The following is a 112,324-nucleotide window of genomic DNA, read 5'->3' as shown; positions in this document are numbered from 1 at the left end:
CCAGCGCCTGATCGAGACGTGCCTTGCCGAGATAGCACCAGGGGCAGACCACGTCCGAGACGACATCGATGGAAATATGGTGCATGGCGTGTCCTTTTGTCCTGTCGGCCTCGGCCGGTCTCGGCCTGCATCGCCGCGCATCGAGACGACCATTTATTGAGCCAGCTATCTTACTTTAATTGGCTGCGGTGAACCCGGCTTACTTCTGCGCGTCTTCGTCCCACCAGGTCGGCAGCTGATAGCCGTAAAGCGGCACCACGTCGGGCCGGTTGATATGCTTTTGTCGGGCCAGCCACTTCGCATTGACGTGATAGAGCGGCACCACGAAGAAGTTCGACACCAGCAGCCGGTCATGGGCGCGCACGGCGGCGGTGAAATCCTCCTGCGTGCGGGCCTGGAGGATCGCGTTCACGAGAGTGTCGACATCCTTGTCGGCCACGCCGGCGAAATTGTCGCTGCCCTGCCGGTCTCGCGCCGACGATGTCCAGCGACCGACCTGCTCGATCCCAGGGGACAGCGAGGAGGGAAAGGACTTCATGATCACGTCGTAATCGAAGGTCTGGCTGCGCGCCTGATATTGCGAATCGTCGACTGTCCGAACGCTCGCCTGAATGCCGAGCGGGGCGAGGAAGCGCTGATAGGCGAGCGCCAGCTTCTCCTGTCCGTCATTCTGCGTCATGATCTCGAAGCTGAGCGGCGTGCCCTGCGCATTGACCATGCGTCCATCTTTAACGACATAGCCGGCCTCGCGCAGCAGCGTCACGGCCTCGCGTAGCACGTTGCGGTCGCGCCCGGACGCATCCGTGACCGGCAGGCGATAGGAACCATCGAGGACGCCGGGGATGATCCGGTTTTTCGCATCGCCGAGAATCGACAGCTCGCGATTGTCTGCGGGGTTGCCGAGATAGGAAAGGCTGGAATTCTGCCAATAGCTCTGAGTTCTCGTATAGGCATTGTCGAACAGGTTTTTGTTGACCCATTCGAAGTCGAAGACCAGCGCCAGACCCTGGCGCAGTTTGATATCGCTGAAGACCGGCCGGCGTGTGTTGAAAACGAAGCCGAGCATGCCGGACGGTGTGCGGGGGGTGAAGGTGTCCTTGATCACCTGGCCTGACGCAACGGCCGGAAAGTCATAGCCGCGCGCCCATTTGGTCGGGCTTCCCTCGGGATAAACGTCTATCTCGCCCTTTTTGAAGGCTTCGAACAACGTGTTTTCCTGAAGAAAATATTCGATCGAGATCTCGTCGTAATTGTCGTAGCCGACCTTGGACGGCAGATCCTTCGCCCAATAATTCGGGTCGCGGCGATAGGTGATACGCTCGCCCGGCCGCACATCCGCTACCTTATAAGGCCCGGATCCGACAGGGAATTTCAGCGTCGTCTGCTCGAAGGTGGCCACGTCGGTCGCGTGCTTCGGTAGGATCGGCGTCAGCGCCACCAGCAGCGGAAATTCCCGGTCGCTTTTTTCGTTGAAGGTGAAGCGCACGCTGCGCTCTCCCACCTTTTCGAGCTTCGAAACCTTAGCGAGACGATTGGCGAACGGCACGCGGCCCTTGTCGCGAAACAGCTCGAACGTGAAGATGACGTCCTCAGGCGTGACCGGCTGCCCATCGGACCAGCGGGCCTTGGGATTGAGATTGAACTGGATGAAGCTACGGTCATCATCCCATTCAACGCTCTCGGCCAGGAGCGGATAAAGCGAGAACGCCTCGTCTGCGGAGCGCTGCATCAGCGAATCATAGACCAGATTGCTGTATTCCGGATCGAGCATGCCGCGCGCGGTGGTGCGAATGCTCTTGAGAATGAAGGGATTGAGATTGTCGAAGGTGCCGACGACGCCATAGGCGATCTTCCCGCCCTTCTTGACGGTCGGATTGACATAGGGAAAGGCCTTGAAATCATCGGGCAGGGCCGGGGACCCATGCATGGCGATGGCATGAACCGGCTCGGCAAGGGCAGGGCCGGCGGCAAGTGACGCCAACACGGACAGCCCCAGGAAAAATCTGCGCAAGCTCGTCTCCATTCTTTCAAACCATGCAACGCCCGACTCGGTGCGGGCGGAGCGGGCAAATCGGGTTGCCCTCTCTCAATCGGCACGCCTTGCCAAGGCGACCTGGCACCCGGCCGGCTGCCTGATACAGGCGAATCCGCCGCTAAACTAGCATGGACCCCGTCATTTCCAACCCGAAACGAACAGGAGAGCCTTGAGCGCCTCTATGCAAAAAGACTAAGGGGAGGCTGGATATCGCGTGGCGGGCGATGTAACAGGGTTCGGGACAAGCGGGTCATGCAAATGCCGCATTCTGCCAACAGGAGAGCGGCACTCGACCTTGCCACCGGACAGGACGGCCTGAGCCGGCCACACCCGATTCTTAGGAGACGGAACCTCGTTATGACCTTCAAGTCGACCCTTACCCAGAAGGCCGCTCTTGCCGCAATCGCCGGCGCCGTCGCGGCCGCGACGATGCCCGCGGCCGCCTTTGCGCAGGACGCCGGTGGCCGTCCGCCGCAGGGGTGGTTCAAGGTCTGCACGAAGCAGGAAGACAATGACGTCTGCATCGTTCAGAACCTGCTGACCGCCAATAACGGCCAGCTGATCACCGCCGCTGGCCTGATCACCGTGACCGGCAAGGTCAACCGCAAGATCCTTCAGGTCTCGGTTCCCTCGGCCCGCATGATCCCGCCGGGCATTCAGGTGCAGATCGACGGCGGCAAGCCGATCAAGCTCGATTACGCGATCTGCATGCCGGACAAGTGCGTTGCCGAAGCGCCGCTGACCGACCCTGTGATCGCCAGCCTGAAGAAGGGCACGGAAGTGGTCTTCACGTCGGTCAATTTCCAGCGTGCGCCGAACCCGATCAAGATGTCGCTGGAAGGTTTCACGGGCGTGTTCGATGGCGAGCCGATCGAGCAGTCCAAGCTGCAGGAGCGCCAGCGCCTGCTGCAGGAAGAAATGCAGAAGAAGGCTGACGACGCCCGCAAGAAGCTGGAAGAGGCCCAGAAGGCCGCCAAGCAGAACTGATCGATCCATTTTATCTGATAAAAGAAAGCCCGGCTTTGCGCCGGGCTTTTCCGTTCTGGCTTGGCTTTTCTTGCCGTCAGTGCTGGATGACAGCTTTCGGCTTATAATGCCCTGCCGACTCCGGATCGAAGAACATATCCACCTGCGAATGGCGCAGCGGCATCGGATCGGTATCCGACATCAGGTTCTGTTCGGAGACATAGGCGACATACTCAGCCTCGTCATTTTCCGCGAGCAGATGGTAGAAGGGCTGGTCCCGGTCGGGCCGGACTTCGGCGGGAATTGAATTCCACCATTCTTCGGTGTTGGAATATTCCGCATCCACGTCAAAAATCACGCCACGAAACGGGAAGACCTTGTGGCGAACCACCTGTCCGATTGCGAATTTCGCGTCTCTCTGTTTCATCGTACTGGCTTCCTTTCCCCCGTTTATTTGGGTGGAACCTTGCCGCAGATCAAGGGCTGGGGTGGCGGAGCCTGCGTCATGGCTTGTCGACGGGATCGTCTTGCACAATCAACGCATAAGCCCGAAAAAAGCTCCCACGTCCGGTCTATTATGGCTGATCGGTGACGACGTGCGCGGCGCTTGTTCGCGGGCGCTATGCGAAAAGGCCGGCCCCTTGCGAAGCCGGCCTTTCTTGATCTGAATGAAAACCTGACGGGACGGCTCAGGCCGAGTAATACATATCGAATTCGACCGGATGCGGCGTCATCTCATAGCGCATGACTTCGGCCATCTTGAGCTCGATATAGGCATCGATCTGGTCATCGTCGAATACGCCGCCGGCGGTCAGGAACTTGCGGTCGCGATCGAGGTTGTCGAGCGCTTCGCGCAACGAGCCGCACACCGTCGGGATCTTCTTCAGTTCCTTCGGCGGCAGGTCGTAGAGATCCTTGTCCATGGCCTTGCCGGGATGGATCTTGTTCTTGATACCATCAAGGCCAGCCATCAGCATGGAGGCGAAACCGAGATAGGGGTTGGCCAGCGGATCGGGGAAGCGCACTTCCACGCGCTTCGACTTCGGCGAGGAGCCGAAGGGGATGCGGCAGGAGGCCGAGCGGTTGCGCGCGGAATAGGCGAGCAGAACCGGTGCCTCATAGCCCGGTACCAGACGCTTGTAGGAGTTGGTCGTCGGGTTGGTGAAGGCGTTGATCGCCTTGGCGTGCTTGATGATGCCGCCGATATAATAGAGGCAGCTCTCCGACAGGCCGGCATATTCGTCGCCGGCAAAGGTCGGCTTGCCGTCCTTCCAGATCGACTGGTGCACATGCATGCCCGATCCATTGTCGCCGAAGATCGGCTTCGGCATGAAGGTCGCCGTCTTGCCATAGGCATTGGCGACCTGATGGACGACATATTTGTAGATCTGGATCTTGTCGGCATTGCGCACGAGCGTGTCGAACTTGACGCCGAGTTCGTGCTGGGCGGCGGCCACTTCATGGTGCTGCTTTTCCACCGCAACGCCCATTTCGGCGAGCACGGTGAGCATTTCCGAGCGCATGTCCTGGGCGCTGTCAACAGGCGGAACCGGGAAATAGCCGCCCTTGACACGGGGACGATGGCCGAGATTGCCGGTTTCGTAATCCGTGTCGTCATTCGACGGCAGTTCGTTCGAATCGAGCTTGAAGCCGGTGTTGTAGGGATCGGCCTTGTATTTCACATCGTCGAAGACGAAGAATTCCGGCTCGGGACCGACGAAGACCGTATCGCCGATGCCGGACGACTTCAGGTAGGCTTCCGCCTTCTTCGCGGTGCCGCGCGGGTCGCGATTATAAGCTTCGCCGGAAACCGGATCGAGAATGTCGCAGACGATGACCATGGTCGACTGGGCGAAAAACGGGTCCATGTGAACCGACGCCGCATCCGGCATCAGCACCATGTCGGACTCGTTGATCGCCTTCCAGCCGCCGATCGAGGAGCCATCGAACATCACGCCATCGGCGAACATGTCCTCGTCCACGCAGGAAACGTCCATGGTGACGTGCTGCAGCTTGCCCTTGGGGTCTGTGAATCGAAGGTCGACGAACTTGACGTCGTCGTCCTTGATTTGCTTGAGAATGTCGTTTGCTGTCGTCATGGCTCGTGAACCCTCGGTTTCCTCTGCTTTTGTTGGATTGTCCCGATTGCCGGAGTCTGGCGGACCGCCGGCGTTCAGATGGCGTCGATGCCGGTCTCACCCGTGCGGATGCGGATGACTTCCTCGACATTCGATACGAAGATCTTGCCATCGCCGATGCGGCCGGTCTGGGCGGCATTGCGGATCGCCTCGATCACGGCTTCGGCATGTTCGTCGGCCAGCACCACCTCGACCTTCACCTTAGGCAGGAAGTCAACGACATATTCGGCGCCGCGATAGAGCTCGGTATGGCCCTTCTGCCGGCCAAAACCCTTCGCCTCGGTCACCGTAATGCCCTGAAGGCCCACTTCCTGGAGAGCTTCCTTGACCTCGTCCAGCTTGAAAGGCTTGATGATCGCTTCGATCTTCTTCATGAGAAAAAACTCTCTCCGCTTCTCCCGTTGCCGCGGGCATTCGTCCCGCGCCGTCGCCCATGCATGCCGCATGCCATTTTAGCGCATGTGACCGCGGCGAACCTCGCCCGTGCGGGGCTGCATGTCCTGCTTTCGCATGGCCGGCGCGTCGTGGCAATCGACAGTCGGGCGATGGTCACCTCTTTCTGGCGCAAAGTCATGCTCAAGCTGCCGTGAAGGCTGGAACAGATTGCCTGCCGGACCGCCATCGGCAAGGGGTGCAGGGCCAGAGCGGCGCGTCCGGGGGTCGGGCAGGCGCTTTTGGTCACGCGGGTCTCCTCGCGGGCGTGAAGTCGAAGCAAAGGCTCCGCTCATGTTAGCGAAGCTGTAAACTTATGCAATTGCTTCTTTATCAGTCAGTGTCTGCGCCGAACCTGCCCTTGATTTGTGCGGTGCGGCGCGCCATTCTCTGGGGCATGACCACCCCCCTGAGCGCCCTTATCCTGTCTCCCAAGGCCATGTCTGCCGTCGACCGCGCGGCGGCCGAGAGCGGCATCGACAGCTATGGTTTGATGCGGCGGGCCGGTGAGGCGGTTGCGGCTGCGGCGCTGAAACATCATCCCGGCTCCTTGCGCTTCGCAGTCCTTTGTGGTCCCGGCAACAATGGTGGCGACGGTTTCGTCGCGGCCTGCGCCCTGGCGCGCGCCGGCGCTGTGGTCGATGTGTTTCTCCTGGGCGAAACCCATGACTTGCGTGGCGATGCCGCCCTGGCGCGGGCCGGTTGGACGGGTCTGGTGCGGCCGCTTGCCGATTACAAGCCGCAAGAGGGCGATGTCGTGATCGACGCCGTGTTCGGCGCGGGCCTGACGCGTGCTGTGCCGGAGCGCCTCGCTGCCGTCATGGATGCGGTGACACGCGCCACCGTGCCCGTCCTCAGCGTCGACCTGCCGTCCGGTGTCGATGGGCGCAGCGGCGCCGTTCTCGGGTCCGCCTTTCATGCAAGCCGCAGCATCACCTTCATGACGCGCAAGCCGGGCCATCTGTTGATGCCCGGCCGAAGCCTGGCGGGGGAGGTTGAGGTCGTCGATATCGGCATACCCGCGCGCATCCTGCGCGCCGTGCCGGCCGATGTCGCGGAAAACGGGCCGCTGATCTGGGGCGCTGAAGCGCGCACGCTCGATGCGGCCACGCATAAATATAAGCGCGGGCATCTGGTCGTCTTTTCCGGCGGCGCCTTGATGACGGGCGCTGCGCGCATGTCGGCCCTGGCCGCGCTGCATTCTGGCGCCGGCCTCGTCAGCCTGGCCGCGCCTGAGGCCGCGCTTGCCGCCAACGCCGTCCATCTCACTGCCATCATGCTGCGCCATGTCGAGGATCGGGCGCAGCTCAATGATTTGCTCGCCGATGGGCGCATCAAAACCTTCGTTCTCGGTCCCGGTTTCGGCGATCTCGAAAAGGCGCGCGCCTATGCGCTGGCGCTGTCAGATCGCCAGCTCGTTCTCGATGCAGACGGCATCACCGCTTTCAAGCAGGATCCCAACCTTCTGTTCAATGCCTTTGCCGCAGGTGAAACCCGGCTGGTGCTGACACCGCATGAGGGCGAATTTGCTCGTCTGTTTCCTGACCTTGCACAGGATGATGGGCTCTCCAAGGTGGATAAAGCCCTTTCGGCCGCGCGCCGCGCGCATGCGGTCGTCCTCTATAAGGGCGCCGATACCGTGATTGCCGCGCCGGATGGCCGCGCTGTAATCAATGCCCATGCACCGCCCTTCCTGGCGACGGCGGGGTCTGGCGATGTGCTGGCGGGGATGATTGGCGCTCATCTGGCTCAGGGCATGCCCGCCTTTGAAGCCGCAGCGGCCGCGGCCTGGCGCCACGGGGCGGCTGGCTTTGCCGCCGGTCCCGGCCTCAGCGCGGAAACGCTGATCGACCACATCGCGCCGTTGCCTCGGCTATGAAGCATCGATCCGATGGGAGTCGGACAGGATGCCTACCGCCTTACGCACAGATGGCGCTCACGCCTTGTCGACAAGCGCCTGGAGCGCTTGTGCGCCCGCGGGCGCGCGCGACTTGCCCTCGTGAATGAAGAAGGCGAAGACGTCTCGAGCCTTCGCTTCAATCGGCTGTTCCGGCGCGATCAGCGCCAGGCCATCGGCATTTCTGCCCGCCGCCCAGTCCTCAAGCCGCTCGGCCCATTGTTTCATCCGCGCCGGCTCATAGCAGGTCTCGACCGTTTCAAGGCCCGTCTGTAGCCGGGCATAGACGAAATCGGCCGTGACATCGGGGATGAGGGGGTAATCGGCATGATCGGCGCAGACCACGGCGACCTGATGCTTCCGCAGAAGCGCGATAAAATCCGGAACCTGGAAGGAAGGATGGCGAACCTCGACCGCATGGCGCAACGGCAGGCCAGCCAGACTGCGCGGGAGCAGCGCCAGGAAGGCGCCGAAGTCGGCCGGATCGAATTTCTTGGTCGGCATGAACTGCCAGAGGATCGGGCCTAGCCGATCGCCGAGTTCCGCAATGCCCTGCTGCAGAAAGCGGTCCACCGATTCACCTGCATCGGCCAGCACCTTCTTGTTGGTCGCAAAGCGACTGGCCTTGAGCGAGAAGATGAAACCATCCGGCACTTCGGCGGCCCATTTGGCGAAGGTTTCCGGCTTTTGCGAGCTGTAATAGGTGCCGTTGACCTCGATGACTTTCAGCGCCCGGCTCGCATAATCGAGCTGGCGCTTTTTCGCCAAGCCCTTGGGATAGAAGCTTTCATCCCATGGCTCATAGGTCCAGCCGCCAATGCCCACCCGAATCGCGCCGCGCTTTGTCATCTTTAGTACCCCTCGACCCACACCGCTAAACAGCTTCACCCGGGCCACAAAGGATGTAGCTTTTGGAGCCCACTATGTTGCCTGCCTGTGGTAGCGACTACTCAGCCGCCACTTTCCGCATGGGGCGCCGCTCAAGAAGCTCTTTCAGGAACTTGCCTGTGTAGGAGCGGTCTGCCTTGACGATCTGTTCCGGCGTTCCCTCGGCGATGACCTGCCCACCGCCATCGCCGCCCTCGGGGCCGAAGTCGATGACCCAGTCGGCCGTCTTCACCACTTCGAGATTGTGTTCGATGACGACGACGGAATTACCCTGATTGACCAGCTCGTGCAGCAGTTCGAGCAGCTTGGCGACGTCGTGGAAATGCAGGCCGGTGGTCGGCTCGTCGAGAATATAGAGCGTGCGGCCGGTCGAGCGCTTCGACAGCTCCTTGGCGAGCTTCACGCGCTGCGCCTCGCCGCCGGAAAGCGTATTGGCCTGTTGGCCGACCTTGATGTAGCCGAGGCCCACCTGGTTCAGCGTGACGAGCTTGTCGCGCACCGCGGGCACGGCGGCGAAGAACTCCACGCCTTCCTCGACCGTCATGTCGAGCACATCGGCGATCGACTTGCCCTTGAAGGTGACGTCGAGCGTTTCGCGATTGTAGCGCTTGCCGTGGCAGACGTCGCAGGTGACATAGACATCCGGAAGGAAGTGCATCTCGATCTTGATGACGCCATCGCCCTGGCAGGCTTCACAGCGCCCGCCCTTGACGTTGAAGGAGAAGCGTCCCGGTCCATAGCCGCGCGCCTTGGCTTCCGGCAGGCCGGCGAACCAGTCGCGGATCGGCGTGAACGCGCCGGTATAGGTGGCAGGATTGGAGCGGGGGGTACGGCCGATCGGCGACTGGTCGATGTCGATGACCTTGTCGATATGTTCGAAACCGTCGATCCGGTCGTGTTCGGCCGGGATCTCGCGCGCGCCCATGATGCGCCGCGCCGCCGCCTTGAACAGGGTCTCGATCAGGAAAGTCGACTTGCCGCCGCCGGAAACGCCGGTCACGGCGGTAAAGACGCCAAGCGGGATCGAGGCCGTCACGTTCTTCAGATTGTTGGCGCGGGCGCCAACTACGGTCAGCGCCTTTTTCTTCTTCGGCGCGCGCCGTTCGCTCGGCACCGCGACCGTCAGCTCGCCTGAGAGATATTTGCCGGTCAGGGAGTTTTTGTCGGCGATGATGTCGCCAGGCGTGCCCTCCGCGACCACCTGGCCGCCATGAATGCCGGCAGCCGGACCGATATCCACGACATAGTCGCATGTCAGGATCGCATCCTCGTCATGCTCGACCACGATGACGGTATTGCCGATATCGCGCAGATGCCGCAGCGTTTCGAGAAGGCGCGCATTGTCGCGCTGGTGCAGGCCGATCGACGGCTCGTCCAGCACATAGAGCACCCCCGTCAGACCTGAGCCGATCTGCGACGCCAGGCGAATGCGCTGGCTTTCGCCGCCCGACAGCGTGCCGGAATTGCGTGACAGGCTGAGATAGTCGAGGCCGACATCATTGAGAAAGCGCAGGCGGTCGCGGATTTCCTTGAGGATGCGTGTGGCGATTTCGTTCTGCTTCGCCGAGAGCCGATCCGGCAGGCCCTCGAACCAGTCCCGCGCGATACGGATCGACATGTTGGAGACCTGGCCGATATGCAGAGCGTCGATCTTCACCGCCAGGGCTTCGGGCTTCAGGCGAAAGCCGCTGCAGGCAGGGCAGGGCGCCGCCGACATATAGCGCTCGATTTCTTCGCGCGCCCAGGCCGAGTCCGTTTCCTTCCAACGTCTGGCGAGATTGGGAACGATGCCCTCGAAGGTTTTGACCGTCTTGTAGGACCGGGCACCGTCTTGATATTCGAATTCGATCTTCTCTTCCGTGCCATGCAGGATGGCCTTCTGCGCCGCCGCGTTCAGATCGCTCCAGCGGCTCGTCAGCTTGAAGCCGAAGACCTTGCCCAGACCCTCGAGCGTCTGGTTGTAATAGGGCGAACTCGACTTCGCCCAAGGCGCGATCGCGCCGCTCTTCAGCGTCTTTTCCGGTTCGGGAACGATCAGCGCTTCGTCGATTTTCTGCTGGCTGCCAAGCCCGTCGCAGGCCGGGCAGGCGCCGAAGGGATTGTTGAAGGAAAACAGACGCGGCTCGATTTCCGGAATGGTGAAACCAGACACCGGGCAGGCGAATTTCTCCGAAAACAGCACGCGCTCATGCGTCTCGTTGAGCGATTTGTTGGCTGAGCCGCCTGCCGATGTCTCCTCGGCCGGGAGCGGCTTGTCGGCGAATTCGGCAATCGCCAGCCCTTCGGCGAGTGTCAGGCAGGTTTCCAAGCTGTCAGCGAGACGTGCAGCCAGATCGGCGCGCACCACGACGCGGTCGACCACCACATCGATATCGTGCTTGTATTTCTTGTCGAGCGTCGGAGCTTCGGCGATTTCGTAGAACTGACCGTCGATCTTGACGCGCTGAAAGCCTTTCTTCATCAGCTCCGCCAGCTCTTTTTTATACTCCCCCTTACGACCGCGCACGATGGGCGCCAGAATATAGAGGCGCGTGCTCTCGCCAAAGGCCAGCACACGATCGACCATCTGGCTGACCGTCTGGCTTTCGATCGGCAAGCCTGTCGCCGGCGAATAGGGGATGCCGACACGCGCAAAGAGCAGGCGCATATAGTCGTAGATCTCTGTGACCGTGCCGACCGTCGAGCGCGGGTTCTTCGAGGTCGTCTTCTGTTCGATCGAGATGGCGGGCGAAAGCCCGTCGATCTGGTCGACATCGGGCTTCTGCATCATTTCCAGGAACTGGCGGGCATAGGCCGAGAGGCTCTCGACGTAGCGGCGTTGGCCCTCGGCATAGATCGTGTCGAAGGCGAGCGACGATTTGCCCGAGCCCGACAGGCCGGTCATCACGATCAGCTTGTTGCGGGGCAGATCGAGGTCGATATTCTTCAAATTATGTTCGCGTGCGCCGCGGATCGAAATCGTCTTGAGTTCGCTCATCTTCTTCTGCCTGTCGTCTCGCCCGCTTCTATGTAAGGATTGCAGGCGTCCTGTCGAGGGTGGCGCGGCGCATCTTGTTGGCGTGCGGCCCCGGCGCCCCCGAGTCGCTTGACAGTCATCATAAGCATTGTCTAGAACAAATAAAGAACGAATTTGGCAGGGTTGTCCTGACGTTGAGGGCTCCTTGCTGCTGTTGGTGCCCGCTGGCTCCAAGGCAAATCAGCTGTGGACAGTGCCGGCAGACGGGAAGCCATGGTGGCTCGCGGGGCATAGAGTGCTCGGCCTCAGGCCATGGAAACGGTGTGGACGGCAGCAGCGCCGTTGCGCAGCCGGAGCGTGGAAAGACCAAGAAGGACCAGTAATATGGCAGGCAGCGTCAACAAGGTGATCCTCGTCGGAAATGTGGGGGCGGATCCGGAAATTCGCCGCACCCAGGACGGCCGTCCGATCGCCAATCTGCGCATTGCGACCTCGGAAAGCTGGCGTGACCGTAACTCCGGTGAACGGCGCGAGAAGACGGAATGGCACACGGTCGTCGTCTTCAACGAGGGTCTCTGCAAGGTCGTCGAGCAATATGTGAAGAAGGGCGCCAAGCTCTATATCGAGGGCGCGCTGCAGACCCGCAAATGGCAGGACCAGACGGGCAATGACCGTTACTCCACGGAAGTCGTTCTTCAGGGCTTCAATTCGACCCTGACCATGCTCGACGGTCGCGGCGAAGGCGGCGGCATGAGCCGTGGCGGCGGCGGTGGCGGTAATGACTATGGCGGCGGGTTTGATGGTGGCTATGACGACCGTCCGTCCTCCGGCGGCTCTGGCGGCGGTCGCTCCGGCGGTTCAAGCGGCGGTTCCGGCAGCGGCGGCGGATTCTCGCGTGATCTCGACGACGACATCCCCTTTTGATCCAAAAGCGCCCTGTGCCGCACCGGCTCTCGCTTTGAAGAGCCGGCTGCGGCGGACGGCTGTGCAAATCCCTTCATGCCGAGCTTTCGGCCGCAAAGCACCGTGGTCTTCAGCAGAAGTTCAGTAGCCGGTTTATCGGATATGCTGACTTTATGGTCCCTGTATTCCCCTGTGGGATCGGCTCTCGAAGAGGGCGAGACAGGGGTAAATGGGCCGAGCCTCATTCCCAAATTGAGACGAAATCCGACCCGTTTTGCATTGTCAGCGGTGTGACCGAATGGCGGGTCTTCCCTGTTCTTCCCTGCAAAGAGGTGATGGCTGAAGGACTGCGTGGCTGCGAAGCCCTTGTGTCACGTTCGAGGCAGCAGGGGGACCTGTGTTCGCCGGAACGAAACGCCGCCGCGTTCTTCGTCCCTGATAGAGCAGCCAAGCCTGCCGCCACGTCAATTGGTCTCGGGAGACGGTGTGCTCGTCTTGGGATGATGAAGGTCGATGGCGCTTTCCTGCGCCGGAAGGAAGGACGGGCCGATCTGGCGGACCCTGCGGCTCGGGTCATAGGGTCGCTCAGGGGATGGCGATGCAGGCGGACTCGCCGCCCGTTCGGCTTGCGCGGCGTTGACGGGGGCTGTGTCCAGGGGATGAATCGCTGCGCTGTCAGGGGTTGCGCTCGGCGCGGACGTTTCGCTTTCCGGCAGCGTGGTGATCGAAAGCATTGACGAGTTCCGCGTCTTGCCGGGATCGCCAGGCTGGCTTTGGGCCGGCCCTGTTGCTGTGGAGAGTTGACAGCCGCAGCTGGACGGCTCGGACGGATCGCGCAGCTTATAGGCAAAGGCAGTCGGCAGATCCCGATAGGGCGCGCCGGTCTCGGCTGAAACCATGTCTTCAGCCTCCTGCGTTTCCAGCGCGTGATAATACAGCGCGGTCGGTGCGCCCGGGCAGCGCTGGCGGCAGGTCTCGGCATCGCGGGCGAAGTCGCCCGAGGTTGCCTGCGAGGAAATCGGAAAAAAGGCACCGTCACAGGTGCGCACACAGAGCGTGCGCACGGTCCCCTCCGTCTGCCAGCCCATGCCAGGTCGCCCACGAAGGCGGAGCGGCGGTCCGTCGTCGCCAAGACCATCCGCGGACGAACCGGGGGGCAATGCGTCCTCGGCCTGCGGCCTGTCGGAGTAGCGGCTGCCCTCTTCGCCTGAAGCGGAAACCGGCAAGGCCGATGCGCTGTCTTTGTCCTCGCAGCGATTGACGTCGATCGCCGCCAGAATACGACGGCGCTGCTCGTCATCGCCATGAGACGAGGCGTGAAGCCGTTCTGCCTTCATCCCGTCGATATCACGGACCAGCGTGACGATGCGTTCGTTGAGCGCATCGCAGCTCGCCTCATCCGTGCCGCCGATCACGACGATGCTGCCGCTTGTACAGCCAAGCCGTCTGAGATCGGCGCGCGCGGCGCGCAATTCCAGATTGAGGCGGGTGATATCACCGGTAAAACCGGAGGTGAAGCTGTCGTCGCGGCGCTGTTCCGGCAGGTCGGCCAGACGCTGGTAAAGCCGGTCGCACAAGGTGGCTGCCTGGCTGGTTGCGCACAAAGCAAGACTCAAGGCCAGCGTCAAGGCCGCCCTGCGGCTGTTCCTTGCCCTGCGTCGGTTCCTTGCTCTGCGTGCGCTATCGGTCATGACCCTGCCTGGGAACTCTCGTCTGGGCCGCTTTCATGCGCGGCTGCCGCCGGAAGCGGATCTCCGCCTTGTAACACATATCATAGACCAGCTGGGGCCGTGGACAATGTGCCACCGTTCGTCAGGCTTAACACGATTTTGCGAGAGCCCGGTCTCCTGCCGGTTTCCACGGCCCTGAAACGAAAAGGGCGGCCGAAGCCGCCCAGTTCCTGTGTCGCTGATCCCTGGCGATCAGTGCTCCTTGGCGGCGTAGACCGCGCGCTTGGTCAGGAAGATCAGGCCGGTGAAGATCACCAGGAAGATCATGACCATGAAGCCGGTGCGCTTGCGCTCTTCCAGATGCGGCTCGGCAGCCCACATCAGGAAGGCGGCGACATCGCGCGAGTACTGGTCGAGGGTCGCCGGAGCGCCGTCGTCATAGGTGACCTGGCCGTCGTTCAGCGGCTTGGCCATGGCGAGCGCCGCGGCATTGGCGAAATAGGGGTTGTAGTGAGTGCCCGGCGCCACTTCCACACCTGCAGGCGGATTTTCGTACCCCGTCAAAAGCGCGTGGATATAGTCCGGCCCGCCCTCCTGATATTGCGTGAAAATATCGAAGACGAAGGTCGGGAAGCCCCGCTCGATGCCGCGCGCCTTGGCCAGCAAGGACATGTCGGGCGGCGCTGCGCCATTGTTGGCCGCTGCCGCCGCTTCCGGATTGGGGAAGGGCGAAGGGAAATGGTCCGAAGGCAGAGCCTTGCGGGTGTACATTTCGCCCTCGGCATTCGGCCCGTCCTGCACCTCGTAATTGGCCGCGAAAGCCTTCACCTGCGCGTCCGAATAGCCGAGCCCCTTGAGGGTGCGGAAGGAGACGAGATTCATCGAGTGGCAGGCCGAACAGACCTCGGTATAGACCTTCAGCCCGCGCTGCAGCTGCGCCTTGTCGTAATGACCGAAGAGGCCGGCGAAGGTCCAGGCCATCTGCGCCGGCTTCTTGATCGGGAAATGCGGTGTGCCGCCATGGGCTTCCGCCTCGCCACCGCCGGCATGTTCGCCTGACGCAGGCGCAGCCGCGCCCTGCTGCGCTGGATGGTTTTCCTGGGCAATTGCCGCACCGGCACCGGCGAGAAGCGCCAGCGACAGGAGGCCCGAAAGAACTCTTTTCATGATCGATGGTCCTTTGCCCTGGGATCAGACGGTTGCCGGCGAGCCGCCGGACCGCTTTTCAAGAACCGCTTCCGTAATCGAATTCGGAATGCGCTTCGGCGTTTCCACCAGTCCGAGGACCGGCATGATCACCAGGAAGAAGCCGAAATAATAGAGCGTTCCGAGCTGCGACAGGATGACATAGAGGCCTTCCGCCGGCCGCGAGCCGAGCCAGCCGAGCAGGATGGCATTGGCGACGAACAACCAGAAGAACAGCTTGTACCAGGGACGATAGACGGCCGAGCGCACCTTTGAGGTGTCGAGCCAGGGAAGGAAGAACAGGATGATGATCGCCCCGAACATCACCAAGACGCCGCCAAGCTTGGAGTCGATCGGCCCGACATTGAAGGTGATGGCGCGCAGCATGGCGTAGAAGGGCAGGTAGTACCATTCCGGAACGATATGGGCCGGCGTCTTCAGCGAATTGGCCGGGATATAGTTGTCGGGATGGCCGAGATAGTTCGGCATGTAGAAGATGAACCAGGCAAAGACGATCAGGAACACCGAGACGCCAAGCGCATCCTTCAGCGTCGCATAGGGCGTAAAGGCGACCGTATCGGTCTTGGTCTTGATCTCGATGCCCGTCGGGTTCGTCTGCCCCGTCACATGCAGCGCCCAGATATGGAGGATCACCACGCCGGCGATCATGAAGGGCAGGAGATAATGCAGCGCGAAGAAGCGGTTGAGCGTCGGATTGTCGACCGCGAAACCACCGAGCAGGAACTGCTGGATCCATTCGCCCACCAAGGGGAAGGCCGAGAAGAAGCCGGTGATGACGGTCGCGCCCCAAAACGACATCTGACCCCAGGGCAGAACATAGCCCATGAAGCCGGTGGCCATCATCAGGAGATAGATGACCACGCCGAGGATCCAGAGGATTTCGCGCGGCGCCTTGTAGGAGCCGTAATAAAGCCCGCGGGCGATGTGCAGATAGACGGCGATGAAGAAGAAGGACGCGCCATTGGCATGCATATAGCGCAGCAGCCAACCGTGATTGACGTCGCGCATGATCTTTTCGACCGAATTGAAGGCGACGGTCGTTTCGGCAGCGTAATGCATGGCCAGCACGACGCCGGTGACGATCTGCACCAGCAACATCACCGACAGCATGGCGCCGAACGTATAGGCATAGTTCAGATTGCGCGGAACCGGATAGGAAATGAAGCTGTCATGCAGCATCCGCGGCAAGGGCAGGCGGGAGTCCACCCAGCGCTCGATGCCGCTGGTTGGCGTATAGGTCGAATGTTCCCCACTCATGTCGTTCCCCTCAACCGATCTTGATCACTGTGTCGGACACGAACGAGAAGGTCGGCACCGCCAGGTTCTGCGGCGCAGGACCTTTGCGGATGCGGCCCGCAGTGTCGTAGTGCGAGCCATGGCAGGGACAGAACCACCCGCCGAAATCGCCGGCCTGGCCGAGCGGCACGCAACCGAGATGGGTGCAGGAGCCGATCATCACGATCCAGTTTTCCTTGCCTTGTCCGGCGGAGCGGTCGAGATCGCTGGCCTGTGCGTCGGCCGGAAGATTGGCATTGCGCGCCACCGGATCCTTGAGATCGGCGAGCGCCACCGCATTGGCCTCCTCGATTTCCTTCGGCGTCCGGTTGCGGATGAAGATCGGCTTGCCGCGCCATTTCGCCGTCAGCGACATCCCCGGCTGGAGGCTCGACACATCCACCTCGATGGAGGCAAGGGCCAGCGTCGAGGCGTCCGGCCGCATCTGGTCGATGAAGGGCCAGGCAACGGCCGCCACGCCGACGGCACCGGCCATGCCGGTTGTTAAAAACAGGAAATCGCGGCGCGTCGGCTCGCGTTCTCCATCCGGGCCTGCATGCGGCGCGCCCATCTTGTTGGCGGAAGTCTGATGTTCGCTCACGGCTTTCGGTTCCTCTCCATGCCTTGGCAAGCCGCTCTCCGCACGGCCGGCAAGCGCCTGCGCCATGGAAACGGCCACGTCCTCTGCGAGATTGTCTGCATTTCCCCTCCCTCTTGCCGCTCCCACGGCAAGGCCCCCAACGGCTGCGGCCCCGACTCCACCACCCCCGTCGACACTCATTTCGCAGTTGAACGAAAGACGCGCATGAAATCAATAAGCTCCCGGGCGCTTCCGTGAAGTTTTTCCACCTGTGGCCGTGAGGCCTATGGCCGCAGCCTCGCAGACGGACCGGGATGCTGCATTGCGAGACGGCGGACGGCGTGATACCGCAGCGCAAGAGGCTTTGCGGATCTGGCTTAATAAGGTGACCAGCATGAGAAAGACCGTGGTGATCGTGCTCAACACGCTGGCCGCGCAGATCATCGCGGTCTGCGCACTGCGCTATGTCACCGAGTTCTTTATTCTCTCTTTCGTCAATAGCCTGGTCACGCATATTCTGCTGGCCGTCTGCGCGATGCTGGTCGTGACGCTCCTGATCCGGCGGCAGATGGCAAGCGTGGTGCTGCTGGCTCTGGCCATGGGATTGACCGGCCATTCGATCATGGTCAAACGCGCCCATGCGATCAGCCCGACGATCGAGGAGGTGGCGATGAAGCCGGCCTTGCGGGTCCTGTCCTTCAACATGCTCTATGAAAACCTAGAAAACAGCGCAGCGATCTCGCAGATGATCCTGGCGTCCGGCGCGGATATCGCCATCATTCCCGAGGGCGCGCCGCTGCTCTTCCATCTGCCGGAACTCTCGGCGGCCTATCCCTATCGGTTCGGCTGCGGCGCCGGCACGGCGACCTGCGATCTCATGGTCTTTTCGAAATTGCCGCTAGAGAACATGACATCAGGAACCCTGAGCGATCTGCGCAAGGATCGCCTGATGCGGGCCGTGGTCGAGGTGCAGGGCGTGCGCGTACGCGTGGTGGCCGCCCATCTCTCCAAACCCTATTTCGACCGCTATCATCAGGACGAGCTTTATACGCTGAAGGCGATCCTCGGCAACGATCCCGGCCCGATCATCATTGCCGGAGACTTCAATTCCGGCTCGATCGCGCCCGACATGCAGCGGCTGCTGAGGCAGATGAATTTGAAGACTGCCCCGGCGGAGCCTGGCACCTGGCCGGTGGCGCTTGCGCCCTATGGGCTTGGCATCGCCATCGACCACATCTATGCCCGCCCGCCGCTGATCGCCCAGCGCGTCACGCGGCTGCCGGACAATTACGGCTCCAATCACTACGGCCTGATGGCGGATTTCATTCTGCGGAAGCCCTGAACAGCAGGTCCACGGACAGCCTTCAGCTTTCAATCGGTGGTTTCGGACAGGCCCAGGAAGCCGCCGGACTGCCGGGCCCAAAGCGTGGCGTAAAGCCCGCCATTGCGCAGCAGCCCTTCATGCGTGCCGTCTTCGACGATCCGGCCGGCCTCCATCACGATCAGCCGGTCCAGCGCGGCGATGGTCGACAGGCGGTGGGCGATGGCCAGCACGGTCTTGCCCTGCATCATCCGGTCGAGATGGGTCTGGATCGCGGCCTCGACCTCCGAGTCGAGCGCGGACGTTGCCTCGTCAAGCACGAGGATCGGCGCATCCTTGAGCATCACCCGCGCAATCGCGATGCGCTGACGCTGCCCACCTGACAGTTTGACGCCCCGCTCGCCGACATGGGCATCGAAGCCGCGCCGGCCGCGCTGATCTTCCAGCCGCTCGATGAAGTCCAGCGCCTCGGCGGCCTGCGCCGCCTTGCGCAGCATGTCCTCGCCCGCGTCGGGCCGGCCGAAGAGGATGTTGTCGCGGATGGAACGGTGAAGAAGCGCCGTGTCCTGGCTGACCATGCCGATGGAGGCACGCAGGCTCTCCTGTGTGACCGTCGCGATGTCCTGGCCGTCGATCAGGATACGGCCTCCCTCCAGATCGTAGAAGCGCAGGAGCAAGTTCACGAGCGTGGTCTTGCCAGCGCCGGAGCGACCGACGATGCCGACCTTTTCGCCGGGCCGGATGGTCAGCGAGAGATCCTCGATGACACCTTTCTCGCGGCCGTAATGGAACCGGACGGCCTCGAACCGGATCTCGGCCTTGTCGACCTTCAAAGGCGCCGCGTCCGACCGGTCCACCAGTCCGATGGGCTGGGAAATCAGGTCGGCCGAATTCTGGATGGTGCCGAGATTGCGCATCAGACCGTTGAACTGCACCATCAGTCGCGACAGGAGAAAATTCAGCCGCAGCACGAGGGCAAGCGTGAAGGCGACTGCCCCGGACGAGATCGTGCCCGCCAGCCATCGGTCGATGCTGATGATGCTCATGGTCACGATCATAATGCCCGAGAGCAGCGCCATGGAGGCGCGCACGCCCGTGATGAAGCGCGTGAAGGCGATGGTCGTCTGCTGGAAGCTGTCGAATCCCTGCCGCATGTAGCGGTCGTTTTCCTCGTCGCGGCCGAACAGGCGCAGCGTCTGGATGTTGGAATAGGCATCGACCATCCGCCCGTTCAGCATTGATGCGGCCTCGGCGGTTTCGCGCGAATGCCGGCGAATCCGCGGCACGAAGAAACGGGCGAGGAAGCCGAAGGCGACCAGCCACAGCAGAACCACCACCGCCAGCATCGGGTCGAGACCACCGACGAGAGCGAGCGTCGACACCGCATAGATGCCGGCAAACCAAACGCTCTCCATCAGCGAGGTCACGAGATCGCCGGTCGACTGGCCTGCCGACCAGACCTTGGTGACGATGCGGCCGGAAAAATCGTTCTGGAAGAAGGACAGCGATTGCCGGGCAACATGGAGATAGGATTGCCAGCGCACGAGATTGTAAAAGCCGGGCGTAATGACCTGCTGATCGACCAGCGCCATGACAAGCGTGACGACGAAGCGCACGATGCCGATGAGAACCAGCATGGCGAACAGCTCCGCGCCATGGCTTGCCAGCAGGCCGCTCCAGCCATCGGCCGGCTTCACCGTCGAGAGAATGTCGACCAGCCGGCCGACGAACCAGAACAGCGCCGCCTCGATGGCCGCCGTTACTCCGCCAAGGATCAGCATGGCCACGAAGGGGGCTTTGGCCTGGCGGATGTAGAACCAGACAAAACCCGCCGTATTGCCAGGCGGCTGAAGAGCCGCCCGGGGGGCATAGGGTTGCACCCAGTTCTCAAAGCGCGTGAAAAGACGATCGAGCAGCATGGATCCGGCATATAGGCGAGGGCGCCCGGCTGGCAAATGAAAGCTTGGAAAGGTTCGCCCGTTTGCCGTGCTGGGATGCGTCGGTGGGGCTTCTGCCTGCATCAAAAAGGTCTTCTCCACGCTGACGGCTTGCACGGTGCGTCCCAGGAAGACACTGGCAGCCGTCTCGCATTTTCTCACGCCGGAGATGGCTTGGCGGCTACCGACGCAGCGCGCATTCCTGTATGCGAGGGCGACCACAGGTTATCTCTCATGTCCGCTTCCGCCTTTGCTGCCTCCACCCGTGTCGATGCGCCGCCGCCATCCCGCTTCGTTCTGCGCATGGCCTTCGTCTTTGCCGCACCGCTTTTCGCCAACGGCTTTGCGCTTCCCTATTTTCCGGTCTGGCTGAAAAGCCTGTCGATGAGCGAGCCGGAAATCGCGCTGATTCTCGCTGTGCCGATGTTTTTGCGCGTTTTCACCGCGCCGATTGCCGGGGCTTTGGCTGATCGCATGGGCGAGCGGACACGGCTGCTCTTCGTCTCGGCCGTTCTCACGCTCATAGCTACGCTGGCTCTTTTCGTTTCGCATGCCTTCTGGTTCGTGCTGATCGTCTACACGATCCAAGGCGCGGTGCTGTCGCCCTATGTGCCAATCGTGGAAGCCGTGGCGCTCTCAGGCGTGCGGCGCTGGGGTTTCGATTATGCGCAGATGCGGCTTTGGGGCTCGGTTTCCTTCATCGTCGCAACGCTGATCGGCGGCGAACTGATTGCCCGTCATGGTGGCGCTATGGTGTTGCCGGCCATGGTCACGGGCTTCTGCCTGGTGATCGCCTGCAGCTTTCTCGCGCCGAAAGTCGGTCCGCCACGCCGGCCCTCGACGCTGTCGACCCTGACGACCGCGCCACCCATGGCCCTGCGCCGGCGGAGCGTGCAACTGCTGATCGCCGGCATCGGCCTGGTCAATGGCAGCCATGGCATGCTCTATGCGTTCTCCGCCATCTACTGGACGAGCGCGGGCTATAGCGGCGGCCAGGTGGGCCTCTTGTGGAGCGCGGGGGTCGCGGCAGAAGTGGCGATGTTTGTCTTCGCCCGCCGCATCCTTGGCCGAATCAGCCTGCGCCTCGCCATGCTGTCCGGCTGCGCTCTGGCGATGCTCCGATGGATGCTGTTTCCGCTCGATCTCGGTTTCCCCGGCTATCTCGCGCTGCAATGCCTACACGCCTTCAGCTATGCGCTGATGCACACAGGGCTGCAGAACTGGCTTGTGCGACATGTCGAGGAAGCGCAGGAGACCGCTGCACAGGGCATGTATTTTTTCTATACCGGCCTGTTCACCGCCGTTTTGACCTTCCTTTCCGGCTATTTCTTTCGCTGGTACGGCGTTCACGGCTTCCTGGCCATGTCGGTCGCAGCCGCTACCGGTCTGGCTCTGGTGCTGATCGCGCTCAGGCTAGAGGCCAAGACGGCGCGCGCTGCGCAGTAATCTCGACGCCGCCCCTACCGCTTTAGCTTTTGTGCATTAACTCAAAGGCTCACATGCGATCTGCATCGAAACGAACGGTGCAGACGCAAACCCGATCGCTTGCGCCGTGGAATCGCATTCCATCCGCCGAAATCCCCAACAGTAAGGCTAGTGTTGCAGATGCGACACCTTGCTGGAGGTTGCAGCGGTGGACGGTTTCGGTCGATGACAGGAGAGGCCTAAGTGTTTATGAGTGTCCACCGATTAGAGCCCTCAAGGAAGAATCACGCTTCGTGACGCCGCAGCAGACCCACCAGCAGGCAGACATCGCTCCAGACGATGCAGACGGCGTGCATCTCTTCCGCTTTTCCGGCAGCTGGAAGGGCAATGACATCGCCCATGTCGCCAGCCGTCTGGATGAGCTGGCGGGCCAGGCGCCCGACAAAAGCCGCTTCGACCTCAGCGAGGTCACGGCCATCGACACGCTTGGCGCCTGGACCATCCGGCGCTTCATGGGCAAGCTCGGCGGCAGCGACAAGGTGGAGCTCGTTGGCCAGAAGCAGCAATATATCGAGCTGATCGAGGCGCTGCCAACCGAACTCAAGCCGCCGGAAAAGGACAAGGGCCCCAAGGGCACGCTGTTCCAGCGCATCTTCACGCCCGTCGGCAGGGTGGTGATGTCCACCTGGGAAGACATCGTCGCGGTGATGTTCATCCTCGGCTCGGCCGTGCGGGGCGCGCATTTGAAGGTCGGCAAGCGCGGCGGCCTATCGCCTGCGGCCATCATCAACCAGATCGACCGGATGGGCGTTCAGGCCGTGCCGATCATCACGCTGATGTCGTTCCTGATCGGCGCGATTATCGCCCAGCAGGGCGCCTTTCAGCTGCGCTATTTCGGCGCCGAACTCTTCGTGGTCGATCTCGTCGGCATTCTTCAGCTGCGTGAAATCGGCGTGCTGCTCACCGCCATCATGATCGCCGGCCGGTCCGGCAGTGCCATCACCGCCGAAATCGGCTCGATGAAGATGCGCGAGGAAATCGACGCGCTGAAGGTCATGGGCATGAGCCCGATCGGCATTCTGGTCTTCCCGCGCCTCGTGGCGCTGACCATTTCGCTGCCGCTTTTGACGATCATCGCCAATTTCTCCGCCCTTGCCGGCGCCGCCCTCGTCACGCGCACCTATTCCGGCATCACCTTCGTGACCTTCCTCGCGCGTCTGCATGAAGCCGTGGATTACTCCGCCATTCTGGCCGGCATGATCAAGGCGCCGTTCATGGCGCTGATCATCGGCGTGATGGCGGCCGTCGAGGGGCTCAAGGTCGGCGGCAGCGCCGAGTCGCTCGGCAAGCAGGTGACCCAGTCCGTGGTCAAATCGATCTTCGTCGTCATCCTGGTCGATGGCCTTTTCGCCATCTTCTATGCCTCGATCAATTTCTAAGGGAGGATGTTTCTTGGCCGAAACCCACGACGCAACCACCCAGCCGCGGCAGGCGCCCAACAACCCCGGCAACCCAAGTGATGCGGGCGGCAAGGACGGCCAGCGCGAGGCCATTCTCGCGGTCAAGGACCTGACGGTCGCCTTCGGCAGCAATGTCGTTCTCGACAAGCTGAACCTCGATATCTACCGGGGCGAGATCCTCGGCTTCGTCGGCGCGTCCGGCACGGGCAAATCGGTGCTGATGCGCACCGTGCTTCGCCTCCTGCCGCGCCAGTCCGGCTCAATCCGCATTCTCGGCGCGGAGTATGACGAGGTCAGCGAGGAAGAGCGTGTCGCCCTGGACACGCGCCTGGGCGTCCTCTTCCAGCACGGCGCCCTGTTTTCAGCGCTGACGGTCAAAGAGAACATCCAGGTGCCGATGCGCGAATATCTGGATCTCTCGCAGGAGATGATGGACGATCTGGCGATGTTGAAAATTGCGCTGGTCGGCCTGAAACCCGAGGCTGCGGATCGCTATCCGTCCGAACTCTCCGGCGGTATGATCAAGCGCGCGGCCCTTGCCCGCGCTCTGGCGCTCGATCCCGATCTGGTCTTTCTCGATGAACCGACCTCGGGTCTTGACCCGATCGGCGCAGCCGAGTTCGACGAGCTGATCGCCAAACTGCGCGACACGCTGGGGCTGACCGTGTATATGGTGACCCACGATCTGGACAGCCTGTTTTCCGTCTGCGACCGGATCGCCGTTCTCGGCAAGAAGCGCGTGCTGGTTGAAGGCACAATCGAGGACATGCTCGCCTTCGACGATCCTTGGGTGCAATCCTATTTTCGTGGCAAGCGCGCACGGTCGATCGTGCGCGATGACGACGCACAAGACAACCATGCCAGCAAGACCGATGCGCCGGTGCCGGCCACGCCCTGAGGCGGTGACCGACACGCGCATCACGGGGCGGCACCGGCCGCACCCCGACATTCTCGAGCCTGAAGCGGAAAAGATGGAAACGAAAGCCAACTACGCCATTGTCGGATTCTTCGCCGTCGCGGTCATCGTCGCGGCCTTCGGCTTTGTCTACTGGATGTCGCAGTTCGGCCGCTCGGGCGAAATGGTCGAGCTGGTCGTCAGCATTCCCGGTTCGGCCAATGGCCTGAGCGTCGGCTCGCCGGTGCGCTTCAACGGCATTCCCGTCGGCAGCGTCAAGAGCCTGGCGATCAATTCCAACGATCCGCGCTACTCTGTTGCGGTCACAGAAGTCTCGGTCGACGCACCCGTGTTGACCTCGACCACCGCGCGGCTGGAAGTGCAGGGGCTGACCGGTGCGGCCTATATCGAGCTGTCGGGCGGCCGCAAGGGCGATGCCAATATCCTGCAGAAGGCGCGCGACGAGGGCAGCTCGGCCCAGATTACGGCCGACCAATCGAGCGTCACCAGCCTTCTGGCGACGGCCGACAAGATCCTCAACCGCGCCAATGATGCGATCGGCGACGTCCAGGGCTTCGTCAGCGATGTGCGTGGGCCGTTGACCAACACGATCTCGAATGCCGATCGCTTCTCGCGCTCGCTGGCCGACAATGCCGAAGGGATCGACGAATTCCTCAAAAGCGTCAGCGCCCTCTCGACGTCGATCAATGCCGCCTCGCAGCGGCTCGACTCGACGCTGGCCTCGGCAGAGACCTTGGTCAAGGCAGTCAACCCGGCGGAGGTTGGCCGCATCGTCGACAATGTTGCCAAGATGAGCGACGATCTCTCGGCGGCGTCGGGCAACGTCAGCGAAACCGTTTCCTCCTTCCGCCAGACTGCCGACACCTACAACCGCCTTGGCCAGAATGCCAATTCCGCGCTTGATCGCGTCAATACACTGATCGCCGCCGTCGATCCCAGCAAGGTCGGCAATGCAGTCAACGATATTTCTGCCGCAACGGCCGAGGCGCGCACTGCCATTGCCGGCCTTTCGGGCTTTGCCGACAGCATCTCGACCCGTCAGCGCGATATCGACCAGACGATCACCGATGTGACGCAGATGGCCAATAAGCTGAATGCCGCCTCCAGCCGCGTCGATGGCATCCTCGTCAAGCTCGACGGCTTCCTTGGCAGCGCCGACGGCCCCGGCATTTCGCAGGATGCCCGCGCCACGCTCGCCTCCTTCCGCGCCGTTGCCGACAACCTGAATGCCCAGATCGGCCCGATCGCCAACGATATCCGCCGCTTCTCCGGCTCAGGCCTGCGCAACATCGAGGCGCTGGTGGACGAGACGCGCCGCACGGTCGATACGCTGGACACGACGATCAACAATTTCGACAAGAACCCGCGCCGCCTGCTCTTCGGCGGCGAGACCGTCAAGCAATATGACGGGCGCTCGCGCCGCTGAGGCTACAGCAGTGCCTAGACGAACAGGCCGACGGACATGGTGTTGGCGGCGGTCGCACCTGCGACCTTCTGAAAGGGGAGCGTCGCGAATATTGCAAAATGGTGGTAGACATGCCTAATCTCACTGGATGGATGGGCAGGGCACATGGCGCAGGCGAAGACATTTTCTCTCGGCGACCCCTATGATGCGATCCTGGCCGATCTGGTCAGGACAGGGCGCTTCAAGACCGAAGCTGACGCCGTAAAGGCGGGACTGCGCATGCTTGCCGACGACGATAACGGCGTCCGCGCATTGCGCCAGAATATTAGCGAAGCCGACGCAGAGATTGAAGCCGGGCTCGGCAAGGAATATCGCAGCGGCGCTGAACTGATGCGCGACGTCATGAGCGAGGGCGAAGCCCATTAGCTCGAAGCGCTTGATCATCGCTCCGCTCGCCTTGAAGGACCTGCGGGAGATCCGGCGTTATATCGCTAAGAGCAGCCCGCACGACGCCGAAGCATTTCTGAAAGACCTGACCGCGAAGATCGCGTGGATCGCCGAGGTCGATTTCACGGGCATGCCCCGGGATCATATTCTCCACGGGCTGAGGGCCGTGCCTTTCCGGAACCGCTGTATCTATTACCGCTCCTATCGTGATCGCATCGTCGTTTTGCGTGTCTTGCATGGCGCCCAAGACACTGACCAACAGCGCTTCGAAAGCTCTTGACAGTCAAGCCGGACAGGCGGGACTTGGCAGGCCCGCCTGTTCAGAAGTCGGCGTTCACGGCACGAGAAACACCGAGCGAATGCCGTCCACGACGAATTGCACCGCCAGTGCAGCCAGCAGCACGCCGAGAAGCCGGGTCAGAATCGCGCGGCCGGTGGCGCCGAGAAAGCGGTCGATCCGCTCGGCGACGACCAGCGCGCCGTAGAGAATCAGAAGCGAAAAGGCGAGCACGAGCAGCAGCTCGACCCGCTGCCATGTGCCGGCGAAGGTACCGGACAAGAGCACCGTGGCCGATATTGCGCCGGGTCCGGCGATCAGAGGCAGGGCAAGCGGGAAGACCGCGATGTTCTGGATGTGGTCGCGTGTCGTTGCGGTTTCTCCCGTCTTCTCCTTGCGTTCGTTGCGCTTCTCGAAAATCATCTCGAAGGCGATCCAGAACAGCAGGAGACCGCCGGCGATGCGAAAGGCGCCGATGGAAATGCCGAGAGCGCCGAGAATGCCGTTGCCGAACAGCGCGAAGGTGGCGAGGATGCCGAAGGCGATCAGAGCGCCCTGGCGCGCCACATGCCGCCGGTCTGTCCGTGAAAGACCATTGGTCAGCGTCAGGAAGATCGGCGCAAGCCCGGGCGGATCGATGGTCACGAGAATCGTCGTCAGCGCGTTTGTCAGGTGGTCGATCTCGTTCATCGGCGTCTCCGTCGGGTCGCAATGGTAAGACGAGACTATGACGTGGATTGCAGGACGACGCAGGGAAAAATCGAGAACGCTCGCGTGTTTCGGCCGGTTTGAGGCTCGATGACCGCTGTGTCGCAGGCCTTGCGATCGGATTGGCAAGCGCTTATTTGAGGCGAGACACCTGAACACCGGCCCATTTTCCGAGCCTATGTCTCTTTGCCCCCAGCGAGCGCTCGATTTTGGCCTTTATGGCCGCAAAACACTGTAAAACTGCCGTAAATACGGCCTTTGCTGTTTATAACCGGCGGGTCAAATTGGCGCCCGCCGACCCCATGGGCTATAACTCGGCCCATGATTCTCAAAACGAAGATCGTGATCGATAGTGACTGACCAAAGCACACCCGGCGGCAAGGATACGCCAGGCATCGAGCCCATCTCCATCATGGACGAGATGCAGCGCTCCTATCTCGACTATGCAATGAGCGTCATCGTCAGCCGCGCGCTGCCCGATGTGCGGGATGGATTGAAGCCGGTCCATCGCCGCATTCTCTACGGCATGTCCGAGCTCGGCATCGACTGGAACAAGAAATACGTCAAATGCGCCCGCGTGACCGGCGACGTGATGGGTAAGTACCATCCGCACGGCAATCTCGCGATCTATGACGCGCTGGCCCGCATGGCACAGCCGTGGTCGTTGCGCCTGCCGCTGATCGACGGTCAGGGCAATTTCGGCTCGATCGACGGCGATCCGCCGGCAGCCGAACGCTATACCGAATGCCGCCTGGAAAAGGCCGCCCACGCGCTGCTCGACGATCTTGACAAGGAGACCGTCGATTTTCGCGACAATTACGACGGCACGCTCTCCGAGCCTGTCGTCGTGCCGGCTAAGTTCCCGAACCTCTTGGTCAACGGTGCCGGCGGCATCGCGGTCGGCATGGCCACCAATATCCCGCCGCACAATCTGGGCGAGGTCATTAATGGCTGCATCGCGCTGATCGACGATCCGGCGCTCGAACTGCACCAGCTGATGGAAATCATTCCCGGCCCGGATTTCCCGACCGCCGCCTTCATTCTGGGCCGCTCGGGCATCCGCTCGGCCTATGAGACCGGACGCGGCTCGGTGATCATGCGTGGGCGTGCGACCGTCGAGCCGATGCGTGGCGACCGCGAGCAGATCATCATCACCGAGGTTCCCTATCAGGTGAACAAGGCGACGATGATCGAGAAGATGGCCGAGCTGGTGCGCGACAAGCGCATTGAAGGCATCTCCGACATTCGCGACGAGTCCGACCGCCAGGGCTACCGGGTCGTGATCGAGCTGAAGCGCGACGCCAATGCCGAGGTCATTCTCAACCAGCTCTATCGCTACACGCCGCTGCAGACCTCCTTCGGCTGTAACATGGTGGCGCTGAACGGCGGCAAGCCGGAGCAGATGACGCTGCTCGACATGCTGCGCGCCTTCGTCGCCTTCCGTGAGGACGTTGTTTCTCGCCGCACCAAGTTCCTCCTGCGCAAGGCGCGCGAGCGGGCTCATGTTTTGGTCGGTCTTGCCATCGCAGTCGCCAATATCGATGAGGTGATCAAGCTGATCCGCGAGGCGCCGGATCCGGCGACCGCGCGCGAGCAGATGATGACCCGCCGCTGGCCGGCGGCCGACGTCGAATCGCTGATCCGCCTGATCGACGATCCGCGCCACCGCATCAACGACGATGGAACCTATAATCTGTCGGAAGAGCAGGCGCGCGCGATCCTCGAATTGCGCCTCGCCCGCCTGACGGCGCTTGGCCGCGATGAGATCGGTGACGAGCTCAACACGATCGGCGCGGAGATCCGTGACTATCTGGAAATCCTGGGTTCGCGCCTGCGCATCATGCAGATCGTCAAGGACGAGCTGACCGCCGTACGCGAGGAGTTCGGCACGCCGCGCCGTACCGAGATCGTCGAAGGCGGTCCGGACATGGACGACGAGGATCTGATCGCGCGCGAGGACATGGTCGTGACCGTCTCGCATCTCGGCTATATCAAGCGCGTGCCGCTGACGACCTATCGCGCCCAGCGGCGCGGCGGCAAGGGCCGCTCCGGCATGGCCACGCGCGACGAGGATTTCGTCAACCGCCTGTTCGTCGCCAATACGCACACACCGGTTCTGTTCTTCTCCTCGCGCGGCATCGTCTACAAGGAAAAGGTCTGGCGCCTGCCGATCGGCACGCCGCAGTCCAAGGGCAAAGCGCTGATCAACATGCTGCCGCTGGAACCCGGCGAGCGCATCACCACGATCATGCCGCTGCCGGAAGACGAAGCGTCCTGGGAAAACCTCGACGTCATGTTCTCCACAACGCGCGGCACGGTTCGCCGCAACAAGCTGTCGGACTTCGTGCAGGTCAACCGTAATGGCAAGATCGCCATGAAACTCGATGAAGAGGGCGACGAAATCCTCTCGGTCGAGACCTGCACCGAGCATGACGATGTGCTGCTGACGACGGCACTTGGCCAGTGCATCCGTTTCCCCGTTGATGATGTGCGCGTCTTTGCCGGCCGCAATTCGATTGGCGTGCGCGGCATTTCGCTGGGCGAGGGCGATCGGATCATCTCCATGACCATCGTCGGCCATGTCGATGCCGAGCCCTGGGAACGCGCCGCCTATCTCAAGCGCGCTGCTGCCGAACGGCGCCAGACGACCGGCGAGGACGAGGAGATCGCCCTTGTTGGCGAAGAGGTCACCGAGGAAGGTCAGCTTCCCGACACGCGCTATGAGGAGCTGAAGGCACGTGAGCAGTTCGTTCTCACCGTGTCTGAAAAGGGCTTCGGCAAGCGCTCGTCGACCTATGATTTCCGCACGTCAGGCCGAGGCGGCAAGGGCATCCGCGCCACCGACCCCTCGAAAATCTCCGAGATCGGCGCGCTGATTGCCGCCTTCCCGGTCGAGGAAGGAGATCAGATCATGCTGGTTTCGGATGGCGGACAGTTGATCCGGGTTCCGGTCAACGGCATCCGTCTGGCAAGCCGCGCAACGAAGGGCGTGACCATCTTCTCCACTGCCAAGGATGAGAAGGTCGTTTCCGTCGAACGTATCAGCGAGCCTGAGGAAACAGAAGACGGGGCGGAGATCGTTACCGAGATCGTTCCTGAAGGGGCGCCACCGGCTGCTGATTGAGCACTCCGTGGTCTTCCGTTAACGGACACGGCAGAATGTAAAACGGGGCGGGCGCTCGGCGCTCGCCCTTTTTCGTCTCAGATGCGGCAAAAAGAAAAGCCGGACGGGAGGGAACCGTCCGGCTTTTGTTCGTCAGGATGCTGGAGGTCATCCGACGTTGAAACTGACTTGACGGATATCACCGCCGCATTATGTCGACATCGTGGCTTGCCTGCCAATCAAGCAATGCGAACGCCTGTTGTACTTTGTAAGCCGGGGGACAGTGGAATTTGCCGTTTCGGGCGATCACTGGAAAGACGGTGTATACGCCAAAGACTCGTCGCCTTATACACTGAAGCCTTTTGCGCGTGCTTCCTTCAGTGCGAGCCTATCCTTTTGGAGATCATTGATTGTCTTGGCGAAATCGACCAGAAACACAAAACAAATAACGGCCGACATGAGCGTCATCGTAATGGCCATGGCGGTATCCTTAAGCATAGAACTGTTTTAGTTAAGTCTGGAGCGCTGGGCGCTTCTGCCCCTTTGTGCCTCTTCCCGCATGGCATGCAGGGTAGCAAAAAGCATCGCGAAGAACATCGTGATTGAGAGAAGCAAGAGAGCCATCGTCGTCATCCTTTCAACCCATTAACGACCCTTTCGAACAAAAGGTTCCCGTCTGGTTGCTACCGATGAAGAATGTCTAGCCCTTCTATTCTTCAACAGCTGTATCCTCGGGAACAGGACCAGCCCGGCGGGTCGCTCTTGCGGCGGGGAACTGGCCATGACAAAAGGCCGCCACGAACGGACACAGGTGACGATGACCAAAGCCTTCTTTCCAGGATCCTTCGATCCGATGACCAACGGCCATCTCGACATTTTGCGCCAGAGCCTGTCCGTGGCGCGCGCGGTGGTCGTCGGTATCGGTGTGCATCCGGGAAAGGCGCCGCTGCTGAGCGCGCAGCAGCGCGCGACGCTGATAGAGCACGTGGTGGGCGAAGCTATCGCTGACCGGGCTGCGGATGTTTCTGTCGTTTTCTTCGACGGGCTGGCAATCGAGGCGGCGCGTGCGCATGGCGCGACGCTGCTGATGCGCGGACTGCGCGATGGAACGGATCTGGATTACGAGATGCAGATGGCGGGCATGAACCGGCAGATGGCGCCGGAGATCCAGACGGTGTTCCTTCCGGCTGCCGCCGCGCTCAGGCCCATAACCGCCACATTGGTTCGCCAAATCGCTGCCATGGGTGGTGATATCACGCCCTTCGTGCCCGCGCCGGTCCTCAAGGCGCTGCGGGACCTTCACGGCCGACCGGCCTGATGACCGCCGCGCCCTGACGCCGTTCCCCGTTCAATTCAAGACGACCCTTTGGAGCTCATGGATGAAAATTCGCCATTTCGCATTTGCCGGCGCACTTCTGCTGTCTGCCGTCGCTTCCCAGGCCTTCGCACAGGCAAAGGAGTATCTGACGATCCAGCTGAAGGACGGCCCTGTGGTCGTCGAGCTTCGCCCGGACATTGCGCCCAAGCACGTCGCGCGACTGAAGGAACTGGCGGCCGAAGGCGCCTATGACAACGTCGCATTCCACCGGGTGATCCCCGGCTTCATGGCGCAAACCGGCGACGTCAAGTTCGGTAATATGGAGAAGAACTTCCAGCCGGATCAGGCCGGCATGGGCGGCTCCGACAAGCCGGACCTGAAGGCGGAATTCTCCAAGGTGCCGTTCGAGCGCGGCACGGTCGGCATGGCCCGTTCGCAAAGCCCGAACTCCGCCAATTCGCAGTTCTTCATCATGTTCGCCCCCGGCTCCTTCCTCAACGGCCAGTACACGGTCGTCGGCCAGGTGGTGAAGGGCATGGAGAACGTCGACAAGATCAAGAAGGGCAGCGAAGCCAATAACGGCTCCGTCAGCGATCCCGACCGCATGATCAGCGTCAAGGTCGGCCGCTAACAGTCCGGGGCAGGGCCGCCGAAATGCGCGGCGGCCTCCGGACAAGACTGCGGGCAAACCATCCGCCCGAACAAGACATATAAAGGAGAGACAGCATGGCCGAGATCAAGGATCCGGAAAACACCCTCATCATGGAAACCACGCAGGGCCGCGTCGTTATCGAGCTGCGCCCGGACCTCGCGCCCGGCCACGTCGCGCGGATCAAGGAACTAGTCAGCGAGGGCGCCTATGACGGCGTCGTCTTCCATCGCGTGATCGCCGATTTCATGGCCCAGACGGGCGATGTGCAATATGGCAAGAAGGGCGGCGAAAGCTTCAATCCGTCCCGCGCCGGCATGGGCGGCTCGCAGAAGCCGGACTTGAAGGCCGAGTTTTCGCAGGAGTCGCATGTGCGCGGCACATGCTCCATGGCTCGTTCACAGAGCCCGAATTCGGCCAACTCGCAGTTTTTCATCTGCTTCACCGACGCACCCTGGCTCAATCGCCAGTACACGGTCTGGGGCAAGGTGATCGAAGGCATGGACAATGTCGACAAGATCAAGAAGGGCGAGCCGGTCAAGGATCCGGACTCGATCGTCTCGATCAAGTTGGCGTCTGCGGCCTGAGGCTGTCGTGCAGGGCCAAGTTGCGGCCTTGCAAATACCTCATGCGATAGAACCTTGCCTATGGAGCGCGTTGCGAGCGAAAAGGTCGCGGCGCGCTCTAAAGCATGTCGCGCAAAACTGCGCAGCCGGCGATGCGGCCGCATCTGCCACGCCGTCGCCGGTTCCCATCCGCGATCCCGGGCCTCGTCCCATCGCCCCCGACCCTTAAGAGCCAGACATGCGCGTCGATCTCTTCGACTTCGATCTGCCTGACGCTGCGATTGCGCTGCGCCCGGCCCAGCCGCGCGATGCCGCGCGCCTGCTCGTCGTGCGGCCGGATGCAACCGCTGACGAGGTTCTTGCCGATCACGGCGTGCTCGATCTGCCGGATTTCCTTGAGCCCGGCGACGCGCTTGTCTTCAACGACACAAAAGTGATCCCCGCCCAGCTCCAGGGCATCCGCCGACGCGGGCCGGATGTGGCGACCGAGGTGGATTTTACGCTGCATATGCGTATCGGCGCTGGCAGCTGGAAGGCCTTCGCCCGCCCTGCCAAGCGGCTGAAACCGGGCGATCAGGTGACGTTTGGGCCTGATCTTACGGCCGAAATCACCGAGAAGGGCGAAGCCGGCGAGGTGACTTTGGCGTTCGACCGGTCTGGTCCCGCACTCGACCAGGTGATCATGACGGTCGGCCATATTCCGCTGCCGCCCTATATCGCCGCCAAACGGCCCGAGGATGAAAAGGACCGGGCCGACTACCAGACGATCTACGCGCGTGAAGAAGGCGCCGTAGCCGCTCCAACAGCCGGGCTGCACTTCACCGAGCGACTGTTTGCGGCGCTGGAAGCGCGCGGCATCGAGCGGCATTTCGTGACACTGCATGTCGGCGCCGGCACCTTTCTCCCCGTCAAGGTCGAGGACACCGATGCCCATCTCATGCATCAGGAAATCGGCTATGTCAGCACCGAGACGGCTGCGGCGCTCAATGCCGTGAAGGCACGGGGCGGGCGGATCGTCTGCGTCGGCACCACCTCGCTCAGGCTGATCGAGAGCGCGGCGAATGACGATGGCACGCTCAAGCCCTGGTCCGGCGCCACGGGCATCTTTATCACGCCTGGCTATCGCTTCCGCGCGGTGGATCTGCTGATGACCAATTTTCACCTGCCGCGTTCGACGCTGTTCATGCTGGTCTCGGCCTTTTGCGGCCTGGAGACCATGCACCGGGCTTATGCTCACGCTATTCAGACCGGCTATCGCTTCTACTCCTACGGCGACACAAGCCTGCTTTTCCGGAAAACCTCATGACAGACCGCTTCCAATTTTCCCTGCTTGCCACTGACGGCAAGGCCCGGCGCGGACAGATCTCCATGCCGCGCGGCGTCGTGCGCACGCCGGCCTTCATGCCCGTGGGCACGGTCGGCACGGTCAAGGCCATGTATTTGACGCAGGTGCGTGAGCTCGGCGCTGACATCATTCTCGGCAACACCTATCATCTGATGCTGCGCCCCGGTGCGGAACGCGTTGCCCGCCTTGGCGGCCTGCACGAGCTGATCCGCTGGCCGGAGCCGATCCTGACCGATTCCGGCGGCTTTCAGGTCATGTCGCTTTCCGGCCTGCGCAAGCTCGACGAGAAGGGCGTGACCTTCAAGAGCCATGTCGATGGCGCGTTGCATCACATGTCGCCGGAACGTTCGATCGAGATCCAGGGCCTGCTCGACAGCGACATCCAGATGCAGCTGGACGAGTGCCTGGCGCTGCCGGCTGAGCGCAACGAAATCGAGCGGGCGATGGAGCTGTCTCTGCGCTGGGCAGAGCGCTGCAAGGTGGCATTCGGCGATCAGCCGGGAAAAGCCATGTTCGGCATCGTCCAAGGCGGCGATATTCCCGAACTCCGGGTGCGCTCCGCCGAAGCGCTGGCCGGGCTCGACCTGAAGGGGTATGCCGTCGGTGGGCTCGCCGTGGGTGAGCCACAGGCTGTCATGCTCGACATGCTCGACACCACCTGCCCGGCGCTGCCCGCCGACAAGCCGCGCTATCTCATGGGTGTCGGCACACCGGACGACATCCTGAAATCGGTGGCACGCGGCATCGACATGTTCGATTGCGTGATGCCGACGCGCTCCGGCCGCCATGGTTTGGCCTTCACCCGCCATGGCCGTATCAACATCCGCAATGCCCGTCATGCCGAGGACCCGCGGCCGCTCGACGAAGCCTCGTCCTGCCCGGCCGCGCGCGACTATTCGCGTGCTTATCTGCACCATCTCGTGCGCAGCAACGAGGCCTTGGGCGGCATGCTTTTGACCTGGAACAACCTGTCCTATTATCAGGATCTGATGGCCGGCATTCGCGCGGCGATCGAGGAAGGCCGCTTCCAGTCCTTCATGGAGGAGACGCAGGAGACCTGGGCGCGCGGCGATATCGCTCCGAGATAAGGCGTGTTCGGCGTTTACGCTCGCATGCGGTTCATGCGGGCAGGGCCGCTTCGTCGTGCTGCTGCAGCTTGTGGGCAAGATGCGTGCGCACAGTCGGCCATTCTCGATCGAGGATGCTGTAGACGCAGGTATCGCGCAGCGTCCCGTCCGCCATGCGCATGTGCTGCCGCAAGATGCCATCGAGCCTGGCGCCCAGCCGCTCGATGGCGCGTCTGCTCTGGTGGTTCATGACATGCGTTCGCAGCTCCACGGCGAGGCAGCCGAGCTGATCGAAAGCGTGGCTCAGAAGAAGCAGCTTCGCTTCCGTGTTCAATGCCGTGCGCTGAACCCGCTTTGCATACCAGGTCGCTCCGATCTCCAGGCGGGGCGTGTCAAGATCGATATTGAGGTAGGTCGTCATGCCGACCACATCGCCGCTGATATGATCGATCACCGTGAAAGGCAGCATCGTGCCGGCCGTCTGACGCTTCAGGCATCGCTCGATATGGGCCGCGACATCCTCCGGTTTCGGCACTGCCGTGTACCAGAGCCGCCAGAGCGCACCATCCCGAACCGCTGATACAAGCCCATCATGATGGTCGGGGCTGAGCGGTACGAGGGTGACCGTCTTTCCCGACAGGGCGACCGGGCTTAAAGGCATGATGGAGTCTCCAGGCGAAATGGATTATTTTAGATATCCTTTTCGTAATTGCCGGTCCATCCGCATCTTGTCACGCATTGTGCTGGCCTTCACCCCAGGCCAGAGGTGAGTCGAGGACCGGCAGGGCCTCGACTCGCCCTGTCTCAATAGTCCGAGATCTTCTTCATGTAGCGCCGATCTTCCAGGATGACCGTGCCGCGCTGGTCGGCGAGCTTGTAGGCGAACTTCCAGAGCGTGTCGAAGAAGATCAGCGGCACGAGATAGCCCTGGAAAGCCTCATCGATGCCATCGAGATCCAATTCCCTGGCATCGAGCACCAGCACGTTCTCCTTGGAGCCGAAGCGGTAGAGGAAGTCGCGGGCGCGTTCTTCAAGCCGGCGGGTCTCGTCCAATCCGATCATGCAGACGAATTTCGCATCCTTGTCGACCACCTCGAACGGCCCATGGAAGAACTCATCGGCATGAATTGCCTGCGAGTTGATCCACAGCATTTCCATGAACACGCAGATGGCAAAGGAATAAGCCGCACCATAATTGGCGCCGCTCGCCAGCGTGTAGATCACAGGTGCCTGGCTGAATTGCGCGGCGAAGGCATCGAAGCGGTCGGCATAGACGAGATGCGCCTTGTCGATGGCCGGCTGCAGCGCGCTCAGGCTCTTGAGCAGGCTGTCGACGACATCGACGCCCTCGACCTGCCTGATGAGGCCGGCAAGGATCATGTAGAGCACGCCGTAATTGCTATCGGCCGCGTCGATGGGAACGCCCGTCGTATAGGAGGCTTGGTAGGCAACCACGCGCTCGGCCGCCGTGCCGAGCGGCGAGGCGGGATCGAGCGTCATGGCGATGGTAAAGGCACCCTTGGCGCGAGCGTGGGCAGCGGCACGCGCCGTCTCCTTCGTCGTGCCGGTCTGCGAGCAGAGAACGACCAGCGACGAGGGCCCGAGCTTGCGCGGATCGCGTGTAACGAATTCGTCGCCATTATAGACATCGGAGGTGAGTGCGCTGGAATGGCGGTCCAGGAAATACTTGCCCGGATGCATGATCGACAGCGAACCGCCACAGGCGACGAGGAAGACATGGGTGATCTTCCGGTCCTTGATGGCGGCCAGCGCGGCGTGAATGTCCTGGTTGATTTCGGTCTTCATAATCTCTCGTTTCGGGTCGGCGTTGACAGTGTGAAAGTGATATGCGAACGTTCTCACATCTACTCAATCAGAAAGCTTCCCAATGGTCAAGATTGTTGCGATGGGCGATAATGTCGTCGATTGCTACCTCGCACAGGACAGCATGTTCCCTGGCGGGAACTGTCTCAATGTAGCTGTATTTATTCGTCAATTTGGCGGTGAGTCCGCTTATGTGGGCGCTGTCGGGCGGGATGGGGCAGGCCGGGCGATTGTTGAAGCCTTGCAGGCAGAGGGCGTCGATATCACTCGTCTGCGTCAGCTCGATGGGCCGACAGCCTATTGCGTAATCGGCCATCGGGATGCCGATCGAATCTTCGTCACCTTCGATTTGGGTGTGTCGATGTTCACGCCGTCTGAAGCCGATCTGGCGTTTTTGTCCGGCTTTGACGCCGTGCAGATCGGCCAGTCGAGCGGCCTCGATGACTATCTCGCCGAGATCGCTGCGCTTCGTCCGCTTTCCTATGATTTCTCCAACAAATACACGCAGGAGAAGATCGCCCTGCGCGCGCCGCTCTGCTTCCTGGCCTCGGCATCGGCAGGTGACAGGCCCTACGAGGAGGCTTTGGCGCTGCTGCGGCAGCTTCTCGACGCCGGGGCAACATGGGCGCTGGTGACGCGTGGAGGCGAGGGCGCGATGCTCGGCCACGGCGAAGAGTTGTTTGAAGTGCCAGCGGCCAAAGCCGAACTGGTCGATACGCTTGGGGCAGGGGATACCTTCATCGCCCGCACGCTTTTCGGCCTGGTTCAGGGCGAAGCACCGGAGGCGCTCCTCAAGGCGGCAGCGGCAGAAGCCGCACGCACCTGCAGCTATTACGGAGCCGTTGGCCATGGCCGACCGATCGATATCCCGATGGATCTCCAGGCCCTGCGTGTCGCCTATCCCGATCTCTTAAATTCATCGACGCCTGCGGCCGCGCGAGCGTAGCGGCCGCGTTCCGAAGTGCGGTCTTGAGGGATCGGGCAGTGCTCGATCCTGTCTTTGCGTTCGCCTTACGACGGCGGGATCTCAACGGCGCGCGGCCGGGCGATCGAGCCGCGTTCGGCAAATTTTGGCTTGAGCGCCAGACGTTGCGGTGGCCCATCCTCGCCGGCAATGCGGGCAAGCATCAGCCGTGCCGCAGCCTCGCCCATGTCGGTCAGCGGCTGAACGACCGCGGCGATGCCGGGGCGGATGAAGCTCATCCAGTCGAGATCGTCAAAGCAGATCAACGAGAGATCCTCGGGGATCTGAAGATGAAGGGCGGTAATCGCCTCCATCGCCGCGGCGGCCATCAGGCCATCGGCTGGAAACAACGCGGTCGGGCGGTCGGCCATATGCAGAAGACGCCGCGTTTCCTTGCCGGCCGCCTCCGCGGAATAGGTGCCGACCCGGCCGATTAGCGCGGGATCGACAGGCAGCCTGGCTTCCTTCAGCGCTTCGACATAACCGTAGAGGCGTTGCCAGCTGGGGAAAAGCGTCGCCGAATCAAGGCTGCCTGTTTCCACGGCTCTCAGAAAGTCCTCGACATCGCCGCCCTCCCAGCCTTCGAGCTCGGCCACAAGACCGATGCGCCGGTGACCTGCTGCGACCAGGCGGGCGATACAGTCGCGCGAGGCGGCATGATTGTCGACGCACACCCCATCGACGGCAAGATCGCGCACCAGACGATCGATCAATACCACGGGGCAGCCGTCGCGGACGGTGGCGTGCAGATGGGCGGATCCGGTCAGGTCTGACGGCGCGATGATCAATCCATCCACCTGCTTTTCCCGCAAAAGTTGCACCGCCTCCAGTTCACGGTCCAGGCGCTCGTCACTGTTGGTGAGCAGAATGCCGAAACCGGCCGCGCGGGTCACGTCGGAGACGCCGCGCATCACACTGGCGTAAAAGGGCGATTGGATGTCCCCGGCGACGACGCCGATGGTCTTGGTCTTGCCGGTGATCAGGCTGCGGGCGAGGAGGTTCGGGCGGTAGCCGAGCTCTTCGGCAGCCTTGCGGACCTTGTCCTTGATCTCCTGACGCGAGTAGCCGTAATCGCCGAGCACCCGGCCCGCCGTTGCCGTGCTGACCCCGGCGCGCTTCGCCACTTCCGCGATCGTGATCTTGTCGCGCTGTCTGTCGCTCATGGCTGTCTTATCCCCAGCTTCCCGGCCTGCCTTGGTGCGTGTTCGCACCGGTCGCCGCAGCGGCCGAATTTCTCACTTGACGAACAAAAAAAAGCAATGCCTATAATGTGAGAACGTTCGCACACTGATTTTCATCTCGCAAGCGGGATCGGATGCGTGGGCCACGGGTTCCAACAACAAAGGGGAGAAGGGTGATCACCATGATCGGTACACTGGGAAAGACGCTTGCGTGCGCTGCGGGCCTGCTCGTTGCACTCGCCACGGCTGCACAGGCCGCGAATGTCGACAAGGCGTTGCATGACGCGCTGCCGGCAAACTATCAATCGAAGGGCGTGGCCGTGGCCGCCTTCAACGATTGGCCGCCGGATGAATTCGTCGAGAACGGCGAGCTGAAGGGTTGGAGCATCGACATGGCCAAGGCGATGTCCGAGCGGCTCGGCGTTCCCTTCTCCTTCGAAGCAACCAGCTTCGACGTCATCATTCCCGGCCTTGCGTCCAAGCGCTATGACGCCGGCTTCTCCTCCTTCGGCGTCACGCCGGAGCGGCTGGAGGTGCTGGATTTCGTTCCCCAGCGCAAGGAGGGGACGGGTTATGCGTTCCTCAAGGGCAAGCCGCTGACGCTAAAAGAGGAAAAGGACCTCTGCGGCCACAGCGTCGCGCTTCTGACCGGCGCATGGGACCTGCAATATCTGACCAAGGTCAGCGCCGAACTCTGCGCCGACAAGCCAATCGACCTGCAACAGTTCACCACCCAGAACGCCGCTGAGCTGGCTGTTTCCTCGGGCCGAGTGGAAATCGTCGCTGCCGGCTCTGCCAAGCTTGCCTATCTCGCCAAGCAGACCGGTAAATTCGAGATGGCCGGCTTCATCAGCAATGCTGTCTTCAACGGTATCGGTGTGCGCAAGGGCGACGCACTTGGCCCGGCCTTGAAAGGCGCGCTTCAGGCGATGATCGATGACGGCAGCTATAAGGCGATCATGGCGAAATGGGGTGTGGATGGGGCCGGCATGCTCGACAAGGCCGTGCTGATCACCAAGGACAACCCGAACCCCTAAGTGCCTGACGGGCTGAAAGCCGGGGCAGGACATGCCCCGGCGCGCTCCCACAGAAAGACCTGATCAATGGCAGAATCGCCAGAAAGAGCGGCGGGTCCGCTCCACCGCCATCCCGACATTCACACTGTGAAGCCTGTCGACGTGTTTCACCCGTCCTGGTGGATCGGCGGCGCCGTCCTCGTCGGCTTCGCCATCCTGTTCATCCGGCTGCTCATCACCAACGAAAACCTGCAATGGTCGATCGTCTGGCAATACCTCTTCAGCCCGGAAATTCTGGCCGGGCTCGGCCGGACGCTGATGCTCACCTTCCTGGCAATGATCTTCGGCATGATCATCGGCACGGCCGTCGCGGTCATGCGGCTGTCACGCAATCCCGTGTTCCGCTCCGTCAGCTGGGTCTGGATTTGGTTTTTCCGCGGCGTGCCGCCGCTGGTGCAGCTGGTTTTCTGGTATAACCTGGGTCTTCTCATTCCGGAGGTGTCGATCGGCATTCCCTTCGGCCCGACTTTGTGGTCGGCCTCCACCAACCAGCTGATCACGCCGCTCAGCGCCGCGCTTCTGGGTCTCGCCTTCACGGAAAGCGCCTATGCAGCCGAAATGATCCGCGCCGGCATCCAGGCCGTCAGCGCCGGACAGACAGAGGCGGCCGCAACCTTGGGCATGACGCAGGCGCAGACCTTGCGTCGCATCATCCTGCCTCAGGCGCTGCGCATCATCATTCCGCCGATCGGCAACGACACCATCTCCATGCTCAAATTCACCTCGCTCGTCAGCGTGCTCGCCCTGCCGGACCTGCTCTATTCGGCGCAGATGATCTATTCGCGCACCTATCAAACCATTCCGCTGCTGATCGTGGCGACGATCTGGTACCTCGTCCTGTCGACCATCCTGACCGTCATCGAACACCATATCGAGCAGCGGCTGAAGGGCGGCGCATCGCTGGACTGGCAGACCATCGCCCGCTCGCTGTTCAAAAGCCGTTTCTGGGGCGTTCGGCGCGGGGAGGCGCTGTCATGATGGCCACGACCTCCATGCCGCTTCTCACTGTCGAGCGCCTGTCGAAAAGCTTCGGCGCGCATCAGGTGCTCAAATCCATCGACATGACGGTCGCCGCCGGCGACGTCACCTGTATCGTTGGCCCCTCCGGATCCGGCAAGAGCACGCTTTTGCGCTGTCTCAACTATCTGGAAGTGCCAAGTTCCGGCGCCGTCTTCCTGGAGGGCGAGCCCGTGGGCCTGCGCTGGAAGGGCGAAAAGCTCTATCGCATGTCGTTCAACGAACTGTCCATGCAGCGCCAGCGGATGGGCATGGTGTTTCAGGGCTTCCATCTCTTTCCGCACAAGACCGCACTGGAAAACGTCATCGAGGCGCCCGTCGTTGTCAAAGGCGTGCCTAAGGCGCAGGCGATCGAGGAGGCCATGCGGCTTCTCGACAAGGTGGGCTTAAGCGAACGCGCGCATTATTATCCAGCGCAGCTATCCGGTGGCCAGCAGCAGCGCGTGGCGATTGCCCGGTCTCTGGCGATGCAGCCGGCACTGATGCTGTTCGACGAGCCGACCTCCGCGCTTGATCCAGAACTGGTGGGCGAAGTGCTGGCCGTCATGCGCCAGCTCGCGGAAGAGGGCATGACCATGGTCGTGGTCACCCACGAGATGGCCTTTGCCCGCGACGTGGCAGACCACTTGGTGTTCATGGATGGCGGCGTCATCGTCGAGGCCGGGCCGCCGCGCACGGTGCTGGGCAATCCGCAGCATGCCCGCACGCGCGCCTTCCTGGCGCGCGTTCAATAGGCCCGTTTCATCGTTTTGTCGCCCTGCCTTGAGGTTTGACCATGCAGCATTACGCCGCCGACGAGGTCCATCGGCTCCTCGACTATCCGCGCCTTGTCGAAGCCCTGCGCGTCGCCCATCGCGATGGGGATATGCCGCAGATGGATGTCAAGGTGCTGAGCGATGCGGTTCGGCCGGACAACAAGTTCGTCTCGCTGCTCTCCTGGGCGGCCGGCGATGTGATCGCGGTGAAGCTTGTCGGCGTCTTTCCCGGCAATGTCGATCTCGCGCCGGCACAGCCGTCCGTCCAGGGTCTTGTCACCCTGTTCGATGGGCGCACCGGCGCGCCGCTTGCGACCTGCGACGGCGCTGCGCTGACATTTCGCAAGACGGCGGCGGATTCTGCGCTCGGCGTGCAGTGCCTTGCGCGTGAGGATGCCGAGGTTCTGCTCGTCGTCGGGGCGGGCGGTCTGGCCCCACATGTGATTGCCGCACACACCGCCGTGCGTCCCACGCTCCGGCGCGTGCTGATCTGGAACCGGAATATCGCAAAAGCCGAGGCTCTCGCGTCCCGGCTGCAAGCGGAGGGACGGCACGTCTCCGTCGCCGGCTCGCTCGATAAGGCCGTTGCCGAAGCGGACATCATCTCCTGCGTCACCATGGCAACCGAGCCCTTGGTCAAGGGCCGGCTTCTCAAGCCCGGCGCTCATGTCGATTTGATCGGCGCCTATCTGCCTGAGATGCGCGAGGCCGACGACCAGGTCATCAGGCGGGCAGGGCGGCTCTTCGTCGATACGCGCAACAATGCGCAAGGGTCGGGCGATGTTGCCGGGCCGATGGCTGCCGGCATCCTGCAGGAGGACGGCATCGTGGCCGACCTCTTCGATCTCTGCCAGGGCCGCCACCTTGGACGTGATAGCAACGACCAGATTACGGTCTTCAAAAATGTCGGCGGCGGTCACCTGGATATGATGACGATGCGACATCTGGTGAAGCAGGCTTCGCCCTGAGGACAGGCTACCCTAACGCGCTAGCGCCATTCATAGGCCTTCTTCCCTCGGAAGGGCCTGATCTCGACCAAAGTCGTGCGCTCTGCATGGCTTTGCGCATAGGCCTGCGCGTCCTGATCGTCATTGAAACCGATGAACACCATCAGCATCGACTGCGCCTTTGGCTGGCCCTTCTTCCTGTAGGAGATGTTGACGGCGCAATGCGGATAGCCTGCATCGATCGCCTCGGCATTGTCGCCGGTCAGGGCGAGAAACTGGCCGAGGCCGAGGAAGCGGTCGATCGCGGCAAAGGCGGCCGCCTGTGACATGCGCTGGTTGGCCTCTGCCCCAAGCGGGCGTCCGTAAAACAGGCTATCGACCAGGCCCTTGCGGCGCTTCGTCTCGTAGACGACGAGTGCGCCTGCGGCAGCGAGCTCCAGCCTGAGATCATAGGTCTGGAATTCCTCGGGCGACCGGTCAAGCGCGCTGACCAGATCGCGCAAGGCAGCAACATAGTCGCCATAAAATGCAATCGCCATCGGGTCTCTCACTGTCTCGATCCGCAAAGCCCGGCTCTTAAAGCAAAATTGCGCCGATCGAAATCGCGATTGCGCAAAATGCTATCCGTTAAAGGCCGTAACGGCGGAAAGGCCGGCACAGGGCCGGCCTTTCCAACGGTTGGATACGGAGCTCCTTACCTTCAGGCGCGCCGATGGCTTGGCAGGCGGGGCAGCAGGATGGTGAGCAGCCCCAGCAGCGGCATGTAGGCGCAGACGCGATAGACGAACTCGATGCCCTCGCGATCGGCAAACAAGCCGAGCACCGCAGCGGCGATGCCGCCGAAACCGAAGGCGAAGCCGAAGAACAGGCCGGCGATCAGGCCGACGCGGCCCGGTACCAACTCCTGGGCAAAGACCACGATGGCGGAGAAGGCGGAGGAGAAGATAAAGCCGATGACCACCACCAGAACCGAGGTCCAGAACAGGTTCGCATAGGGCAGCATCAGCGCGAAAGGGATGACTCCCAGGATCGAGAACCAGATGACACTGCGCGAGCCGAAGCGATCGCCGATCGGGCCGCCGAAGAACACGCCCGCCGCTGAAGCGCCAAGGAACAGGAACAGCATGAGCTGCGCATCCTGTACGCCGACACCGAACTTATGGATGGCGTAGAAGGTGAAGTAGCTCGACAGGCTGGCGAGGTAGGCATTCTTGGTGGCCGTCAGCACGATCAGGATGGTCAGCGTCCAGGCTACCTGGCGGCCCGGCAAGGGCAGGGTGCGGCTAGGCGAGGGGCGTCCGGCCGCGCTGCGGCGATGGCGCATGTACCAGACACTGACGCCCGACAGCACGCAGAAGCCGAGCAGCGCGATCAGCGAAAACCAGCTGAGAACCGCCTGACCCCGGGGAATGACGATAAAGGCGGCGAGCAACGGGCCGATCGCCGTACCGGTATTGCCGCCCACTTGGAAGAAGGACTGCGCCAGGCCATGCCGCCCGCCGGATGCCAGCCGCGCCACGCGCGAGGCCTCGGGATGGAAGATCGCGGAACCGATGCCGATCAGGCAGGCCCCCAGCACTAGAATGGGAAAATGCGCGGCAAAGGCGAGCGTGATCAACCCTGCGCAGGTCGAGAGCATGGCAACCGGCAGCGAGAAAGGCATGGGCCAGCGATCCGTGACGATGCCGACCGCCGGCTGCAGCAGCGAGGCGGTGAACTGGAAGGCGAAGGTCAGAAGCCCGATCTGCACGAAATCCAGCGCGTAATTTTCCTTCAGCAGCGGATAGAGCGAGGTCAGCAGCGATTGCATGATGTCGTTGAGCATATGGCAGAAGCTGGCGGCGAAAATGATCGAGAACGCCGTTCTCTCAACCTGACGTCCCGTGGCGGCGGCGATACTGGCCATCCCTCTTATTCCCTATCCCTATGGTCCTGACGAAGCCGCTCATGTCCATGCGGCAACGATATGCATCGCTCATAGCGCGGTTGCCGATGGCCCGCTTTTGTGCTGTGGTCGATTTCTTTCGCGAGTGGGCCAAATGCGCATTCTGGACATGACCAAGCTCGATCACGCCGAAGGCTGGGAACATCATCGCCGGAGCTTGAGGTGGATCGATCAGGCGAACGAACCGGTATTGGCCCTCGGTCGAGTCTATCCGGCCGGTCTCAAAGTCGAGACGCATTCGCATAAGCGCACGCAGCTTTGGTTTGCCCAACGCGGTATCGTGCTCGTGACGACGGAGGAGGGGCGGTGGATGATTCCGCCCGGCCACGCGCTCGTCATTCCCGCCGGCGCTCAGCATTCGGCCGAGATGATCAGCCTTGTCGAGATGCAGTCCATCTATGTGGATGTCGTGCCGCGCCATGCGCCGCGGCCGCGCGTTGTCGAGGTGACGGCTCTTGCGCAGAACCTGATCGACGCGCTGGTGCAGGTGGACACCAAGCCGGCCAGCGAGCACCGGCTGTCGCTGATCACCGATCTTCTGCTCGATGAATTCGCAGCTCTGCCGGAGCGCCCGCTGGGCCTGCCTTTTCCTGGCGATCCACGCCTTGCCGGCCTCTGCCGCCGCTTCCTGAAATCGCCTTCGGCAACGGCGAGCATCGACGAGTGGGCGGCCGAGATGCGCATCGGCCGGCGCACGTTTACGCGGCTTTTTCGAGCCGAAACGGGTGTCAGCTTCGTCACTTGGCGCCAGCAGGCCTGCCTCTTCGCCTCGCTGCCGCGCCTGGCGGAAGGCGAGCCGGTGACCAATGTCGCCTTGGACGCCGGCTATGAGAACATCGCGGCTTTCTCGACCATGTTTCGCCGCATGCTCGGCCGCGCGCCAAGCACCTATTTGAAGGCAGGCTCATCCTGAAGGCGCTCGGCCTATCTGACCGGCGAGCCCCGGAGCGGTTGTCTCCACACTGCTACACCTTGGCCCGCAGCGTGATGACGGTCAGCTCGGCCGGCCGGCCGAGGCGGAGGGCGAAGCCGGGCCAAAGCCCGGTCCCGTTGTTGACATAAAGCTGCATGCCGCCGACCTGATAGAGGCCGGAGACAAAGCCGTTGTTGGCGCGGGCCACCAAGAGATCGAGGCCGCGCACCATTCCACCATGGGTATGACCGGACAGCTGGAGCGCAACGCCGGCTTCAGCAGCACGTGGCGCCATGCGTGGCTGGTGGTCGAGCAGAATGATCGGCGCATCCTGCGGCGCGCCATCGAGCGCCTTTTTCAGGTCCGGCGCCGGGTAGGGACTGCCAGTGGCGGCAAGATCGGTGACGCCAGCCAGCACCAGGCGCGACGCGCCGCGCTCGATCACGACATGGCGGTTCGTCAGCATGGTGATGCCCAGTCCGGCATCATGCGCCATCCAATCATCATAGCTGAAGAAATATTCGTGGTTGCCGGGGATGCCGAAAATCCCGTCTCGCGCTTTCAAGTTCGCCAGAGGCGCGATGTCGTCCCGCCGGTGCTCCACGCTGCCGTCGATGAAATCGCCGGTGATCGCCACGAGGTCGACATCAAGCGCATTGGCCCGCGCGACCACCTCCTGCGCCCAGGCGCGGGGAAAAAGCCGGCTGAGATGCAGATCCGTCAGCTGCAGGAGACGATAGCCATCAAATTCCGGCGCCAGGCCAGGGATCGCTACCTCCATCTGCTTGAGCGGTGGAAGGCGGATCGCCTGACTGACACCATAGGCCGTCAGGCCGAGCGCAAGCGCACCGATACCATAGCGCACCTCGGGCGGAACCCTCGGAAAACGCCAGGTTCCCAGCATCACAAGAAGCGACAGAAGGTCCAGCGCCAGCTGAAACACCGCCAGCAGCACCATGCTGCCAAACAGCATGGTCATGAGAATGATCAGAGGTCGCGGATATTCCGGCGCGAAAACAGAGCCGGACGTCAAACGGGCGATCAGCAGATGCTGCGAGGCGACCAGAAACAGGCCCGCGAGAACGATCTTGACGGGTAAGATCCAGGGAAGCGGCAGGAGAAAGCGAAAGACGACGACAAGCCAGGGAAGGCCGAGAACGAAATGGAACATCGGGGAGGGCTGCTTTGCGACAACAGATCGGGCTTCAACACATGGCGATCCCTCTCCCTTTCGGCAAGCGGTGCTGCGCGATCGATCCGACTTTCCGGCCAAAGCAAACGGCGCAGCACCCACGTCACAACAGGCCCTCCGCGATGCAATCCTACCCTCACGATGTGCCAGCGCTCGGCATCTGCGCCAGTGCAGCCTTGCCAGGTCGTTGCACGTCCAGATCGGTCTGGGGATCCGGCGCATCGTCCAGACGCGGCATATCGCTGCTGACCGGTCTGCGCCGGTCGCGAACGCTTTGATCGTAAAGCCTGTAGATTCCCTTGCCCGATGCCTTGGCAGCATAAAGCGCCTGATCGGCCTGCAGCATCAATTCCTGCAGCGTTGCCCGTCCAGCCTCATCCACTGCGGCGCCGACGCTGACACCGACCCGCGCCACGATCCGATCGCCAAAGTCGAACGGTTCGGCAACGGCAACGATGATCTCGATCCCCAGACGCCGCGCATCCTCGGTCGACATGCGCGGCACCAGAACCAGGAACTCGTCGCCACCCAGCCGGCAAACCGTTGCGCCCGTGCGGACCACGCTCGTCAATCTATGGGCCACCTGCTGCAACAGCATGTCGCCAGCGGCATGGCCTAAACCGTCATTGACCTGCTTGAAGCCATCGAGATCGAGATACAGCAAGGCGCGGGATGGGGAGGGCGAGGGCATGCCGTGAAATGCCGTCTCAAGCGCCCGCCGATTGGGAAGGCCGGTCAACGGATCCGTAAAGGCTTTCTGGCGGCTATCGATTTCGCCCCGAATGGCATCGATGGCAACTTTCCGGTGCTGACGAACGATGCCGATATTGACCAGCATGAAAAGCACCGATTGAACCGCGATCAACGGCAGAAATTCCGGATAGCGGATGCAGAATGCGATCTTGAAGCTCAAGTCGATGACCGTCACCTGGGCGATGGCATAGCGCGGCGCGGCAAAGTTCCGGCCGGCAATGCCGCCGATCACGGCCAAGCCACTGGCCAGCACCAGGATCGACAGCGCCACATCTCCCGAGAGAACGACGAGACAGAGTGTCGCAGACTGTATGAAGGCCCAGAGCAGGCCCGTGAGGAATATCGGCCCCGACGGCTCCATGATGCGCCGGACAAGACCGATGCGTACGCATAAGAGAGCCAGATCGCATGCGGCGAGAAACAGGAAGATCGGCCGCCCCGTGGAGCCATAGACCACCAGCGCCACGAGAATGGAGTTGAACGCCGAAAGGATCAGCGGCCTCTTAGAGGTGAAAAAGGCAGAGCGCAGCCGGCGCTGGATCTCGTCCGGCAAACTGTCACCGATCTCCGCCAGCCAACGAAGGGCGCGATTTCGCGGGGCTGGATAGGCGGAAGTTTCGGGCATGAATGTCTCGCAATAGCTTGGCTGCAAGCATGCTAAAGCTCGGCGGGTAAACAAGCCACTGACGCCGAATGCTTCGGCATCCGGCGAAGAAAATCATCGTCACGCGTGCTTAAGGTTTTGCCTGTGCGCAAGGTAAACAGTTCTGCCGAAAAATGCCGTAACAGAGAGAGAGAGAGAAGGCGGATGCAGGTCGCACTTGGATATAGGACAAACCCGCCGACAAAGTTTGTGGCAGCGATGTTGAAATGTCCGCCGGCCTGCAAAATAGAAATGTCCGATAGGCCGCTGCATGATGTGCCGGCCAGCCCCGATCTGAGCGGCTGATCCGATTGCGAGATCAGATCGGGGCATGTGACGGCCGCCTTGTTGGCTTTTTGCTTTATACTGCCAAGCTCGGCGTCACTCAGCAGCCTGCTGCCGCGACAGGGCCTTTTCTCGTGCGGCAATCACTGCGGGATCACGCATGACATCCTTCCGCCGGCCCGGTCCGTGAGCCCGTTTGACATAGCCTTTTTTGTCGCTGTTGGTCTTCACAACCGGCTTGTCCTGCTCATCCTGCCGTTCCATGATATAGGCCAGAACATCACCCAACCGCTTGTTCTCGGTGATCGCGGCATGTGTCACGCGCTGATCCTTGTCGAACACGGTGTAGGGCAGGGAATGGCCTTTCCAGCGGACCATCAGACGGCCATCCGAATAGGCATAGGTCTCCACATATTGGCCCACCAACCCGCGCGTGATCTCGTTCTCCTCAAGCATGATCCGCTGGCGCTCGAACGAAAACGTCAGCTGCGCGCCGACATAACGCTGCTCGCGCTTGCACAGGATCTCGGCAAGCCGATCCGGCGCCAGGTTCAGCGGCCGGTGCAGATCGTCTGACCGGGCAGGGACAACCGAGAACCGCGCATTATAGCTCTCCATAAACCCGGGCAGAAAGGCATTACCCGCTTCCATGCCGTCGATGCCGGAAAGCCGCAGCTCCTTGATCAAGCGGTCCTGCAAAGTCCGGTTCATCCGCTCCACACGCCCCTTGGCCTGGCTCGAATTTGCACAGAGAATCTCAATGTTGAGCTCTGACAGCGCGCGCCCGAACTGCGTCATGCCCTGGCCGCCCGTGGCGTCCTTCTTCGCCACCCGAAACACCGAATGCTTGTCTGAATAGAAAGCGATCGGTGCGCCGTGATGCTTGAGATAGAGTTCCAGCGCCTCAAAATAGGTGAAGGCGCTTTCCGAGCGCACAAAACGCAGCTGCATGAGCTTGCCGGTCGCGTCATCGACGAACACCAGCAACGAGCAAGGAGGCCCGCGATCCTCAAACCAGCGATGCTGCGACCCGTCGATCTGCACCAGCTCACCGTAGGCTTCGCGTCGCAGCCGCGGCTGGTGAAACGTCCGACGCTGCTTGCGCGATAGCCAGAGGCCATCATCAACCATCCAGCCGCGCAACGTCTCGCGTGACACATGCAATCCGTCTCGCACGGCAAGCTTCTCGGCTGCAAGCGTCGGCCCGAAATTTGCATAGCGCTGGCGAACCAGCGTCACCGCATAATCCCGGATGCCATCGCTGATCCGATTGTTCGACGGCCTCCCGATCGCCTTGTGCCGGATCGACGCTGCGCCACCCGTGCGTATCCGTTCCAAAAGCCGGCGCACCTGGCGTTCGCTCAGGTCCAACACGCTCGCCGCCAACACCGTCGTCATCCGTCCGGCAACGACCTTCGACAATACCTCAATGCGCTGCAGATCGCGCTCGCTCATCGCTATCAATCCCATCTGCAATCTCCCAGACGTCATTCAGACCCGGGGGAGTGTGACATTCCAACTTTGCAGAAACAGGACATTCCAACTTTGCGGCTACAAAGTTCAGTCACATAACATGGATTATGGAACATACCGGTGGCGGAGCCTATGTGTTTGAGAAAACACTGCTTAATTTCGTGGCGAGTTAGCTCGCAGCCGTGATCGTCTCGGTATCTTCATCCTCGAACAGTCCGGTCGGCAGTCCATCCATGCTGGTCTGGTTCTTCTCCCGCCAATAGGCGTCGATGCCATCAGAGCCTTTGGACTTTGCCCAGGCGTCCATCTGCGTGCGCTCGCCTTCATAGCTGAACAGCGGAACGCCATAGCCGCAGGAGCTCTGGACCAGATCGATATCGAGATGAACCATCTGACGGCTTCCGAGCGGCGCTTCGTTGTCGAAGAGAATTGCCAGCCGTTCTGCAAATTCGGCGCTGTCGCGGTGGATCACGCGGCCGCGCCCATAGAGCCTCAGGATCAGCGGCGGGCCGTCCACGGCGCAGAACATGATGGTCATCCGGCCATTCGCCTTGAGATGGGCGGCCGTCTCGTTGCTGCTGCCGGTGCGGTCGAGATAGAGCACGCTGGTGTCGTCGAGCACGCGGAACATGTCGGTGCCGCGTGGAGAGACATTGACCCTGCCTTCGGCTGCGGCCGAAGCCGTGAAGAACATGCGCTGGGCGGCGATGAATCGATGCAGATGCGGTTCGATCTTCTGAAACTGCTTTGCCATGGGAATGTCCTTCAGCAGGCTGGGCACCCTGCCCGCCTGTCCTTACACTCTTGTATCAGCGGCCGGACACGATCTCTGTCAGTGCCGCGATCAGCCGGTCGCATTCTCCATCCGTACCGATGCTGATGCGCAGATAATCGGAAATGCGCGGCTTGGCGAAGTGGCGCACGAGGATCGCGCGGGCGCGCAGCGCTGCAGCAAGGTCGGCTCCCGCATAGCCTGCATGGCGGGTGAAGACGAAGTTGGCGCTGGAAGGCAGAACCTCAAAACCGAGAGCGCTCAGTGCATCCGTCAGCCTGTCGCGGCTGGCGATAATCTTGTCGCGATGCGTCTCGAACCAGGCATGGTCCTGCCAGGCGGCGGTGGCGCCGGCCAGCGCCAGCCGGTCCAGCGGATAGGAGTTGAAGCTGTCCTTGACACGCTCCAGCCCCTCGATCAGCGGCCTTTGCCCTGCGGCGAAGCCGACGCGCAGGCCGGCAAGTCCTCGCGATTTCGAGAAGGTCTGGATGACGAGCAGGTTGGGATGAGAGGCGATCAACGTCGCGGCACTCTCCGCACCGAAATCGACATAGGCTTCGTCGATGATAACAGGCTTGTCGGCATGACGCTCGAGCAAAGCCCTGATATCGGACAGCGGCAGGGCGATGCCGGTCGGCGCATTCGGATTGGGCAGGATGATCGCGCCGGCCGGCCGGTCGTAATCGCCAATGCGGATGCGCATCGTCTCATCGAGCGCGACCGTCTCCGCGCTGATGCCGAACAGGCGGCAATAGGTCGGATAGAAACTGTAGCTGATATCGGGATAGAGCAGCGGCGCCTCGTGCTTCAGCAGCGAAACGAAGGCATGGGCCAGCACCTCGTCCGAGCCGTTACCGACGAAGATCTCCTCGGCTGTCAGACCGAGATCGCCGGCGATGGCCGTGCGCAGCGCCAGCGCCGTCGGATCCGGGTAGAGCCTCAGGCTGTCGGATGCCGCGTCCCGGATGGCTGCGAGGGCGCGCGGCGATGGCGGATAGGGACTCTCATTGGTGTTGAGCTTGACGAGATTGTCGATGCGCGGCTGCTCGCCGGCGACATAGGGCGTGAGCTCGGAAACGATCGGGCTCCAGAAGCGGCTCATGCGGGCACCTCGTAGGTCACGGTCATGCCATCGAAGGCGGGTTCGACATGGTCGGGCGTCGCGGCTTTGACCGTGGCGTAGTCGAGCGGGATATGCATATGCGTCAGGATCGCGCGCTTCGGCGCGATGCGGGCAATCCAGCCGAGCGACTGCTCGAGCGAAAGATGGCTCGGATGCGGCTTATATTGCAGCGTATCGATCACCAGCGTGTCGAGGCCGGCAAGCTTTGCCTGTGTCGCCTCGGGAAAATCGCTGACGTCGGAGCAATAGGCAAAATCGCCGATCCGGAAACCAAGTGAATGGATGGCGCCATGTTCCTGGAGCAGGGGCTGAAAGGGGATTGCCCCGCCCTCGCCTTCGATGACGAACGGCGCGAGATCCTCGTCGATCAGCCGGGCCTCGACGATCGGCGGATAATGCCCGCCCGGCGGCGTCTTCAGACAGTAGCTGAAGCCCTCTTCGATGCGCACGAGCGTCTCGCGATCGACAAAGATCGGCACCCGCGCGTTGCGGCCGAGCACATAGCCGCGCAGATCGTCGATGCCGTGAAGATGATCGGCATGGGAATGGGTATAGACCGCAGCGTCCAGATGGCGCACTCCGGCGCGCACCATCTGCAGGCGGAAATCCGGCCCGGTATCGATGACAACGGAGGTGCGCCCGCCATTTTCGCCAATCTGTTCGACCAGCAGCGAAGCGCGCAGCCGCCGGTTCTTCGGCTCTTGAGGATCGCATGCGCCCCAATCGCCTGTTATGCGCGGCACGCCTGGCGAAGAGCCGCAGCCGAGAATGGTGAACACGCGGCGGGCCATGTCGATCCTAGAGCCTTGGCATTTTGGAAAAGCAGCGCAGGGCGTTTTCGGTGGTCAGCGCGCCGGCTTCCTCCACCGTCATGCCCAGGGTCTCTGCCAGCACCTCGGCCGTCTGCGCGACATAGGCCGGCTCATTGCGCTTTCCCCGAAAAGGCTTGGGCGCCAGATAGGGCGCGTCGGTCTCGACCAGCAGCCGGTCATGCGGGATACTCTTGGCAATGTCGCGCAGTTCTTCCGATTTTGGGAAGGTGAGAATGCCGGAGAACGACACGTAACCGCCGAGTTCCACGCCAACCCGCGCCAGTTCGGCCCCGGCCGTGAAGCAGTGGAGGATGAAGGGGAAGGCGCCCTTCCTCGTCTCGTCGGTCAGGATCGCCGCCATGTCCTCGTCCGCGGAGCGGCTGTGGATGACGAGCGGCAGGCCCGTCTGCCGGGCCGCTGCGATATGGCGGCGAAGCCCGGTCTTCTGTGCCTCCGGCGGCGCGGTATCGTAGTGATAATCGAGCCCGGCCTCGCCGATGGCCACCACCTTGGGATGGGCGGCCAGACGCACGAGATCCGCGGTCTCGATATCCAGCTCCTCATGGGCATTGTTGGGATGGGTGCCGACGGAGCAGAAGACATTGTCATAGGCTTCGGCGACAGCCAGGATCCGGTCGAATGTCTTCACACGTGTGCAGATGGTGACGAGCTGACGAACGCCCGCCGCGCCAGCCCGCTCAATCACCTGATCGCGCTCTGCGGAAAAATCGTCGAAATCCAGATGGCAATGCGTGTCGATCAACATCACCACGTCTCAGGCCTCCGCCGGCGGCTGATAGCGCGGAAACACCGGGGTCGGCGCGGACAGCGGCGTGCCGGCCGCCAGGCGTCCGGCGGCGCCCAGCGACGCAAAGCTCCGCTGATCTTCCGGCACGGCCACGAGATCCAGCAGCTTGGCCGAGGACGCCGGCATGATGGGCTGGAGGAGGATGGCGATCTGGCGCACCACCTCGGCCGTGACGTAGAGCACCGTGGCCATGCGCGCCGGATCCGTCTTCTTCAGCGCCCAAGGCTCCTGCCCTGCGAAATAGCGGTCGCCTTCGGAGACCAACGCGATGATCGCCGTCAGCGCCTTGTGGATCGCCAGCGCGTTCATTTCCGTGCGCACGGTCTCGATCAGCCCATCGGCCATCGACAGAATGGCCTGGTCAGCCTCGCTCAGCGCGCCACAGACAGGCACCGCGCCGTCGCAGTTCTTGACGATCATCGAGAGCGAGCGGCTGGCCAGATTGCCGATGCCGTTGGCGAGATCGGCATTGATGCGGGTCGCGATCCCCTCTTCCGAATAGGAGCCGTCCTGGCCGAAGGACACTTCGCGCAGGAAGAAGTAGCGGATCTGGTCCAGCCCGAAATGCTCCACCAGATTGATCGGATCGACCACATTGCCGAGCGACTTCGACATCTTCTCGCCCTTGTTGAGCAGGAAGCCATGAGCGAAGACCCGCTTGGGCAGGGGAAGGCCGGCCGACATCAGGAAGGCGGGCCAATAGACGGTGTGGAAGCGGATGATGTCCTTGCCGATCATGTGCAGATCGGCCGGCCAGAACTTCGCAAGCGGACCGGCCTCATCGGTCAGGTAACCCGTGGCGGTGATGTAATTGGTCAGCGCATCCACCCAGACATACATGACATGATCGGGATCGCCGGGCACGGGAATGCCCCAGTCGAAGGTCGTGCGCGAGACCGAGAGATCCTTGAGCCCCGACTTGACGAAGGAGATCACCTCGTTGCGCCGCTCGGCCGGGCCGATAAAGTCGGGCTGGTCCTCATAGAGCTTCAGGAGCCGGTCCTGATAGTCGGACAGGCGGAAGAAGTAGCTCGCCTCCTCGACCCATTCAACGGGCGTGCCCTGCGGCCCGTAGCGCACACCGTCGGCGCGCAGCTCGGTTTCGTCTTCCTGGTAATAGGCCTCGTCACGCACGGAGTACCAGCCGGAATAGCTGTCCTTGTAGATGTCGCCGTTGGCGGCCATGCGCTTCCAGATTTCCGTGACCGCCTCGAAATGGCGGGGTTCGGTCGTGCGGATAAAGTCGTCATTGGAGGCATTGAGCAGCTTGCCCATCTGGCGAAACTCGGCCGAGTTGCGGTCCGCCAGCTCCTTCGCCGTCATGTTCTCGCGCTTGGCGGTCTGCTGCATCTTCTGCCCGTGCTCATCGGTTCCGGTGAGGAAGAACACGTCCCGCCCATCGAGCCGTTGGAAACGGGCGATCGCGTCGGTGGCGATCAGCTCATAGGCGTGGCCGATATGCGGCCGGCCGTTCGGATAGGAAATCGCGGTGGTGATGTAATAGGGCGTCTTCGTCGTCATGGCGGCAATCGGTCGGCTTTCTCTTGGCCCGTCCGGCGCTCATGCCGGAGCCCCCAGAAGATGGAGGCGGCCGAGGATGGAAGATCGGCCTTCCGGAGACGGACCAGGCCCAGGGCGAAACGGGAAACACGGCCCGAGCGGACCTTGTCGAGCGCACCGGGCGGGGCTCTTCGGAAGATATCGAGCAAGGCTCTTAAACCATTGCCGGGGCCGAGGAAACCGGCAAGGCAAAAAAGCCTCGAGGCAATGCCGATCCGCTTGACGCACATCCGCAAAAAAGGAACAAATCATAAACTCTCAGAATCTAAATCAGCAGCTCTTCCATCTCAGACGTTCCTCTCAAGGATGCCCATGCTCAAGACCCTGATGGACCGTTTCGAAACGGCTTCTTCGGCCTATGCCGATGCATGGCCTTGCGCGCGACGACGACTGGTTCGTGCTCAAGCTTCAGGTGGAAATGGGCGAACTGGCGCAGGCATGGAGCCGCGTGAGCGGCCGGGCGCTGCCCAAGGGACGCGACAGTGAAACCCTTGCGCGCGACCTGGCGGACGAAACAGCGGATGTGCTCGGCCATGCCCTGCTGCTTGCCCGTCGTCACGGCATCGATCTCGATGCAGCGATTGCCCGGAAGTGGCGTTTCACGCCGTAATCTCAAACGCTGCGGATTGAGCAGCATGGCGGCATGGATGGCGCTTTCGACGCCTGTGTTCATTCCCATGTGAAGTCCGCAGTCGGCATACGGCGCGACCTTGCCAAACGTCTTCGTCGAGGGCGAAAATTGAATAGGAGAGGCTGCGGTCCTCAGCGTCCTATCCTTCTTGAACGGCTTGCCAAGCACTCAGGCAAAAACCGCATTTGCGGAAAAATTCTGATCTGCTCGACAGATAGTCTCGAAGGGCCGACAATGCAGCATGCTCGAAATGGCGAGAATATATGAATATTCTTATATTCTTTTAAAGAAGTGTCAAGAAGGGGCTGGCGGCATGCGCCTTCCCTGCCGCCGTCTGTCCTCAGCGCTCCGCCCTGATCGCGTCGATCAAAGAGAGAATCGTCTGCTTGCGGTCGAGATTATAGGCCTCCGCAGTTGCCAGTTTCTCGGTCAGTGCTGTGCTCAGGCTAGCCAGTCGGTCGGCCCGCGCGCCTTCGCCTGCTCGAGCGGCCTGCCGGGCGGCGTCCTGAACATGGGTCTCGACAAGCGCAGTAAAGAAATCGAAGATCGTGCCGCTGTCCTTGGCCGATAGCACATCGGCCAGACGGTGCATCTCCTTGCGCGCAGCCGTGTCTGTCTTGCTGAGGATCGCGCCGAAGGCCTCGAGAATGTCGAGGCCGCCATGATTGACGAGCTTCAAGGCCTCGGCCACGCTGCCCTTGGCGGCCGTTAGTACCTCATTAGCACGCGCCGCCGGCAGCGCGACCCCGAGTGCGCCCAGCGCCTCGGCCAGATGCGTTGGCGATAGCGGCCTCAGCGCCAGTGGCAGGCAGCGCGACCGGATGGTGGGCAGGAGCTTGCCCGGCGCGTGGGTCAGCACGAGGAAGAGCGCCCGGCGGGGCGGCTCCTCCAGGATTTTCAAAAGCGCGTTGGCGGCATTCCGGTTGAGATCGTCGGCGGGGTCGACGATGACGATGCGCCAGTTGCCCGTGCCTGATGTCTGGGAAAAGAAACGCCCGGCCCGACGCACCTCTTCCACCGTGATCGCACTTTTCTCCCGGCCGGTCTTTTCATCCAGCGGGCGCGTCAGATGCAGCAGATTATGCGAGGCGCCGGATACGATCTGGCGATAGACGAGCGATTGCGGGTCGGGATCGGAGAGCATTGCTGGCGCCTCGGCCGGCTCGGGATGCGTCAGCACATGATAGGCGAAGCGGAAGGCAAGCGTTGCCTTGCCAATGCCCTCAGGCCCTTCGATCAGGATGGCATGGTGCCCCTTGCCCGAGGAGTAGCTCTCGGCCAGAAAGCGTTCAGCCGCGGCATGACCGAAGAGATGCGGCGTTTGCGCCGGCGGCAAGGCCCCATCCAGCAGCGTGCTCATCGCACCGTGTCCGCGGTCGGGCACGAGATATCGGGCAGAAGCGGCTGGACGATCGACAGAACGACAGCGGCGACGGCGCCGGCAGCCGGCCGTGCATCGACCACGTGACAGCGCAGCGGATCCTCGGCGGCAAGGTCGAGAAAGCCGTCTCGGCGTTTGCGGTGAAGCTCGATCTCGTCCTTTTCGAACCGGTCGAGACCATCGAGGCCTTGCCCGCCAGCAGCGGCGCCTGCCCTCGCCCGCACGCGCTCCAGCCCTTCCTCGGCCGGCATGTCGAAAATGATGGTGCAGTCGGGCTTCAGCCCGTTGATCGCGATGCGCTCAAGGGCGACGACGATCTCAGGATCCAAGCCGCCGACAACGCCTTGGTAGACCCGCGAGGAATCCATGAAGCGATCGCACAGCACCACGCGGCCGGCGCCAAGCGCAGGGCGGATCACCTCCTCCACATGGTCGTTACGCGCGGCCGCAAAGAGAATGGCCTCGAAGCGCGGCCCCTTGGCCTGCGCCGCGCCGGACAGAAGAACATGGCGCACGGCCTCCGCGCCCGGCGAGCCGCCGGGTTCGCGTGTCACCAGCACATCATGCCCCCGGCGCGTCAGCGTTTCGGCCAAGCGGCGGATCTGCGTGGACTTGCCCACGCCTTCACCGCCCTCGAAGGTCACGAAGACACCGCCGCCTGTGGTCACGTTTTGGTCCTGTCTGCTCGATTGATCTTGCCGCACACCGGTTCGGTGCGGCATGGCCCGGTGTTAGCCTGTTGCGCCGCCGGGGTCAAAAGCCGCGCATGAAATTGCCGTCGGTGTAGGGAGATGCTGCCCTTCCGTGCCTAGAGCCAGAAGAACAGAAGCTCCTGCAGCGCATCCGCCGCGCGCCGCGTCAGGGGACCCTCCTCCACGCCTTCGGCCGCCTCCAGCGGAACTTCGCGAATGGTCTTGCCGCCGCGGGTGACGACGAGACGACCGACCACGGCGCCCTTGGCAACGGGGCTTTTCAATGGCCAGTGATAGACCGCTTCGGCCACCACCTTTTCCTGCGAGGAGGTCTGGAGCAGAATGTCGACCGGCGCGGTCGGCACCAGCGCAACGCGCGGCACCGCACCGCCATAGACCGGCGCCTCGGCCACGGTCTCGCCGGCCTCGAACAGACGCTTCCGGGCAAAATCGGTCATGGCCCAGTCGAGCAGCTTGCGGCTCTCTTCGGTACGCTCCTTGTCGGTGGCAAAGCCGCCTGCCGCCAGAAACACCCGGCGGCCCTCACGCGCCATGGACGCGACGATGGAGAAGCCCTGCCCTTCGGCAAAGCCGGTTACAAGACCATCGACGCCGATATTGGCGGCGATCAGCGGATTGCGGTTGCGCTGGCGGATCTTGTTCCACTCGAAATCCGGCAGGGCGTAAGCACTATAGAAGTCGGGATAGGTCTCCTGAAGATGGCGGGCCAGCGTCACCAGATCGCGCATGCTCGTCTGGTTGCGCGGATCGGGGAGCCCGGTCGCATTGGCGAAGCGAGAGGCGGCCAGACCGAGGGCTCTGGCGCGCGCATTCATCTTCTCGACAAAGGCGCCTTCGCTGCCGGCCAGACCTTCCGCCAGGATCAGGCAGGCATCGTTGGCGAACTGCACGGCGATTGCGGTCACCAGCGCCGATACGGGCACGCTCGACTTGATGGCCGCGAACATGGTGGACGTACCGGAAGGCGCGCCGCCGGTGCGCCAGGCATATTCCGAAACGGGAAACGCGCTGGAGAGCGCCAGCGTCCCGCTCTTGATCGCATCGAGCGCGACGTCCATCGTCATCAGCTTGGCGTTGGAGGCCGGCGCCACAACGGTATCGGCCTCCCGCGACAGCAGGACCGTACCGGTCTCCTGCTCGACCATATAGACCTGTTTGGCTTTGGTCTCGACCGTCTGTGAAAGCGCTGGGGACGCCGCCAGCAGCAAAACGACCGTGCCGACGAAAAGCCGGCACGATCTGACGCATGAAGAAAGGGTCGTCGCCGCCATCCTGCTGTTCCTCCGCGTCTGGAGCGTTCTCAGGCCGGTTCGCGGATGCCTGCCGCCGGCCTCGCCGCTCCGTTTCGCCACACTACCGCAGAATGATGTCAATCGGTATCAATTTGACGAATTATCGTGCAGACTGAGTGTGTTACAGCATCAAGAGGAACTGAGACAGGCGGGACGGGAAAGATCCCCAATATGAGCGGTTGCCGAACAGCTCACAGACAGGCAACCGAACGCCGCCATGACGGAAGGCAGCTTCGGTCCGCCTTCCCTTTGGCCATGACGCCGCGTGCAAACGGGGTCAGCGGCGCTTTGCCGCGCGATCCGAATGCTCGATGATCATTTCCGGCGTCAGTGCGCCACCATCGGCGAGAACAGCCTCGAAAGCGGCTTCGGCCGGATGCGCGCGGGGTGCTTCCGCATAGGCGGCGGAATAGGTCGTGCGCCTGGCAAGACGCTGGGCGCCGGCCGGGCGCGGGCTGGGTACGGGGCCGATTTCCGGCAGGGCGAAGAAGCTGTCGAAGGACGCTGGAACAGCGTGATGGACCGGCGCTTCCTCTTCGGCCAGCGCGGTGAGCGGAATGCCGGCACCCAGCATCGAAGGCGGCGCATCCGGGGCGTGCGGCATCATCTTCGGCATCGTGCGAACCTGGGGCTCGGGCGCGCGCACCGCGGCGACGGACACGGGCGCCGGTGCGACCATCGTCTTCGACGGTTTCTGGGATACGACAGGTGCAGCGGCCGCGCGGCTTTCGCGTGCAGCCGGTACGGCGGCTGCACGCGGCTCGGGGCTGGTATGGCCGAAAAGCGAGCGGCCGAAGGAATGGACATCGTCGCGCATCGGCGCATTGGAGGCCACCATCACGCCGCTGGCAATCTGTCCGCCACCGGGCAGCGAGTGCGGGGTGCGGTCGCCCTTCGGAATATAGGAGGCCATCAGGAAAGGCATGTCATTGCCTTCGAGCGGAGCCTTGCCGACATATTGGACGCGCACCTTGGCGCTGCCCTTGCGCTTGACGTCGAGAAGTTCGGCAGCCTTGGACGAGAGATCGATCAGACGGTTATATTCATAAGGGCCACGGTCGTTGACGCGCACGACGACGGACGAACCGTTTTCGAGATTCGTGACGCGCGCATAGCTCGGCAGCGGGAAGGTCGGATGGGCGGCCGACAGGTGGTAAGTGTCGTAGACCTCGCCATTGGCGGTCAGCCGCCCGTGAAAGGCGGATCCGTACCACGAGGTCATGCCGACCTTGTCATAGCCCGGCTCTTCCTTTGGCTGATACCACTTGCCCTTGACCTGATAGGCATCCCCGACCTGATAGCGCCCGCCGCCCTTCGGCACGTTCTTGCCGGTGGCAACACGCGGGCTGGCCTTCACGCCATAGACCGACTCGGGGAAATATTCCTTGCTGCGCTTCTGCTTCGGCGCTTCAGCCACCTTCTGCGTCGTTCCGCAGGAAGCCAGGCCGATGCAGAGCAATGGGATGGCTGCTGCGCGCCCGCTCTTCAAGAGGGCGGACGCCACACGTCCCGTCATCCGTCGTTCATTCGTCAATGTCTTGCCGCCATCCGTCAGGCTGGCCGTCTTGCGGATCCGCTTTCCGCGCCACGACCGCCAAGGTCCTCGTCCCGGCCGGTACAGGGTGAAGGAGACGAGCGCCGCATGCACCCTTCATGTCTCCTGTCCCGTTTCCAGCCACGTTCAGCCGCACCCAGGCCAAAGCCGGGGCACATATGTCACAAAACGTGACAGCACCCGAATCATGACAGGAAGGAGGCGGAAATGCGAACCGAGCACGTCGGCCCGTCGGGAAATTCAAAGTTATGGTTAATGGCTGGTAAATGACCGGACGTCTGCATCGCCGTCAATAAATCGGGAAAGCAAAGCACATCGGATACATATAGTCTTTCATTCTTCTCCCTCCTCCACCTCGATGACGCGGATGCCGAGCGTGCGATAAGGCGTGAGCGCCTCTGCGTCTAAACCGCTCTGCACGAAAATGCCGGAAATTTCCGTAACTGGCATAATAGTGCATGGAGATGCCTGATTGAGCTTGTCCTGCGTCACCAGCACGAATGTCTCGGCGGCGCGGGCGGCAATCTGCCGCTTAATCGCCGCCTCTTCAAGATCACCTGTCGAAAGCCCATGGACCGGATGGATGGCCGTCGCGCCGAGAAAGAAGAGGTCAGGCCTGATCAGCGCGATCTGGCTGCTTGCCAATGCGCCGACAGCCACCATGGAATGCTTGTAGATCCGGCCGCCGATCAGGATCACTTCCGCCGTGGGATGCGTCTCCAATTCGGCAGCGATCGTCGGACTGTGGGTGGCGACGGTGAAGCTAAAATCCTGCGGCAATGCCTTGGCGATTTCCGCCGTGGACGTGCCACCGTCGAGGAAAACTAGGTGTCCCGGCTGTACCAGCGCGGCAGCGGCAAGGCCCAACGCTCGTTTGGCCAAAGGCGCGACCGACCGCCGCACGGTCAGCGGCGGCAGATCGGGCGCAAGCGGCATGGCGCCGCCATGGACCCGACGCAACAAGCCTTCGGCTGCCAGCTCGCGAAGGTCCCGTCGGATCGTGTCCTCGGAAAGATGCAGCTGCTCGGCAACCGACTTGGCGACCACCTGCCCGTCTCGCTTGAGGATTTCGAGAATAAAGCTTTTGCGCTGCTGCGTCAGCATTCTCTTGACTCTGCACGAATTTGCATGAAATTGCTGCTCCAGTGGTCGCTATGACGTTAGCGTACCCAATTCACGCTATTTCGTGCAATCTTAAAAATTCGATGGAGACACTCATGTTGATTTTGATCGCCGGCCCCTACCGCTCCGGCACGGGCGATGACCCTGCCTTGATGGCCGACAACCTCAAGCGGCTCGAAGAGCCATCCTACGCGCTGTTCAAGGCGGGACATGTGCCGATGATCGGGGAATGGGTTGCGCTGCCGGTCTGGCATGCGGCGGGAGGTCGGGAAATCGGCGATGATCTCTATGAGGAGATTTTCCACCCGGTCGCCGGCCGATTGCTCCAACTGTGCGATGGGGTCTTGCGACTGGCGGGCGCCTCCAAGGGCGCGGATAATGACGTAAGGCTCGCACGCGAGCGTGGCATTCCCGTCTGGCACCGACTCGAAGACATTCCTGGCGTTGCCTGATTGCTTTTTGCTAGGGCTGCGTAAACCCGCATCCCTCACACGAAAGCGGCCCTTGCAGTGCAAGACTGGCGGGGCCGCCTTTATCCTTCGGGAATGTCCGCGCTCAGCATTCGTATTGAATGATCGTATAGCTGACACCGACGATCTCGCCATTCGGTGCGCGGATGAAGCTCGGAATATACTGGGGGTCGGGCGGCACGCAGACCTGGCCAGAGGCGTCCGCCATATCGTAGGATGCCATCGTGGTCGCCTGCTGATGTGCATAGTCGGCAGGCGCCTGCAAGGCAGCAAACGCCGGCGACGACGCCGCTGCAAGAGTGAAGAAGAGAGTGGCGAAACGCAGCGGCTTGAGCATGGGATGGCCTCGCGGAACGTGCGGTTGGATTGCCAAATCAACCGACTTTTGCCGGACTTTGTTCCGCCGCTCGTTAACCTTTTCGCAGCACTTTCTTTCGGCGTTTCGGTCTGCAGTCGTGGGCTGATTTGGCGATGCCTCGGCGAACCTTGGAGCCGTATCCACGCACAGCGAGCGTCGGTCCAAAGCGATCGATAGCGTCGACACTGCGCGTGTGCGCTACAGAAATTCATGTTCTATATTAAAAAATATAATTTTATAACAGACACATAGGATCATAAGTTCATAATATTATTTAGGGTCAACTGGCCGTTTGGTCACGGTATAAGCTGTTGGGTCCTGAAGAAAATCAGGCCTCTCCTCTGGCTCCTGATCCGTCTCCTCTCGCTTCGCGTAGAGGGGTTGATGAACAAGAACCGAAACGACAGATCCACTTCATCCGGCTCCGCACCGACCATCCTCTGGCTTCGCAAGGATCTTCGGCTTGGTGATCACCATGCGTTGAAGGCTGCGGCCGATCGTGGTGTTCCGGTGGTGGCGCTTTACATTCGTGAGCCGGGCGAGGATCTAGGCCCGCTCGGTCCCGCGCAGAGCTGGTGGCTTCATCACTCGCTCGCGCGCTTCGACGAGGATTTGCAGAGGCTCGGAAACCGGCTGATCCTCCGCTCCGGCGAAGCAGGCAAAGTGATCGAAACGCTGATTGCGGAAACCGGGGCCGACACGGTCTATTGGAACAGGCGGTACGATCCCGCCGGAAGCGCGGCGGACACGCGCATCAAGGCGGCGCTGGAAAAAGCGGGCGTTGCCGTCCAGAGCTTTGCAGGCCAGCTCCTGCATGAACCCATGCGGATGAAGACCAAGAGCGGCACGCCATTCCGTGTATATGCGCCGTTCTGGCGTGCCTTTGAGGCGCAGGGCGAGCCGGATTTGCCGGTCGATGCTCCCTCCACCCTGCCCGCCCCCGCACATCTGCCCAAGAGCGAATCGCTTGATAACTGGGCTCTGCTGCCGACACAGCCGGACTGGGCCAGCGAATTCAGCGCGATCTGGACACCGGGCGAAGCCGGCGCACGCGACAGGCTGGAGCGTTTCGTCGAGGAACGCTTGAAGGATTACAGAGCGGGGCGCGAAACGCCGGCACGCGATGGTTCGTCCGGCCTTTCGCCGCATCTGGCGATGGGTGAGATTTCGCCTGCGACCGTCTGGCACGCGACCAACGGACTTTCCAGTCGCATCAAGAGCGACGAGATCGTCGCCTTCCGCCGAGAGATCGTCTGGCGTGAATATGCCTATCATCTGCTCGTCCATCACCCGGATTTGCCGCGCGTCAACATCAACCGCCGTTTCGACCGGCTCGACTGGCAGGGCGACGAGGACGATTTTCGCCGTTGGTGCCGAGGCGAAACCGGCTTTCCGATTGTCGATGCGGGCATGCGCCAGCTCTGGCGTCATGGCGCTATGCACAATCGTGTGCGGATGATCGCCGCATCCTTCCTCGTCAAGGATCTGCTGATCGACTGGCGCCGGGGAGAAGCTTGGTTCCGCCATACGCTGGTGGATGCCGATCCCGCCAACAATGGCGTGAACTGGCAATGGGTGGCCGGCTGCGGCGCGGATGCCGCTCCGTTTTTCCGGGTCTTCAACCCGATTCTGCAGGGCGAGAAATTCGATCCCAAGGGCATCTATGTCCGACGCTTCGTTCCCGAGGTCGCCAAGCTGCCAGACCGCTATATCCATCGCCCCTTCGAGGCGCCGGCCAGTGTGCTGGCCGAGGCCTGTATAACTCTCGGCAAGACCTACCCCAAGCCGCAGGTCGACCATGCCAAAGCGCGCGACCGTGCGCTTTCAGCCTATCGTTCCGTTAAGGATGCCGCATGAACGCGATTGTCTCCCTCGCCGCCCGCCGCGCCGCACAGCCTCTCGGCCGCCGCCTGAACGTGGCCGTGATTGGCTCCGGCATTTCCGGAAGCTCTGCCGCCTGGGCGCTGAACGGCGTGCATGATGTGACGCTGTTCGAGAAGGACAGCAGGCCAGGCGGTCACACCGCGACGGTAGATGTCGATTACGACGGACGCCAGATTGCCGTCGACACCGGTTTTATCGTCTATAACGAGGCGAACTACCCGAACCTCACCGCGCTTTTCGATCATCTCAAGGTCGCGACCCATCCGACCAGCATGAGTTTTTCGCTGTCGCTCGATCAGGGCGCTTTGGAATGGAAGGGCGGGCCGATTTCGGGCCTCTTCGCGCAGAAGCGCAATCTGGTGCGTCCGTCCTTTCTTTTGATGCTGAAGGAGATCCTGCGCTTCAACCGCATCTGCCTGACAGATCGCAGTGCTGGACGGCTCGATGCCATGTCGATCGGCGAATATCTGGATTGGCGAGGCTTTTCTCCCGGGTTCACCAACAATTATCTGATCCCGATGGCCGCTGCGATCTGGTCGGCGGCGCCCAGCCGGATGATGGAGTTTCCCGCCTGGCATTTCGTCCGCTTCTTCGAAAATCATCGGCTGATCTATTCCAGGCCGCATCCCTGGCGCACCGTGATCGGCGGAAGCCGTACCTATCTTCAGCGTCTTCTGGCGCCGCTCGAAGGTCACATCCGCCTCTCGGCTGGACTACGATCGGTGCGCCGGGACGAACAGGGCGTGCTCATCACCGATGCACAGGGCCATGCGCAGCATTTCGACAAGGTGATCTTCGCCACCCATAGCGATCAGGCTCTGGCGCTGCTGGAAGACCCGACCGAGACGGAGCGCGAGATCCTCTCGGCAGTACCCTACCAGGCGAACCGCGTGGTGCTGCATCGTGATCCGTCGCTGATGCCGCGCCGGGAAAAGGTCTGGGCCTCCTGGAACTATCTGCGTTCCAGCGGCGCGGATGGCGCACACCGGGTTGCGGTGAGCTACTGGATGAACAATCTGCAGCCGATCGATCCTGCCTGCCCGCTCTTCGTCACGCTCAATCCCGAGCGTGAGCCGGATCCGAAGCTGGTGTTCGGCGATTATGTCTACGACCATCCGCAATTCAGCGCGGCCTCGATGGCGGCGCAGAAGCGGCTGGAAACGATCCAGGGCGAGCATCATACCCACTTTGCCGGCGCCTGGACGGGATATGGCTTCCACGAGGACGGTCTATCGTCTGGCCTGGCCGCCGCCGAAGCGCTGGGCGCCGTCGTGCCCTGGCGCCGCTCCTCCAGCCTGGTTCAGGCCGCTGAATGAGCGCGCTGTCGCCAGAACGCGAAACAGGGCCGCCGGCAGTTCTCTATATCGGCGATGTCATGCACCAGCGCATGCGCCCGGTGGCGCGGCGCTTTTCCTACAGTGTGTTTTCGCTGGCGATCGATCTCGACCGGCTTGACGAGGCAAACAGGCTGACGCGGCTTTTCTCGGTCAACCGCTTCAACATCCTTGCGTTCCACGAGGCGGATCATCTGCCGAGTGCCGGGCCGGATCTCAGGGCGCGTTTCGATGCGCTGCTCACGTCCTCCGGCGTCTCAGAACGCGCCGCGCGTGTCGATCTCGTCTGCTATCCACGCATACTGGGCTGGGTCTTCAATCCGATCGCGGTCTATTACGCCTATGCGGCCGATGGCGCGCTGCTTGCGCTTGTTTATGAGGTGCGCAACACCTTCGGCGACCGGCATAGCTATGTCTGCCCTGTCATGAATGGTCAGGTCAGCGAGGCCGGCATCCGGCAGATGGCCGAAAAGCGCATGCATGTGTCGCCGTTTCTAGGCCCTGAAGGCATCTATCATTTTCGCATGAAGCTTCCCGAGGCGTCGCTGCACTGGCGGATTTTGGAGACGGATGGGGATGGCCCCATCCTTGCCGCGACATTTTCGGGGTCTCGCCGGGACCTTTCGGCCCGAACGATTGTTTCGCAACTGGCGCATATTCCGCATCTGACGCTTAAGGTTCTCGCCGCAATCCATTGGCAGGCTTTGAAAATCTGGATGTCGGGAATTAAATTTCATAAACGCCCCGCACCGCGCGAAGACGCCAGTGTCTGGTCCGGCGAAATGATGCGGGATAGGCAGATTTCTCGACATGCCTCCGTTGGCGGTTCGCCGGATTGCGGTTAATTTGTGTCGGCAGGCAATGATTGCTGAAGGGTGCTCGTCCATGACTGTAACAGACGCGTATCATGACTCGCGCGAAAAGACCGAGCGTCTTTCGCCTGAGAATATCGCCCGGTTCGTCCGGGGTCTTCCTGCTCGTGCGCAGATGGTTTTGCGCGGGCTGATCCACATGCAGGCCGGCTCGCTGACCCTGACGCTGCCCGACGGCCGCGCGGTGATGATCAACGGGCGGACGCCGGGACCGGCCGCGGAGGTTCGACTCCACAACTGGAACCTGCCGCAGCGCGCGCTGACGGGTGGAACGATCGCTGTGGCCGAGACCTATATGGACGGCGATTGGGATAGTCCCGATGTCGGCGCCTTTCTCGAACTCTTTCTGGTGAATGCCGAAGTCGGGCGGCATTTCCCCAATGGAGCGCGTGGCATGCTGCGCCTGATCGAGAAGCTGCGGCACTGGATGAACCGCAATACGAAATCCGGCTCCAGGCGAAATATTTCGGCCCATTACGATCTGGGCAACAGCTTCTACAGCCTGTGGCTCGATCCCTCGATGACCTATTCCTCGGCGCTTTACGCAACCGGCGCCACGGACCTGCAGTCCGCCCAGCGCGAAAAATACAAGGCGTTGGCCGAGGCTGCAGGGATTGGTCCGGGCGATCATGTGCTGGAGATCGGCTGCGGCTGGGGTGGCTTTGCCGAATATGCCGCCGGCGAAATCGGTTGCAAGGTGACCGGGCTGACGATCAGCCGCGAGCAACTGGCCTTCGCGCAGGCGCGCATGGAAAAAGCCGGCCTTACCGACAAGGTCTCGCTGAAGTTTCAGGACTATCGCGACGAGACCGGTGTCTATGACAAGATCGTCTCCATCGAAATGTTCGAGGCGGTTGGCGAGAAATATTGGCCCGCCTATTTCAGCCAGCTGAGCAAATGCCTGAAGCCAGGCGGGCGCGCCGGCATCCAGGTCATCACCATCAAGCCGGAAAGCTATCGCGAGTACCGCGCAAATCCGGACTTCATCCAGAAATATGTCTTCCCGGGTGGCATGCTGCCGACGCGCGAGCATCTTGTGGACGTGGCACAGGGCGCCGGCTTGAGTATGGTCGGCGACATGGGTTTCGGCTGGGACTATGCGCGAACCCTGGCCGAATGGCGCGAGCGCTTCCGCGCCGTCTGGGACCAGATCGAGCCGCTTGGCTTCGACACGCGCTTCAAGCGGTTGTGGGAGTTCTATCTGTATTATTGCGAGGCCGGTTTCCGCGCGCGCAACATCGATGTGCGACAGGTCATTTACGAGTGATATGAAAGCCTTGAAGAGTTTTTCTGATCTAATCTAGCAACAAAGTCTGGGTTGGCGCATCTGATCCGCGCTGCGATATCGCGCGTAAACGCGTGATGAGCCCATCGCCGGAAAAACGCCCATTGGGATTAAGGTCCCTGATCCTGTACGCGCTGCCTGCGGCTCCGCTCGCTGCGCTCGGCCTGCCGCTCTATGCGCTGGTCCCCACCTATTATGTCGAGACCATCGGTCTGCCGGTCGCGGCTGTCGGATGGGTGGTATTGATGATCCGTCTGGTGGACGCGGTGAGCGATCCGGTTGTCGGTCTTATCGCCGACCGGATCCGCCCGCGCGTCGGCCGCCGGCGCGGGCTTTTCCTTACTGGTCTGCCTGTTGCAGCCTTGGCCGCCGTCATGCTTTACTGGCCGCCTGCACATGCCGGCCTCGGTTGGCTCGGCCTTTGGGGCGGGTTGGTATCGGTCGGCTTCACGCTGGTGCAGGTTCCCTACTCGGCCTGGGGTGCTGAACTCGTTGGCGATTATCACGGACGCACGCGGCTTGCGGCCTGGCGCGAAAGCATCACCGTGGTCGGCACACTGATCGCCATTGCCCTACCCTTTGCCATCGGCTTCGACCGCAGTGGCTTGTCCGGCCTTGCCCTTTTGGGGCTGCTCACGGCCGGCCTGCTTCTGGTGACGGGGCTTGTGGCTGCCCGGGCCGTGCCGGAGCCACCGGTGCCCGAGCAAGGGCTGGTTTCACCCGCCGAAGGCATGCGCCTGCTCACGGAGAACCGGCCGTTTCGGCGGCTGATCCTGGCCTATTTCGTCAATGGTCTGGCCAATGGCATTCCCGCCACGCTCTTCCTGCTCTTCGTCTCGGCCCGCCTTGATCTGGAGAGCCTGCGCGGGCCGCTGCTCTTCTTCTATTTCCTCTCGGCCATGGCGGGCGTTCCCTTGGCAACCTTTGCGGCGCGGCATCTGGGCAAGCACCGGGCCTGGTGCTGCGGCATGCTGCTGGCCTGCGCGATCTTTGCCTTGGCGCCGCTTTTGCCGGAAGGTGCCGTCATCGGCTTCGGGCTGATCTGTCTCATTACGGGGCTGCTGCTTGGCTTCGATCTTGCGCTTCCGCCGGCCATCCAGGCCGATGTCATCGATGCGGACGGTGCAGGCCCCGGACGGGCAGGGCTCTACTTCGCCGCCTGGGGCTTGGCGACCAAGCTGTCTCTGGCGGCCGGTGCGGCCCTCACCTTTCCCCTGCTCGGTCTTTTCGGGTTCGACCCCACGCGTGGCAATGGCAATACGCCTGAAGCGCTGTTCGCACTCGCCGCGCTTTATGCTTGGGTTCCGGTCGCGCTGAAGCTTCTGGCGATCGCGCTGATGTGGCGCTTTCCGCTTGATGAGGCAGCCCACGACCGCTTGGTCAACAGGCGCCCGCCCCGTCTCTGAAACAGACATCGAGCGCGGGAAGGACGGGGAAGCCGCCGACCCGCTTTGCTACGCAACGTCCGGGTGTCAAACGTCGTCCGCCTGTTTCAGCGGCCGCTTCTTCCATCCGGTCACGCGATTGATGAGCGCGAAATAAAGGCCATAGGGCAGCAACTGGGCGACCTTCAGCCCGTAGGTGAACCGACGCGGAAAGGTGATCTCGAAGCCGCCTCGGCCAAGACCCTCGACGATTTCCTGTGCCGCCACCTCCGGCGTGACAAGAGCGGGCATTGGAAATTCGTTCTGCTTGGTGGCCGGCGTATCGACGAAACCGGGATTGATGACCTGCATGCGGATGCCGAGCTTGTCGAGATCGAAGCGCAAGCTCTCGGCCATATTGATCAACGCCGCCTTTGTGGCGCCATAGGCGGCGCTGGTCGGCAGGCCGCCATAGCCGGTAACGGAGGAGACGATCGCGATCTGCCCGCGTCCGGCCTGCTTCATGGCGGCAACAGCCGGCACCAGGCAATAGACAGTGCCATTCAAATTAACGGCGAAGGTCTTGTCGAAATCCTCCTGGCTCAAGCGTTCGCCATGGACGGGAATGAACACGCCGGCATTGAGCACAGCCAGCGCCGGCGGCCCGAGCCGAACACTGATCGCCTCCACCATCTTCGTCATGTCCTCGGCGTTGGTGACATCCCCGGCAAAAGCATGAATGCGCCCGGCACCTTCGGCGACAAGCGAACCCAGCTTCTCCTCGTCGCGCGCCGTGGCGGCAACGGAGAATCCAGCATGCGAGAGCTTGAGCGCGACCGCGCGGCCGATGCCAGAGCTGGCGCCGGTGACCCAGGCGCAGCCATTCTCGGGGCGGGCGGTGAAATCGGTCATATCTGGCGCTCCTTCCTGCTTCCATGCAGGACGATACGCAGGCATGAGCCTATCCGATCAGATCGCCGAGGAATTGACGCAAGGGGCCGGTAAACCGCAAGGGCGCATCGACAATCGCCATACCGATGCAGGGCGCATCATTTTCCGCGATCGGACGATGATCGACACTGTCGTCAGCCACCGAGATATCGCCGCGCTCGAAACGGCCGCGTCCGTCATGGAAAGCCCCGCCCAGCACAAGAGAAATCTCCAGGCCGTCATGCGTATGCGCAGGAATGGTGCGTCCCGGCCGAATCCAGAACAGGCTGACCTCGCACCCATCGATCTTGCCGATCATATGCTCCTTGAAGCCCGGCAGCTTGCGTCGCCAGGGAACCTCCTTCGAGCCGAAGCCGACAAAATCGCGCAGCACGGCCGGAAACAGCGGATCATCGGACATCATAGCCGGTGCGGGCTCGCAATGCGGCTGAGTCTGGCTCGCGAAGATGCGGGCAAGCGCGGCATCAGCGTCGTTCAGCGCCACCGGTGCGGCGGTCTCGATCATGTCGCCGCCGATCGCTTCGAACGCCGCCACCTTTCGCCGCTGCTGCGGACGCAGTTCCAGATGCGCCGACACGAGGACGTGCACGGGCTCCGGCAGCATGCCAGCGGCATATTGCGCCATCAAGGCATCGACCGTGTCCAGTTGAACACCCTTCATTTTTCCAAGACCTGCATCATGCCCCTTGAAGAAATTATCGTTCTCCTACGCAATGGGTCAATCAGTGGATCACCCAGGTTTTTTGGGGATCGTTGCGGTGGATTTTTACCTTTCTTCCCGTTTCGCAGGTAGAAATTTCCTTGAAAGCGCAACACCGGCGCGAGACATCAGGGAGCAGAGGCCAGATACCGTGCTTGCATGCGTATGTGTGCTGCCTATCTTCGGCCTCTCTGGCCACTCATCCGATCTTTGCAAAGGTTCATCGCCATGCCTGTTCTCGCTTCCGTTCTCGACGCCATCGGCAACACGCCTTTGATCCGGCTGAAGGGCGCATCCGAGGCAACCGGCTGCAACATTCTCGGCAAGGCCGAATTTCTCAATCCAGGACAGTCCGTCAAGGACCGCGCGGCGCTCTCCATCATCCGCGCCGCAGAGCGGGAGGGAAGCCTCCGGCCTGGCGGCGTCATCGTCGAGGGAACGGCCGGCAATACCGGGATCGGCCTCGCTCTGGTTGCCCAGGCGCTGGGCTACCGGACAGTGATCGTCATTCCCGAGACGCAAAGCCAGGAAAAGAAGGACGCCCTGAAGCTCCTCGGGGCCGAACTGGTCGAGGTGCCGGCAGTTCCCTATAAGAACCCCAATAATTACGTGAAACTGTCGGGTCGGCTGGCGGCGGAGCTTGCCAAGAGCGAACCGAACGGGGCCATCTGGGCCAACCAGTTCGACAATGTCGCCAACCGTCAGGCACATGTCGAAACCACTGCGCCCGAAATCTGGCGGGACACGGACGGCAAGGTCGACGGCTTCATCTGTGCGGTCGGCTCGGGCGGCACGCTGGCTGGCGTGGCAGAGGGGTTGTGCGGCTTCAATCCCAATATCAAGATCGGCCTTGCCGATCCGGAGGGCGCCTCGCTCTTTTCTTTTTATACCAGCGGTGAGCTCACATCCTCGGGCTCCTCGATCACGGAAGGCATCGGCCAAGGCCGGATCACCGCCAATCTCGAAGGCTTCACGCCGGACTTTTCCTATCAGATCACCGATGCCGAGGCGCTGCCGCTGGTCTTCGACCTGGTGGAACAGGAAGGCCTTTGCCTGGGCGGCTCGTCGGGCATCAACATCGCCGGTGCGATCCGCCTAGCGCGCGATCTCGGCCCCGGCCATACGATCGTGACCATCCTGTGCGACTACGGCAATCGCTACCAGTCCAAGCTGTTCAATCCTGCATTCCTGAAAAGCAAAGGCCTTCCGGTGCCTGGCTGGTTGACGAATGTGAAGGAAGTCTCCATTCCTTACGAGAATGCCGGATAAGCGATCGATCATCATGCCCACCACGCAGCCTCTCTTCCGCGACGACTTCTACCTCTCGACCGTGGAGGCCAAAGTAATCGACGTGGCGGAAGACGGGTCGCTCCTGCTTGACCAGACCTGCTTTTATGCGACCTCTGGCGGCCAGCCGGGCGATATCGGCTTTTTTGAGCGGACCGATGGCAGCCGTGTCGAGATCGTCGAGACACGGCATGGCGCGACGAAAGATATCATCCTTCACCGCCCGGCCGAGGGCGCCCCGGCGTTGAGTGTCGGCGAAATCATCACCGCGCATATCGACTGGCCGCGCCGCTACCGGCTGATGCGCATGCACACGGCCTGTCATCTCCTGTCCGTCGTCTGCCCGTTCCCGATCACCGGCGCCGCCGTGGGTGAGGACGAAAGCCGGGTCGATTTCGACATGAGCGAAGCGATCGACAGGCATGCCGTGACCGCGGATCTGATGCGCCTCGTGCGCGAGAACCATCCCGTGAGCCTCCGCTGGATCACCGATGCCGACCTGGCGGCCAATCCGGGGATCGTGAAAAGCAAGAATGTCCGCCCGCCCATGGGACTTGGCCGCGTGAGCCTGGTGGTGATCGGCGAGGATGCGTCCATCGACAGCCAGCCCTGCGGCGGCACGCATGTCTCCGAAACCCAGGAGGTGGGCGAGATCCACATTGCCCGCATCGAAAAGAAGGGCAAGGAAAACCGGAGATTTCGCATCCGCTTTGGCAAAGCGGAGCAGGCAGGCGCATAAAGTCATACGCTCTACACCGTCCGCCGCCAGTTTCACGCCATCCGCCCGCGATTCGGCTTAGCCTGTCCGGTTTCTTGTTTCATCCGATCAGAAAGACGCGCCGATGTCTGCAAGTTCCAGCCCTTCACAACCGGTGTGCCACGTCGTGTCCTTCGACTGGCTGCAAGCACGTCTGGAAACCCCTGGGATCAAGGTGGTGGATGCGTCCTGGTATCTGCCGGCGCACAAGCGCGATCCCAAGGCGGAATTTGCCGCAGGCCACATCCCCGGCGCGGTCTTCTTTGATCAGGACGCGATCAGCGATCCGACAAGCGGCCTTCCGCACACCCTTCCCGCCCCCGATGCCTTCGCGGCGGCCGTCGGCGCACTCGGTCTATCCGAAACCGATACGATCATCGTCTATGACGGACCCGGCTTTTTCAGTGCGCCGCGCGCCTGGTGGATGCTCAAGGTGATGGGTGCCCAATCCGTCTTCGTCCTTGATGGTGGTTTCGACGCCTGGAAGGCGGAGGGGCGCCCGGTCACCGAGGCCTCGGCTGACGTGGCTCCCGCCGTTTTCACCCCGGCCTTCGACGCAAAGGCAGTGACCAGCCTGGATGAGATGCGCGCGATCGTTTCCTCAGCTGCGCGGCAGATTGCCGACGCGCGCAGTGCAGGCCGCTTTACCGGCGAAGAGCCGGAGCCGCGCGCGGGCATGCGTTCCGGCCATATGCCGGGTGCGCATAACCTGCCGATCGGCCAGTTGACCGAAGGCGGCAAGCTTAAATCTCCTGAGGGGTTGAGGCAGACGTTCTCCCAGGCCGGAATCGATCTCGGCAGTCCCGTCGTCACCTCCTGCGGCTCTGGCGTGACGGCTGCCGTCATCTCACTGGCTTTGAGCACGCTCGGCCATCGCGACCACACGCTTTACGACGGCTCCTGGGCCGAATGGGGCAGCCGAGACGACACGGATGTCGTGACGGGGAAGGAATGAAAGAGCCGATGACGATGACGAGCACGATCGAGCAAACCGCCGAAACACCGGTTCGCATCCAGGTGACGACGCTGACGATGACGGCGCCGCCGAAACAGAGCCTGCCGATGCCGGTGAATATCCAGACGGCGATCATGCGCGTGCCGGACATTCCGTTGCCTTTCTATCGCTTTCTCTATCTGCAGGTCGGCCGCCGCTGGCAGTGGGTGGAGCGGCTGAGGATGAGCGAGGACGAGCTGTCCACGCTTCTGCACGACGAACGCAATTGCGTCAGCGTGCTCTATGTCAATGGCGCGCCGGCCGGTTTCTTCGAAACGCGCAAGCTGGACGATGACACTGTGGAGCTCTCGCACTTTGGCTTGTTCGAACGGGCGCTCGGCCTTGGCCTCGGCAAATGGTTTCTGCTGCAGGCGCTTTATGCGACCTGGGCACTGAGCCCCAAGACCGTTACGGTCGAAACCAATACGCTCGACCATCCGCGCGCCCTGCAGCTCTACCAGCAATTCGGCTTTTCACCGGTGGCTACACGGGAGGCCGAGCAATGTCCGCTGAGCGAGGCGGAACTGCACGCCGTGGTCAACAGCTTCTGAACGCATAAGGCAGGGCATTCCGAGCCAAAAGCGGAGATGCTCTGCCGCGTCATTCACCGTCTGACGTGCGGCATCGGCGGCGGCTGTCGGAAACGGGTGGCTGGCGCCCCAAACGCATGCCAACGCTCCTTCGTCATCAACACCGAAGGAGACGTCAATGATCCGCTTTTGCCCCATGCCAACTGATCTTGCGGAGGCCTATCGGCGCGGCGCGGGTGATGCTTATGGCCTGAAACCCGAACGCCATCAGTCAGATGGCGACGGCATGCCTTGCCGGCATTGCCTTGACAACATAGAGGCGGGCAAGTCCTATATGACCCTGGCTTATAGGCCCTTTCGCACTCTTCATCCCTATGCGGAAACCGGGCCGATCTTCCTGCATGCGGACGCATGCCCTGCCTATCAGGGCGGCGCATCGCTGCCGCCGATCCTGACCAGCAGTCCAGATTATCTCGTCAAAGCCTATGGCGCGAATGAGCGCATCGTCTATGGCACGGGCGCGGTCACCGCCTCGGCAGAGATCGCAGCCAGAGCCGAGACCTTGCTCGCGCGCGACGATATTGCCTTTGTGGATATCCGCTCCGCGCGCAACAACTGCTTCCAATGCCGCATTGTGCGTGCTGAAGGCTGAAGCAGCTCGACCGGAGTCAGACCGTCCGGCTTTCCTCGGCATCGGCAAAGAGCAGGCGGCCCTGCTCCTTGATGATCTGCTGGCCCTTGCGCAGGGCCGCATCGGCGGCATCCTTTTCAGAGGTGAACAGATCGGCGCGGATGAAGCTGCGGGTCATCAAGCTGCCGTCCACCACCTTCTCGATGACGCCCGCCAGACGAAACTGGGCGCCCTCCTTCATCGGCCGGGCACGAATCGTCATGTCCTGTTCCTGAAGCGTGGCGCTGTCAGCCGGGGCCGTGTCGCTTTCCTGGCGGCTGCCGCCACCGAACAATCGAGAGAAAAAAGATGCCATAGCGTTTGTTTAGCCCTGCTTATGAAGCTTGTCAAAGGCCAGGCAGGACACCAAGCCCCGCCCTGCCGATGATCTTTTTGAGCGCCGCTCTGGCGTCTCATCTCGTCGCATAGCCGTTACGCTGCGTGCTTAACAAGGGCAATGTTCGACGTCACCAGGTGGAGCGGGACTCGAAAACGGAGAATTTTTTTCGCTGATGTGCAACGCGCGTTCAAAACCGTTGTTCGGCAGTGTTGCTGGGTTTGTCTTTCATGCGACGGAGCCTTCCTCAAGATCGGCGGCAAGCTTCGGCACCTGAGCAGCCGACGCCGCTGGTGCGCGCCGCCCGCAGGTCCATGATGGGCTTCGGGCGGCGCCGTCTCAACACCTTGAGCGGCGCGATCAGATGATCAGGCTGGCAAGAATATCGTTTTCGGTAATGTCCTGATAGCTCATGCCGGCCGCATCGAAGGACTGCTTGAGCGCCGCAAAATTTTCAGGCCTCTTCGTTTCGATGCCGATGAGGATCGAGCCGAAATTTCGCGCGGATTTCTTCAGATATTCGAAACGTGCAATATCATCCTCAGGGCCGAGAAGGTTGAGGAAATCCTTAAGTGCGCCAGGGCGCTGGGCTAAACGGAGGATAAAATATTTCTTCAGCCCCAGGTGCCGCATGGCGCGCTCTTTGACATCCGGCAAGCGCTCGAAGTCGAAATTGCCGCCGGAGACCACGGCAATCACGGTCTTCCCCTTCAGCCTTTCTGGCGGCAGGGCATCGAGCGCGGCGATGGCCAGCGCCCCGGCCGGCTCCAGCACGACGCCTTCCACATTCAGCATCTCGATGATCGTCACACAGACCGCATTTTCAGGCAGAAGCAGAACCTGATCGGCGGAAAACGGCTTCAGCCGCGCGAAATTCAGGTCGCCGATGCGGCCAACTGCGGCACCATCGACAAAATTGTCGACCTGATCGAGGGTCACGACGGCGCCGTTCTCCAGACTGCGCTTCAGGCTGGGGGCACCCTCCGGTTCGCAGAAGAGAAAGGTCTTCGACGGCAAATCCCGTGCGAAATACCCTGTGACGCCGGCCGAGAGCCCTCCGCCGCCGACTGGCATGAGCATCAGATCCGGCACGACGCCATCCGGCAGTTGCGCCTCGATTTCCGCAGCGATCGTCGCTTGACCCTCGATGATATCGGCATGATCGAAAGGCGGGACCATGACGGCACCGGTTTCCGCCGTGAAGGCTTGGGCTGCCTTGTAGCATTGGTCGAAGAAGTCGCCGAACAGCCGGATCGTGATGAAAGGTCCGCCGAACATGCGCGTCTTGTCAATCTTCTGCTGCGGCGTCGTGACCGGCATGAAAACGGTGCCCTCGACGCCAAAATGGCGGCAGATAAAGGCGAAACCCTGGGCATGGTTGCCGGCGGAGGCACAAACGAAGCGGCGTGCCTCGTTCTGTCCGCCGGCCAGCTGCTTGCGGAAGAAATTGAAGGCCCCGCGAATCTTGTAGGAGCGAACGGGCGAGAGATCCTCACGTTTCAGATAGACGGTCGCGCCGGTGCGCGCGCTCAGATGCTCGTTCAGCTGCAACGGCGTCGGCGCAAACAGGCTGCGTACCGCTTGCTCCGCTTCCCGCACGGCATCCTTGTCGCTCATATCCTCGCCATCCTCTCTTCGATCTGCGGCGGGCCGGGCGTGCGCTGGCGCTCATGCCAAGCGCGTGACAGGCATCCGCCCATGGCGCCATCGGCCGGCGCGAGCAGCAATGGTGCCCTGGCCTGCCCGCATCTGGCGCGGTGTAGAACCTTTCCTCCCTGATGAAAAGCCAAGGATGCCATCCTTTATCGGGTCATAATGGCTGACGCTTTCGGGCCGCCTCGACACTTTTTCGCCAGAGCCCGCATCGGCATCGGACCATCATTGACGATATTCGCCAATGCCCTGTTTTCGATCTTTCCATCGACCCTGCGCAAAACCGGGCGCCCCTTGCTTGACAAGCCGAAGGCGAAACCGAAAACTCATGTGAAATGAGGCTGTTGAAGACAAGCATGCTTTTGGGAGGAACGAGCGACATGGCGTTTGCCGAGAGAAGGAGAGACCGTCAGGCGGAACGCTGTTTTGTCCGGCTGGTTTCAGGCAGCGCGCTGGCGCTCAGCATGCTGGCACCGCAGATGGCTTGGGCGGGTCCTCTTGGCGATGCCGCCGCCAGTGCCGAGATTCAGGCAACCGAGGGTGACGCCGCCGGTGCCCGCGCCACGATTCAAACGGCAATCGGCGAGTTCTCCGCCAATCTGCCGCTGGCCATTGCCCGCGCCGCCTTTGTCAGCGGTGAGCCCTCGGGCTATGCCATGTACGACCCACGGCCCAACCATGATTTCGCGCAAGGGGAAAGCCTCATCTCCTATGTCGAACCCGTCGGCCTCAGCTGGGTCAGCTCACCGCAGGCCGGGAAGCTCGAAACCCATTTCACCGTCGATTTCGACATTCTGGATCCACAGGGCAAGGTTCTCGCCGGCCAGAAAGCCTTTGGCGATTTTCGCTTCGTCAGCTTCCAGCGCAACCAGGAAATCTATGCGACGCTGACAATCGACGTGGCGGGCGCACCAGCTGGCGATTATGTGCTGCGCTTCCGCTTCAACGATGCCAATAGCGACAAGACCGCGATTATCGAGCAGCCCTTTTCCATCACGGCAACTGCGGAGCCAGCCTTGTCCCCGCCACCTCAAGCCCCCACACCCGAAACGACTACAACGCCAACACAACCGTGAGATAAATCTACGATATCGTGAAGTAATATCTGTGAGTACTCACCAATTAGAAAGGAAAATAATTTTCCAACTGCGGCATATTGCAATTCTATTCGCCGATGAGTGAGATCCAGCCTGTAAGACTGTCGAGCGCAAGCAAGACAACCGCCGCTCTGAAGATCCAAAATAGAACGACGCTAGCCGTGTGCCCGAGACGCTTCCGCAAGTATTTATAAATCCAAGCAAAGGCTGCGTTCGTCCGGTCGATGAACGCTAATAATGTTGACTGTTTGCGCTTCTCAAGCTTCTCAGCAAGAACACGCTGCTGCTCTTGGCGGCGCAGTTCCGCTCGCGCTGCGATCCGCGCGTCAATCTTGGCCTTCTTGGTCTGCGCGCGCTTCTCCTCGTAAAAGATCCGGTCTCTGCCACGGACGTTTTCTGCCCGATTGATATCGAGTTCCCACGCATGGTCATAAGCAGCTCTGAGTTCATTTTCTTCCAGACCGGGGTCGCAGTAATAATGCTCGAACATCTTCATGTTGAAGTCGAGCACGTCACGCCGAACATGCCGGCGATCCTCGCCCCACTGATAATGGAAAATGCGCTTAACGGCTTCGTAACTTGGAAAGTAATGAAGGCTCTTATTGTCGCTATGGGCCTGCAGAAATTCGTCTAATGCGCTGCGAATTGTTGCCTTGGACACCGCGTCCGCAGTCAAGCACGATATCGGGCGGAAAGTCGCCGTCAGCGGAATGGGAGACACACTGAAGAGGATGTGCGCATTTGGCCTATGGGTTTTAATTAAGGAATATATTTTTTCTAGGTTATGGAGGGTTTCTGAATGCGTGGCTGTTCGAAATTTATGGCGCTGGGGATCGTAAGCATCTGCAGGAACGGCGCGCCAGAAAACCTCGCCAGTCGGCTCATCGTACCATAGCTCAGACAGGCCGAGCGTGATGATGAATAGATCGGCCGCATCAAAAAGAGCTTTCGTCGTGAGACGAACCCCCTCTTCCTGCTCGAAATCCTCTGCTTTTTTACCATGCCATACGGATGCCTGAGGCGCCACGTTCTCCCATGCCCACAAGAACTGCTGGAGTATGGCATGGGTGTTCACCATACCATCGCCGATCTTTGTTACATAGGCATCGTTATTTCCACGATTTAGAACGTTATATCCGCGGCCATGAAGGTAATTACTTATATTCGACGCGAAACATGATCCAAATGCAACAATAGCGGTGTCTTTACTGACAAATCGGCTGCTCGGGATCCACCCCTTCATCAGATATTCCGAAAGCGCGGTAGGACCTCGAAGAGAGTCGTCGGTCGGGTGAAAATTCGTATTTTCGCCCCGAAAAAAGCTGCGTGACGTCCGGCGCGTTTCGCCGTCCTGCTGAAATGCGAATGTCGACATCCGTCCCCCCGACGACATCTACGGAAAAGTTCAGAAATGCTACCCTTGCACGAACCTCATGTCTACGTCACCAAATAGCTATATTCATCTAATTTCTAAATATCTAACCTGAAGTAGATTTAAAATACTTCTGATTGTTTCGTCATTGCAACACACCTCTGAACCCTATCAAGCATCGGCATGTCCCGATGACCGGGCGATCGTTATGGAATCCAGCATTGCGACGATGTCGGCCTCGGCTGCAGCAAGGGCCGCTTCGTCGCGCGCGCGAATGACGAGTTCGGTGGAAAAAGCCTGTCCATCGAATTTCGGATAGGAGCCGATGCTCGTCTCGGGATGGCGCTTTTGCACCTCGCCGAGGGGACCGCCGATATCGCCTTCGCCATAGGGCGAGCGCACCGAGCGGGACAGAACCTTGGCGCCGGTTTCGAGCTGCGGCAGGACGGCATTCAGCATCGCCTGGAACACCTGCGGCACGCCTGCCATGACATAGACATTGCCGATGATGAAGCCTGGCGCGGTGGAAACGGAATTGGGAATATGGCGCGCGCCGATCGGCATGCGGGCCATCCGCCGCCGTGCTTCCGTGAATTCCATTTCGCGGCGCTTGTACATGTCGCCCAGCAGCGTCATCGCATCCGGGTCGTGCACGCATTCGACACCGAACGCGCGAGACACCGCATCGGCCGTGATGTCGTCGTGAGTCGGACCGATGCCGCCGGATGTGAAGACATAACGGTGAGCGCCGCGCAGAGCATTGAGCGCCGCGACAATCGCCTCCTCCTCGTCGGGCACGATCCGCACCTCCTTCAGATCGATGCCGGCCAGAGTTAGGACCTCGGCCAGATGACCGATATTCTTATCCTTTGTGCGGCCGGACAGAAGTTCATCGCCAATCGCGAGCATGGCAGCGGTAACGGTGGAAGGCAGGGTCATGATGTGGCCTCGGTCGAAAATCGTGATCGTTCAGTACCTGGACGTCACTGTCAAATTTCCTTGAACGGTCTGTGCTCTTGTCGAGCAGTGGCCGGCTGCGGCGCCGCTGCTATGTCTAGCAACGGCGCGCGCCCGCGTGAGAGCAAAAGGAGATGACGATGGCGAAGGTTTTGGTACTCTATTATTCGTCTTATGGACATATTGAAGCAATGGCGAAAGCCGTCGCGGAAGGTGCCCGCTCAGCCGGCGCCGAGGTGGATATCAAGCGCGTTCCCGAACTCGTGCCGGAAGATGTTGCAAGAGCCAGCCATTTCAAGCTGGATCAAGACGCTCCGATCGCCAAGCCGGATGAACTGGCAAATTATGACGCCATCATCTTCGGCTGCGGCACGCGCTATGGCACGATGGCCTCTCAGATGCGCAACTTCATCGACCAGACGGGTGGCCTTTGGGCGTCCGGCGCGCTGGTCGGCAAGGTTGGCTCCGCCTTCACATCCTCTGCCACGCAGCACGGCGGTCAGGAATCGACGCTGCTCGGCTTCATCCCCACGCTGCTGCATCACGGCATGGTTGTCGTCGGCCTGCCCTACGCTTTCCAAGGCCAGATGGGCCTCGAAGAGATCAAGGGCGGCTCGCCCTATGGCGCTTCGACGATTACCGGTGGCGATGGCGCACGCATGCCGTCCGAGATCGAACTGGACGGTGCCCGCTTCCAGGGCGGGCATGTGGCTAAGATCGCTGCCAAGCTTTCAGCCTGATCCGGTGGGCTGAAGCGCAGGCCCATGGCTAAGACGGCGCTTCAGCCCCCCCCCGTTCAGCGCCATCGCGAAGTGGGTCCTCGGGAACGAAGGGCCCGCTTTTGCGTTTTGATCCAAGGCTCACGAGGCCGTGCTCAAGGTGACATATACCATGACATCGGCATTGGTTGGCTAGACGAGCGCAGTGCAGGTGCTAGAAGGAAAAGATCGAATGACACGCATCGTTTACGAGATCGTCGAACATGACGAAGGCTGGGCCTACAAGCTTGGCGATGTGTTTTCAGAGACCTTTTCGACGCATGACAAGGCATTGCAGGCCGCGCGCACGGCGGCTGCCGAACAGCAGGTCGGCGGCGACGATGAGGAGATCAGCTTCCAGGATGCGCGCGGTCGTTGGCATTATGAACATGCCGAGGGCGGTGACCGTCCCGAGGTGGTGGTGGACGACCGCTCGAACGCCTGAGCAGGTCACTCGCTTCGCTCGATCCGGTCGGCAATATGGATCAGACCGGTCGAGCGGAACCAGGCATCGATGCGCGCTTGAACGGCCGTCTTGGCCTGGTCGAGACAGGTCGCGCATTCGAAGTCACAATATTCTCCGCCATCGCATTGAACGATCCGCCAACGCCATTGTCGTTTGCTGTCGACCCGGATGATCTGCGCCATCAATTGTTCGCCGAGCATGGCGCAGAGAGATTGATTGGGCAGAGGCCGCCATTCCAAGGGCACGGCCGCTTTCGCCGCGTCGGCAAGGGAGTTCTCACGGTCTGGGCTCATCATCGCCCTGCGCCGCATCCGCGCCGGATTGCCGTAAGCAAGGCTTCAAAGAACGCGCTTCGTCTTGTCGTGGCAGCTGCCCTTTGGACCTTCTCGCTCATCCCGCTCACTTCCACGCCTCTCCGCCGCCACCTGATTGCGGCTCGGATTTCTACAATCAAAATGATTGTGTGATGATTGTCCGTCCATCACATCAGTGCCTTATGGTAAACGACATCGATATCGCGCACGTTGATCTTGCGTCGACACGAACCCGATTGGGCGCCTCCGGTCTTCTCGACAATTTCAAGACAATTTTAAGCAGAAAATTCGTTCGGCGTTTGACATGACGTCGGCCGCTCGGCGGATATGCTTGAGCGCTGTCCTGCCATTTGGTTGACATATCCATCGGCATCGTGATGCCCGGAATAACGTGCTCAGACGTGGTCGCAAGGGCGTGAGGCGAACCTGATTTGCACAACACAAATCGCGTTGAGCAGCCCTTCCATCGGACGGCAGGCTAAGTTATTGAAGCCTTTGAATGCGGACGTGGCGAAACTGGTAGACGCAAGGGACTTAAAATCCCTCACCTCAGGGTATACGGGTTCGACCCCCGTCGTCCGCACCAGACGGCCTCTGGATCGTCGGCGTGAGCTTGGCTGAAAAAGCCTTGAACAAGGTCCGTCAAACGAATCGCACCTGCTTGAAACTGGCTTGAGATTGCCGCAAAACCGGTGGCTTGCGCGAGGCGCTTCCGCCATGCGGGAATGACTGCGCGCACGCTGTTTTCGCCGATCTACCTGTTTTGCCGATTTCTGGAGCCCCGTCATGTCCCTGCCCGAAAAAGCCTTTCCCGTGTCGTGGGACCAGTTTCATCGTGACGCCCGTGCATTGGCATGGCGGCTGTCGGGCCTGAAGCGGGATTTTCGCGCGATTGTCTGCATTACGCGCGGCGGCTTGGTGCCGGCGGCGATCATTTCGCGCGAGCTCAACATCCGCCTGATCGAGACGGTCTGCATCGCCTCCTATCATGATTACGCCAACCAGGGCGAGATGATGATGCTGAAGGGCATTACCGAAGCGCTGATGTCGGAAGACGGCGACGGCGTGTTGGTGGTCGACGATCTGACCGATACCGGCAAGACGGCAAGGGAGGTGCGCAACCTTCTGCCCAAGGCTCACTTTGCCTGCGTTTATGCCAAGCCGCAGGGCGTGCCGATGATCGATACCTTCGTCACGGAGGTGAGTCAGGACACATGGATCTATTTCCCCTGGGATATGGGCTTTACCTATCAGGAGCCGATTGCCAAGGGGCATATGGGCTGAGCCCGCCAGACGGGCGTGTGGAAGAGCGCGTAGCGATCGCAGCACGGCAATCTGGCGCCTCTTGGCTTGAGCCAACCGCCCCGTTGACTGCCCCCTGCTCCACATGAAGGCGATGCGCGCCTTCTTGTGGATGAAAATCTTTGGCGACAACGACATCTTATCCCCAAGAATTCGGGGAACAATCTGGCCTGAAGCGCAACACCGCCCCCAAGTCTCTGATTTTCTTGATTCTGTCATGAGCCGGCTTATCCACAAGATGTAGATGGGCAGTGGACGATAACACGCAAACCCTTGACGCTTGGGCCTGACTCACAGTTAATCAATTTCATGCAGGCATGACGCCCGCACGCTTTGACAAGCGGGGTCCGCGCCCTGTGCCGGCTCGCCTGAAGCCTCACCTTTTGCACCAACCGGAGCCGCTGCCTGCAAAGGCTGCCGTGAACCATGTCGCCGTTAAAAATTCTCATCCTCCGGAACAAATGCGAAATCAGGTTTGTTACCATATCTAGTAGGCAGACAGGCTAGACTACACTATATATGATGCGATTAAGCATCCTTACGATGATCGCCCCTGGCCGCATACGCGTGGCCGGACGGAGCACCTGTGCTTTCAGGCACGAGTTTAATTTCGACGGACAGTCGCAGCATCCGCTCTCCCTAGGGAGCCAGGGTGCAAAGGGACACGAGGACCTACAGCCATGAAGATCGAACGCCGTTTCACCAAGGCCGGGCAGTCGGCCTATGCAGAGATCGCCTTCCGCAAGGCGATCAGCGAAATCCGCAATCCGGATGGGTCCATCGTGTTCCGGCTGGCCGACATCGACGTGCCTGAGCAGTTCAGCCAGGTCGCGGCCGACATTCTCGCGCAGAAATATTTCCGCAAGGCCGGCGTTCCGGCACGGCTGAAGAAAGTCGAGGAGAACGACGTTCCTTCCTTCCTCTGGCGCTCCGTGGCCGATGAAAAGGCGTTGAAGGCGCTGCCGGAAGAGGCGCGATACGGTTCGGAAACCGATGCGCGGCAGGTCTTCGATCGCCTGGCCGGCACCTGGACCTATTGGGGCTGGAAGGGCGGCTATTTCGCCACCGAGGAAGACGCCAGCGCGTTTCGCGACGAGCTTGCCTATATGCTGGCCACCCAGCGCGCTGCGCCGAATTCGCCGCAATGGTTCAACACGGGGCTTTATTGGGCCTATGGCATCGATGGCCCTGGCCAGGGCCATTTCTATGTCGATCCCTTCACCGGCACGCTGACGCGCTCGGCCTCGGCCTATGAGCACCCGCAGCCGCATGCCTGCTTCATTCAGTCGGTGCAGGACGACCTCGTCAATGAGGGCGGCATCATGGATCTGTGGGTGCGCGAGGCGCGCCTGTTCAAATATGGCTCGGGCACGGGCTCCAACTTCAGCCATCTGCGCGGCGAAGGCGAGAAGCTTTCGGGCGGCGGCAAGTCGTCCGGCCTGATGAGCTTCCTGAAGATCGGCGACCGGGCGGCCGGTGCCATCAAGTCGGGCGGCACCACGCGCCGCGCGGCCAAGATGGTCGTGGTCGATATCGACCATCCCGATATCGAGGCCTATATCAACTGGAAGGTCAAGGAAGAGCAGAAGGTGGCGGCGCTCGTCACTGGCTCCAAGATCGTCTCCAAGCACCTGAAGTCGATCATGAAGGCCTGCATCAATTGCGAGGGCGATGGCGACGATTGCTTCGATCCGGCCAAGAACCCGGCGCTGAAGCGCGAGATCCGCGCGGCCAAGAAAGCCTCGGTTCCGGAAAACTACGTCAAGCGCGTGATCCAGTTCGCCCAGCAGGGCTATAAGGATCTCGAATTCAAGACCTATGACACCGATTGGGACTCGGAAGCCTATCTCACCGTTTCCGGCCAGAACTCCAACAATTCCGTCTCGCTGAAGGACGACTTCCTGCGCGCGGTGGAAAGCGACGGCAGCTGGAACCTGACGGCGCGCAAGGACGGCCGCGTGGTCAAGACGCTGAGGGCGCGCGAGCTGTGGGAACAGATTTCCTACGCCGCCTGGGCTTCGGCCGATCCGGGCCTGCACTTCAACACCACCATGAACGACTGGCACACCTGCCCGGCGGCCGGCCCGATCCGTGCCTCCAATCCGTGCTCGGAATATATGTTCCTGGATGATACGGCCTGCAATCTGGCGTCGCTGAACCTCATACAGTTCAAGGATGCCGCGACCAAGCGCATCAACATCGCCGATTACGAACATGCCGTGCGTCTCTGGACCGTCGTGCTCGAAGTCTCGGTGATGATGGCGCAGTTCCCCTCCAAGGAAATTGCCCAGCTCTCCTACGAATACCGCACGCTCGGCCTCGGCTATGCCAATATCGGCGGCCTCCTGATGTCCTCGGGCATTCCCTATGACTCGACCGAGGGCCGGGCGATTGCCGGCGCGCTGACGGCGATCATGACCGGTGTGTCCTACGCCACCTCGGCAGAGATGGCCGGCGAACTCGGCCCCTTCCCCGGCTTTGCCCCGAACCGCGAGAACATGCTGCGCGTGATGCGTAACCATGCCCGCGCCGCCCGCGGCGAGAGCAAGGGCTACGAGGGCCTGAGCGTCGATCCCGTGGCACTGATCCATGGCGATTGCCCGGATCAGGATCTGATCGCGCACGCTGTGGCCGCCTGGGACAAGGCCGTCTCGCTCGGCGAGCAGAACGGCTATCGCAATGCCCAGACGACCGTGATCGCGCCGACCGGCACGATCGGCCTTGTCATGGATTGCGACACCACCGGCATCGAGCCCGATTTCGCACTGGTGAAGTTCAAGAAACTGGCCGGCGGCGGCTATTTCAAGATCATCAACCGCGCCGTGCCGGAAGCCTTGCGCACGCTCGGCTATTCGGAAAGCCAGCTGGCCGAGATCGAGGCCTATGCCGTCGGCCATGGCAACATCAACCAGGCGCCGGCGATCAACCCCTCGACGCTGCGCGCCAAGGGCTTCACCGACGAGAAGATCGAGGCGATCAACGCCGCGACCAAGGCTGCTTTCGACATCAAGTTCGTCTTCAACCAGTGGACGCTCGGCGCCGACTTCCTGAAGACCACGCTGAAGGTGTCCGACGAGCAATTGGCCGATGTCAGCTTCAACCTGCTCGACCATATCGGCTTCTCGAAGAAGGACATCGAGGCCGCCAATATCCATGTGTGCGGCGCGATGACGCTGGAAGGCGCCCCCTTCCTGAAGGCCGAGCACCTTTCGGTGTTCGACTGCGCCAATCCCTGTGGCAAGATCGGCAAGCGCTATCTCTCGGTGGAAAGCCACATCCGCATGATGGCGGCGGCCCAGCCCTTCATCTCCGGCGCGATCTCCAAGACGATCAACATGCCGAACGAGGCGACGGTCGAGGATTGCGGCAAGGCCTACATGCTCTCCTGGAAGCTGGCGCTGAAGGCCAATGCGCTCTATCGCGATGGCTCCAAGCTGTCCCAGCCGCTCAACGCCTCACTGATCGAGGATGAGGACGACGAGGATGCGCTGGAGGAGCTGCTCCAACTGCCAGCCGCCGCCCAGGCTGTCACGGTGACGGAGAAGATCATCGAGCGCGTGGTCGAGCGCGTTATCCGCAGCCAGGAAAAGCTGCCGTCGCGCCGGAAGGGTTACACCCAGAAGGCCAAGATCGGCGGCCACACGATCTTCCTGCGCACGGGCGAATATGATGACGGCCGGCTTGGCGAAATCTTCCTCGACATGAACAAGGAAGGTTCGGCGCTGCGCGCCTTCATCAACAACTTCGCCATCTCCGTCTCGCTCGGCCTGCAATATGGCGTGCCGCTCGAAGAATATGTCGATGCCTTCACCTTCACCAAGTTCGAGCCGGCGGGCATGGTGACCGGCAATGACGCGATCAAGAACGCCACCTCGATCCTCGACTATGTCTTCCGCGAGCTGGCGATCTCCTATCTCGGCCGTCATGACCTCGCACATGTCGACACCTCCGACTTCTCCGCCACCGCGCTCGGCCGTGGTGTTTCGGAAGGCAAGGCGGATGTCGTCTCCAAGGGCCTGACGCGGGGCTACAAGCCGACGCTGGTGTCCACTGCCTCGGCCGCCGGCAGCGAGCCGCGCGGTGCCGCGGCCAGTGCTCCCGCCAAGGCCAGCGCCACGGTGACGGCGATTACCGGCAACACCGTGCGCAAGCTCGAAACCGTCGGCGCCATCGCCACCTCGGAGGTCGTCGCCTTCAAGCGCGACTATGAGGAGCGTGCCAAGGAACTGGCCGAAGAGATCGCCGAGGACGAGACGGAAACCCTGACGGCCCTCTTCACCGAGCAGGCGGCCGCCGAGGCGACCAACGCGAAGGCTGACGCCAAAAAGGTGGAAAACGAACGGCGCATGCGCTCGATCGCCCAGGGCTATACCGGCAATATGTGCTCGGAGTGCCAGAACTTCACCATGGTGCGAAACGGCACCTGCGAGAAGTGCGACACCTGCGGGGCGACCAGCGGCTGCAGCTGATAGGGGCGGTGTCGCCGGGTCTTTTTCAGCCGGCGACCTGCCTCCACCAGCCGGTTCAGGGGCTCTTTTGCAGCACCGTAGCAACCGCTTCAAGCATAGGCATCCGGACGCGTCCTGCGTCCGGATGTTTCACGTTCGAAGCATCAGGCTGAACTTCACGGTGATTTTCGCCACTCCAACAGGCGCGTATCGTCCTTTCGTCGGTGATCAATGACATGGCGAAGCGCCCAAGCCGCCTGCTTCATCCATTCCAGAAACTCTGCTCATGATCGCCATCACAGCTGCCGAGACAGATCGGGATTACGGGGCCGCCGAAGCGCTGCTTGGGCATTTCGCCGCCTGGGATGCGGCACAGGGCGGCGCGCAGGGGCTGGACCCTGCGCTGGTGCTCAGCCTCTTCCACGCCGATGAACATGCCAGCGCGCTCAAGCAAAAATTCAACAACATGTCGGCCACGCTGCTTTTGGCGTATGACGATGACGCCCTGCTCGGCTGCCTCGGCATCGCTCCTTTCGATGAGCATCGCATGGAGCTGCACAGCGTCTACGTCGATCCAGCGGGGCGTGGACAAGGGATTGGCCGGCGTCTGCTTGCATCGGCGCTAACCTTTGCTGAGCAACACCGGCAAACGGCGGTCCTGGTTCAGACGACGGTCTACATGCACGCCGCCCTCACCCTCTATCAATCCACGGGCTTCCGACGGGTGTCGCCATTTCGCGATATTCCCAAGGCGGTAAAGGCGACCGAGCGCTTCTTCATTCGAAAGTTCTAGCGAAAGCCTTTTGCAAGGCGCGCATGCGACAGGCCGATACCCGCGATCCTGATGGATCGACGATCAAGCCGGATCTTTTATAGCAATCCAATCGGGTGTTTCTGTATCGAGGGACTTATCTTGGTGAGCGCGCTGGGATTCGAACCCAGGACCTACTGATTAAAAGTCAGTTGCTCTACCGACTGAGCTACGCGCTCCCGATGCAGGTGGCCGCTGAGCGGCGCCGGGGCATGGGCGGTTCATATGCACGGGGGGCTGGCGGGGGTCAAGCCCGTGACGGGGCATTTTTGTTGGTAAGCCTGAAAAGCGCACTGGCCGGCGCCGCAGACGGCGTCGCTCGACCGGATCGAGACGTCGTTTTCTTGCAGCGGCAGCCTCTGGCCGTGTGTTGCGGCTGCGCTAAATCAGGCAGAAGAATGTTATCAGGAGAAAGATCGATGCAGCTGCCGCGTCTCACCTTGCTTACTGCCGCTCTTGCCGTCGTTGCGCTGCCCTTTGCCATACCGTCATCAGCCAAGGCCGCGGACCCCGTCGGCTATGTCGAGCCGGTGCCCTACAAGCATGTCGTGCGCCACAAGGCTTATCGCCATCACGCGGTCCGTCACCACCATCGCCATCATCCCCGGCGCATCGTCGTGGCGCAATGGACCGGACTGGAATGCGGTCTTCTGAAGGTGACGGACTGGCAGGGAACGCGCTTCGTCAAGGTCTGCCATCCGCCCGTGTTCTAAAGGCATGCAGTGTAGCCTGTCGTGCGAAAGCGGCGGGCGCTCTATACGCAGCGGACCGGCAATGCAGGATCCGCCCCTCGCCTTCTGCAGCCTAACGCAGCGGATCGCCACCCAATAGCTATAGCGAAACAGCGCCGGTCGAACTCTGCCCGTCGAAGCCCGTTCGGCAGATCATGGTCTGCTCGCCCGACTGCAGCACCCGCAAGATGGGCATCTTGCTCGCCGGTATCCTGCCTTGATCAAACGCAGGATGCCGGAACAGCGAAAATCACTGCATATGTCTCTTCATGGATTCCGATCGAGGGGCGGATGCGGTAGGGCTGTCTCTTGACAGGCGCGCAGATGCTGCGCTTGACGTCCGGATCCAAGGAGGAGCGACATGGCCAACGACAACGAGCCCGACCTGGAATATTCGGAGCTGGCGGGGGAATTCACCGAGGATGGGCTGACGGTGCTGGTGGATATTTCCCGGCCGGCCGGCACGCAGCTTGACTGGCGGCTGGCCGTCGTCACGCCGGATGACGACGTGACCGAATGGGACGAACCGTTCCCGACGGATCGGGAGGCGTTCGACGAATTTCTCGCCACGGTTCAGCGCGACGGCATCAAGTCTTTCTTCCTGGATGGTGACGTGCCGACCCTGCAGTAGATCCTAGCGCGAAAGCGAGACGATTTCGCGGTCCATGCCGATCGCAGGCGAAAAGGAACGGCGCGGCACCAGAGCCAGCGTGCAGACAAGCGCCGTCAGGCAGATGATGAAAATCAGCCCTGCGGGCATCGAGATCTGCTTCATTCCATCCTCCACTACACAGCGCCTCCGGCCGATGGCTCGGCGTGGCTTTCTGCCCCGCTGAGCGCTGGCACATCGGTCTCGCCCGCCAACACCGTTAACAGATCGATCCCGTCACCTGCCTGTCATGCTCCGCAAAGGGCGAATCATCAAAGACTCGTGAGTCCAATGAAACATCTTTCGGTTCGGCGCATTTATAACCAAATAGTAAATGACGCCAAGCGCGGAAACGGGAATCTTAAGGGAAAACGGCGATGTATCGGTTCATGATGAAAGAGCTGATCGTAATCATGATAGCGCTGACTGCAGTCTCCGGCCTGACATTCGCCATGCTGGCCGCCATTGCCTGATCGCGGCTGCGAGCAGACCGAAATGCGGAACGCCAGCCATCACCCGAAAACACAGCAACACAACGCCATTTACGAGTTCAAAGCGGCCTATCGGCACGCAAGCAAAATCAGCCAGAAAATGACGTGCGTTAGCACCGCATCGCTTACAGAACGAGATAGCCGATAACGGCCGCAATCGGCACCGGAATTCCCACCAGCCAGATCAGCAATTCCCGGATCATGAACGAGCGATATTGCGTGTCTGCTGCCTCGCGGCGCGGGTTGGGAATGGGCATGGCGGGCTCCAGGGTTTCGTCTGCGGGCAGCGGTCTTTCCGGCAAGATGATGATACAAAGGTCGGTACACCGACCGCGAAACAACGTGTGCACCCGGCTTTCGTTCCGCTTCGAGCGGGCAGCGAAACCCGCGAGATCTAGCAGTCGCGCTCGGACATGGGCGTCATAGAAGCGTCACGGCGCCCGACGAAACTTTATGCTGCCCGGCCTGTTCGGCGTCCTATGGATGCAATTCTGGCGGATCTCCTTCCCAATGCGCACCTTCCCTATCCCGTCATGATTGCCCGCTTCTGCGGTGCCATCATCTCCGGGGCGCTGATTGGCTATGAGCGACAAGCGCGCAACAAGGCGGCCGGCCTGCGCACGCATATCCTGGTGTCGCTTGCAGCCTGTGTTTTCGCCGTCATTTCCGTGGAAAGCATTCACCTGGAAGATTTTGGCCGGGAGCAAGTGCGCATCGACCCTATGCGCGTTGTCGAGGCGGTGACCAGCGGCGTCGCCTTTCTGGCAGCCGGCACGATTGTCATGGCGCGTGGACGTGTTCACGGCGTGACGACGGGCGCAAGCATGTGGCTGGCGGCCGCCATTGGCCTAGCCATAGGGTTCGGCTATTGGCCGGTCGCCCTGTTCTCAATGGCCGCCTGTCTGCTGACCCTGACGGCCATCTATCAGCTTGAACGCCGGCACAGGATGAAGCGCCATGTGCCTGACGAGGAAGCCGAAGCGCCCGATCATGGAAGGCCTCAGGCCGCGGATCTCGCTGATGGCGTGAAGGCCCTGAAGCAATTGCCACCGTCCACTGCTCAACCCTCCTGAAATACCCTGCGGCACGTCTGCATCGATTTCAGTCTCTTCTGGCGGAGCCAATCATCATAGATTTGGAAGACAAAGAAAAAGGCGCATCTGAACGCGCCTTTCAAAATCCATGGATCAAGTCCCGAAGGACAAGATTACCTTAATGCTGGGTCTCGCCCTTGTCGGTCCGGCCCGTCGGCGTGGTGCTGTTGGTGACGGAGACGGGGTCGCTCGCCGGGAAGGTGTCTTCAAGGCCCTTCTGCAGTTCGTCTCCCGACGTCTTTGCCTGCATCTGTTCCTTGCGCAGCGATTCGACGGCAGGCGACGCCTTCGGGCTGTTCTGGTCGACATTTGCCATGATCTTCACTCCCTGTTTATCGGCGTTCAGGGAGAAGAATGGCGGGGCCGCTGCTTTGTTCCCAGGAGGCCGTCATTCGAGTCTTTCCACTGCCCTGCACATCCCACCATCACGGTTAGGTTTGTTTTCCTCTAGGATTATAGTCCTGCAGCCTTAATGTAAATCCGGTTGCAATCCTTTCATGAGTAGTTTGCCTCCCCCTGGCCGGCCCCTTTCGCAAACATATCCATAGGGAACCCCGGCGGCGGCGACCGGTTGGGCAGGCTGTAACAAGGAGTTCCTCATTGTGGAAAAAGATCCGGCCAACGCCAATGCGCATTCAGCGCAGGAGGCCCGCAACCAGCGCATGAGCGGACGGATGCTGGCGCTCGTCATCGGCGGCGTGCTCTGCATCGCCGTCGCCCTCTACATAACGATCATGGCCCTCGGCTTCATCCACGCTTGAGCGTCCGCCACCGCTCACGGCGCACGCATAAGATCAGGCATGCGGGTTGTGAAGGAACGACGCGCGACCGCAGATCGGTCGAACTGGTTCAAGCCGAGACGCGCGTTGCATCCTTATGCCTGGGCAAGCGACCATTCACCGGGATGCGCGGTTCCCTTCCTGTCGCTAATCCTTTATGGAGAGGGCGAATTCTCGCCTTGACCGGATCCGCCGCTCCATGACCCTTCCCAACGACATCGCCATCACGCCCGAACTGATCGCCTCGCATGGCCTGAAGCCGGACGAATATCAGCGCATTCTCGACCTGATCGGACGAGTGCCGAGCTTTACGGAGCTTGGCATCTTCTCGGCCATGTGGAACGAGCATTGCTCCTACAAGTCGTCGAAGAAGTGGCTGCGCACGCTGCCGACCAAAGGGCCACGTGTCATTCAGGGCCCGGGCGAAAATGCCGGCGTGGTCGATATCGACGATGGCGACTGCGTGGTCTTCAAGATGGAGAGCCACAACCACCCCTCCTATATCGAGCCCTATCAAGGTGCTGCGACCGGCGTCGGCGGCATTCTGCGCGACGTCTTCACCATGGGCGCGCGGCCGGTGGCGGCGATGAACGCGCTGCGCTTCGGCGCGCCGGATCATCCCAAGACCCGCCATCTGGTTTCTGGCGTGGTGGCCGGCGTCGGCGGCTATGGCAATTCCTTCGGCGTACCGACCGTCGGCGGCGAGGTCGAGTTCGACGCCCGCTATAATGGCAATATCCTGGTCAATGCCTTCGCGGCCGGCCTCGCCAAGAGCGATGCGATCTTCTACTCCAAGGCCGAGGGCGTCGGCCTGCCCGTCGTCTATCTCGGCGCCAAGACCGGGCGCGATGGCGTCGGTGGCGCCACCATGGCCTCGGCCGAATTCGACGAGCAGATCGAAGAGAAGCGTCCGACCGTGCAGGTCGGCGATCCCTTCACCGAAAAATGCCTGCTGGAAGCCTGTCTGGAATTGATGGCCACGGGCGCCGTCATCGCCATTCAGGATATGGGCGCGGCCGGCCTCACCTGCTCGGCCGTCGAGATGGGCGCCAAGGGCGATCTCGGCATCGAGCTCGATCTCGACAAGGTGCCGGTGCGCGAAGAGCGCATGACGGCCTATGAGATGATGCTGTCGGAAAGCCAGGAGCGCATGCTCATGGTATTGAAGCCGGAGAAGGAAGAGGAAGCCAAGGCGATTTTCGTCAAATGGGGTCTCGACTTCGCCATCGTCGGCAAGACGACCGACGATCTGCGCTTCCGCATCCTGCATCAGGGCGAGGAAGTGGCGAACCTGCCGATCAAGGAACTTGGCGACGAGGCTCCGGAATATGACCGTCCCTGGACGCCGGCCAAGGTCGCCGCGCCCCTAGCCGCGGACGATGTGCCGCAGGCCGACATCGTCGAGGCGCTGCTGAAGCTCGTCGGCTCGGCCAACAACTCCTCGCGCCGCTGGGTGTGGGAGCAGTATGACACGCTGATCCAGGGCAATTCGCTGCAGGTGCCGGGTGGCGATGCCGGCGTCGTGCGCGTCGACGGCCATCCCTCCAAGGCGCTCGCCTTCTCCTCCGACGTGACGCCGCGCTATGTCGAGGCCGATGCCTATGAGGGCGGCAAGCAGGCGGTTGCCGAATGCTGGCGTAACCTGACGGCGACAGGCGCCCTTCCGCTGGCGGCCACCGACAATCTGAACTTCGGCAATCCCGAGCGTCCCGATATCATGAGCCAGCTGGTTCATGCCATCAAAGGCATTGGCGAGGCCTGCACGGCGCTCGATTTCCCGATCGTTTCAGGCAATGTCTCGCTTTACAACGAAACCAATGGACAAGGCATCCTGCCGACACCCACCATTGGCGGCGTCGGCTTGATCAAGGACTGGAAGCGCACGGCGCGTGTCCGTTTCGCGGCCCAGGGCGAAACCATCCTGCTCGCCGGAGCGCCGGCGGGATGGGGCACCCATCTCGGTCAGTCGGCCTATCTGCGCGATGTTCACGGCCGGGCGGAAGGCCAGGCGCCGCATGTCGATCTCGCGCATGAGCGCAAGGTCGGCGATTTCGTCCGCGCGCTGATCACGGAGGGCCTGGCGACCGCCGTGCACGACTGCTCCTCCGGGGGGCTGGCGCTGGCGCTGGCGGAAATGGCCATGGCGTCAGGCATCGGCGCAACCATATCCACACCCGAGGGTCAGGACCCGATCGCCGCCTTCTTCGGCGAGGATCAGGGCCGCTATGTGCTGACGCTACGCGAAGGCGATGTCGCGACCGTGAAGGCGCGCGCCGGGGAACAAGTCATTGCCCTGACCGCCATCGGCCGCACGGGCGGGGAAACACTGAAACTCGGCACTGCCCGGCCACTGGCGGTGGAAGCATTGGTCTCCGCCCATGAGGGCTGGTTCCCGGCCTTCATGAACGGCACGGCTGCCTGATCGGTGCCGGGGGACCTGCTCGGCACGGCACTTGACTGGTGGGCGCGGTTGAACCGCGCCCGCCGCGCCTGGCGCTACCGCAGGCGCTATGCCAGAAAGAACCCGCAGGCGCCTCGTGAAGTGGTACCGTTTTCTGGCCCAGTCGTGGTGGTCGGCTCCGCGCCCGTTTCAACCCGACCAGAGGGGTTTTCGGACACTTTCCGTGTCATCGCCATCAACGGGTCGCAAGGCGCTATCAAGCCCTGGGGCGTGGATGCGCCCGACGTCACCTTCATGCAGTTCAATCAGGTCGAAGGCACCGGCGAACGGGCTGTCGCCGTGCGCCGGGTGCTGACAGGCGAGCGCTGCGGTACGCTTTATGTCATTCGCTGGCCGAAAGATCTCGCCCGGCTGAAAGAAGGCCTTGCCGCCTTCGATTATCGCTATGATCGGCTGGAGACTATCGATCAGTATCAGCGCAGCCGGTTGGCGCATGACGTGCTCGGCCGCCTGATCCCCGAGGCCGACAACGAATCGAAATTCTCGAACGGGCTTACAGCCGTCTTCTACGCGCTCGCCAATGGCGCCTCCGCGGTGATCATCACCGGCATCGATCCGGGCTCGGCCGGGCATGTCTACAATGATCTGAAGCTCGAACGCTTGCATTCGGGCACGGATGCCAAAATACTGGCCGAACTGGTCGCGCGCGGCTTTCCGGTTTTCACCGCCGACAGGCATGTGGCCGAAAAAACCGGCCTGCCGCTTTGGACCGGTCAGAGCATGGCCCGGCCGGCCTGAAGTGAGCGCGTCCGACGGAACGGGGGAAACGGTCTCTGGCGTCAGGCGCCAGGCTCGACCCGATCATGTTCGATACGCAGAAGCACGGAGCGCCATCCTGGTACAAGCGAACGGGCATGGCGTTTCGAGAGACGATAATGGGAACATGGTCCGTGGCGGGCTGTCTCGCTCCCATGCGGCTATGCTCCAGATGAAGGAAAATGCCCAATGCCGATGTCCCCAGGTGAAATCGAAGACATGATCAAGGCCGGCATTCCTGGTGCCAGCGTCACCATCCGCGATCTGGCAGGGGATGGCGACCATTACGCGGCGGAAGTCGTGGCCGAGGCCTTTCGCGGCAAGAGCCGTGTTCAGCAGCACCAGATGGTCTACAAGGCCTTGCAGGGCAATATGGGCGGCGTGCTGCACGCGCTGGCGCTGCAAACCTCCGCGCCGGAGTGAGCGACATGGCGGGCATCGTCGAAAGCCTGGTCAAGAGCGTGGTCTCCGCCGCGCTGTCCGAAGTTTTGAAGAAGGCGGGAATCAAACGCGCAACACGGCGCGGAAAACGTCAGGCGCGCGATCCCGACGGCCGCTTCAAGCCGAGCCCCTCGCCCAAGCGCGTCAAGGCGCGCAAGCAGGTCAGCAAGCGCCGGACCGCGGCGGCGCGCAGCAAGCAGCGTAGCCTGTGACGGTCCGCGACAAAGCGCGCGAAGCCTGCTTTCGGCTGCCCCGTAGACAAATTCTTTGCCGGTTCGGGATGAAAAGCCGGCAGGCCCATGCTATTTAAACCAAGGACAAAGCCCCGATCCTTGACCTCGGGTGCCAGAAGGACATGAGACCATGAGCGGAATTCACGAATTCATCGACAATGAAGTCAAGACCAACGACGTCGTCCTCTTCATGAAGGGCACGCCGCAGTTTCCGCAGTGCGGTTTCTCCGGTCAGGTCGTGCAGATTCTCGACTATATCGGTGTCGACTATAAGGGCGTCAATGTTCTGGCCGATGCGGATCTGCGCCAGGGCATCAAGGACTATGCAAGCTGGCCAACGATTCCGCAGCTCTATGTGAAGGGCGAATTCGTCGGCGGTTGCGACATCGTGCGCGAAATGTTTCAGGCAGGCGAACTGCAGACCTTGCTGCAAGAGCAGGGTGTGACCGTGCGCGGCGCGGCCTGAACCTCATTCGAGGCATGCCGGAACTCCAGATGATCCGGTCATCGATCAAGCACATGAAAAAGGCGGGCCACCGCCTTTTTGCGTTTTTAGGCTGGGAGACACGGTACGCGTCAAGCTTCCGTGATCGGCGATTTTCTGCAATTGCCGAAGCAACAGCCTCTCGATTATGAGTGCGAAGCAGATAATGAGGGGCCTGTCACGTCGTGACGGGTGGCAATCTTTCTTGCTCTTCGCCTGTCATCCTGCGGTTATACAAGAATGGGCAAAAGAGGTGCGATCGGCCGGTCCGCCGCGTCGGTTGGCGGCATGTCTCTGCTCAGGGAACGGATTCGCGTAGAGCTCGTTGCCGGAATGATCGCTGCGCTGACGACGTCGCCGCAAGACTTGCAAGACCGGCTTTGGTTCTCCGCGAGGCTGCGCTGTGCGTCCTTGCATAGCGCATGAGGCAGTCTTTTGCCCTTGCAGCGCTTGTGGGATTGGATTTTTGACTGGCATCAGCCGTGCATCGGGTACGGACATACGGCTTGCAATGCGCCGTGAACGATGCGGGATGGATGGATAGACAAGCATGACCACAACGTCAGAGGCAGCGCCGCTTCCCACCTTATCCAAGAACCAATTCGTCGCCCTGATGGCAATGCTCATGTCCATCAATGCGATATCGATCGACATCATGTTGCCGGGGCTGCAGGAGATCGGCTCCAGCCTCGGGGTCACGGATGAGAACACGCGGCAGCTGGTGATCTCAACCTATATGATCGGCATGGGCTTTGCTCAGCTGATCTTCGGGCCTTTGTCGGATCGCTTCGGCCGCCGCACGCCGCTTCTGGCGGGCCTTGCCCTTTACTGTGCCTGCGCGCTCGCCATCGTGTTCGTGCCCAGCTTCGGCATGATGCTGGCCCTTCGTTTCATGCAGGGTGTTGGCGCTTCGGCGTCGCGCGTCATCACGGTCTCCATCGTCAGGGACGTCTATGGCGGGCGGATGATGGCGGAGATCATGTCGCTGGTGATGATGGTCTTCATGGTCATCCCGGTGATTGCGCCCAGCATCGGCCAGCTCATCATGCTCTTTGGCGAATGGCACCTGATCTTCGTTTTCATCTTCCTCTTCGGGCTGCTGGTGGCCTCGCTCTTCTTCCTGCATGTGCCGGAAACCCTTGATCCGGAAAACCGCCGGCCATTCACGCTCCGCTCGATCGGCACGGCCTTTGCCATCGTGCTCGGCAATCGCGTGTCGTTTCTCTATGCGCTGGCGATCGCGTTCATCTTCGGCGGCCTGTTCGGCTTCATCAATTCGGCGCAGCAGCTGCTGGTCGGCGTCTATGGTCTCGGCGTCTATTTCCCCTTGACCTTTGCCGGTTTCGCAGGCTTGATGGCAGTCTCTTCCTTCACCAATTCGCGGCTTGTGCAGCGCTTCGGCATGCGTCGTCTGTCGCATGCGGCCCTGATCGGCTTCTGTCTTGTCTCTGCCGCCTGGGCCTTGTTCTCGTTCCTCGGCTATGTCCCCTTCTGGCTCTTCGCGGTGTTCTATGCGCTCGCCATGTTCCAGTTCGGGCTGATCGGCCCCAACTTCAACGCCATGGCCATGGAACCGTTGGGCCACGTGGCAGGCACAGCCTCCTCCGTCCTCGGCTTCACACAGACGGTCATCGGAGGGGTCCTTGGAGCGCTGATCGGCCAAGCCTTCGATGGTACGGGAACGCCGCTGGCCTTCAGCTTCCTCATCGTCGGTCTGGCCGGCCTGGTGATGGTGCTGATTGCCGAGCGGGGCAAGCTGATGCAGCCGCACCAGAACAAGGCCTAAAGCGCCGTCGCGAGCCAGGTCGGAATCCCAGGCCGTGCACGAAGCCTCCATTGTCGGGGGCCTCGGTGAATGGCCAAGGAGCTCAGGCCGGCTGCGCGGTACAAGACCGCTGGACGGGGAGACCCGCATCGTCTGCCATCACGCGCCCGTCGTTCCATCGGGCGCGCACATTATTTCGATCGATCATATTGACCCGATCCGCCTGCGCGCCGCCCTTCGGGTGCATGGCCGCTGGCGGACTTCGTCCGGAGGACATTTTCATGACAGCGCAAACGAAGTCCGGCCCGGCCGTGGATGAGGGCTCGGCCCGCATCGGCCTCGGCTTCAGCGAATTCGTCATCACCATGGCGCTGATGACGGCGAGCATTTCCTTTGCCATCGACAGCATGCTGCCGGCCCTGCCCCACATTGCCAGTGCGCTGCATGTCGAAAAGGAAAACGATGCGCAGCTGGTCATCGCCGTCTTCTTCTTCGGCTTCGGCCTGTCGCAGCTCTTCTTCGGCAGCCTGGCGGATGCCTTCGGCCGGCGGCGTGTGCTTCTCGCTGGCTTGGCAATCTTCACCGTCGCCATGCTGGGCGCCGCCTGGACCGAGAGCTTCACCGCGCTTTTGATCCTGCGCTTCTGCCAGGGTATTGGCGGGGCAGCGGTGCGCATCTGCACGACTGCCATCACCCGCGATTGCTTCGGTGGGCGCGAGATGGCGCGGGTCATGTCCTATATCATGATCGTCTTCATGCTGGTTCCGATCATCGCGCCCTCGCTGGGTCAGGCGGTGCTGTTTTTCGGAGACTGGTCATGGATCTTCGTGCTGCTGGGCGGTGTCGGTGCCATCCTGTTTCTCTGGGCAGCACTGCGCATGCGCGAAAGCCTGCCTCAGGCCGAGCGCCAGCCACTGTCCTTGGCGTCGGTGGTCAGCGGCTTCTCCACCGTTCTGACCAACCGCATCACCTGCGGCTACATGATCGCGCTGACCTTGTTCACCGGCGTGATCTGCGCCTTCATCGTCACCGTGCAGCAGGTGTTCGGGACGGTCTATGGGCTGGGCGACTGGTTGCCTCTCGCCTTTGCCGGCACCGGCTCGGGCATTGCACTGGCGAATTTCGGCAATGGCCAATTCGTGCGCCGCTTCGGCATGCGGCGGATCTCGCATGCGGGAATGATCGGCTTCACCATTCTGGCAGCCCTGATTTTCCTGCTGTCGCTGGGTGGCAAGCCGCCATTCCTGATCACCTATCTCGGCCTGACCCTGCTTCTGATGATGTTCGCGGTGGTGGCGACAAATTTCACCGCCATCAGTCTGGAGCCGATGGGTCATATTGCCGGGACGGCCACCGCCATCACCGGCTTCGTCTCCACCACCGGCGGCGCCATTCTCGGCGGCACCATCGGCCAGATGTTCAATGGCACCGTGCAGCCGCTCTTCGGCGGCTTTGCCGTCTTTGGCGCCGTCAGCCTGGTGGCCGTGCTCTGGGCCGAGCGCGGCCAACTCTTCACCCATCCTGGTGACGAGACGGCGCTCGACCCGGCTGCCGGCCATATGTAAGAAACAAAAACGCCGGGCTGCACGACGCGCAACCCGGCCTTTTCGACGATCCCACAATGGTCTTGGATCAGGCCACGAAGACCTTCTCGCGCAGCTCCGTCCAGGCCTGTCGGTCGCTGGCGACCAGCAGCCCGCCGGCGAGATCGGTCGGGCGATAGGGCGCGCCGTCGAAGCGAGCGACATAGGCACCAGCCTCCTCGGCGATCAGGCAGCCAGCCAGATGATCCCAGGGCATCAGCTTCTGATACATCAGGAAGTGCAGGAAACCCGCAGCGAGCGTGCGATACTCATGCGCGGCGCAGCGATAGCTGGCAGCCACCCGCACCTGGGCCATCTTGCCCATGATCAGCGCGCGCGTCTCCGGCGGATAGAAGCCGGTCGAGGCGCAGCCGACCATGTCTTCCAGTGCCGGGGCGGGCGAAACGGCCAGCTTCTCCTGGCTGCCGTCAGGCTTGCACATCCAGGCGCCGGAGCCCTTTTCGGCGATCACCCAGTCATTGCCGAGCGGATCGTAAATAATGCCGGCCACGGTCTGGCCCTTGGCAACCACACTGGCCATGACGCCGAAAAGCGGCATGCCGGCAGCATAATTATAGGTTCCGTCGATCGGGTCGACGATCACAGCCAGATCCGCTTCACCCAGCTTCTGCAAGAGCGAGGGGTCGGCGGCTGTCGATTCCTCGCCGACGAAAAGCGCACCCGGCAGAATGGTTTCCATGCGCGCCTTGATCAGGCGCTCGGCCGCCTCATCCGCTTCGGTCACAAGATCGATCGCCTCGCTCTTGGCGCGGATGTCGCCCGCACCGAGATTGCGAAAGCGCGGCAGGATCTCGGCATTCGCCGCCTCCTGCAGCAGGGCGGCAAGCGCGGCGATGTCGATCTCGGTGGTCATGCGGAAGGCTCCGTGAAAAGGGATTTGAAGTCGAAAAGCTTGGGATCCATCAGATGCGACGGGTTCACATGGCCGAGCGCCCGCAGCATCCGGTCCTTGCGGCCGGGCATCCGCCGCTCGAAATCCGACAACATCGCCTTCATCGCGTTGCGCTCCAGCCCATCCTGGGAGCCGCAGAGATCGCAAGGGATGATGGGAAACTGCATGGCGGCGGCGAATTTCGCCAGATCCTCTTCCGCCGCATAGGCAAGCGGGCGCAGCACCATGAGGTCACCCTCGTCGTTCAAGAGCTTGGGCGGCATGGCGGCCAGACGTCCGCCATGGAAGAGGTTCATGAAAAAGGTTTCGAGAATATCTTCGCGGTGATGGCCGAGCACGAGCGCATCGCAGCCCTCTTCCCGTGCGATGCGATAGAGATTGCCGCGCCGCAGGCGCGAACAGAGCGCACAATAGGTCCCGCCTTCTGGCACCTTCTCCTTCACGATCGAATAGGTGTCGCGATATTCGATGCGATGGGCCACGCCGATGGAGGCAAGATATTCGGGAAGAATATGCTTGGGGAAGTTCGGCTGCCCCTGATCGAGATTGCAGGCGATCAGTTCGACCGGCAGGAGACCCCGCCATTTAAGATCGAGCAACAAGGCCAGCAGGCTGTAGCTGTCCTTGCCGCCGGAAAGGCCGACAAGCCAACGGCTTTGCCGCTCCAGCATGCCGAAATCCTCAATCGCCTGGCGAACCTGGCGCAGGAGGCGCTTGCGCAGCTTGTTGAACGACACGGACGTTGGCATGCCAGCGAAGATGGCAGGCTGATCCGCGGCAAGCGGCTCGCCGTCAAGCACCGGCGCGCTGTCGCGGTCAAGGGAATGAGCATCCATAAGCGATCACATCCGGATCATCGGGCCGGCGGCAGTCCCATCGGGATGCCGCACCCTTGAGGGCATGTTTGGGCGCGCGCCATCGGCCTCGCCCAGGATTGCCAGCGGCTTGCCCCGATTGGCCGGCAAGATCAAGCGAAAACGGCAGGCATCGCCTCATGCGCCGAAGACGGACCACCCCGTGCGATGTGCCAGCATGTCCAGCGCCAGAGACCCCAGCAGCGAATTGCCATTCTGGTTGAGCCCCGGCGACCAGACGGCAATCGAGGCTTTGCCGGGTGCGACCACGAGAATGCCGCCGCCGACCCCGCTCTTGCCGGGCAGGCCGACGTGATAGGCGAAATCGCCGGAGCCATCATAATGGCCGCAAGTGAGCATCAGCGCGTTAATGCGCTTGGCCCGCTCGCGCGACACCACCGTATGGCCGGAGAGCGGCGCGACACCCGCATTGGCGAGAAACAGCCCAGCGCGGGCCAGTTGCACGCAGTTCATGGCAATAGCGCAGTGATGGAAATAGACGCCCAGCACATGCTCGACCGGGTGATCGAGCCGCCCGAAGGCGCGCATGAAATTGGCAAGCGCCGCGTTGCGGAAGCCGGTTGCCTCTTCCGAGCGCGCCACGGCGGGATCGATGACGATCTCGTCGTCATTGGCAAGATAGCGCATGAAGCGAACGATCTCGCCGATCACCTCGCGCGGCGTGTGGCCGGCCAGGATCAGGTCGCTGATGGTGATGGCACCGGCATTGATAAAGGGATTGCGCGGCTTTCCGCCTTCCTGCTCCAGCTGGACGATCGAGTTGAAGGCCGAGCCCGAAGGCTCGCGCCCGACGCGCTTCCAGATGTTTTCGCCATGCTTGCCAAGCGCCAGCGTCAGCGTGAAGACCTTGGAAATGCTCTGGATCGAAAAGGGCTCCAGCGCATCGCCCACCATTGCCGTCTGGCCATCGATGGTCACGACCGCCATGCCGAATTTTCGCGGATCGATGCGGGCGAGCGGCGGGATGTAATCGGCCACCTTGCCTTCGCCTAAGCGTGGCTCCAGCTTGGCATGGATCTCCTGAAGGATGGCCTGCAGGTCGAGCGGTTGAGTGTCCGGCATCCTGTCTCCCTGCTATCGTCCAGCGCGGTTTTCGGCCGGTCGTGAGCAAACAAGGGCGGACCAGGCGAAACGGGCAATAAAAAAAGCCGCCCATTCCTGAGCGGCTTTTCGCGACTTCGCAAGTGCGAAGTGCAAGAGATCAACGTGAATAGAATTCGACGACCAGGTTCGGTTCCATGACGACCGCATAGGGAACATCGGCCAGGCTCGGAACGCGCGCGAAGGTGGCGACCATCTTGTTGTGATCGACTTCGATGTAATCGGGAACATCGCGCTCGGCGAGCTGAACCGCTTCCAGAACGGTCACGAGCTGCTTCGACTTCTGGCGCACTTCGATAACGTCGCCGGGCTTGCAACGGTAAGAACCGATGTTGACGCGGACGCCGTTAACCGTGACGTGGCCGTGGTTGACGAACTGGCGGGAAGCCCAGACGGTCGGCACGAACTTGGCGCGATAGACGATGGCGTCCAGGCGCGATTCGAGCAGGCCGATCAGGTTTTCCGAGGTATCGCCCTTGCGGCGGTTGGCTTCGTCATAGATCGCGCGGAACTGCTTCTCGCGGATATCGCCATAATAGCCCTTGAGCTTCTGCTTGGCGCGCAGCTGCACACCGAAGTCGGAAAGCTTGGACTTACGACGCTGGCCGTGCTGGCCCGGGCCGTATTCGCGGCGGTTCACCGGGGACTTAGGACGGCCCCAGATGTTCTCGCCCATGCGGCGATCGATTTTATACTTGGACGATGCGCGCTTGCTCATCCGTATTTCCTCTTGTTATCGCCGGACGCGAGAGCGCCGGCCGCTTTATCAGGAAACACGCCCTCCTCTTAAACCCGCTCTCGCGGGCTTCTGACAGGTGTCTCGGTGCGACCGGAGACTCCACGGGACATGTCAAAGAAAACACCGGGCGTTTCGGCCCGGTGCTCACGGCGGTCATTAAGGCGGCGTCATCGAAATGTCAACTGTGCAGACTTCGGACAAGCCTGTTCTCGATACATCGTCATGCCGAGCGGCTGCAAAATCCGCTTGCCGGCACCAGCATGTCCTTTTATGTTCTGCTTATAATCACTTTATGTTCGGATTCACCGATGGATCTCCCAGCCTTTATCGTCGCGGCGAAGGCAGCCTGCTATGTCGGCGGCGGCGGCTCCGCGCCATCCACGCGCCCTGGCTCTCATGATCTTGGCTTTGAAAGCGGCCCCTGGCGCTATCTCGACAGCTATTTCGGCGGAACCGATTTTCTTGGACAGGAATGCGTCTGGTTCGAGGACAAGCCGATCTGGGCGATGAACTATTACGGCCGCATTCTCTTGCCGACGCTGATCGACGGGACGGTTGCGGGCGGCATCATCCAGACGGCGCTGTCCGCGCTTTATCGCGAGGGACGCTTCCTCGGCGGATTCCGTCTGGCGGTCGCGCCCTATGACTATATCGACGAGAGCGAAGGCGACCACCGCAGCTTCCGGGGCGTCGAACGAATAGAGCGGGCGGGACAGATCGCCTATCGTCTCGACTATCACGGCGGCATGATCCTGGACTGACCGCCCTACCCGCCGAGATGACATTCGGGCAAAGGAGGCTTCCTTGCGCAAGCCGAAATCAACGCGCGGTCTCAAGGAGCTCGGCCGTGTGCGGCTGTCGGACAGCTTCTTCCTGCGCGACTTTCTTCATTCCGAGATTGCGAGCCTCCACGGCTTCGCCAATATTCCTGATGATCCCGACCTCGCCATCGAGACCGGATCGCGGCTCTGTCGAGACCTTCTCGAGCCGCTGCAGCGTAGCTTCGGGCGGCTGCACATCCGCTCTGGCTATCGTTCGCCCGAGGTCAACGCGTTCGGCAATCTCAACGGCCTGAACTGCGCCTCGAACGCGGCGAGCGCCGCCGGCCATGTCTGGGACAGGAAGGATGCACGAGGGCATAAGGGCGCTATGGCCTGCATCGTCGTTCCCTGGGTGTGGGATCGCCACCAGGCGGAGGGAGACTGGCAAAGGCTGGCCTGGTGGATCCACGACCACCTGCCCTATTCGAGCCTGGAATTCTTCCCCAAGCTCTGGGCCTTCAATATTGGCTGGCATGAGGCGCCGGCACGGCGCATCACCAGCTTTGCCAGGCCGCGCGGGCTGCTGACCCGGCCCGGCATGGCAAACCACGCCGGTGCGCATGAGGAGAGCTATCGCGGCTTTCCACCTCTTCGGCCGTGAGACCGGTTTTTCAAACCGTAGAGAGCGGCCACATACCTTTCATCAGGAAATGGCGCCCTGCAGCCTTAGCCAGGCCTCGAGCTTCACCGGCCAGTTCGCCGTGGGGCTGCCGAGCTTGCCCATGCCGAAACCATGGCCGCCGGCTTCGAGCCGGATCAACTCCGCCTTAACCCCGGCCTTCTGGCAGGCCTCGGCCATGATCACACCGTTTTGCGGATTGATGACCGGATCGTCGAGCGCGTCGATCATGAAGAGCGGCGGGCAGTCGGGCCCGACATAGGTTTCGACCGACCAGGCCTTGACCAGATCCTGATCCGCCTCGGGGCCGATCAGGATCTTGCGCGACATGGACTTGCCATAGGGCAGGCGCATGGTGATCACGGGATAGGCAAGCACGGCCCAGTCCGGCCGGGCCGAAAGCGTATCCATGCCGTCGACTGGCTGATAGGCGCGGAAGGACGAGCGCGTGGCCGTCATGCCGATGAGGTGCCCGCCGGCCGAAAAGCCGATGGAGCCGATGCGCTGCGGATCCAGTTCCCAGCGGCCGGCATTCGACCGGATGAGCCGCATGGCGCGCTGGGCATCCTGAAGCGGAGCGAGCGGTCCGGCATTCCAGCCCTCGCCGGGCAGGCGATAGGTCAGCACGAAGGCGGTGACCCCGCGTGCGTTGAACCAGTTCGCCGCGCCCTTGCCTTCCCAGCCATTGGAAATCGTCTTGTAGCCCCCGCCGGCCGCGATCAGCACGGCGCTGCCATTCGGCCGCGGGGGGCGATAAATATCGAGCGTAGGAACGGACACGTTGAAATAGTTTCCGGCCGGCCTGATTTCGGTCGGTCCAGTCGGGCCGCCGCCGCCCGGCGGCATATCCGGCCAGAGCGGCAAGGTCGCACCGCCTGTTGCCGCACGCGCCAGATGCGGCGCCATCATGCCCGCTGCCAGCACCGAGAGAAAGTCTCGACGTCCAATCATTCAACGCCCCCTGAAGCGACTTTGACGGGCATCACATCGCCCGGCCGCATGCCACATACTTTGCGACAGACGCCCGAATGCCGTGCATCCGGACCGTCGTCATCCCCGACCGGTGCCGCGCCACAAAGCCACCATGCCCCCTCCCGGCCAAGCAGCTTTCCGTCTTCGCGTCCCCGATAAACTTAGCCATTCAGCCGCCAGCAAGGAACGTTAGCCTCGGCCGACATCCACGCTGCTGGTCGCGATCAATGGCTTTGGTTCCATACGCATCCGGCAAAGCCACAGCGCGGATCCGCGCAGCAAGCCTTGACCATCACATATGTCAGTTTTTGCATGCTCTCTGAAAAACCACTTCATGCCAGCCCGGAAGCCCTTATGGAGGGCTAGCTTATGAGCAAATGGCTCGATCCACCATCCCGTGTTTCAGGGATGCCAGCGTCCTATCATCCGGCTCAATCGCCATGATGACACAAGGGCATCAGCGCCGTGGGTCCAGCCGGTTTTTCCGGCAACGTCGCTTCCGCTGGCGTCTCTTACTCACTGCCCACACGATTCGCTGCACACATCTGCGTGAGGTGACCTTGCTTCTGATGGGAGCCGAAGGATTCAGGCAGGTGGCAAGATCTGACAGCTGATCAGCCTCGGTCAAGTTTTCCGCATAAAGCTCAAACTTTGCGGGATCCAGTCATGCCTTGTTTGCATTTGGGTCAGTAGGGTTTCGTTCTGGACCACTCGATTGTCGCGCGGGTCGCTCGCTCGGCAGTCGTCCCATTATCGGTTCCGTCTGGTGCATACGCATTGTGCGATGAGCCGGACGTCAGGAGGCAAAGTTGATGTTGCAGACGCTTATCACCGCCACGGCGATGATTCTGGTTGCCGGGCCCTTTGTCTTTGCGCCGTCCGTGCCTGAAGAAGTACGCCAGGTCGCCCCAACGCGCCGTCTGTTCGGCCGGCGCTGAAAGAGCCGCTGTCATCCGAATTTACGCCGTTGAGGATCGCCTGCGGCCTTGAACAAGGCAAGTCGGGGTCATCATCACATGACCCGCGTAATCGCCACGCTTGGCTGTGTCCTTCGTGCGCGACAATGCGTTGAACCGGCTGGACGACCCTTACTCCGCCGCAGCGCGCGCCTCGTCGGCCGGAGCATCGGCGGCGCCCGGTGCGGTCTCCGCCTGAAGATCCGGAAAAGCAACGATCCGGCGACCGAAGGGGTCGCTGTGCAGCACCACCAAGCCCTGTTCCTCGAAATAGCCGAGCAGGCGGCGGGCCCGGCGAGCGGAATGGGTGCCATAGGCGCGTGCGATCATCGCATCCGACGGGCACGGCAAACCACGCAACGCCGCCTGCGCCACCAGCAGGAAAACGCCCTGGAGATCCTCCGTCACCTGCCGCGACAGATCGAGCGCCACGGCCCAGCCCGCACCGGCAGCCGTTTCGACATCCACGCCGGAGCGGGCAATCGCCATTTTCCGGCGGAAGGCCTGGAGCGAGAGGGCGGCACCCGGCACACGGCGGATCCGGCAGCGCACCAGAAAATCCTGGAATAGCTCGCCGTCAGGCCGATAGGCGGCATTGGGATTGTCGAGGATTTCCTCGAGGATCTGATCCATCAGGGCATCACGCTCTTCAGGCGAAAGCTCGGGCTGGGCCGGCCGGGCACTGGCCGCCTGCGGCGCCGGCGTCAGCTCCGGTCGCGGCTTCGACAGTTCAGCCAGGATTTCCGTGGTCGGGCGCGGAGCGGCCGCAGGGCGGCGCGGGATCGGCCGGACCAACTCATCCGCATCCGGCGTGAAGATCAGGTCCTCGACATTCTCGCTGACATCCGGCAGCGGCGTCAGCTTGGGGCTGGTCGAGCGGGCCGAGGTTTCCACCGGGCCGATCGAGACCTTCAGCGGCCGGCGTGAGACGGCCGGGCCGAGCGCGACGAAGGTCCCGCGCTTCAGGTCGCGAAACATTTCGGCCGTCCTGCGGTCCATGCCTAAGAGATCGGCGGCGCGCTGCATGTCGATGTCGAGAAAGGTGCGGCCCATCAGGAAATTCGAGGCTTCGGCCGCGACGTTCTTGGCAAGCTTCGCCAGCCGCTGTGTGGCGATGACGCCGGCGAGCCCGCGCTTGCGGCCACGGCACATCAGATTGGTCATCGCGCCGAGCGAGAGCTTGCGCGCCTCTTCCGACACATCACTGCCGACCGACGGCGCGAAAAGCTGCGCCTCGTCGACGACCACCAGCATCGAATACCAATAGTCCCGATCGGCATCGAACAACGCGTTGAGGAAAATGCCGGCCGTGCGCATCTGCTGCTCGATATCGAGCCCTTCCAGCGACAGCACGCAGGAGACGCGATGCTGGCGGATGCGGTTCGCAATGCCGATCAGTTCGCCATCGGTGCGCTCGCCTTCGATGACGACGTGGCCGTATTTGTCGGCTAGCGTCACGAAGTCGCCTTCAGGATCTATGACGCATTGCTGCACCCAAGGCGCGGACTGTTCCAGGAGACGACGCAGGAGGTGCGATTTGCCGGAGCCGGAATTGCCCTGGACCAGAAGACGGGTTGCCAGCAGCTCCTCGATATCCATGGGAACCGACGCGCCGTCCGGGCCCAAGCCCATGTCGATGCCGACCTTCATGCGATCCTCGTCCTCAACGCCAAGCCACCTGAAACGGGCTGCCGCGCCAGCCTCAGGCAAAGAGGAAGCCTAGCACGCCCGTGCCTCGCCTGCCGAGGCCGGGCATCGATAACCCACAGGCTTCTGCGGGGAGATGAGGGTCGATGGCCAGCGCCGGCGTCTTAAGCAGGCTGGACCATGCGCTAGAACAGATCCAGCGCCGGGAAAGGCGCTGGTGGCGCGATACGCATCACGCCGTGCGAGAGCTTCCCTTCAAGCGGCGGCTTGCGAGAAGATCGCGGTAGAGCGCCATCATGTCCGCCGCCATCGTGGAGGCCGAGAAGCGCCGACGGAAAGTCTCGGCGTTTGGCATGGCGCGGTCTGCCCAGCCGGGCTCGGTGATGGCCGCCGTCATGATATCGCTCAAGGATTCCGCATCGTTCGAGCGGGCCAGGGCTGGGCTCTGGCTGCCGAGGATTTCCGGAATGCCGCCGACATTGGCGGCAATGATGGGCTTGCGTGCGGCCAACGCTTCCAGCGCCACATAAGGCAGCGATTCCGCGCGAGAGGGCAGCACGACGGCATGCGCGAGTGCAAAGGCCTCGCGCGCCGGCATGGCCGGCATCATTTCGATGCGTTGGGCGAGACCGCTTTCCAGGATCATCCGCGCATAGGCATCGCGCTGCGGCCCGTCGCCGATCATCATGCCGGTCAGCGGTTCGCCCAGACGCCGCTCGGTGCGGGCGAAAGCCTCGACGAAGAGATCGGGGCCCTTCAGGTCGCGCAGCATGCCGATATAGAGAAAATCCGCCGCACCGGGCCAAGGCGGCACCGGCTCGAACTCACTATCGGCAATGCCATTATAGATGCGCTCGGCCCGTCCGCATGGCTGGCCGACTTTTCGCTCATAGGTCCGGCGCTCGAAATCGCAGACGAAAACGAGGCAGTCGGTGAGCGATTCCTGCAATCGCTCCACGCTGAACACGGCTTTTCCCGACAGCGTCGCCGGATCGTAGTGCAGGCTGCCGCCATGAGGCGAATACAGGCGAACGATCGGCTGCCCGCGCAGGCGCAGCGCCGTGCCCGCCAGGCGCGACAGCACGCCGCCCTTGGCCCCGTGACCGTGCAGAATATCCGGTTTCAGGGCACCGATCTCGCGCAGGCTGCGCCAGAGCGTGGCCGCATCGGACGGGCTGACGGCGCGCCTGATCGGCAGCCGGACCAGACCGAGCGCCAGATGCGGTTTCAGCGCCTCGAACAAAGCGGTCTCGAAGTCGCCGCCCGTTGTGGAATCGCAGAGAAGCCCCACCTGATGCCCCTGGGCTGCATGGGCCAGGACGAGATCGCGCACATGGCGGAAGATGCCGCCGACAGGCGAGCGAAAGCAGTGGATGATCCGCAACGGCCGTTCGTCTGGCATTCGCTCAGAAAAGCCGTTCGCGGACATAGATCGTATCGCCGGCCAGAACGGGATCGGTGATCGGAACGCTGCCGGTGACGATCTTGCCATTGACCTTGCGGGTCACGTCCACCTGCTTCTGGTCGGCGCGCGGGGTGAATCCGCCGGCCACAGCGATGGCGTTCTGCACGGTCATGCCCGGCACGTAGGAATATTGCCCCGCCTGCCCCACCTCGCCCATGATGAAGACGGAACGGTAGCGATCGACCTCGATCGTCACGTCCGGATCGCGCAGATAGCCGCCGCGCAGCTTTCCAGCGATGGTCTTTTCGAGTTCAGGCAAGGTATGACCGCGAGCCGGCACGGCGCCGACGAGCGGGAAGGTGATATAGCCGGCCTGATCGACCGAGTAGGTGCCCGTCAGCCCTGCCTGTTCGAACACGGTGATGCGCAGGCGGTCGCCGCTGTCGACGCGGTAAGGCTGGATGATGGCGTCGTGAAAGGCCTGCGGCGGCGGCGCATAGGACGTGCAGGCAGAGAGAGCGAGACAGACCAAGGCTAGCGCAGCCGCCAGGATCCGCGCCGGCGCGCGGCGTTCGATCGAGCTCAGGACCATCCTCGTGTCTCTCCGTCTTCGGGACGCGCGTTTCGTCTTCACAGCCATCCTTATCGGTCCGTTAGGGTTAATGCGTCGTTAAGACGACTGGAAAAGCTGTCAGTTTCTGGCGTGCGCACCCAAACGTTAAGATTTGAGTTACTCTGTTTGTTTACCTTTTCGGCGGAAGGAGACTCCGATGACCATGTCCGCCGAACGCAGCGCCGCCGATGTCGATATCGACCTAAGCGCCCTGTCCGCCGCGCTCTGGCGCCGCCGCTGGCGCATCCTGGCGGCGACCGTTATCGTCTCGGCGCTCGCCTTTGCCGGCGCCAGCATGCTGTCTCCCTCCTATCAGGGCGAAACACGGCTTTTGATCGAATCGCGTGAGCCCGATTTCTCATCACGTCAGGCGACCGGCGGTGCAAATGGCCAAGCCTTCGACGACCTGGCGATCGTCAGCCAGGTCCAAGTGCTGCAATCGGTCGATCTGATCAAGCAGGTGGCGCGAAACCTGAAACTTCACGAGCGCAAGGAATTCGACCCGACTGCCGAGCCCTCCACCGTTTCTAACCTGCTTGTCCTGCTGCACCTGAAGAAGAACCCTTTGGATGTGCCGCCGGAAGAGCGTGTTCTCAAGGCCTTCCAGGAGAAGCTGCAGGTCTATCAGGTGGAGAAATCACGCGTCATCGGCGTGCAGTTCACCTCTAAGGATCGCGCGCTCGCAGCCGAGATCCCGAACGAGATGGCGCGCGTCTATCTTTCGCTGCAAAGCGGCGCCAAGATTGACTCCAACACCGAGGCCAGCCGCTGGCTGGAGCCCGAAATCGCCAATCTGCGCGAAAAGGTGCGCGCGGCCGAGCAGAAGGTGGCCGACTACAGGTCTAAGAGCGATCTGCTGCCAACGGGGGAAAACAGCACCTTCGCCACGCGGCAGCTTACCGATCTCTCGACCGAACTCGCCCGCATTCGCGCGGAGCGGGCTAATGCGCAGGCGCGCGCGGAGGGCGTGCGCGCCGCGATCAAGAGCGGGCGCGATGCGGCCACGCTCAACGAAGTGGCCGGCTCGCCTGCCATGCAGCGCCTCAGCGAGACGCAAGCCCAGCTTCAGCGCCAGATCGCCGATCTCTCCATTACCCTGCTCGACGGTCATCCGAGGCTAAAGGGCCTGAAGGCGCAGCTTCAGGGCGTGCGTGAGCAGATGCGCGACGAGACACGCAAGGTGCTGCAAGGCCTCGACAATGATGCCCAGGTCGCCGCCCTGCGCGAACAGGAGCTGACGCGACAACTGAATACGCTGAAAGCCAATTCGGCCAAGGCCGGAGAGGATGAAGTGGACCTGCGCGCGCTGGAGCGCGAGGCGACCGCTCAGCGCCAGCTTCTCGAAACCTATCTCGCGCGCTATCGCGAGGCTGCCTCGCGCGTTTCCTCCAACGCCACGCCGGCCGATGCGCGGATCATCTCAAGCGCGGTCGAGCCGAGTGAACCGATCTTCCCCAAGATCATCCCGATCACGCTGGTCGCCGGCCTCGGCACACTCCTGCTGACGACGCTGTTCGTTCTGCTGGCCGAACTCTTCAGCGGACGTGCGCTCCGCCCGACCGGCCGCCGCGCGCCGGGCCGGCCGACCGTGCGGCCTG

Annotated in this window: 105 protein-coding genes, 2 tRNA genes and 1 pseudogene (2 of these 108 running past the window's edge); 56 read left to right on the top strand and 52 right to left on the bottom strand. The window is 61.9% G+C overall.

Annotated elements, in window-relative coordinates:
* Positions 1-85: the 5' end (the start) of a DsbA family oxidoreductase gene (locus BMX61_RS03315; RefSeq protein WP_075627595.1), read on the bottom strand. Its footprint begins 572 nt before the window's first position; only the first 85 of its 657 coding nucleotides appear in the window; the start codon lies at positions 83-85; the stop codon falls past the left edge of the window.
* Positions 86-199: 114 nt separating this feature from the next.
* Entirely contained in the window at positions 200-2,023 is a 1,824-nt protein-coding gene (locus tag BMX61_RS03310) for an extracellular solute-binding protein (RefSeq protein ID WP_075627596.1), read from the bottom strand.
* A 369-nt stretch (positions 2,024-2,392) separates the two neighbouring features.
* Between BMX61_RS03310 and BMX61_RS03305 the strand changes: the two genes are divergently transcribed.
* Positions 2,393-3,022 (top strand): invasion associated locus B family protein, encoded by a 630-nt coding sequence (locus tag BMX61_RS03305; protein ID WP_075627597.1) that lies wholly within the window; start codon positions 2,393-2,395, stop codon positions 3,020-3,022.
* Between the two features lie 76 nt (positions 3,023-3,098).
* On the opposite strand, the gene hspQ is transcribed toward BMX61_RS03305, so the two are convergent.
* The 3 genes from hspQ to BMX61_RS03290 all read right to left on the bottom strand — a co-directional run bounded on the left by hspQ (position 3,099) and on the right by BMX61_RS03290 (position 5,513).
* The gene (gene hspQ / locus BMX61_RS03300; protein WP_075627598.1) at positions 3,099-3,428 is read right to left on the bottom strand and encodes a heat shock protein HspQ; all 330 of its coding nucleotides are present in this window, start codon (positions 3,426-3,428) and stop codon (positions 3,099-3,101) included.
* A 262-nt stretch (positions 3,429-3,690) separates the two neighbouring features.
* Positions 3,691-5,100 (bottom strand): type I glutamate--ammonia ligase, encoded by a 1,410-nt coding sequence (gene glnA, locus BMX61_RS03295; protein WP_075627599.1) that lies wholly within the window; start codon positions 5,098-5,100, stop codon positions 3,691-3,693.
* Positions 5,101-5,174: 74 nt separating this feature from the next.
* Positions 5,175-5,513, bottom strand: a complete 339-nt coding sequence (locus tag BMX61_RS03290) for a P-II family nitrogen regulator (RefSeq protein WP_075627600.1) — start codon at positions 5,511-5,513, stop codon at positions 5,175-5,177.
* A 455-nt stretch (positions 5,514-5,968) separates the two neighbouring features.
* Between BMX61_RS03290 and BMX61_RS03285 the strand changes: the two genes are divergently transcribed.
* Positions 5,969-7,450, top strand: coding sequence for a bifunctional ADP-dependent NAD(P)H-hydrate dehydratase/NAD(P)H-hydrate epimerase (locus BMX61_RS03285; protein ID WP_075627865.1), 1,482 nt, complete (start codon positions 5,969-5,971; stop codon positions 7,448-7,450).
* Positions 7,451-7,507: 57 nt separating this feature from the next.
* On the opposite strand, the gene BMX61_RS03280 is transcribed toward BMX61_RS03285, so the two are convergent.
* Positions 7,508-8,317, bottom strand: a complete 810-nt coding sequence (locus BMX61_RS03280) for a DUF72 domain-containing protein (RefSeq protein ID WP_075627601.1) — start codon at positions 8,315-8,317, stop codon at positions 7,508-7,510.
* Between the two features lie 97 nt (positions 8,318-8,414).
* Entirely contained in the window at positions 8,415-11,333 is a 2,919-nt protein-coding gene (gene uvrA, locus BMX61_RS03275; RefSeq protein ID WP_075627602.1) for an excinuclease ABC subunit UvrA, read from the bottom strand.
* A 363-nt stretch (positions 11,334-11,696) separates the two neighbouring features.
* On the opposite strand from uvrA, the gene BMX61_RS03270 reads away from it, so the two are divergent.
* A complete protein-coding gene (locus tag BMX61_RS03270) occupies positions 11,697-12,236 on the top strand; it encodes a single-stranded DNA-binding protein (protein WP_075627603.1) in 540 nt (179 codons plus the stop codon).
* A gap of 443 nt (positions 12,237-12,679) precedes the next feature.
* On the opposite strand, the gene BMX61_RS03265 is transcribed toward BMX61_RS03270, so the two are convergent.
* From BMX61_RS03265 to petA, 4 genes are all read right to left on the bottom strand, one after another.
* Complete coding sequence (locus BMX61_RS03265; RefSeq protein WP_170854891.1) at positions 12,680-13,831, bottom strand: DUF2865 domain-containing protein; 1,152 nt, start codon at positions 13,829-13,831, stop codon at positions 12,680-12,682.
* Between the two features lie 306 nt (positions 13,832-14,137).
* Positions 14,138-15,052: a cytochrome c1 gene (locus tag BMX61_RS03260; RefSeq protein ID WP_075627605.1), complete on the bottom strand. Its 915-nt coding sequence runs from the start codon at positions 15,050-15,052 to the stop codon at positions 14,138-14,140.
* A gap of 24 nt (positions 15,053-15,076) precedes the next feature.
* The gene (locus BMX61_RS03255) at positions 15,077-16,348 is read right to left on the bottom strand and encodes a cytochrome b (protein WP_075627606.1); all 1,272 of its coding nucleotides are present in this window, start codon (positions 16,346-16,348) and stop codon (positions 15,077-15,079) included.
* Positions 16,349-16,358: 10 nt separating this feature from the next.
* Positions 16,359-16,937, bottom strand: coding sequence for a ubiquinol-cytochrome c reductase iron-sulfur subunit (gene petA / locus BMX61_RS03250; protein WP_092742290.1), 579 nt, complete (start codon positions 16,935-16,937; stop codon positions 16,359-16,361).
* A 403-nt stretch (positions 16,938-17,340) separates the two neighbouring features.
* Between petA and BMX61_RS03245 the strand changes: the two genes are divergently transcribed.
* Entirely contained in the window at positions 17,341-18,288 is a 948-nt protein-coding gene (locus BMX61_RS03245) for an endonuclease/exonuclease/phosphatase family protein (protein WP_075627607.1), read from the top strand.
* A gap of 29 nt (positions 18,289-18,317) precedes the next feature.
* Here the strand turns inward: BMX61_RS03245 and BMX61_RS03240 are convergent, their stop codons facing one another.
* On the bottom strand, positions 18,318-20,186 hold the full coding sequence (locus BMX61_RS03240; protein ID WP_075627608.1) for an ABC transporter ATP-binding protein: 1,869 nt from the start codon (positions 20,184-20,186) through the stop codon (positions 18,318-18,320).
* Between the two features lie 252 nt (positions 20,187-20,438).
* On the opposite strand from BMX61_RS03240, the gene BMX61_RS03235 reads away from it, so the two are divergent.
* From BMX61_RS03235 to BMX61_RS03210, 6 genes are all read left to right on the top strand, one after another.
* Entirely contained in the window at positions 20,439-21,650 is a 1,212-nt protein-coding gene (locus tag BMX61_RS03235; RefSeq protein WP_075627609.1) for an MFS transporter, read from the top strand.
* 272 nt (positions 21,651-21,922) lie between these two features.
* Positions 21,923-23,068, top strand: coding sequence for an MlaE family ABC transporter permease (locus BMX61_RS03230; protein ID WP_075627610.1), 1,146 nt, complete (start codon positions 21,923-21,925; stop codon positions 23,066-23,068).
* 112 nt (positions 23,069-23,180) lie between these two features.
* A complete protein-coding gene (locus BMX61_RS03225; protein ID WP_075627867.1) occupies positions 23,181-23,987 on the top strand; it encodes an ABC transporter ATP-binding protein in 807 nt (268 codons plus the stop codon).
* A 73-nt stretch (positions 23,988-24,060) separates the two neighbouring features.
* Positions 24,061-25,431, top strand: a complete 1,371-nt coding sequence (locus tag BMX61_RS03220) for an MlaD family protein (protein WP_075627868.1) — start codon at positions 24,061-24,063, stop codon at positions 25,429-25,431.
* 144 nt (positions 25,432-25,575) lie between these two features.
* Entirely contained in the window at positions 25,576-25,836 is a 261-nt protein-coding gene (locus BMX61_RS03215) for a type II toxin-antitoxin system ParD family antitoxin (protein WP_075627611.1), read from the top strand.
* Between the two features lie 10 nt (positions 25,837-25,846).
* Entirely contained in the window at positions 25,847-26,137 is a 291-nt protein-coding gene (locus BMX61_RS03210; RefSeq protein ID WP_234794579.1) for a type II toxin-antitoxin system RelE/ParE family toxin, read from the top strand.
* Between the two features lie 54 nt (positions 26,138-26,191).
* Here BMX61_RS03210 and BMX61_RS03205 read toward each other — a convergent pair whose 3' ends face one another.
* Positions 26,192-26,824, bottom strand: coding sequence for a MarC family protein (locus BMX61_RS03205; RefSeq protein WP_075627612.1), 633 nt, complete (start codon positions 26,822-26,824; stop codon positions 26,192-26,194).
* Positions 26,825-27,194: 370 nt separating this feature from the next.
* On the opposite strand from BMX61_RS03205, the gene gyrA reads away from it, so the two are divergent.
* Positions 27,195-29,966, top strand: coding sequence for a DNA gyrase subunit A (gyrA, locus tag BMX61_RS03200; protein WP_075627613.1), 2,772 nt, complete (start codon positions 27,195-27,197; stop codon positions 29,964-29,966).
* A 324-nt stretch (positions 29,967-30,290) separates the two neighbouring features.
* Here gyrA and BMX61_RS25295 read toward each other — a convergent pair whose 3' ends face one another.
* On the bottom strand, positions 30,291-30,425 hold the full coding sequence (locus BMX61_RS25295) for a hypothetical protein (protein ID WP_267890849.1): 135 nt from the start codon (positions 30,423-30,425) through the stop codon (positions 30,291-30,293).
* A gap of 337 nt (positions 30,426-30,762) precedes the next feature.
* On the opposite strand from BMX61_RS25295, the gene coaD reads away from it, so the two are divergent.
* The 5 genes from coaD (at position 30,763) to tgt (ending at position 34,911) form a co-directional block, all read left to right on the top strand.
* Entirely contained in the window at positions 30,763-31,263 is a 501-nt protein-coding gene (gene coaD / locus BMX61_RS03195) for a pantetheine-phosphate adenylyltransferase (protein ID WP_075627614.1), read from the top strand.
* Positions 31,264-31,324: 61 nt separating this feature from the next.
* On the top strand, positions 31,325-31,894 hold the full coding sequence (locus BMX61_RS03190; protein ID WP_075627615.1) for a peptidylprolyl isomerase: 570 nt from the start codon (positions 31,325-31,327) through the stop codon (positions 31,892-31,894).
* Positions 31,895-31,989: 95 nt separating this feature from the next.
* Positions 31,990-32,499, top strand: a complete 510-nt coding sequence (locus BMX61_RS03185; protein WP_075627616.1) for a peptidylprolyl isomerase — start codon at positions 31,990-31,992, stop codon at positions 32,497-32,499.
* Positions 32,500-32,716: 217 nt separating this feature from the next.
* Positions 32,717-33,784 carry a tRNA preQ1(34) S-adenosylmethionine ribosyltransferase-isomerase QueA gene (gene queA / locus BMX61_RS03180; protein WP_075627617.1) on the top strand — a complete coding sequence of 356 codons (1,068 nt, stop codon included), beginning with the start codon at positions 32,717-32,719 and terminating at the stop codon, positions 33,782-33,784.
* Complete coding sequence (gene tgt / locus BMX61_RS03175; RefSeq protein WP_075627618.1) at positions 33,781-34,911, top strand: tRNA guanosine(34) transglycosylase Tgt; 1,131 nt, start codon at positions 33,781-33,783, stop codon at positions 34,909-34,911. The genes queA and tgt overlap by 4 nt, the downstream gene beginning before the upstream one ends.
* Positions 34,912-34,942: 31 nt before the next feature.
* On the opposite strand, the gene BMX61_RS03170 is transcribed toward tgt, so the two are convergent.
* Both BMX61_RS03170 and BMX61_RS03165 read right to left on the bottom strand, forming a co-directional pair.
* Positions 34,943-35,551 carry a GNAT family N-acetyltransferase gene (locus BMX61_RS03170; protein WP_075627619.1) on the bottom strand — a complete coding sequence of 203 codons (609 nt, stop codon included), beginning with the start codon at positions 35,549-35,551 and terminating at the stop codon, positions 34,943-34,945.
* Between the two features lie 143 nt (positions 35,552-35,694).
* Positions 35,695-36,696: an SIS domain-containing protein gene (locus tag BMX61_RS03165; RefSeq protein WP_075627620.1), complete on the bottom strand. Its 1,002-nt coding sequence runs from the start codon at positions 36,694-36,696 to the stop codon at positions 35,695-35,697.
* A gap of 82 nt (positions 36,697-36,778) precedes the next feature.
* Here BMX61_RS03165 and BMX61_RS03160 point away from each other — a divergent pair, with 82 nt between their 5' ends.
* Positions 36,779-37,660 (top strand): PfkB family carbohydrate kinase, encoded by an 882-nt coding sequence (locus BMX61_RS03160; protein WP_075627621.1) that lies wholly within the window; start codon positions 36,779-36,781, stop codon positions 37,658-37,660.
* A 65-nt stretch (positions 37,661-37,725) separates the two neighbouring features.
* On the opposite strand, the gene BMX61_RS03155 is transcribed toward BMX61_RS03160, so the two are convergent.
* The gene (locus tag BMX61_RS03155; RefSeq protein ID WP_075627622.1) at positions 37,726-38,841 is read right to left on the bottom strand and encodes a LacI family DNA-binding transcriptional regulator; all 1,116 of its coding nucleotides are present in this window, start codon (positions 38,839-38,841) and stop codon (positions 37,726-37,728) included.
* A gap of 200 nt (positions 38,842-39,041) precedes the next feature.
* On the opposite strand from BMX61_RS03155, the gene BMX61_RS03150 reads away from it, so the two are divergent.
* The 4 genes from BMX61_RS03150 to BMX61_RS03135 all read left to right on the top strand — a co-directional run bounded on the left by BMX61_RS03150 (position 39,042) and on the right by BMX61_RS03135 (position 42,675).
* A complete protein-coding gene (locus tag BMX61_RS03150) occupies positions 39,042-39,896 on the top strand; it encodes an ABC transporter substrate-binding protein (protein ID WP_075627623.1) in 855 nt (284 codons plus the stop codon).
* Positions 39,897-39,962: 66 nt separating this feature from the next.
* A complete protein-coding gene (locus BMX61_RS03145) occupies positions 39,963-40,913 on the top strand; it encodes an amino acid ABC transporter permease (RefSeq protein ID WP_075627624.1) in 951 nt (316 codons plus the stop codon).
* Positions 40,910-41,686 (top strand): amino acid ABC transporter ATP-binding protein, encoded by a 777-nt coding sequence (locus tag BMX61_RS03140; protein ID WP_407703733.1) that lies wholly within the window; start codon positions 40,910-40,912, stop codon positions 41,684-41,686. The genes BMX61_RS03145 and BMX61_RS03140 overlap by 4 nt, the downstream gene beginning before the upstream one ends.
* Positions 41,687-41,727: 41 nt before the next feature.
* Positions 41,728-42,675, top strand: a complete 948-nt coding sequence (locus BMX61_RS03135; RefSeq protein WP_075627625.1) for an ornithine cyclodeaminase — start codon at positions 41,728-41,730, stop codon at positions 42,673-42,675.
* Between the two features lie 20 nt (positions 42,676-42,695).
* Here BMX61_RS03135 and BMX61_RS03130 read toward each other — a convergent pair whose 3' ends face one another.
* On the bottom strand, positions 42,696-43,193 hold the full coding sequence (locus BMX61_RS03130) for a hypothetical protein (protein ID WP_075627626.1): 498 nt from the start codon (positions 43,191-43,193) through the stop codon (positions 42,696-42,698).
* Between the two features lie 161 nt (positions 43,194-43,354).
* Positions 43,355-44,560: an MFS transporter gene (locus tag BMX61_RS03125; RefSeq protein WP_075627627.1), complete on the bottom strand. Its 1,206-nt coding sequence runs from the start codon at positions 44,558-44,560 to the stop codon at positions 43,355-43,357.
* Between the two features lie 133 nt (positions 44,561-44,693).
* Here BMX61_RS03125 and BMX61_RS03120 point away from each other — a divergent pair, with 133 nt between their 5' ends.
* Positions 44,694-45,512: an AraC family transcriptional regulator gene (locus tag BMX61_RS03120; protein ID WP_083639431.1), complete on the top strand. Its 819-nt coding sequence runs from the start codon at positions 44,694-44,696 to the stop codon at positions 45,510-45,512.
* A 52-nt stretch (positions 45,513-45,564) separates the two neighbouring features.
* Here BMX61_RS03120 and BMX61_RS03115 read toward each other — a convergent pair whose 3' ends face one another.
* From BMX61_RS03115 to metG, 8 genes are all read right to left on the bottom strand, one after another.
* Complete coding sequence (locus tag BMX61_RS03115) at positions 45,565-46,683, bottom strand: metallophosphoesterase (protein ID WP_075627629.1); 1,119 nt, start codon at positions 46,681-46,683, stop codon at positions 45,565-45,567.
* A gap of 157 nt (positions 46,684-46,840) precedes the next feature.
* The gene (locus BMX61_RS25365) at positions 46,841-48,082 is read right to left on the bottom strand and encodes a diguanylate cyclase domain-containing protein (RefSeq protein ID WP_075627630.1); all 1,242 of its coding nucleotides are present in this window, start codon (positions 48,080-48,082) and stop codon (positions 46,841-46,843) included.
* 399 nt (positions 48,083-48,481) lie between these two features.
* Entirely contained in the window at positions 48,482-49,855 is a 1,374-nt protein-coding gene (locus BMX61_RS03105; RefSeq protein WP_075627631.1) for an ISNCY family transposase, read from the bottom strand.
* A gap of 172 nt (positions 49,856-50,027) precedes the next feature.
* Positions 50,028-50,612 carry a pyridoxamine 5'-phosphate oxidase family protein gene (locus BMX61_RS03100; RefSeq protein ID WP_075627632.1) on the bottom strand — a complete coding sequence of 195 codons (585 nt, stop codon included), beginning with the start codon at positions 50,610-50,612 and terminating at the stop codon, positions 50,028-50,030.
* A 55-nt stretch (positions 50,613-50,667) separates the two neighbouring features.
* The gene (hisC, locus tag BMX61_RS03095) at positions 50,668-51,732 is read right to left on the bottom strand and encodes a histidinol-phosphate transaminase (protein ID WP_075627633.1); all 1,065 of its coding nucleotides are present in this window, start codon (positions 51,730-51,732) and stop codon (positions 50,668-50,670) included.
* Positions 51,729-52,544 carry an MBL fold metallo-hydrolase gene (locus tag BMX61_RS03090; RefSeq protein WP_075627634.1) on the bottom strand — a complete coding sequence of 272 codons (816 nt, stop codon included), beginning with the start codon at positions 52,542-52,544 and terminating at the stop codon, positions 51,729-51,731. Before BMX61_RS03090 ends, hisC begins: the two co-directional genes overlap by 4 nt.
* Positions 52,545-52,551: 7 nt before the next feature.
* Entirely contained in the window at positions 52,552-53,331 is a 780-nt protein-coding gene (locus BMX61_RS03085) for a TatD family hydrolase (RefSeq protein ID WP_075627635.1), read from the bottom strand.
* A gap of 9 nt (positions 53,332-53,340) precedes the next feature.
* Positions 53,341-54,894, bottom strand: a complete 1,554-nt coding sequence (metG, locus tag BMX61_RS03080; RefSeq protein ID WP_075627636.1) for a methionine--tRNA ligase — start codon at positions 54,892-54,894, stop codon at positions 53,341-53,343.
* A 351-nt stretch (positions 54,895-55,245) separates the two neighbouring features.
* Here metG and BMX61_RS03075 point away from each other — a divergent pair.
* Positions 55,246-55,543: pseudogene (locus tag BMX61_RS03075) on the top strand (pyrophosphatase).
* 361 nt (positions 55,544-55,904) lie between these two features.
* On the opposite strand, the gene BMX61_RS03070 reads toward BMX61_RS03075, so the two are convergent.
* The 5 genes from BMX61_RS03070 to BMX61_RS03050 form a co-directional block, all read right to left on the bottom strand.
* The gene (locus tag BMX61_RS03070) at positions 55,905-56,924 is read right to left on the bottom strand and encodes a DNA polymerase III subunit delta' (protein ID WP_075627638.1); all 1,020 of its coding nucleotides are present in this window, start codon (positions 56,922-56,924) and stop codon (positions 55,905-55,907) included.
* On the bottom strand, positions 56,921-57,613 hold the full coding sequence (gene tmk, locus BMX61_RS03065; protein ID WP_075627639.1) for a dTMP kinase: 693 nt from the start codon (positions 57,611-57,613) through the stop codon (positions 56,921-56,923). The genes BMX61_RS03070 and tmk overlap by 4 nt, the downstream gene beginning before the upstream one ends.
* A gap of 140 nt (positions 57,614-57,753) precedes the next feature.
* Complete coding sequence (locus BMX61_RS03060) at positions 57,754-58,929, bottom strand: D-alanyl-D-alanine carboxypeptidase family protein (RefSeq protein WP_075627640.1); 1,176 nt, start codon at positions 58,927-58,929, stop codon at positions 57,754-57,756.
* 298 nt (positions 58,930-59,227) lie between these two features.
* The gene (locus tag BMX61_RS03055; RefSeq protein WP_083639432.1) at positions 59,228-60,466 is read right to left on the bottom strand and encodes a septal ring lytic transglycosylase RlpA family protein; all 1,239 of its coding nucleotides are present in this window, start codon (positions 60,464-60,466) and stop codon (positions 59,228-59,230) included.
* Positions 60,467-60,838: 372 nt separating this feature from the next.
* Positions 60,839-61,609 carry a DeoR/GlpR family DNA-binding transcription regulator gene (locus tag BMX61_RS03050; protein WP_075627641.1) on the bottom strand — a complete coding sequence of 257 codons (771 nt, stop codon included), beginning with the start codon at positions 61,607-61,609 and terminating at the stop codon, positions 60,839-60,841.
* 113 nt (positions 61,610-61,722) lie between these two features.
* Between BMX61_RS03050 and BMX61_RS03045 the strand changes: the two genes are divergently transcribed.
* Entirely contained in the window at positions 61,723-62,079 is a 357-nt protein-coding gene (locus tag BMX61_RS03045) for a DUF4406 domain-containing protein (protein WP_075627642.1), read from the top strand.
* A gap of 103 nt (positions 62,080-62,182) precedes the next feature.
* Here the strand turns inward: BMX61_RS03045 and BMX61_RS03040 are convergent, their stop codons facing one another.
* Positions 62,183-62,434, bottom strand: coding sequence for a hypothetical protein (locus BMX61_RS03040; RefSeq protein WP_075627643.1), 252 nt, complete (start codon positions 62,432-62,434; stop codon positions 62,183-62,185).
* A gap of 405 nt (positions 62,435-62,839) precedes the next feature.
* Between BMX61_RS03040 and BMX61_RS03035 the strand changes: the two genes are divergently transcribed.
* The 5 genes from BMX61_RS03035 (at position 62,840) to BMX61_RS03015 (ending at position 69,236) form a co-directional block, all read left to right on the top strand.
* Positions 62,840-64,312, top strand: a complete 1,473-nt coding sequence (locus BMX61_RS03035) for a cryptochrome/photolyase family protein (RefSeq protein WP_075627644.1) — start codon at positions 62,840-62,842, stop codon at positions 64,310-64,312.
* Positions 64,309-65,655: an NAD(P)/FAD-dependent oxidoreductase gene (locus BMX61_RS03030; RefSeq protein WP_075627645.1), complete on the top strand. Its 1,347-nt coding sequence runs from the start codon at positions 64,309-64,311 to the stop codon at positions 65,653-65,655. Before BMX61_RS03035 ends, BMX61_RS03030 begins: the two co-directional genes overlap by 4 nt.
* Complete coding sequence (locus BMX61_RS03025; RefSeq protein ID WP_075627646.1) at positions 65,652-66,518, top strand: DUF1365 domain-containing protein; 867 nt, start codon at positions 65,652-65,654, stop codon at positions 66,516-66,518. The genes BMX61_RS03030 and BMX61_RS03025 overlap by 4 nt, the downstream gene beginning before the upstream one ends.
* A 40-nt stretch (positions 66,519-66,558) precedes the next feature.
* On the top strand, positions 66,559-67,812 hold the full coding sequence (locus tag BMX61_RS03020) for an SAM-dependent methyltransferase (protein ID WP_075627647.1): 1,254 nt from the start codon (positions 66,559-66,561) through the stop codon (positions 67,810-67,812).
* 122 nt (positions 67,813-67,934) lie between these two features.
* A complete protein-coding gene (locus BMX61_RS03015) occupies positions 67,935-69,236 on the top strand; it encodes an MFS transporter (RefSeq protein WP_234794578.1) in 1,302 nt (433 codons plus the stop codon).
* 66 nt (positions 69,237-69,302) lie between these two features.
* Here the strand turns inward: BMX61_RS03015 and BMX61_RS03010 are convergent, their stop codons facing one another.
* Positions 69,303-70,106 (bottom strand): SDR family NAD(P)-dependent oxidoreductase, encoded by an 804-nt coding sequence (locus BMX61_RS03010; protein WP_075627649.1) that lies wholly within the window; start codon positions 70,104-70,106, stop codon positions 69,303-69,305.
* A gap of 49 nt (positions 70,107-70,155) precedes the next feature.
* On the bottom strand, positions 70,156-70,806 hold the full coding sequence (locus tag BMX61_RS03005; protein WP_075627650.1) for a ChrR family anti-sigma-E factor: 651 nt from the start codon (positions 70,804-70,806) through the stop codon (positions 70,156-70,158).
* 267 nt (positions 70,807-71,073) lie between these two features.
* Here BMX61_RS03005 and BMX61_RS03000 point away from each other — a divergent pair, with 267 nt between their 5' ends.
* The 5 genes from BMX61_RS03000 to BMX61_RS02985 all read left to right on the top strand — a co-directional run bounded on the left by BMX61_RS03000 (position 71,074) and on the right by BMX61_RS02985 (position 75,065).
* Complete coding sequence (locus BMX61_RS03000; protein ID WP_075627651.1) at positions 71,074-72,114, top strand: cysteine synthase A; 1,041 nt, start codon at positions 71,074-71,076, stop codon at positions 72,112-72,114.
* Between the two features lie 13 nt (positions 72,115-72,127).
* Positions 72,128-72,871 carry an alanyl-tRNA editing protein gene (locus tag BMX61_RS02995; RefSeq protein ID WP_075627871.1) on the top strand — a complete coding sequence of 248 codons (744 nt, stop codon included), beginning with the start codon at positions 72,128-72,130 and terminating at the stop codon, positions 72,869-72,871.
* A 103-nt stretch (positions 72,872-72,974) separates the two neighbouring features.
* On the top strand, positions 72,975-73,844 hold the full coding sequence (gene sseA, locus BMX61_RS24975) for a 3-mercaptopyruvate sulfurtransferase (RefSeq protein ID WP_075627652.1): 870 nt from the start codon (positions 72,975-72,977) through the stop codon (positions 73,842-73,844).
* A gap of 14 nt (positions 73,845-73,858) precedes the next feature.
* On the top strand, positions 73,859-74,434 hold the full coding sequence (locus BMX61_RS24970; RefSeq protein ID WP_075627872.1) for a GNAT family N-acetyltransferase: 576 nt from the start codon (positions 73,859-73,861) through the stop codon (positions 74,432-74,434).
* 157 nt (positions 74,435-74,591) lie between these two features.
* A complete protein-coding gene (locus BMX61_RS02985; protein WP_075627653.1) occupies positions 74,592-75,065 on the top strand; it encodes a DUF1203 domain-containing protein in 474 nt (157 codons plus the stop codon).
* A 16-nt stretch (positions 75,066-75,081) separates the two neighbouring features.
* Here the strand turns inward: BMX61_RS02985 and BMX61_RS02980 are convergent, their stop codons facing one another.
* A complete protein-coding gene (locus BMX61_RS02980; protein WP_075627654.1) occupies positions 75,082-75,399 on the bottom strand; it encodes an HlyU family transcriptional regulator in 318 nt (105 codons plus the stop codon).
* 381 nt (positions 75,400-75,780) lie between these two features.
* Complete coding sequence (ilvA, locus tag BMX61_RS02975; RefSeq protein ID WP_075627655.1) at positions 75,781-77,037, bottom strand: threonine ammonia-lyase; 1,257 nt, start codon at positions 77,035-77,037, stop codon at positions 75,781-75,783.
* A gap of 416 nt (positions 77,038-77,453) precedes the next feature.
* Here ilvA and BMX61_RS02970 point away from each other — a divergent pair, with 416 nt between their 5' ends.
* Complete coding sequence (locus BMX61_RS02970; RefSeq protein WP_075627656.1) at positions 77,454-78,149, top strand: hypothetical protein; 696 nt, start codon at positions 77,454-77,456, stop codon at positions 78,147-78,149.
* An 88-nt stretch (positions 78,150-78,237) separates the two neighbouring features.
* On the opposite strand, the gene BMX61_RS02965 is transcribed toward BMX61_RS02970, so the two are convergent.
* The gene (locus tag BMX61_RS02965; protein WP_075627657.1) at positions 78,238-79,545 is read right to left on the bottom strand and encodes a GSCFA domain-containing protein; all 1,308 of its coding nucleotides are present in this window, start codon (positions 79,543-79,545) and stop codon (positions 78,238-78,240) included.
* Positions 79,546-79,713: 168 nt separating this feature from the next.
* Positions 79,714-80,481 carry a competence/damage-inducible protein A gene (locus BMX61_RS02960; RefSeq protein ID WP_075627658.1) on the bottom strand — a complete coding sequence of 256 codons (768 nt, stop codon included), beginning with the start codon at positions 80,479-80,481 and terminating at the stop codon, positions 79,714-79,716.
* 158 nt (positions 80,482-80,639) lie between these two features.
* Here BMX61_RS02960 and wrbA point away from each other — a divergent pair, with 158 nt between their 5' ends.
* Complete coding sequence (gene wrbA / locus BMX61_RS02955) at positions 80,640-81,239, top strand: NAD(P)H:quinone oxidoreductase (protein WP_075627873.1); 600 nt, start codon at positions 80,640-80,642, stop codon at positions 81,237-81,239.
* 211 nt (positions 81,240-81,450) lie between these two features.
* Positions 81,451-81,702 (top strand): DUF2188 domain-containing protein, encoded by a 252-nt coding sequence (locus BMX61_RS02950; RefSeq protein WP_075627659.1) that lies wholly within the window; start codon positions 81,451-81,453, stop codon positions 81,700-81,702.
* A gap of 5 nt (positions 81,703-81,707) precedes the next feature.
* On the opposite strand, the gene BMX61_RS02945 is transcribed toward BMX61_RS02950, so the two are convergent.
* Positions 81,708-82,019 carry a hypothetical protein gene (locus tag BMX61_RS02945; protein WP_083639433.1) on the bottom strand — a complete coding sequence of 104 codons (312 nt, stop codon included), beginning with the start codon at positions 82,017-82,019 and terminating at the stop codon, positions 81,708-81,710.
* A gap of 519 nt (positions 82,020-82,538) precedes the next feature.
* On the opposite strand from BMX61_RS02945, the gene BMX61_RS02940 reads away from it, so the two are divergent.
* From BMX61_RS02940 to BMX61_RS02925, 4 genes are all read left to right on the top strand, one after another.
* Positions 82,539-82,623: transfer RNA gene (locus tag BMX61_RS02940), tRNA-Leu, on the top strand.
* Between the two features lie 200 nt (positions 82,624-82,823).
* On the top strand, positions 82,824-83,321 hold the full coding sequence (gene gpt, locus BMX61_RS02935; protein ID WP_075627660.1) for a xanthine phosphoribosyltransferase: 498 nt from the start codon (positions 82,824-82,826) through the stop codon (positions 83,319-83,321).
* A 698-nt stretch (positions 83,322-84,019) separates the two neighbouring features.
* Positions 84,020-87,808, top strand: a complete 3,789-nt coding sequence (locus BMX61_RS02930) for a vitamin B12-dependent ribonucleotide reductase (RefSeq protein WP_075627661.1) — start codon at positions 84,020-84,022, stop codon at positions 87,806-87,808.
* Positions 87,809-88,073: 265 nt separating this feature from the next.
* Positions 88,074-88,580, top strand: coding sequence for a GNAT family N-acetyltransferase (locus BMX61_RS02925; protein WP_075627662.1), 507 nt, complete (start codon positions 88,074-88,076; stop codon positions 88,578-88,580).
* A 121-nt stretch (positions 88,581-88,701) separates the two neighbouring features.
* Here the strand turns inward: BMX61_RS02925 and BMX61_RS02920 are convergent.
* Positions 88,702-88,777 (bottom strand) — tRNA-Lys (locus BMX61_RS02920).
* A 240-nt stretch (positions 88,778-89,017) separates the two neighbouring features.
* On the opposite strand from BMX61_RS02920, the gene BMX61_RS02915 reads away from it, so the two are divergent.
* Both BMX61_RS02915 and BMX61_RS02910 read left to right on the top strand, forming a co-directional pair.
* Positions 89,018-89,311 carry a hypothetical protein gene (locus BMX61_RS02915; protein ID WP_075627663.1) on the top strand — a complete coding sequence of 98 codons (294 nt, stop codon included), beginning with the start codon at positions 89,018-89,020 and terminating at the stop codon, positions 89,309-89,311.
* A 379-nt stretch (positions 89,312-89,690) separates the two neighbouring features.
* Positions 89,691-89,960 (top strand): hypothetical protein, encoded by a 270-nt coding sequence (locus BMX61_RS02910; protein ID WP_075627664.1) that lies wholly within the window; start codon positions 89,691-89,693, stop codon positions 89,958-89,960.
* 3 nt (positions 89,961-89,963) lie between these two features.
* On the opposite strand, the gene BMX61_RS24580 is transcribed toward BMX61_RS02910, so the two are convergent.
* Positions 89,964-90,104 carry a hypothetical protein gene (locus BMX61_RS24580; RefSeq protein WP_170854890.1) on the bottom strand — a complete coding sequence of 47 codons (141 nt, stop codon included), beginning with the start codon at positions 90,102-90,104 and terminating at the stop codon, positions 89,964-89,966.
* A gap of 490 nt (positions 90,105-90,594) precedes the next feature.
* On the bottom strand, positions 90,595-90,726 hold the full coding sequence (locus BMX61_RS25290) for a hypothetical protein (RefSeq protein WP_267890850.1): 132 nt from the start codon (positions 90,724-90,726) through the stop codon (positions 90,595-90,597).
* 222 nt (positions 90,727-90,948) lie between these two features.
* Between BMX61_RS25290 and BMX61_RS02905 the strand changes: the two genes are divergently transcribed.
* Positions 90,949-91,542, top strand: a complete 594-nt coding sequence (locus BMX61_RS02905; RefSeq protein WP_075627665.1) for an MgtC/SapB family protein — start codon at positions 90,949-90,951, stop codon at positions 91,540-91,542.
* A 139-nt stretch (positions 91,543-91,681) separates the two neighbouring features.
* On the opposite strand, the gene BMX61_RS24240 is transcribed toward BMX61_RS02905, so the two are convergent.
* Positions 91,682-91,879, bottom strand: coding sequence for a hypothetical protein (locus tag BMX61_RS24240; RefSeq protein ID WP_075627666.1), 198 nt, complete (start codon positions 91,877-91,879; stop codon positions 91,682-91,684).
* Positions 91,880-92,165: 286 nt separating this feature from the next.
* Here BMX61_RS24240 and BMX61_RS24575 point away from each other — a divergent pair, with 286 nt between their 5' ends.
* The 8 genes from BMX61_RS24575 to BMX61_RS02860 all read left to right on the top strand — a co-directional run bounded on the left by BMX61_RS24575 (position 92,166) and on the right by BMX61_RS02860 (position 100,047).
* Complete coding sequence (locus BMX61_RS24575) at positions 92,166-92,324, top strand: hypothetical protein (RefSeq protein ID WP_170854889.1); 159 nt, start codon at positions 92,166-92,168, stop codon at positions 92,322-92,324.
* A gap of 217 nt (positions 92,325-92,541) precedes the next feature.
* Positions 92,542-94,764 (top strand): phosphoribosylformylglycinamidine synthase subunit PurL, encoded by a 2,223-nt coding sequence (gene purL, locus BMX61_RS02895; protein ID WP_075627667.1) that lies wholly within the window; start codon positions 92,542-92,544, stop codon positions 94,762-94,764.
* A 3-nt stretch (positions 94,765-94,767) separates the two neighbouring features.
* A complete protein-coding gene (locus tag BMX61_RS02890; RefSeq protein ID WP_234794577.1) occupies positions 94,768-95,541 on the top strand; it encodes a membrane-anchored protein in 774 nt (257 codons plus the stop codon).
* A 207-nt stretch (positions 95,542-95,748) separates the two neighbouring features.
* Positions 95,749-95,982, top strand: a complete 234-nt coding sequence (locus BMX61_RS02885) for a BolA family protein (protein ID WP_075627669.1) — start codon at positions 95,749-95,751, stop codon at positions 95,980-95,982.
* Between the two features lie 5 nt (positions 95,983-95,987).
* Positions 95,988-96,212, top strand: a complete 225-nt coding sequence (locus BMX61_RS02880) for a hypothetical protein (protein WP_075627670.1) — start codon at positions 95,988-95,990, stop codon at positions 96,210-96,212.
* 151 nt (positions 96,213-96,363) lie between these two features.
* Complete coding sequence (grxD, locus tag BMX61_RS02875) at positions 96,364-96,699, top strand: Grx4 family monothiol glutaredoxin (protein ID WP_075627671.1); 336 nt, start codon at positions 96,364-96,366, stop codon at positions 96,697-96,699.
* 568 nt (positions 96,700-97,267) lie between these two features.
* A complete protein-coding gene (locus BMX61_RS02865) occupies positions 97,268-98,503 on the top strand; it encodes a multidrug effflux MFS transporter (RefSeq protein WP_075627673.1) in 1,236 nt (411 codons plus the stop codon).
* 260 nt (positions 98,504-98,763) lie between these two features.
* Positions 98,764-100,047 carry a multidrug effflux MFS transporter gene (locus BMX61_RS02860; RefSeq protein ID WP_075627674.1) on the top strand — a complete coding sequence of 428 codons (1,284 nt, stop codon included), beginning with the start codon at positions 98,764-98,766 and terminating at the stop codon, positions 100,045-100,047.
* A 67-nt stretch (positions 100,048-100,114) separates the two neighbouring features.
* On the opposite strand, the gene BMX61_RS02855 is transcribed toward BMX61_RS02860, so the two are convergent.
* From BMX61_RS02855 to rpsD, 4 genes are all read right to left on the bottom strand, one after another.
* Positions 100,115-100,939: an inositol monophosphatase family protein gene (locus BMX61_RS02855; protein WP_075627675.1), complete on the bottom strand. Its 825-nt coding sequence runs from the start codon at positions 100,937-100,939 to the stop codon at positions 100,115-100,117.
* Positions 100,936-101,814 carry a tRNA 2-thiocytidine(32) synthetase TtcA gene (gene ttcA, locus BMX61_RS02850; protein WP_083639434.1) on the bottom strand — a complete coding sequence of 293 codons (879 nt, stop codon included), beginning with the start codon at positions 101,812-101,814 and terminating at the stop codon, positions 100,936-100,938. The genes BMX61_RS02855 and ttcA overlap by 4 nt, the downstream gene beginning before the upstream one ends.
* Positions 101,815-101,970: 156 nt before the next feature.
* Positions 101,971-102,915, bottom strand: a complete 945-nt coding sequence (locus tag BMX61_RS02845) for a glutaminase (protein WP_075627676.1) — start codon at positions 102,913-102,915, stop codon at positions 101,971-101,973.
* A gap of 139 nt (positions 102,916-103,054) precedes the next feature.
* Entirely contained in the window at positions 103,055-103,672 is a 618-nt protein-coding gene (gene rpsD / locus BMX61_RS02840) for a 30S ribosomal protein S4 (protein ID WP_075627677.1), read from the bottom strand.
* A 329-nt stretch (positions 103,673-104,001) separates the two neighbouring features.
* Here rpsD and BMX61_RS02835 point away from each other — a divergent pair, with 329 nt between their 5' ends.
* Entirely contained in the window at positions 104,002-104,454 is a 453-nt protein-coding gene (locus BMX61_RS02835; protein ID WP_075627678.1) for a DUF5680 domain-containing protein, read from the top strand.
* A gap of 43 nt (positions 104,455-104,497) precedes the next feature.
* Complete coding sequence (locus BMX61_RS02830; protein ID WP_075627679.1) at positions 104,498-105,115, top strand: hypothetical protein; 618 nt, start codon at positions 104,498-104,500, stop codon at positions 105,113-105,115.
* A 42-nt stretch (positions 105,116-105,157) separates the two neighbouring features.
* Here the strand turns inward: BMX61_RS02830 and BMX61_RS02825 are convergent, their stop codons facing one another.
* Positions 105,158-106,084 (bottom strand): alpha/beta hydrolase, encoded by a 927-nt coding sequence (locus BMX61_RS02825; RefSeq protein WP_075627680.1) that lies wholly within the window; start codon positions 106,082-106,084, stop codon positions 105,158-105,160.
* 833 nt (positions 106,085-106,917) lie between these two features.
* Here BMX61_RS02825 and BMX61_RS25285 point away from each other — a divergent pair.
* A complete protein-coding gene (locus BMX61_RS25285) occupies positions 106,918-107,043 on the top strand; it encodes a hypothetical protein (RefSeq protein WP_267890852.1) in 126 nt (41 codons plus the stop codon).
* Between the two features lie 150 nt (positions 107,044-107,193).
* Here the strand turns inward: BMX61_RS25285 and BMX61_RS02820 are convergent, their stop codons facing one another.
* From BMX61_RS02820 to BMX61_RS02810, 3 genes are all read right to left on the bottom strand, one after another.
* Positions 107,194-108,711, bottom strand: a complete 1,518-nt coding sequence (locus BMX61_RS02820) for a helicase HerA domain-containing protein (RefSeq protein WP_075627681.1) — start codon at positions 108,709-108,711, stop codon at positions 107,194-107,196.
* 229 nt (positions 108,712-108,940) lie between these two features.
* Entirely contained in the window at positions 108,941-110,110 is a 1,170-nt protein-coding gene (locus BMX61_RS02815; RefSeq protein ID WP_075627682.1) for a glycosyltransferase family 4 protein, read from the bottom strand.
* A 4-nt stretch (positions 110,111-110,114) separates the two neighbouring features.
* Positions 110,115-110,705 carry a polysaccharide biosynthesis/export family protein gene (locus BMX61_RS02810; RefSeq protein WP_075627683.1) on the bottom strand — a complete coding sequence of 197 codons (591 nt, stop codon included), beginning with the start codon at positions 110,703-110,705 and terminating at the stop codon, positions 110,115-110,117.
* A 184-nt stretch (positions 110,706-110,889) separates the two neighbouring features.
* Between BMX61_RS02810 and BMX61_RS02805 the strand changes: the two genes are divergently transcribed.
* Positions 110,890-112,324, top strand: partial view of an exopolysaccharide transport family protein gene (locus tag BMX61_RS02805; RefSeq protein WP_075627876.1) — the 5' portion only. It continues 878 nt past the right edge of the window; only the first 1,435 of its 2,313 coding nucleotides appear in the window; its start codon is at positions 110,890-110,892; the stop codon falls past the right edge of the window.

The sequence above is a fragment of the Xaviernesmea oryzae genome (assembly GCF_900109605.1).
Taxonomy (GTDB): domain Bacteria; phylum Pseudomonadota; class Alphaproteobacteria; order Rhizobiales; family Rhizobiaceae; genus Xaviernesmea; species Xaviernesmea oryzae.
This window is presented reverse-complemented; position numbering and strand designations above follow the sequence as displayed.

What these genes read in the sequence shown, in the direction of transcription:
- BMX61_RS03310 (WP_075627596.1), bottom strand. Translation starts at nt 2,023, where the DNA reads ATGGAGACGAGCTTGCGCAGATTTTTCCTGGGGCTGTCCGTGTTGGCG.
- BMX61_RS03305 (WP_075627597.1), top strand. Translation starts at nt 2,393, where the DNA reads ATGACCTTCAAGTCGACCCTTACCCAGAAGGCCGCTCTTGCCGCAATC.
- hspQ (WP_075627598.1), bottom strand. Translation starts at nt 3,428, where the DNA reads ATGAAACAGAGAGACGCGAAATTCGCAATCGGACAGGTGGTTCGCCAC.
- glnA (WP_075627599.1), bottom strand. Translation starts at nt 5,100, where the DNA reads ATGACGACAGCAAACGACATTCTCAAGCAAATCAAGGACGACGACGTC.
- BMX61_RS03290 (WP_075627600.1), bottom strand. Translation starts at nt 5,513, where the DNA reads ATGAAGAAGATCGAAGCGATCATCAAGCCTTTCAAGCTGGACGAGGTC.
- BMX61_RS03285 (WP_075627865.1), top strand. Translation starts at nt 5,969, where the DNA reads ATGACCACCCCCCTGAGCGCCCTTATCCTGTCTCCCAAGGCCATGTCT.
- BMX61_RS03280 (WP_075627601.1), bottom strand. Translation starts at nt 8,317, where the DNA reads ATGACAAAGCGCGGCGCGATTCGGGTGGGCATTGGCGGCTGGACCTAT.
- uvrA (WP_075627602.1), bottom strand. Translation starts at nt 11,333, where the DNA reads ATGAGCGAACTCAAGACGATTTCGATCCGCGGCGCACGCGAACATAAT.
- BMX61_RS03270 (WP_075627603.1), top strand. Translation starts at nt 11,697, where the DNA reads ATGGCAGGCAGCGTCAACAAGGTGATCCTCGTCGGAAATGTGGGGGCG.
- BMX61_RS03260 (WP_075627605.1), bottom strand. Translation starts at nt 15,052, where the DNA reads ATGAAAAGAGTTCTTTCGGGCCTCCTGTCGCTGGCGCTTCTCGCCGGT.
- BMX61_RS03255 (WP_075627606.1), bottom strand. Translation starts at nt 16,348, where the DNA reads ATGAGTGGGGAACATTCGACCTATACGCCAACCAGCGGCATCGAGCGC.
- petA (WP_092742290.1), bottom strand. Translation starts at nt 16,937, where the DNA reads ATGGGCGCGCCGCATGCAGGCCCGGATGGAGAACGCGAGCCGACGCGC.
- BMX61_RS03245 (WP_075627607.1), top strand. Translation starts at nt 17,341, where the DNA reads ATGAGAAAGACCGTGGTGATCGTGCTCAACACGCTGGCCGCGCAGATC.
- BMX61_RS03240 (WP_075627608.1), bottom strand. Translation starts at nt 20,186, where the DNA reads ATGCTGCTCGATCGTCTTTTCACGCGCTTTGAGAACTGGGTGCAACCC.
- BMX61_RS03235 (WP_075627609.1), top strand. Translation starts at nt 20,439, where the DNA reads ATGTCCGCTTCCGCCTTTGCTGCCTCCACCCGTGTCGATGCGCCGCCG.
- BMX61_RS03220 (WP_075627868.1), top strand. Translation starts at nt 24,061, where the DNA reads ATGGAAACGAAAGCCAACTACGCCATTGTCGGATTCTTCGCCGTCGCG.
- BMX61_RS03215 (WP_075627611.1), top strand. Translation starts at nt 25,576, where the DNA reads ATGGCGCAGGCGAAGACATTTTCTCTCGGCGACCCCTATGATGCGATC.
- BMX61_RS03205 (WP_075627612.1), bottom strand. Translation starts at nt 26,824, where the DNA reads ATGAACGAGATCGACCACCTGACAAACGCGCTGACGACGATTCTCGTG.
- BMX61_RS25295 (WP_267890849.1), bottom strand. Translation starts at nt 30,425, where the DNA reads ATGGCCATTACGATGACGCTCATGTCGGCCGTTATTTGTTTTGTGTTT.
- coaD (WP_075627614.1), top strand. Translation starts at nt 30,763, where the DNA reads ATGACCAAAGCCTTCTTTCCAGGATCCTTCGATCCGATGACCAACGGC.
- BMX61_RS03190 (WP_075627615.1), top strand. Translation starts at nt 31,325, where the DNA reads ATGAAAATTCGCCATTTCGCATTTGCCGGCGCACTTCTGCTGTCTGCC.
- BMX61_RS03185 (WP_075627616.1), top strand. Translation starts at nt 31,990, where the DNA reads ATGGCCGAGATCAAGGATCCGGAAAACACCCTCATCATGGAAACCACG.
- queA (WP_075627617.1), top strand. Translation starts at nt 32,717, where the DNA reads ATGCGCGTCGATCTCTTCGACTTCGATCTGCCTGACGCTGCGATTGCG.
- tgt (WP_075627618.1), top strand. Translation starts at nt 33,781, where the DNA reads ATGACAGACCGCTTCCAATTTTCCCTGCTTGCCACTGACGGCAAGGCC.
- BMX61_RS03170 (WP_075627619.1), bottom strand. Translation starts at nt 35,551, where the DNA reads ATGCCTTTAAGCCCGGTCGCCCTGTCGGGAAAGACGGTCACCCTCGTA.
- BMX61_RS03165 (WP_075627620.1), bottom strand. Translation starts at nt 36,696, where the DNA reads ATGAAGACCGAAATCAACCAGGACATTCACGCCGCGCTGGCCGCCATC.
- BMX61_RS03160 (WP_075627621.1), top strand. Translation starts at nt 36,779, where the DNA reads ATGGTCAAGATTGTTGCGATGGGCGATAATGTCGTCGATTGCTACCTC.
- BMX61_RS03155 (WP_075627622.1), bottom strand. Translation starts at nt 38,841, where the DNA reads ATGAGCGACAGACAGCGCGACAAGATCACGATCGCGGAAGTGGCGAAG.
- BMX61_RS03150 (WP_075627623.1), top strand. Translation starts at nt 39,042, where the DNA reads ATGATCGGTACACTGGGAAAGACGCTTGCGTGCGCTGCGGGCCTGCTC.
- BMX61_RS03145 (WP_075627624.1), top strand. Translation starts at nt 39,963, where the DNA reads ATGGCAGAATCGCCAGAAAGAGCGGCGGGTCCGCTCCACCGCCATCCC.
- BMX61_RS03140 (WP_407703733.1), top strand. Translation starts at nt 40,910, where the DNA reads ATGATGGCCACGACCTCCATGCCGCTTCTCACTGTCGAGCGCCTGTCG.
- BMX61_RS03135 (WP_075627625.1), top strand. Translation starts at nt 41,728, where the DNA reads ATGCAGCATTACGCCGCCGACGAGGTCCATCGGCTCCTCGACTATCCG.
- BMX61_RS03130 (WP_075627626.1), bottom strand. Translation starts at nt 43,193, where the DNA reads ATGGCGATTGCATTTTATGGCGACTATGTTGCTGCCTTGCGCGATCTG.
- BMX61_RS03125 (WP_075627627.1), bottom strand. Translation starts at nt 44,560, where the DNA reads ATGGCCAGTATCGCCGCCGCCACGGGACGTCAGGTTGAGAGAACGGCG.
- BMX61_RS03120 (WP_083639431.1), top strand. Translation starts at nt 44,694, where the DNA reads ATGCGCATTCTGGACATGACCAAGCTCGATCACGCCGAAGGCTGGGAA.
- BMX61_RS03115 (WP_075627629.1), bottom strand. Translation starts at nt 46,683, where the DNA reads ATGTTCCATTTCGTTCTCGGCCTTCCCTGGCTTGTCGTCGTCTTTCGC.
- BMX61_RS25365 (WP_075627630.1), bottom strand. Translation starts at nt 48,082, where the DNA reads ATGCCCGAAACTTCCGCCTATCCAGCCCCGCGAAATCGCGCCCTTCGT.
- BMX61_RS03105 (WP_075627631.1), bottom strand. Translation starts at nt 49,855, where the DNA reads ATGGGATTGATAGCGATGAGCGAGCGCGATCTGCAGCGCATTGAGGTA.
- BMX61_RS03100 (WP_075627632.1), bottom strand. Translation starts at nt 50,612, where the DNA reads ATGGCAAAGCAGTTTCAGAAGATCGAACCGCATCTGCATCGATTCATC.
- hisC (WP_075627633.1), bottom strand. Translation starts at nt 51,732, where the DNA reads ATGAGCCGCTTCTGGAGCCCGATCGTTTCCGAGCTCACGCCCTATGTC.
- BMX61_RS03090 (WP_075627634.1), bottom strand. Translation starts at nt 52,544, where the DNA reads ATGGCCCGCCGCGTGTTCACCATTCTCGGCTGCGGCTCTTCGCCAGGC.
- BMX61_RS03085 (WP_075627635.1), bottom strand. Translation starts at nt 53,331, where the DNA reads ATGTTGATCGACACGCATTGCCATCTGGATTTCGACGATTTTTCCGCA.
- metG (WP_075627636.1), bottom strand. Translation starts at nt 54,894, where the DNA reads ATGACGACGAAGACGCCCTATTACATCACCACCGCGATTTCCTATCCG.
- BMX61_RS03070 (WP_075627638.1), bottom strand. Translation starts at nt 56,924, where the DNA reads ATGAGCACGCTGCTGGATGGGGCCTTGCCGCCGGCGCAAACGCCGCAT.
- BMX61_RS03060 (WP_075627640.1), bottom strand. Translation starts at nt 58,929, where the DNA reads ATGGCGGCGACGACCCTTTCTTCATGCGTCAGATCGTGCCGGCTTTTC.
- BMX61_RS03055 (WP_083639432.1), bottom strand. Translation starts at nt 60,466, where the DNA reads ATGACGGGACGTGTGGCGTCCGCCCTCTTGAAGAGCGGGCGCGCAGCA.
- BMX61_RS03050 (WP_075627641.1), bottom strand. Translation starts at nt 61,609, where the DNA reads ATGCTGACGCAGCAGCGCAAAAGCTTTATTCTCGAAATCCTCAAGCGA.
- BMX61_RS03045 (WP_075627642.1), top strand. Translation starts at nt 61,723, where the DNA reads ATGTTGATTTTGATCGCCGGCCCCTACCGCTCCGGCACGGGCGATGAC.
- BMX61_RS03040 (WP_075627643.1), bottom strand. Translation starts at nt 62,434, where the DNA reads ATGCTCAAGCCGCTGCGTTTCGCCACTCTCTTCTTCACTCTTGCAGCG.
- BMX61_RS03035 (WP_075627644.1), top strand. Translation starts at nt 62,840, where the DNA reads ATGAACAAGAACCGAAACGACAGATCCACTTCATCCGGCTCCGCACCG.
- BMX61_RS03030 (WP_075627645.1), top strand. Translation starts at nt 64,309, where the DNA reads ATGAACGCGATTGTCTCCCTCGCCGCCCGCCGCGCCGCACAGCCTCTC.
- BMX61_RS03025 (WP_075627646.1), top strand. Translation starts at nt 65,652, where the DNA reads ATGAGCGCGCTGTCGCCAGAACGCGAAACAGGGCCGCCGGCAGTTCTC.
- BMX61_RS03020 (WP_075627647.1), top strand. Translation starts at nt 66,559, where the DNA reads ATGACTGTAACAGACGCGTATCATGACTCGCGCGAAAAGACCGAGCGT.
- BMX61_RS03010 (WP_075627649.1), bottom strand. Translation starts at nt 70,106, where the DNA reads ATGACCGATTTCACCGCCCGCCCCGAGAATGGCTGCGCCTGGGTCACC.
- BMX61_RS03005 (WP_075627650.1), bottom strand. Translation starts at nt 70,806, where the DNA reads ATGAAGGGTGTTCAACTGGACACGGTCGATGCCTTGATGGCGCAATAT.
- BMX61_RS03000 (WP_075627651.1), top strand. Translation starts at nt 71,074, where the DNA reads ATGCCTGTTCTCGCTTCCGTTCTCGACGCCATCGGCAACACGCCTTTG.
- BMX61_RS02995 (WP_075627871.1), top strand. Translation starts at nt 72,128, where the DNA reads ATGCCCACCACGCAGCCTCTCTTCCGCGACGACTTCTACCTCTCGACC.
- sseA (WP_075627652.1), top strand. Translation starts at nt 72,975, where the DNA reads ATGTCTGCAAGTTCCAGCCCTTCACAACCGGTGTGCCACGTCGTGTCC.
- BMX61_RS24970 (WP_075627872.1), top strand. Translation starts at nt 73,859, where the DNA reads ATGACGAGCACGATCGAGCAAACCGCCGAAACACCGGTTCGCATCCAG.
- BMX61_RS02985 (WP_075627653.1), top strand. Translation starts at nt 74,592, where the DNA reads ATGATCCGCTTTTGCCCCATGCCAACTGATCTTGCGGAGGCCTATCGG.
- BMX61_RS02980 (WP_075627654.1), bottom strand. Translation starts at nt 75,399, where the DNA reads ATGGCATCTTTTTTCTCTCGATTGTTCGGTGGCGGCAGCCGCCAGGAA.
- ilvA (WP_075627655.1), bottom strand. Translation starts at nt 77,037, where the DNA reads ATGAGCGACAAGGATGCCGTGCGGGAAGCGGAGCAAGCGGTACGCAGC.
- BMX61_RS02970 (WP_075627656.1), top strand. Translation starts at nt 77,454, where the DNA reads ATGGCGTTTGCCGAGAGAAGGAGAGACCGTCAGGCGGAACGCTGTTTT.
- BMX61_RS02965 (WP_075627657.1), bottom strand. Translation starts at nt 79,545, where the DNA reads ATGTCGACATTCGCATTTCAGCAGGACGGCGAAACGCGCCGGACGTCA.
- BMX61_RS02960 (WP_075627658.1), bottom strand. Translation starts at nt 80,481, where the DNA reads ATGACCCTGCCTTCCACCGTTACCGCTGCCATGCTCGCGATTGGCGAT.
- wrbA (WP_075627873.1), top strand. Translation starts at nt 80,640, where the DNA reads ATGGCGAAGGTTTTGGTACTCTATTATTCGTCTTATGGACATATTGAA.
- BMX61_RS02950 (WP_075627659.1), top strand. Translation starts at nt 81,451, where the DNA reads ATGACACGCATCGTTTACGAGATCGTCGAACATGACGAAGGCTGGGCC.
- BMX61_RS02945 (WP_083639433.1), bottom strand. Translation starts at nt 82,019, where the DNA reads ATGATGAGCCCAGACCGTGAGAACTCCCTTGCCGACGCGGCGAAAGCG.
- gpt (WP_075627660.1), top strand. Translation starts at nt 82,824, where the DNA reads ATGTCCCTGCCCGAAAAAGCCTTTCCCGTGTCGTGGGACCAGTTTCAT.
- BMX61_RS02930 (WP_075627661.1), top strand. Translation starts at nt 84,020, where the DNA reads ATGAAGATCGAACGCCGTTTCACCAAGGCCGGGCAGTCGGCCTATGCA.
- BMX61_RS02925 (WP_075627662.1), top strand. Translation starts at nt 88,074, where the DNA reads ATGATCGCCATCACAGCTGCCGAGACAGATCGGGATTACGGGGCCGCC.
- BMX61_RS02915 (WP_075627663.1), top strand. Translation starts at nt 89,018, where the DNA reads ATGCAGCTGCCGCGTCTCACCTTGCTTACTGCCGCTCTTGCCGTCGTT.
- BMX61_RS02910 (WP_075627664.1), top strand. Translation starts at nt 89,691, where the DNA reads ATGGCCAACGACAACGAGCCCGACCTGGAATATTCGGAGCTGGCGGGG.
- BMX61_RS24580 (WP_170854890.1), bottom strand. Translation starts at nt 90,104, where the DNA reads ATGAAGCAGATCTCGATGCCCGCAGGGCTGATTTTCATCATCTGCCTG.
- BMX61_RS25290 (WP_267890850.1), bottom strand. Translation starts at nt 90,726, where the DNA reads ATGCCCATTCCCAACCCGCGCCGCGAGGCAGCAGACACGCAATATCGC.
- BMX61_RS02905 (WP_075627665.1), top strand. Translation starts at nt 90,949, where the DNA reads ATGGATGCAATTCTGGCGGATCTCCTTCCCAATGCGCACCTTCCCTAT.
- BMX61_RS24240 (WP_075627666.1), bottom strand. Translation starts at nt 91,879, where the DNA reads ATGGCAAATGTCGACCAGAACAGCCCGAAGGCGTCGCCTGCCGTCGAA.
- purL (WP_075627667.1), top strand. Translation starts at nt 92,542, where the DNA reads ATGACCCTTCCCAACGACATCGCCATCACGCCCGAACTGATCGCCTCG.
- BMX61_RS02885 (WP_075627669.1), top strand. Translation starts at nt 95,749, where the DNA reads ATGCCGATGTCCCCAGGTGAAATCGAAGACATGATCAAGGCCGGCATT.
- BMX61_RS02880 (WP_075627670.1), top strand. Translation starts at nt 95,988, where the DNA reads ATGGCGGGCATCGTCGAAAGCCTGGTCAAGAGCGTGGTCTCCGCCGCG.
- grxD (WP_075627671.1), top strand. Translation starts at nt 96,364, where the DNA reads ATGAGCGGAATTCACGAATTCATCGACAATGAAGTCAAGACCAACGAC.
- BMX61_RS02865 (WP_075627673.1), top strand. Translation starts at nt 97,268, where the DNA reads ATGACCACAACGTCAGAGGCAGCGCCGCTTCCCACCTTATCCAAGAAC.
- BMX61_RS02860 (WP_075627674.1), top strand. Translation starts at nt 98,764, where the DNA reads ATGACAGCGCAAACGAAGTCCGGCCCGGCCGTGGATGAGGGCTCGGCC.
- BMX61_RS02855 (WP_075627675.1), bottom strand. Translation starts at nt 100,939, where the DNA reads ATGACCACCGAGATCGACATCGCCGCGCTTGCCGCCCTGCTGCAGGAG.
- ttcA (WP_083639434.1), bottom strand. Translation starts at nt 101,814, where the DNA reads ATGGATGCTCATTCCCTTGACCGCGACAGCGCGCCGGTGCTTGACGGC.
- BMX61_RS02845 (WP_075627676.1), bottom strand. Translation starts at nt 102,915, where the DNA reads ATGCCGGACACTCAACCGCTCGACCTGCAGGCCATCCTTCAGGAGATC.
- rpsD (WP_075627677.1), bottom strand. Translation starts at nt 103,672, where the DNA reads ATGAGCAAGCGCGCATCGTCCAAGTATAAAATCGATCGCCGCATGGGC.
- BMX61_RS02835 (WP_075627678.1), top strand. Translation starts at nt 104,002, where the DNA reads ATGGATCTCCCAGCCTTTATCGTCGCGGCGAAGGCAGCCTGCTATGTC.
- BMX61_RS02825 (WP_075627680.1), bottom strand. Translation starts at nt 106,084, where the DNA reads ATGATTGGACGTCGAGACTTTCTCTCGGTGCTGGCAGCGGGCATGATG.
- BMX61_RS25285 (WP_267890852.1), top strand. Translation starts at nt 106,918, where the DNA reads ATGTTGCAGACGCTTATCACCGCCACGGCGATGATTCTGGTTGCCGGG.
- BMX61_RS02820 (WP_075627681.1), bottom strand. Translation starts at nt 108,711, where the DNA reads ATGAAGGTCGGCATCGACATGGGCTTGGGCCCGGACGGCGCGTCGGTT.
- BMX61_RS02815 (WP_075627682.1), bottom strand. Translation starts at nt 110,110, where the DNA reads ATGCCAGACGAACGGCCGTTGCGGATCATCCACTGCTTTCGCTCGCCT.
- BMX61_RS02810 (WP_075627683.1), bottom strand. Translation starts at nt 110,705, where the DNA reads ATGGTCCTGAGCTCGATCGAACGCCGCGCGCCGGCGCGGATCCTGGCG.